This is a genomic window from Burkholderia sp. Bp9031, assembly GCF_003857965.1.
GTDB lineage: Bacteria > Pseudomonadota > Gammaproteobacteria > Burkholderiales > Burkholderiaceae > Burkholderia > Burkholderia ambifaria_A.
In genome coordinates, this window is sequence record NZ_QTPW01000025.1 from 1 (window position 1) to 108,801 (window position 108,801).

Annotated in this window: 97 protein-coding genes and 1 tRNA gene; 54 read left to right on the forward strand and 44 right to left on the reverse strand. The window is 65.8% G+C overall.

Annotated elements, in window-relative coordinates:
• Positions 1-525 precede the first annotated feature (525 nt).
• Both DIE15_RS26375 and DIE15_RS26380 read right to left on the reverse strand, forming a co-directional pair.
• The gene (locus DIE15_RS26375) at positions 526-1,056 is read right to left on the reverse strand and encodes a cytochrome b (protein ID WP_175826466.1); all 531 of its coding nucleotides are present in this window, start codon (positions 1,054-1,056) and stop codon (positions 526-528) included.
• Entirely contained in the window at positions 1,056-2,144 is a 1,089-nt protein-coding gene (locus tag DIE15_RS26380; RefSeq protein ID WP_124834733.1) for a catalase family peroxidase, read from the reverse strand. The genes DIE15_RS26375 and DIE15_RS26380 overlap by 1 nt, the downstream gene beginning before the upstream one ends.
• Positions 2,145-2,301: 157 nt before the next feature.
• Between DIE15_RS26380 and DIE15_RS26385 the strand changes: the two genes are divergently transcribed.
• Together DIE15_RS26385 and DIE15_RS26390 are read left to right on the forward strand one after the other, a co-directional pair.
• Positions 2,302-2,820, forward strand: a complete 519-nt coding sequence (locus DIE15_RS26385; protein ID WP_057928021.1) for an RNA polymerase sigma factor — start codon at positions 2,302-2,304, stop codon at positions 2,818-2,820.
• Entirely contained in the window at positions 2,817-3,578 is a 762-nt protein-coding gene (locus DIE15_RS26390) for an anti-sigma factor (RefSeq protein WP_057928020.1), read from the forward strand. The genes DIE15_RS26385 and DIE15_RS26390 overlap by 4 nt, the downstream gene beginning before the upstream one ends.
• Before the next feature lie 652 nt (positions 3,579-4,230).
• Here the strand turns inward: DIE15_RS26390 and DIE15_RS26395 are convergent.
• Complete coding sequence (locus DIE15_RS26395; protein ID WP_124834734.1) at positions 4,231-4,521, reverse strand: hypothetical protein; 291 nt, start codon at positions 4,519-4,521, stop codon at positions 4,231-4,233.
• An 890-nt stretch (positions 4,522-5,411) separates the two neighbouring features.
• Here DIE15_RS26395 and DIE15_RS26405 point away from each other — a divergent pair.
• A tRNA-Val gene (locus tag DIE15_RS26405) sits at positions 5,412-5,488 on the forward strand.
• A 228-nt stretch (positions 5,489-5,716) separates the two neighbouring features.
• On the opposite strand, the gene DIE15_RS26410 is transcribed toward DIE15_RS26405, so the two are convergent.
• Together DIE15_RS26410 and DIE15_RS26415 are read right to left on the reverse strand one after the other, a co-directional pair.
• Complete coding sequence (locus DIE15_RS26410) at positions 5,717-6,598, reverse strand: sigma-70 family RNA polymerase sigma factor (protein ID WP_124834735.1); 882 nt, start codon at positions 6,596-6,598, stop codon at positions 5,717-5,719.
• The gene (locus tag DIE15_RS26415) at positions 6,598-7,074 is read right to left on the reverse strand and encodes a carboxymuconolactone decarboxylase family protein (protein WP_057928018.1); all 477 of its coding nucleotides are present in this window, start codon (positions 7,072-7,074) and stop codon (positions 6,598-6,600) included. Before DIE15_RS26415 ends, DIE15_RS26410 begins: the two co-directional genes overlap by 1 nt.
• Positions 7,075-7,700: 626 nt before the next feature.
• Between DIE15_RS26415 and egtB the strand changes: the two genes are divergently transcribed.
• From egtB to DIE15_RS26445, 5 genes are all read left to right on the forward strand, one after another.
• Complete coding sequence (egtB, locus tag DIE15_RS26425) at positions 7,701-8,930, forward strand: ergothioneine biosynthesis protein EgtB (RefSeq protein WP_124834736.1); 1,230 nt, start codon at positions 7,701-7,703, stop codon at positions 8,928-8,930.
• Positions 8,914-9,927 carry an L-histidine N(alpha)-methyltransferase gene (gene egtD / locus DIE15_RS26430; RefSeq protein WP_124834737.1) on the forward strand — a complete coding sequence of 338 codons (1,014 nt, stop codon included), beginning with the start codon at positions 8,914-8,916 and terminating at the stop codon, positions 9,925-9,927. The genes egtB and egtD overlap by 17 nt, the downstream gene beginning before the upstream one ends.
• Positions 9,928-10,199: 272 nt before the next feature.
• Entirely contained in the window at positions 10,200-10,496 is a 297-nt protein-coding gene (locus DIE15_RS26435; RefSeq protein ID WP_057928015.1) for a hypothetical protein, read from the forward strand.
• A gap of 57 nt (positions 10,497-10,553) precedes the next feature.
• Positions 10,554-10,808: a hypothetical protein gene (locus DIE15_RS26440; RefSeq protein WP_057928014.1), complete on the forward strand. Its 255-nt coding sequence runs from the start codon at positions 10,554-10,556 to the stop codon at positions 10,806-10,808.
• A 221-nt stretch (positions 10,809-11,029) separates the two neighbouring features.
• Complete coding sequence (locus DIE15_RS26445; RefSeq protein WP_124834738.1) at positions 11,030-11,419, forward strand: hypothetical protein; 390 nt, start codon at positions 11,030-11,032, stop codon at positions 11,417-11,419.
• A gap of 249 nt (positions 11,420-11,668) precedes the next feature.
• On the opposite strand, the gene DIE15_RS26450 is transcribed toward DIE15_RS26445, so the two are convergent.
• The 8 genes from DIE15_RS26450 to DIE15_RS26485 all read right to left on the reverse strand — a co-directional run bounded on the left by DIE15_RS26450 (position 11,669) and on the right by DIE15_RS26485 (position 23,508).
• Positions 11,669-14,704, reverse strand: coding sequence for a type III restriction-modification system endonuclease (locus DIE15_RS26450; RefSeq protein ID WP_057928012.1), 3,036 nt, complete (start codon positions 14,702-14,704; stop codon positions 11,669-11,671).
• Entirely contained in the window at positions 14,704-16,722 is a 2,019-nt protein-coding gene (locus DIE15_RS26455) for a site-specific DNA-methyltransferase (protein ID WP_124834739.1), read from the reverse strand. The genes DIE15_RS26450 and DIE15_RS26455 overlap by 1 nt, the downstream gene beginning before the upstream one ends.
• Positions 16,723-17,059: 337 nt before the next feature.
• Positions 17,060-18,190, reverse strand: a complete 1,131-nt coding sequence (locus DIE15_RS26460) for a porin (RefSeq protein ID WP_057928010.1) — start codon at positions 18,188-18,190, stop codon at positions 17,060-17,062.
• A 273-nt stretch (positions 18,191-18,463) separates the two neighbouring features.
• Entirely contained in the window at positions 18,464-19,141 is a 678-nt protein-coding gene (locus DIE15_RS26465; protein ID WP_057928009.1) for a response regulator, read from the reverse strand.
• 15 nt (positions 19,142-19,156) lie between these two features.
• Positions 19,157-20,524 carry a sensor histidine kinase gene (locus DIE15_RS26470; RefSeq protein WP_124834740.1) on the reverse strand — a complete coding sequence of 456 codons (1,368 nt, stop codon included), beginning with the start codon at positions 20,522-20,524 and terminating at the stop codon, positions 19,157-19,159.
• A gap of 153 nt (positions 20,525-20,677) precedes the next feature.
• Complete coding sequence (locus DIE15_RS26475) at positions 20,678-21,526, reverse strand: ABC transporter permease (RefSeq protein ID WP_057928034.1); 849 nt, start codon at positions 21,524-21,526, stop codon at positions 20,678-20,680.
• A 58-nt stretch (positions 21,527-21,584) separates the two neighbouring features.
• The gene (locus tag DIE15_RS26480; RefSeq protein WP_006491292.1) at positions 21,585-22,382 is read right to left on the reverse strand and encodes an ABC transporter ATP-binding protein; all 798 of its coding nucleotides are present in this window, start codon (positions 22,380-22,382) and stop codon (positions 21,585-21,587) included.
• A 121-nt stretch (positions 22,383-22,503) separates the two neighbouring features.
• Positions 22,504-23,508: an ABC transporter substrate-binding protein gene (locus DIE15_RS26485; RefSeq protein WP_057928033.1), complete on the reverse strand. Its 1,005-nt coding sequence runs from the start codon at positions 23,506-23,508 to the stop codon at positions 22,504-22,506.
• A gap of 254 nt (positions 23,509-23,762) precedes the next feature.
• Here DIE15_RS26485 and DIE15_RS26490 point away from each other — a divergent pair, with 254 nt between their 5' ends.
• From DIE15_RS26490 to DIE15_RS26505, 4 genes are read left to right on the forward strand one after another with little or no spacing between them, the layout of a single operon-like run.
• Entirely contained in the window at positions 23,763-24,032 is a 270-nt protein-coding gene (locus tag DIE15_RS26490; protein WP_124834742.1) for a PAAR domain-containing protein, read from the forward strand.
• On the forward strand, positions 24,033-26,765 hold the full coding sequence (locus DIE15_RS26495; protein ID WP_124834743.1) for a type VI secretion system Vgr family protein: 2,733 nt from the start codon (positions 24,033-24,035) through the stop codon (positions 26,763-26,765). It abuts the gene before it with no gap.
• 38 nt (positions 26,766-26,803) lie between these two features.
• On the forward strand, positions 26,804-31,411 hold the full coding sequence (locus tag DIE15_RS26500; RefSeq protein WP_124834744.1) for an RHS repeat-associated core domain-containing protein: 4,608 nt from the start codon (positions 26,804-26,806) through the stop codon (positions 31,409-31,411).
• A 2-nt stretch (positions 31,412-31,413) separates the two neighbouring features.
• Positions 31,414-31,596, forward strand: coding sequence for a hypothetical protein (locus DIE15_RS26505; protein ID WP_124834745.1), 183 nt, complete (start codon positions 31,414-31,416; stop codon positions 31,594-31,596).
• A 270-nt stretch (positions 31,597-31,866) separates the two neighbouring features.
• Here DIE15_RS26505 and fliR read toward each other — a convergent pair whose 3' ends face one another.
• From fliR to DIE15_RS26550, 9 genes are all read right to left on the reverse strand, one after another.
• Entirely contained in the window at positions 31,867-32,649 is a 783-nt protein-coding gene (gene fliR / locus DIE15_RS26510; protein ID WP_124834746.1) for a flagellar biosynthetic protein FliR, read from the reverse strand.
• Between the two features lie 28 nt (positions 32,650-32,677).
• Positions 32,678-32,950 carry a flagellar biosynthesis protein FliQ gene (fliQ, locus tag DIE15_RS26515; protein ID WP_006750427.1) on the reverse strand — a complete coding sequence of 91 codons (273 nt, stop codon included), beginning with the start codon at positions 32,948-32,950 and terminating at the stop codon, positions 32,678-32,680.
• 17 nt (positions 32,951-32,967) lie between these two features.
• Complete coding sequence (gene fliP, locus DIE15_RS26520; RefSeq protein ID WP_124834747.1) at positions 32,968-33,729, reverse strand: flagellar type III secretion system pore protein FliP; 762 nt, start codon at positions 33,727-33,729, stop codon at positions 32,968-32,970.
• A gap of 36 nt (positions 33,730-33,765) precedes the next feature.
• Positions 33,766-34,332, reverse strand: coding sequence for a flagellar biosynthetic protein FliO (fliO, locus tag DIE15_RS26525; protein WP_124834748.1), 567 nt, complete (start codon positions 34,330-34,332; stop codon positions 33,766-33,768).
• Positions 34,329-34,799 carry a flagellar motor switch protein FliN gene (gene fliN, locus DIE15_RS26530; protein WP_124834749.1) on the reverse strand — a complete coding sequence of 157 codons (471 nt, stop codon included), beginning with the start codon at positions 34,797-34,799 and terminating at the stop codon, positions 34,329-34,331. Before fliN ends, fliO begins: the two co-directional genes overlap by 4 nt.
• Entirely contained in the window at positions 34,792-35,790 is a 999-nt protein-coding gene (fliM, locus tag DIE15_RS26535) for a flagellar motor switch protein FliM (RefSeq protein WP_057927999.1), read from the reverse strand. The genes fliN and fliM overlap by 8 nt, the downstream gene beginning before the upstream one ends.
• Before the next feature lie 22 nt (positions 35,791-35,812).
• Entirely contained in the window at positions 35,813-36,349 is a 537-nt protein-coding gene (fliL, locus tag DIE15_RS26540) for a flagellar basal body-associated protein FliL (protein WP_124834750.1), read from the reverse strand.
• Between the two features lie 184 nt (positions 36,350-36,533).
• Positions 36,534-37,256, reverse strand: a complete 723-nt coding sequence (locus DIE15_RS26545; RefSeq protein WP_057927997.1) for an LrgB family protein — start codon at positions 37,254-37,256, stop codon at positions 36,534-36,536.
• 13 nt (positions 37,257-37,269) lie between these two features.
• Positions 37,270-37,746: a CidA/LrgA family protein gene (locus DIE15_RS26550; protein WP_057928032.1), complete on the reverse strand. Its 477-nt coding sequence runs from the start codon at positions 37,744-37,746 to the stop codon at positions 37,270-37,272.
• A gap of 140 nt (positions 37,747-37,886) precedes the next feature.
• Between DIE15_RS26550 and DIE15_RS26555 the strand changes: the two genes are divergently transcribed.
• Positions 37,887-38,813, forward strand: a complete 927-nt coding sequence (locus DIE15_RS26555) for a LysR family transcriptional regulator (protein WP_057927996.1) — start codon at positions 37,887-37,889, stop codon at positions 38,811-38,813.
• Between the two features lie 72 nt (positions 38,814-38,885).
• Here the strand turns inward: DIE15_RS26555 and DIE15_RS26560 are convergent, their stop codons facing one another.
• On the reverse strand, positions 38,886-40,448 hold the full coding sequence (locus DIE15_RS26560) for a DHA2 family efflux MFS transporter permease subunit (protein ID WP_057927995.1): 1,563 nt from the start codon (positions 40,446-40,448) through the stop codon (positions 38,886-38,888).
• A 175-nt stretch (positions 40,449-40,623) separates the two neighbouring features.
• Complete coding sequence (locus DIE15_RS26565) at positions 40,624-41,112, reverse strand: MarR family winged helix-turn-helix transcriptional regulator (RefSeq protein ID WP_057927994.1); 489 nt, start codon at positions 41,110-41,112, stop codon at positions 40,624-40,626.
• 176 nt (positions 41,113-41,288) lie between these two features.
• On the opposite strand from DIE15_RS26565, the gene DIE15_RS26570 reads away from it, so the two are divergent.
• Both DIE15_RS26570 and DIE15_RS26575 read left to right on the forward strand, forming a co-directional pair.
• Entirely contained in the window at positions 41,289-41,573 is a 285-nt protein-coding gene (locus DIE15_RS26570) for a multidrug ABC transporter ATPase (protein ID WP_124834751.1), read from the forward strand.
• A 287-nt stretch (positions 41,574-41,860) separates the two neighbouring features.
• Complete coding sequence (locus DIE15_RS26575; protein ID WP_057927992.1) at positions 41,861-43,423, forward strand: efflux transporter outer membrane subunit; 1,563 nt, start codon at positions 41,861-41,863, stop codon at positions 43,421-43,423.
• Positions 43,424-43,450: 27 nt separating this feature from the next.
• On the opposite strand, the gene DIE15_RS26580 is transcribed toward DIE15_RS26575, so the two are convergent.
• The 8 genes from DIE15_RS26580 to gspG are packed head-to-tail and all read right to left on the reverse strand — an operon-like array spanning position 43,451 to position 49,412.
• Positions 43,451-44,239 carry a type II secretion system protein N gene (locus DIE15_RS26580; RefSeq protein ID WP_124834773.1) on the reverse strand — a complete coding sequence of 263 codons (789 nt, stop codon included), beginning with the start codon at positions 44,237-44,239 and terminating at the stop codon, positions 43,451-43,453.
• A 31-nt stretch (positions 44,240-44,270) separates the two neighbouring features.
• The gene (gene gspM, locus DIE15_RS26585; protein ID WP_057928031.1) at positions 44,271-44,777 is read right to left on the reverse strand and encodes a type II secretion system protein GspM; all 507 of its coding nucleotides are present in this window, start codon (positions 44,775-44,777) and stop codon (positions 44,271-44,273) included.
• On the reverse strand, positions 44,774-46,147 hold the full coding sequence (gspL, locus tag DIE15_RS26590) for a type II secretion system protein GspL (protein WP_124834752.1): 1,374 nt from the start codon (positions 46,145-46,147) through the stop codon (positions 44,774-44,776). Before gspL ends, gspM begins: the two co-directional genes overlap by 4 nt.
• Positions 46,148-46,171: 24 nt before the next feature.
• Positions 46,172-47,281: a type II secretion system minor pseudopilin GspK gene (gspK, locus tag DIE15_RS26595; RefSeq protein ID WP_124834753.1), complete on the reverse strand. Its 1,110-nt coding sequence runs from the start codon at positions 47,279-47,281 to the stop codon at positions 46,172-46,174.
• Between the two features lie 2 nt (positions 47,282-47,283).
• Positions 47,284-47,988: a type II secretion system protein J gene (locus tag DIE15_RS26600; protein WP_057927989.1), complete on the reverse strand. Its 705-nt coding sequence runs from the start codon at positions 47,986-47,988 to the stop codon at positions 47,284-47,286.
• Complete coding sequence (gspI, locus tag DIE15_RS26605) at positions 47,966-48,367, reverse strand: type II secretion system minor pseudopilin GspI (protein ID WP_409364317.1); 402 nt, start codon at positions 48,365-48,367, stop codon at positions 47,966-47,968. Before gspI ends, DIE15_RS26600 begins: the two co-directional genes overlap by 23 nt.
• 2 nt (positions 48,368-48,369) lie before the next feature.
• Entirely contained in the window at positions 48,370-48,918 is a 549-nt protein-coding gene (locus DIE15_RS26610) for a GspH/FimT family pseudopilin (protein ID WP_057927987.1), read from the reverse strand.
• Positions 48,919-48,959: 41 nt separating this feature from the next.
• The gene (gene gspG / locus DIE15_RS26615; RefSeq protein WP_057927986.1) at positions 48,960-49,412 is read right to left on the reverse strand and encodes a type II secretion system major pseudopilin GspG; all 453 of its coding nucleotides are present in this window, start codon (positions 49,410-49,412) and stop codon (positions 48,960-48,962) included.
• Positions 49,413-49,590: 178 nt separating this feature from the next.
• On the opposite strand from gspG, the gene DIE15_RS26620 reads away from it, so the two are divergent.
• Positions 49,591-50,001, forward strand: a complete 411-nt coding sequence (locus DIE15_RS26620; RefSeq protein ID WP_124834754.1) for a type II secretion system protein N — start codon at positions 49,591-49,593, stop codon at positions 49,999-50,001.
• A 30-nt stretch (positions 50,002-50,031) separates the two neighbouring features.
• Here the strand turns inward: DIE15_RS26620 and gspF are convergent, their stop codons facing one another.
• From gspF to gspD, 3 genes are read right to left on the reverse strand one after another with little or no spacing between them, the layout of a single operon-like run.
• Entirely contained in the window at positions 50,032-51,249 is a 1,218-nt protein-coding gene (gene gspF, locus DIE15_RS26625; protein ID WP_124834755.1) for a type II secretion system inner membrane protein GspF, read from the reverse strand.
• Between the two features lie 4 nt (positions 51,250-51,253).
• The gene (gspE, locus tag DIE15_RS26630; RefSeq protein ID WP_124834756.1) at positions 51,254-52,753 is read right to left on the reverse strand and encodes a type II secretion system ATPase GspE; all 1,500 of its coding nucleotides are present in this window, start codon (positions 52,751-52,753) and stop codon (positions 51,254-51,256) included.
• Positions 52,750-55,080, reverse strand: coding sequence for a type II secretion system secretin GspD (gspD, locus tag DIE15_RS26635; RefSeq protein WP_057927982.1), 2,331 nt, complete (start codon positions 55,078-55,080; stop codon positions 52,750-52,752). The genes gspE and gspD overlap by 4 nt, the downstream gene beginning before the upstream one ends.
• 367 nt (positions 55,081-55,447) lie before the next feature.
• On the opposite strand from gspD, the gene DIE15_RS26640 reads away from it, so the two are divergent.
• Together DIE15_RS26640 and DIE15_RS26645 are read left to right on the forward strand one after the other, a co-directional pair.
• On the forward strand, positions 55,448-55,897 hold the full coding sequence (locus DIE15_RS26640; protein ID WP_057927981.1) for a lytic transglycosylase domain-containing protein: 450 nt from the start codon (positions 55,448-55,450) through the stop codon (positions 55,895-55,897).
• Positions 55,898-56,070: 173 nt separating this feature from the next.
• The gene (locus tag DIE15_RS26645; RefSeq protein WP_124834757.1) at positions 56,071-57,381 is read left to right on the forward strand and encodes a GTP-binding protein; all 1,311 of its coding nucleotides are present in this window, start codon (positions 56,071-56,073) and stop codon (positions 57,379-57,381) included.
• A 134-nt stretch (positions 57,382-57,515) separates the two neighbouring features.
• On the opposite strand, the gene DIE15_RS26650 is transcribed toward DIE15_RS26645, so the two are convergent.
• Positions 57,516-57,794, reverse strand: a complete 279-nt coding sequence (locus DIE15_RS26650) for an HU family DNA-binding protein (RefSeq protein WP_006401505.1) — start codon at positions 57,792-57,794, stop codon at positions 57,516-57,518.
• A gap of 389 nt (positions 57,795-58,183) precedes the next feature.
• Between DIE15_RS26650 and mnmC the strand changes: the two genes are divergently transcribed.
• From mnmC to DIE15_RS26700, 7 genes are all read left to right on the forward strand, one after another.
• A complete protein-coding gene (gene mnmC, locus DIE15_RS26655) occupies positions 58,184-60,145 on the forward strand; it encodes a bifunctional tRNA (5-methylaminomethyl-2-thiouridine)(34)-methyltransferase MnmD/FAD-dependent 5-carboxymethylaminomethyl-2-thiouridine(34) oxidoreductase MnmC (protein ID WP_124834758.1) in 1,962 nt (653 codons plus the stop codon).
• A gap of 675 nt (positions 60,146-60,820) precedes the next feature.
• Positions 60,821-62,035, forward strand: a complete 1,215-nt coding sequence (locus DIE15_RS26670; RefSeq protein ID WP_057927978.1) for a cation:proton antiporter — start codon at positions 60,821-60,823, stop codon at positions 62,033-62,035.
• Between the two features lie 14 nt (positions 62,036-62,049).
• Positions 62,050-63,165: a YbdK family carboxylate-amine ligase gene (locus tag DIE15_RS26675; RefSeq protein WP_006490006.1), complete on the forward strand. Its 1,116-nt coding sequence runs from the start codon at positions 62,050-62,052 to the stop codon at positions 63,163-63,165.
• Between the two features lie 505 nt (positions 63,166-63,670).
• Entirely contained in the window at positions 63,671-64,309 is a 639-nt protein-coding gene (locus DIE15_RS26685) for a MarR family winged helix-turn-helix transcriptional regulator (protein ID WP_124834759.1), read from the forward strand.
• Between the two features lie 28 nt (positions 64,310-64,337).
• On the forward strand, positions 64,338-65,048 hold the full coding sequence (locus DIE15_RS26690) for a glutamine amidotransferase (protein WP_124834774.1): 711 nt from the start codon (positions 64,338-64,340) through the stop codon (positions 65,046-65,048).
• A 207-nt stretch (positions 65,049-65,255) separates the two neighbouring features.
• Positions 65,256-66,368, forward strand: coding sequence for an NADH:flavin oxidoreductase/NADH oxidase (locus tag DIE15_RS26695; protein WP_124834760.1), 1,113 nt, complete (start codon positions 65,256-65,258; stop codon positions 66,366-66,368).
• Between the two features lie 180 nt (positions 66,369-66,548).
• Complete coding sequence (locus DIE15_RS26700) at positions 66,549-67,040, forward strand: SET domain-containing protein (protein ID WP_124834761.1); 492 nt, start codon at positions 66,549-66,551, stop codon at positions 67,038-67,040.
• Between the two features lie 108 nt (positions 67,041-67,148).
• Here the strand turns inward: DIE15_RS26700 and DIE15_RS26705 are convergent, their stop codons facing one another.
• A complete protein-coding gene (locus DIE15_RS26705; protein ID WP_057927974.1) occupies positions 67,149-68,633 on the reverse strand; it encodes a sensor histidine kinase in 1,485 nt (494 codons plus the stop codon).
• Positions 68,634-68,761: 128 nt separating this feature from the next.
• A complete protein-coding gene (locus DIE15_RS26710; RefSeq protein ID WP_006401494.1) occupies positions 68,762-69,454 on the reverse strand; it encodes a response regulator transcription factor in 693 nt (230 codons plus the stop codon).
• Between the two features lie 122 nt (positions 69,455-69,576).
• On the opposite strand from DIE15_RS26710, the gene DIE15_RS26715 reads away from it, so the two are divergent.
• Positions 69,577-69,807: a DUF3717 domain-containing protein gene (locus tag DIE15_RS26715; RefSeq protein WP_009691787.1), complete on the forward strand. Its 231-nt coding sequence runs from the start codon at positions 69,577-69,579 to the stop codon at positions 69,805-69,807.
• Between the two features lie 92 nt (positions 69,808-69,899).
• Here the strand turns inward: DIE15_RS26715 and DIE15_RS26720 are convergent, their stop codons facing one another.
• Both DIE15_RS26720 and phhA read right to left on the reverse strand, forming a co-directional pair.
• A complete protein-coding gene (locus DIE15_RS26720) occupies positions 69,900-70,208 on the reverse strand; it encodes a 4a-hydroxytetrahydrobiopterin dehydratase (protein WP_057927973.1) in 309 nt (102 codons plus the stop codon).
• Between the two features lie 149 nt (positions 70,209-70,357).
• A complete protein-coding gene (phhA, locus tag DIE15_RS26725) occupies positions 70,358-71,284 on the reverse strand; it encodes a phenylalanine 4-monooxygenase (protein ID WP_082664801.1) in 927 nt (308 codons plus the stop codon).
• A 106-nt stretch (positions 71,285-71,390) separates the two neighbouring features.
• Here phhA and DIE15_RS26730 point away from each other — a divergent pair, with 106 nt between their 5' ends.
• Positions 71,391-71,876, forward strand: a complete 486-nt coding sequence (locus tag DIE15_RS26730; protein ID WP_006408082.1) for an Lrp/AsnC family transcriptional regulator — start codon at positions 71,391-71,393, stop codon at positions 71,874-71,876.
• 66 nt (positions 71,877-71,942) lie between these two features.
• Here the strand turns inward: DIE15_RS26730 and DIE15_RS26735 are convergent, their stop codons facing one another.
• Positions 71,943-72,476 carry a class IV adenylate cyclase gene (locus DIE15_RS26735; RefSeq protein ID WP_057927972.1) on the reverse strand — a complete coding sequence of 178 codons (534 nt, stop codon included), beginning with the start codon at positions 72,474-72,476 and terminating at the stop codon, positions 71,943-71,945.
• Between the two features lie 183 nt (positions 72,477-72,659).
• Positions 72,660-73,559 (reverse strand): LysR family transcriptional regulator, encoded by a 900-nt coding sequence (locus tag DIE15_RS26740; protein WP_124834762.1) that lies wholly within the window; start codon positions 73,557-73,559, stop codon positions 72,660-72,662.
• Positions 73,560-73,912: 353 nt separating this feature from the next.
• Between DIE15_RS26740 and DIE15_RS26745 the strand changes: the two genes are divergently transcribed.
• The 6 genes from DIE15_RS26745 to DIE15_RS26770 all read left to right on the forward strand — a co-directional run bounded on the left by DIE15_RS26745 (position 73,913) and on the right by DIE15_RS26770 (position 80,864).
• Positions 73,913-75,598 (forward strand): GMC family oxidoreductase, encoded by a 1,686-nt coding sequence (locus DIE15_RS26745; RefSeq protein WP_124834763.1) that lies wholly within the window; start codon positions 73,913-73,915, stop codon positions 75,596-75,598.
• A gap of 484 nt (positions 75,599-76,082) precedes the next feature.
• On the forward strand, positions 76,083-76,862 hold the full coding sequence (locus DIE15_RS26750) for an ABC transporter ATP-binding protein (protein ID WP_057927969.1): 780 nt from the start codon (positions 76,083-76,085) through the stop codon (positions 76,860-76,862).
• A complete protein-coding gene (locus DIE15_RS26755; protein WP_124834764.1) occupies positions 76,859-77,614 on the forward strand; it encodes an ABC transporter ATP-binding protein in 756 nt (251 codons plus the stop codon). The genes DIE15_RS26750 and DIE15_RS26755 overlap by 4 nt, the downstream gene beginning before the upstream one ends.
• Before the next feature lie 77 nt (positions 77,615-77,691).
• Positions 77,692-78,891 (forward strand): ABC transporter substrate-binding protein, encoded by a 1,200-nt coding sequence (locus tag DIE15_RS26760; RefSeq protein WP_057927967.1) that lies wholly within the window; start codon positions 77,692-77,694, stop codon positions 78,889-78,891.
• A 114-nt stretch (positions 78,892-79,005) separates the two neighbouring features.
• Entirely contained in the window at positions 79,006-79,890 is an 885-nt protein-coding gene (locus DIE15_RS26765; RefSeq protein ID WP_057927966.1) for a branched-chain amino acid ABC transporter permease, read from the forward strand.
• On the forward strand, positions 79,890-80,864 hold the full coding sequence (locus DIE15_RS26770) for a branched-chain amino acid ABC transporter permease (RefSeq protein ID WP_057928027.1): 975 nt from the start codon (positions 79,890-79,892) through the stop codon (positions 80,862-80,864). Before DIE15_RS26765 ends, DIE15_RS26770 begins: the two co-directional genes overlap by 1 nt.
• A gap of 510 nt (positions 80,865-81,374) precedes the next feature.
• Here the strand turns inward: DIE15_RS26770 and DIE15_RS26775 are convergent.
• On the reverse strand, positions 81,375-81,812 hold the full coding sequence (locus tag DIE15_RS26775) for a hypothetical protein (protein ID WP_082664800.1): 438 nt from the start codon (positions 81,810-81,812) through the stop codon (positions 81,375-81,377).
• Positions 81,813-82,017: 205 nt separating this feature from the next.
• Here DIE15_RS26775 and DIE15_RS26780 point away from each other — a divergent pair, with 205 nt between their 5' ends.
• The 19 genes from DIE15_RS26780 (at position 82,018) to DIE15_RS26875 (ending at position 103,156) form a co-directional block, all read left to right on the forward strand.
• Positions 82,018-83,175: an ABC transporter substrate-binding protein gene (locus DIE15_RS26780; protein WP_057927965.1), complete on the forward strand. Its 1,158-nt coding sequence runs from the start codon at positions 82,018-82,020 to the stop codon at positions 83,173-83,175.
• A 199-nt stretch (positions 83,176-83,374) separates the two neighbouring features.
• Positions 83,375-84,430 carry a branched-chain amino acid ABC transporter permease gene (locus tag DIE15_RS26785; RefSeq protein WP_057927964.1) on the forward strand — a complete coding sequence of 352 codons (1,056 nt, stop codon included), beginning with the start codon at positions 83,375-83,377 and terminating at the stop codon, positions 84,428-84,430.
• Positions 84,431-84,434: 4 nt separating this feature from the next.
• Complete coding sequence (locus tag DIE15_RS26790; RefSeq protein WP_063791557.1) at positions 84,435-86,219, forward strand: ABC transporter permease subunit; 1,785 nt, start codon at positions 84,435-84,437, stop codon at positions 86,217-86,219.
• Entirely contained in the window at positions 86,219-86,974 is a 756-nt protein-coding gene (locus tag DIE15_RS26795; RefSeq protein ID WP_124834766.1) for an ABC transporter ATP-binding protein, read from the forward strand. Before DIE15_RS26790 ends, DIE15_RS26795 begins: the two co-directional genes overlap by 1 nt.
• A 520-nt stretch (positions 86,975-87,494) precedes the next feature.
• Positions 87,495-89,465 carry a tRNA uridine-5-carboxymethylaminomethyl(34) synthesis enzyme MnmG gene (mnmG, locus tag DIE15_RS26800; protein WP_057927961.1) on the forward strand — a complete coding sequence of 657 codons (1,971 nt, stop codon included), beginning with the start codon at positions 87,495-87,497 and terminating at the stop codon, positions 89,463-89,465.
• Positions 89,462-90,148, forward strand: a complete 687-nt coding sequence (gene rsmG / locus DIE15_RS26805; RefSeq protein ID WP_057927960.1) for a 16S rRNA (guanine(527)-N(7))-methyltransferase RsmG — start codon at positions 89,462-89,464, stop codon at positions 90,146-90,148. Before mnmG ends, rsmG begins: the two co-directional genes overlap by 4 nt.
• Positions 90,149-90,199: 51 nt before the next feature.
• Entirely contained in the window at positions 90,200-90,979 is a 780-nt protein-coding gene (locus tag DIE15_RS26810; RefSeq protein ID WP_057927959.1) for a ParA family protein, read from the forward strand.
• Positions 90,980-91,010: 31 nt separating this feature from the next.
• A complete protein-coding gene (locus DIE15_RS26815) occupies positions 91,011-91,904 on the forward strand; it encodes a ParB/RepB/Spo0J family partition protein (RefSeq protein ID WP_057928026.1) in 894 nt (297 codons plus the stop codon).
• A gap of 13 nt (positions 91,905-91,917) precedes the next feature.
• On the forward strand, positions 91,918-93,045 hold the full coding sequence (locus tag DIE15_RS26820; RefSeq protein WP_124834767.1) for an SLC13 family permease: 1,128 nt from the start codon (positions 91,918-91,920) through the stop codon (positions 93,043-93,045).
• A 573-nt stretch (positions 93,046-93,618) separates the two neighbouring features.
• A complete protein-coding gene (locus tag DIE15_RS26830; RefSeq protein WP_124834768.1) occupies positions 93,619-94,146 on the forward strand; it encodes an ATP synthase subunit I in 528 nt (175 codons plus the stop codon).
• A gap of 110 nt (positions 94,147-94,256) precedes the next feature.
• Positions 94,257-95,108: a F0F1 ATP synthase subunit A gene (gene atpB / locus DIE15_RS26835; RefSeq protein ID WP_057927956.1), complete on the forward strand. Its 852-nt coding sequence runs from the start codon at positions 94,257-94,259 to the stop codon at positions 95,106-95,108.
• 75 nt (positions 95,109-95,183) lie between these two features.
• Positions 95,184-95,456, forward strand: a complete 273-nt coding sequence (gene atpE, locus DIE15_RS26840) for a F0F1 ATP synthase subunit C (RefSeq protein ID WP_021160442.1) — start codon at positions 95,184-95,186, stop codon at positions 95,454-95,456.
• A gap of 129 nt (positions 95,457-95,585) precedes the next feature.
• Positions 95,586-96,056: a F0F1 ATP synthase subunit B gene (locus DIE15_RS26845; protein ID WP_021160443.1), complete on the forward strand. Its 471-nt coding sequence runs from the start codon at positions 95,586-95,588 to the stop codon at positions 96,054-96,056.
• Between the two features lie 2 nt (positions 96,057-96,058).
• Positions 96,059-96,598 carry a F0F1 ATP synthase subunit delta gene (locus DIE15_RS26850; RefSeq protein WP_057927955.1) on the forward strand — a complete coding sequence of 180 codons (540 nt, stop codon included), beginning with the start codon at positions 96,059-96,061 and terminating at the stop codon, positions 96,596-96,598.
• Between the two features lie 44 nt (positions 96,599-96,642).
• Entirely contained in the window at positions 96,643-98,184 is a 1,542-nt protein-coding gene (gene atpA, locus DIE15_RS26855) for a F0F1 ATP synthase subunit alpha (protein ID WP_006756467.1), read from the forward strand.
• Positions 98,185-98,253: 69 nt separating this feature from the next.
• Positions 98,254-99,129, forward strand: coding sequence for a F0F1 ATP synthase subunit gamma (gene atpG, locus DIE15_RS26860; protein WP_043184895.1), 876 nt, complete (start codon positions 98,254-98,256; stop codon positions 99,127-99,129).
• A gap of 66 nt (positions 99,130-99,195) precedes the next feature.
• Entirely contained in the window at positions 99,196-100,590 is a 1,395-nt protein-coding gene (gene atpD, locus DIE15_RS26865; protein ID WP_011350527.1) for a F0F1 ATP synthase subunit beta, read from the forward strand.
• Positions 100,591-100,743: 153 nt separating this feature from the next.
• Positions 100,744-101,169, forward strand: a complete 426-nt coding sequence (locus DIE15_RS26870) for a F0F1 ATP synthase subunit epsilon (RefSeq protein ID WP_006477288.1) — start codon at positions 100,744-100,746, stop codon at positions 101,167-101,169.
• Positions 101,170-101,428: 259 nt separating this feature from the next.
• The gene (locus DIE15_RS26875; protein ID WP_124834769.1) at positions 101,429-103,156 is read left to right on the forward strand and encodes an AMP-binding protein; all 1,728 of its coding nucleotides are present in this window, start codon (positions 101,429-101,431) and stop codon (positions 103,154-103,156) included.
• Between the two features lie 731 nt (positions 103,157-103,887).
• On the opposite strand, the gene DIE15_RS26885 is transcribed toward DIE15_RS26875, so the two are convergent.
• A complete protein-coding gene (locus DIE15_RS26885) occupies positions 103,888-104,697 on the reverse strand; it encodes a transporter substrate-binding domain-containing protein (RefSeq protein ID WP_124834770.1) in 810 nt (269 codons plus the stop codon).
• Between the two features lie 149 nt (positions 104,698-104,846).
• Between DIE15_RS26885 and hemE the strand changes: the two genes are divergently transcribed.
• Together hemE and DIE15_RS26895 are read left to right on the forward strand one after the other, a co-directional pair.
• Positions 104,847-105,941: a uroporphyrinogen decarboxylase gene (gene hemE / locus DIE15_RS26890; protein ID WP_311771986.1), complete on the forward strand. Its 1,095-nt coding sequence runs from the start codon at positions 104,847-104,849 to the stop codon at positions 105,939-105,941.
• A gap of 448 nt (positions 105,942-106,389) precedes the next feature.
• A complete protein-coding gene (locus DIE15_RS26895; RefSeq protein WP_124834772.1) occupies positions 106,390-108,651 on the forward strand; it encodes a primosomal protein N' in 2,262 nt (753 codons plus the stop codon).
• Positions 108,652-108,801: the final 150 nt, after the last annotated feature.

Genomic DNA, 108,801 nt, shown 5'->3' on the forward strand with positions numbered 1-108,801 from the left:
TGACAGGTATATGAATCACTTCATAAACCTGACTTACTTTAGTGTGAGACTCTTGATACTTTCGCTATCTGATCCGAGGATCAGCTCGCGGCCATCAAGCGCCCACACTTATCGGCTGTTAATTTTTAAAGAGCGTTTCTGCGAGGAACTTCGTGTTTCTCAGCAGCGCTGCGTTTTCAGCAGCAGAGAAGCGAGATTATCAACCGTTTTTTAAAACTCGTCAACAACTTTTTTAACTGCTTCATTGCGACGACTGCGGTTTAACTCCGTGTGCGCCGGGGCTCTACAACCCGCCCTCAACCGCACTGCTTCCCTTTCTTCCCCCGCGCCGCGTTTCCGTTAGCGCGAAAGAGGCGTGATTCTAAGCACCCAACCCCGTCTCCGCAACCCCCTTTGTGAAATTTTTTTGACGCGCGGCGCCGGGGGCCGCTGAGCCTCGCCAATGGTCATATATAAGCGACACGGCAAACGCAGCCTCGGTCGCCCGAGAACAGCTCCGCCGCAGCGAACGCAACCTCCCGTCGATTACCGCCCCACCATCGCCCTCACCACGCCGTCCCGCCGAATCAGCCCGTGATACAGCGCCGCGGCAAAGTGCGCGAGGAACGTCGCGAAGAACAGATAGGCCAGCACGCGATGCGCGACCCTGAGCCAGGCGAACGTCACCGGATCCGCGGAAACAATCGCCGGCAGTTGCACGCCGCTGCCCAGCGTCACCGGATACCCGCCCGCCGACAGCATCGCCCACCCGATCAGCGGCATCGCAAGCATCAGCGCATACAGCATGAGATGCGACCCGTGCGCGGCAACCTTCTGCCACCACGGCAGATCATCGGGCAACGCTGGCGGCTTCGACAGAATCCGCACCACGATCCGCACACACACCAGCACCAGTACGGCAATACCTAGCGGCTTGTGAATCGCCACCAGAACCTCATGCCGCTCAGAAACAGACGCCACCATCCCCACCCCGATGAACAACATCGTGATGATCATCGCGGCCATCACCCAATGCAGCACCCGCGCCGGCAAGCTAAACATCGTCGAAGCCTTCATCACCGTCCCTCCCCACTCAAACGCGCCACGCCTGCCACGCCGGCCTCTTCACTCGTCCTGCGCAGATACGAATCCGCATAGGCAGCCGACCGCGCCGCCAGCAACGGATCCCCCGACACCTGAATCCCCTGCGGCAGCACCGTCGGGTCGTAATTCACATCTCGGCACGGCCCGCTGTCCTGCGCCTCCACGCGATCGAGCACGAGCGTCCCCGCGTCGATCGTCGTGCGCTGAGCGGGCCAGACCTTCGTCGCGTCGTCCACCGGATCGCCGGGTTCAGCCAGCGTGACCAGCAGCTTCCATTTCTGCGCGCCGTCCGCGATGCGCCGCGTCAGGTCCTGCTGCAACACGTTCGGATCCGCAGCCGTCGCGACATCCCCGGCGCCGGCCGTCTGCTCCGGCACGACGCGCCATCGCACCGCCTGGCGCTTGCCCGCCGCGTCGACGAAGTAAAACGCGTTCAGCCCGTAATAGCTTTCGGTGACGTAGCTCGCGCTCGGCTTCGCACCCTTCACCCATGCGCGGAACGCGGCCGTCTCCGGATGCGCGCCGAAAAATGCTTTCACCTTCGCCGGATCGGGCTTGCCCGTCGCCGGATCCGGCAGGGTCGCCAGCAACTGCGCGTAGAACGCCTTCGGCGTCGCCACCGGAAACACCGGCATCGCGTTCATCCCGGTCCGCCATTGCTGGCCGTCCGGCGCTGTGAGCTTCAGCGCGAGGCTGCGGATCGGCACGCTGCTGTCGGGCGCGTACGGATTCCCGCCCGGCAGCGCGAACCGCCCGACCACCGGCGTGCGCACGGCCTTGAAGAACGGCGCGACCGAATACGCGCTCGCGGCGCCGTTGCCTTCGAAGTAACCGGTCACGCACACGCCCTTCGCATGATTGCGCCGGAAGCCCGGGTGAATGCCGCCGCCGGCCGTCTGCAGCGCATCGACGAGCCGGTGCGGGGTCAGACGCGCCGGCGCGAGCCATCCGCCGACATACCCGAACGCGACGGCCACGCCGGCCACCGCACCGCCGATCACGGCCCAGCGCCACCACCCGCGCCCGGGCTCCCGCGGCGGCGAAGAAGAAGATTGCTTCATGGATGCACTCCCGATCGTCAGATCATTGTCGAACGGGCGTAGGACGCCGCCCGCGCTGCTTTATTCCATGAAGAAATTTTTTGTATGCTGACGGAATAGGCGGCGCCGACCGGCGTCCTACGCGGCATCTCCACGCTTATCGGCTAGCGCCCAGGCCATGCCCCCAAACGCCCTCGACGACGACGCGTTGCGCGAACTCATCCCCAGGCTGCGACGCTTCGCGCTCTGGCTGGCGCGCGACGTCCACGCGGCCGACGATCTCGTCCAGTCGACGCTCGAGCGCGCGCTGTCGCGCTGGACGAGCCGCCGCGACGACGCATCGCTGCGCAGCTGGCTCTTCACGATCCTGTACCGGCAGTTTCTCGACGGCAAACGCAGCGCGAAACGCTACGCGTGGCTGCTCGGCCGGATCCGCACGGACGACGAGCCGCACTGGCCTTCCGCCGAGCGCGAGGTAGCCGCGCGTGCGACGCTCGAAGCATTCGGCCATCTGTCCGACGAGCAGCGCAGCCTGCTGCTGCTCGTCGCGGTCGAGGGCTTCACGTATCAGGAAGTCGCCGACCTGCTCGACGTGCCGATCGGCACCGTGATGTCGCGGCTCTCCCGCGCGCGCAAGGCGCTGCGCCAGCTCAGCGACGGCGAGCTTCCCGCTCCTTCTCTCCGCTTGATGAAATGAACAACCTCCGTCCCGACGAACACGATCTCCAGGCCTATGTCGACGGCCAGCTCGACGACGATGCGCGCGCCGCGGTCGAGCGATATCTCGCGCTGCATCCGGAGAGTGCGGAACAGGTGAAGCAATGGCAGCAGGATGCGCAGCGGTTGCGGGCCGCGCTGGAAAGCGTGCGGATGCCGGGCGAGAACCCCGAGCTCGATCCTGCGGCGATTCGTGCGCGGCGGGCGGAGCGCTCGCGGATGCGGTTCGCGATGGCCGCTTCGTTCGTGTTCTGTATCGGGCTCGGGACCTTCGGAGGGTGGCAGGCGCGCGGGTGGAACGCGCCGCCTGCGGTGGCGCCGATGAGCGATGCGGTCGAGGCTTACCGGATGATGGTGGTCGATCAAACCGCGAAGGTGGATTACCGGCCGACGCGTGCGGGAGATTTGCAGGGGTGGCTCACCCGGCGCGTCGGCGCGTCGGCGAAGCTGCCGGATTTGAGCGCGGCGGGATTCAGGCCGATCGGCGGGCGGTTGTTTACGACGGACAGCGGGGCCACGGCTGCGATGGTGCTCTACGAGGACGATGGCGGGCGAACGCTGAGCTTCTATCTGCGGCCCGCGGAATCGCAACATCGGCTGCTGCCGGCCGGGCAACGCGTGGATGGCGCGTTGCTGGCGCGGTATGGTTCGGTGAACGGGCTCAACTATGCGGTGGTCGGGCCAGCCGGGAGCCTCGGGGAGAAAGCGGTCGTGCAGGCGCTCGATCAGCAGACTTGAGTGATGCGATGCGCGGCCTCACAGGCCCTGCATTTCCGATGCGGCCGTCCAAGTAGCTGATCATGCGGGCAGCACAATCATCGGTGCATCCGCACACCGTTCAAGCGCACAGCGATTGGAGTCTGTTCGGAGTCTGTTATCTACATCGGACGGACAACTCGATGTCTTGATCGAACATCGCCGCCCTCGCCTTCGTCGTTCACAGCATTTCGAGTAACTTCCGGGTTGGATGTCCACATCCAGTGCGGGTGCTTGCGCTCACCGGTGCGGCGCACAGCGTTTCGAGTGAGTTTACCTTCGGGATATCCACATCCTGAACGTTAGTGCTATCGTTTTCCCGCCTGTCAATCGACCCAACGCCTCGAAACGCTCAAAGCCCCGTCACCAAAGCCTCGCAGCGTGATGGGATCATCCATCGACGGAGCGCTCACTCTTTCATTGCACAGCATTTCGATTGATTCCGGCGCGGGATTATCAACAAGCTTTTCAACATGACGCGCAGCTCGGACAACTGAACGCGTCGAGTCTGCACGTATCGTGAAACGCGCTACGCACGCGGGCCACGAGTGTGCCACGGCGTTTTCGATCTGGTTTGCGGTAATTGCCCACATCCATTGCTGCGCGCTCGAGATCCTCCATTCCTGCCTATTCTTCAGCGCTTCGGCTGCTTCGTCTTCCCCGCCACCAGCAAATGTCCGTGCCGCTCGCAGAAACACTCGTCATGCCATCCGTAATGCGGATCGGTGCAGACCGAGTGCCGCACATGCGGCAGCAGCGTGAGCGCGTGCAGATGAAGATCGTCGCGCAATGCCGCGAATATGCCACCCTTCGTCGGCCAGTCGGCACGCACGGGAGACTCCGGCAAGACATTGCCAAGCCGCAACTCGTCGCGAATGATCGCATCGAGGTCTTCGCATAACAACGCCGGCTGCATGAACGCCATGATCGATTTGCTCCGTTCACATCAGTTCGGTTCGATCACGTACTGATCGGGACCGTGCCACGCAATCGACCGGTGACGACGACAGCGACGTTCCCGGCGATATCCTTCACCAGCGTTTCATTGGCAGGCTATTCATTGCAGGCGTCCTTCGCCGAACCTCATCTCTAAACTCAAATCTCCTTGCCTGGGATCGTAGCGAAACTCCGCTCCCCCATGAACACGGCTCGACTCGAGCCTCTGTGGGATGCCCGCTCACCACAGCCAGCTCAGACCACTTTGCGATCGTCCGAACGATCTTCGACTTTGTGATGCTGACGTCGAGAAGGTGAATCGCATCGTGAACGCAGGCGATTCTACAGACCTGCCGTTCGCACATTGGCCGAAGGCCTCACAGCCTGCCGATTCAGGTATCCCGCCACCGTATGCAGTGCATATCCTGCTCGAATCACAGTCGGCGGACTGTGCTTATCCAAAGGTGTTAACAGAGTTCGTATACATACGTAGTGATAGTTAACAAGCGCGCCGCCTCACAGTGGATAACCTCCGTAACGTCCTGAATTTACAGCGTGAAGCGGAATGCATAACCACAGGCAATGCACACGAAAAGCTCTGTGCAGCACAGAACAACTTTTCGTCGATTCACGGCCGCGCCAACATATCCTCAATCGTTCCACTGTGAATCCAGAGGCTTGTCGGACGGTTATCCAGAGGGGAATGTGGATAACATCACAGCGCATCGACACGTTTTGCTGTGATGTGAAACAGTGACGCCGACGTCCCCGGCGTCGCCAGGCAACCTCGATCGTCGGCGTCCCGCACCCCCGATTCAAAAAATTTTCACGAAGGGGCTTGTGCTCCTCGAAAACCCTCTCTATAATTCGCGGCTTCTTAGGCTCGTAGCTCAGTTGGTTAGAGCACCACCTTGACATGGTGGGGGTCGTTGGTTCGAATCCAATCGAGCCTACCAACGAACAAAATGAAGGGGTCCGGCAGCGCGAATTGCCTACAGGCAATCCGGCTCGTCAAACATACGAACGCCACGCGGCAACATCGCGTGGCGTTTTTATTTTTGCGGCCGAAACTGCGCATACATGTGCACGGTGCGTCGTGCGATACACGCATCGCAATCAGCCGGCGACAGGCAAAGCAGGGCGCGGAGAAGGGGCAGCAGGCGCAATGCGCCTACCGGCCACCCTCAGTGCAGATGCTTCAACTTGTCAGGATTCCGCACGACATAGATCGCGACGATCTTCCCATCCTCGATCTCGAGCGCGGTAGTCTGCAGCTCGCCGTCGGCTTCCAGCGTGACGAAACCCGGCAACCCGTTGATGAACCCGGCCCGCACGAGCTTCGACGCATGCATGGTGAACAGCTCGGCCAGGTACTCGTGCACCTTCATCACACGTTCGAAGCCGATCACCGGCTTGCCCGCGGCCGCGCGCTTGCCGCCGCCGTCGGAATGCAGGCTCACGTCCTCGGCGAGCATCGCGCCGAGCGCGCGCATGTCGCCGCTGCGTGACGCCGCGAAGAACGCCTCGGCCAGCTCGATCCCGCGCTGCTTCTCGACATGGAACCGAGGCCGCGCCTCGCGCACATGCGTACGTGCGCGCGCCGCAAGCTGCCGGCATGCAGCCGGGTCGCGCTGGATCGTCGTCGCGATCTCGTCGAACTCGAGGCCGAACACGTCGTGCAGCAGGAACGCCGCGCGCTCCAGCGGCGACAGCCGTTCGAGCGCGAGCATCAGCGGCAGCGTGACGTCTTCCTGTGCATCTTCCTCGACGACCGGCTCGGGCAGCCACGGGCCGATATAGGTCTCGCGCTGGTGCCGCGCGGACTTCAGCTGGTCGAGGCACATGCGCATCACCATGCGGCGCAGGAACGCCTCGGGCACGCGCACCTCGGTGCGATCGACGTCCATCCAGCGGATGAACGCCTCCTGCACCATGTCCTCGGCATCCGCGACGGAACCGAGCATCCGGTACGCGACGCGGATCAGCGTGCGACGCAGCGGGTTGAAGCTCGCTGCTGCGTCAGCCCGGTCTTCGGCACTGCGCGCGGCCGGATCGAGGTTCGTCATCAGGCCACCATCTTCGCCGCCGCAGCCTTCGCTTCGGCCGGATCGACCCACAGCCCGAAGCCGACGGCAAGCCGGTTCCAGCCATTGATCACGTTGATCATCAGCGTGAGTTTCACCTGTTCCTCCTGGCTGAAGTGATCGTTCAGCGCCGCATACGCGGCCTCGTGCGCGGCGTGGCCCTCCGACAGCCGCGTGAGCGCGTCGGTCCAGCCGAGCGCCGCGCGTTCGCGGTCGGTGTAGCAGGGCGCTTCGCGCCACGCGGCCAGCAGGTTGATGCGCTGCTCGGTCTCGCCTTGCTCGCGCGCCTCGACGGTGTGCATGTTAAGACAGTTCGCGCACGCGTTGATCTGCGATGCGCGGATCTTCACCAGCTCGATCAGCGTCGGCTCGAGGCTCCCGGCCGCTGCGACCGATACGGTCATCCAGCTCTTCATCAGCGCGGGGGCGGCGGCAAACGGATTGAGTTTCGCAGTCATGGTCCTTCTCCTTTCGTGTGGGTTCCATTGATATGACGAGCGAGCCCCCAGGGCGTGTGACATCGATGCGAAAAATTTTTCAAAAACCGGGAAACGTGCGAAGGCATGAGCCGCTGACAATCGGGCGGGCGGCCGCGATACCAACGCGCGGATCGAGACGGATATCGTCTCGGTCGTCCCGCACACCGGACATTCGACCAGCCGCATGGCGCCGTTGCTCCGGCGAACCCGAGCCATCGACCTTTCATCGGAGCAGCGCGGCTGTCATGAGGCGTCGGTAGTGCGCACGTGCAGGCATGCACATTGCGTTCCTTCCTCCTTCCGTTACCGAGCCTCGCCATGACGGGCATCGACGGTTCGTCACGCCGCCGACCCGCGCATGGCGAATGCTTTCATTTTTCTTTCGCGTTCGTTTCACCCGAAATCCGATTCGCGACGTTCACATTTCTGGCCCATACTGTTCTGCATGGGCAGATGGAGTGACGCCGCATCAGCGGCCCGGCGCGCGCGCCGGCTGCCCGACGACGCAGCAACGAAGGTCGCACGTCAGCCGCGCGCATCCGAGCGCAAGGCTTTCCCTTTTCCGGCAACGCAACGCAGCGAATCGCGACGTGGACGGTAAACCGATGAGCCTCCCTGCATCCCAGCTTCAGCGCCGTTACCAGGACGTGCGCGCCCATAGCGTCGCATTGACCGCGACGCTGTCCGCCGAAGACCAGGCCGTGCAGTCGATGCCCGACGCGAGCCCGGTGAAATGGCATCTCGCGCATACGACCTGGTTCTTCGAAACCGTCGTGCTGATGCGCCGCGTGCCGGGCTACGCGCCGTTCGACGACACGTTCCAGTTCCTCTTCAATTCCTATTACGAAGCGCTCGGCCCGCGCCATCCGCGGCCGCAGCGCGGGTTGCTTACGCGTCCGTCGCTCGACGAGGTGCATGCGTACCGGCAGTACGTCGACGAAGCGATGCTGCGCGCGCTCGATGGAGCCGACCCGGCGTTGCTCGCGGCGATTGCGCCCGAGATCGAGCTGGGCCTGCATCACGAGCAGCAGCATCAGGAGCTGATCGTCACGGACATGCTGCATGCGTTCTCGTGCAACCCGCTGAAGCCCGCGTTCCGGCCGCGCAGCGGCGCCGGCACGCACGCCGCACTGGCCGCGGGCGATGCGGGCCCGTTGCGCTGGCTGCATCAGCCGGGCGGGCTCATCGAGATCGGCCACGACGGCGACGCATTTTCGTTCGACAACGAACGGCCGCGCCATACGGCGCTCGTGCGCCCGTGCGAGATCGCGAACCGTCTCGTGACGAATGCGGAATTCGCGGCCTTCATCGCGGAAGGCGGCTACGAACGCCCTGAATACTGGCTGTCCGACGGCTGGGCAACGGTGCAGCGGGAAGGGTGGTCGGGGCCCGCCTACTGGATTCCCGACGATGACGGCAATGCGAAAATCGTCCATGCATGGCGCGCGTTCGGCCTGCACGGCGTGGAGCCGCTCGCGCCCGATGCGCCCGTGTGTCACGTGAGCTTCTACGAAGCGGCCGCGTACGCGGAATGGGCCGGCGCACGCCTGCCGACCGAATTCGAATGGGAAGCCGCGTTCGGCACGAACGGCATTCAACAGATGCTCGGGCATGCATGGCAGTGGACGCGTTCGTCCTACGAGCCGTATCCGGGCTTTCGGCCGCTCGCCGGCGTCACTGCCGAATACAACGGCAAGTTCATGGTTGGCCAGCAGGTTCTGCGCGGCAGCAGCATTGCGACGCCGCCGGGGCACGAGCGGCCGACGTACCGCAATTTCTTTCCGCCGGCCGCGCGCTGGCAATTCACGGGAGTGCGACTTGCGCGAGACGTCTGACCTGACGGCCACGAGCGGTGGCCTGCAACCCGCCCGCGATGCGCGGCCGAGCGCGTTCGAGCGCGACCTGATCGACGGACTGTCGCGCACGCCGCGCAGCATTTCGCCGAAATACTTCTACGATGCGGCTGGCTCCGCGCTGTTCGACCGCATCTGCGAACTGCCCGAGTACTACCCGACGCGCACGGAGCTCGGGATCCTGCGCGATCGTGCGGCCGAGATCGTTCGGCGCGTCGGCCCGCATGCGGACATCATCGAGTTCGGCGCGGGCTCGCTCGAGAAGATCCGCGTGCTGCTCGACGCATGCGCGGACAACTACGCGAACGCGCCGGCGCGCTACGTGCCGATCGACATCTCGGCCGACTACCTGCACGGCGCGGCCGCGCGGCTGCGTGCCGCGTATCCGTGGCTCGACGTTGCGCCGATCGCGGCCGACTACACGAAGGCCGACCAGCTGGCCGAGCTGACCGAAACGCCGCGCCGGCGCATCGGCTTCTTCCCCGGCTCGACGATCGGCAACTTCTCGCCGGAGGAAGCCGACGCATTCCTGCGCGATGCCGCGCGGCTGTTGCGCGGCGGCGGCCTGCTGGTCGGCGCGGATCTCGTGAAGGACGAGCGCACGCTGCATCACGCGTACAACGACGCGCAGGGCGTGACCGCGCAGTTCAACCTGAACCTGCTCGCCCGCGCGAACGCCGAGCTCGGTGCGGACTTCGATCTCGACGCGTTCTCGCATTGCGCGTTCTACGATCGCGAGCGGCAGCGCATCGAGATGCATCTCGTCAGCGATATCGCGCAGACGGTGCACGTGCGCGGCCACCCGTTCCGCTTCGAGGCCGGCGAACGCATCCATACGGAGAACTCGCACAAGTTCACGATCGACGGCTTCCATGCGATCGCGCGGCGTGCGGGCTTCGAGCCCGACACCGTATGGACCGATGCGGACAACCTGTTCAGCGTGCACTGGCTGCGCAGCGTCGACGATATCCGTGCGTAACGCCGTGACGAACCGCTCGCACGGCGTGCGTGCGGTTTGCATGCTGCATGCATCGCCGGCCCGATCTTCGGCAAAAATTCCCGCCTTTACCGCTTCGATGCGCCGTTGCAACGACACGTCGAAGCGCTCGTCGCCCTTGCCACGCAAGGCTTTGCGCTCATCCGTAAACGTCCGTTACCGGTCTCGCAGACCGGTTTCACCTGTGTCGGCGCCCGGTGTCTAGACTCCGAACCGTATTCACATGAAGCACGACACGTGCAGGGAGTCGCCAGATGAGCAAGAAACTTATTCTCGGTGCAGTTCTCGGTGTAGCGGCGCTGGCAGCATCGGGCGTCGCATCGGCCCACGTCGACCTGTCGGTCGGCGTCGGTGTGCCGGGCGTCTACGCGGCGCCGGCGCCCGTCTACGTCGCGCCGCCGCCACCGGTGATGTACGCGCCGGTGGGTTACCGCGACGACGGCTGGCGTGCGCGCGAATGGCGCGAACACGAATGGCGCCGCCGTGAATGGCGCGAGCATGAGTGGCGCGATCGCGGCGACCGTGGCGGATGGCGCGGCCGCTGGGATTGAAGCCCGGCGACCGGATCACGAGAACCCTGATCACGACGACAAGAGGAGAGTGATCGCATGATGCCCATTCGACACATCAGGTTGTGCGCAACCGCCGCTGTCGTTGCGCTCGCAACGATCGGCAGCGCGCACGCAGCGGGCTGCATGAAGGGCGCGGTGGTGGGCGGCGTCGCCGGCCACTATGCGGGACATCACGCCGTGGTCGGCGCGGTCGGCGGCTGTATCGTCGGCCACCACATGGCGAGGAAGCACGAGCAGGAGTTGGCCGCGCAGCGCAAGGCCGCCGCGCAGGGCATGCACCCCGCGCAGTAAGCGCAATCGTCGACGGAGCGGCGCCGCGGCGCCGTTTCCGCCTTTCATCTTCCTTTTCTCACGGCGGCCGGCCCCGCATTTCGCGCCCGCGCCGGCCTTTTGCAAATTGGTCTGACGAATACGCGCCACGCGCGCCGTTACGATCATTTACAACGCGGAATCGCGCGAATTTTCAGCGTTCCTAGAATGCAACTACACAAACGCGCTCCAGGGAGCAAACAATGAAAATGCAACGATATCTGTCCGTGCTGGCAGCCGCGCTATTCGCACTCGGCGCCGTTTCCGCGAATGCAGCGGCCGGCGGCAATGGAGGCGGTGGTGGTGGCGGCAACGGTGGTGGCCACGGCGCAGGCGGCATGGGCGGCATGGGTGGCAACGCGGGCGGCATGTCCGGCGGCCATATGAGCGGCGCAGCGCTGAGCAACTCGAACGGTTTCCGTTCGGGCGACCGCGACAAGGGCCTCGCGCGAGCGGCCGATCGCTCCGACACGATCGCCGATCGTGCGGGTACGCAGCCAGGCCGCGGTCATGGGCATACGCACGGCCATACCGCACATGCCTCGACGTCGACGCATCACGCGCATCGCAACGCGTTCGGTCACACGCTGTAAGTACGGCATACGCATCCGGGAGAAAGGGCGCTTCGGCGCCCTTTTTTCATGACCGTCGTACAAGGGCTGTCGCATGCCCGCCTCGCATCGACCCCGATTTGCAACCAGCCGTAACCACGCGCACAAACGCATCAGGATACGAATCGCTTTCATGCGAATGACAGGCGGATTCGTCGCGCAGAACAGGCATCGCAGGCGCGTCGAGGCTCGGTCCATCAAAAAAGGGCGGCTCGTCGCCGCCCTTCGTTTTCAGCGTCCCGCGCCCGCCAGCGGCGCGGCGGCTGCAACCGGCTCGAACAACGCATCGGCCTGCCTGACGCGCACGAATCGCGCGGCGTCTTCCCCGTCCACCAGCGCGCGGAAATGCGCTTCGCCGCACGCGAGCTTCGCGCGCTCGTGCTCGGTCGTCACGTTGCCGTCCGCATTCGGCGTATCGACGACGAAATACAGCCGCTCGCCGCCATCCTGCTCCGCCAGCACCGCCCAGTCAGGGTGATAGCTGCCGAGCGGCGTCGGCACGCGGAACCACGCGGGCAGCTTCGCGTACAGCTTCACGCCGTCGTGTGCTTCCAGCGCATCGGCAAACGCACGCTCCGCATCGGTCTCGCACACGACGGCCTCGTGGATCGACTTGCGCGCATCGGGCCGCAGGTTGCGCAGATAGCCGGTCAGCGCCTCGCTCTCGAACGATTCGAGCGCATGCACGTGGCGTTCGCCGAGCTTGCGGTACGCGATGCCCGCGACCAGCGCGAGCCGCTTGCAGCGGTTGATCGCATCGGCTGCCACCGCGATGAACTGCTGCGGATTCACGCGAAAATCGTCGAGCCGGCCGCTGTCGGCCAGGATCGTCGCGAGCGAGCGGCGCGTGAGCTGCGTGCGATCCTGCAGTTCGGTGAGCAGGTCCGGCAATGGCAGCTCGCCTTCGTCGATCAGCACCGTGCCGGCGCCGGCCACCTCGATCGCCTCGATGCCGGACTTGCCGATGTCGATCTCGGCCTTGCGCCACTGCAGCCGCGCGCGTGCGATGTCCGGCGCGTCGCGCAGCGCGGCCGTGCAGTCGCGCACGAGCTTCGCGTTGTCGAACTCGACGCTGTACACGGTGCGATGGCGGATACGCTCCCACAGTGCGCGGAAGTCGTCACCGAACACGACAACTTTGCCCGATGCATCACGCCGCAGCGCGATCGCGCGGCGCTCGTCCGCATTGCGCACCGCGAAGCGGCCCGACAGCTTGCGCAGTGTCGCGACGATCGGCGCACGCAGCATCTCGAACGCATCCGGCAGCACCAGCGCGCTTTGACGCAGCACATCCTTCAGCCGGTCGAGCACCTTGCCCTGCGCGTCGACGTAGCCCTGCTCGTGCAGGTGGTTCCACAGGATGCGCGACAGCTCGATGCCGAGCGCGTGCGCGGGCCCGTCGCCTTCCTGCACCGGCAGCGCCGCGAACTGGTGTTCCTCGACGATCCCGAAGCGGATACCCGTATCGGCCTCGATTTCCTTCTGCAGGTTCTCGGCGAACGACTCGTAGCGCTCGGTCGCGATCACGGTGAGCGTGTTCACGCCCGCATCGCGTACGCGTTCGCCGTCCTGGTCGACCGCGAGGCGCAGCCCGCGGCCGAGCGTCTGGCGGCGCTCGCGTTCGGTCTGGATGTCGCGCAGCGTGCAGATCTGGAATACGTTCGGGTTGTCCCAGCCTTCCTTCAGTGCCGAGTGCGAGAAGATGAACTTCAGCGGCGTGTCGAATGACAGCAGCGCTTCCTTCTCGCGCATGATGAGCCCGTACGCGCGCTCCGCGTTCTCGCGGGCCGCGGCGCTGCTCTCGCTCGTGTCGGTCCAGCCACCCTTGCGGTCGATCGAGAAGTAGCCGTTGTGCGCACGCTCGACCTCGAGCGCGACGTCGACGCCGTCGAACAGCGCACGGTAGGCCGGCACGCGCGCCGCACGCGCATATTCCTCTTCGAAGATCAGCGCGTAGTCGCCCTTCACGGGCACCCCGTTCTCGTCGTAGCGGCGGTAACGCTCGACCGAATCGACGAAGAACAGCGACAGCACCTTCACGCCGCGCTCGGCCAGGCGCAATTCCTTGTCGAGATGCTCGCGGATCGTGCGGCGGATCATCTCGCGCTGCACGGCGAGCGTGTCGATGTCGCCAAACGCCTCGCCGAGCGACAGGAACGCCTCGCCTTCCGGATGACGCAGCTCGACGTATTCGGCGCCCTTCACCGCATGGACTTCGCCGACTCGCAGCCCGGCATACAGCGCGCGCTTCGTCAGGCGTTCGAGATCGTCGCCGTCGGTCGCCGACACGATCTGGCGCTTCACGCCGGCCGCGGTCGCGACGTCGAGCTCGATGCGCGCGCTGATCGCGCCGCGCCGGTTCGACACGCCGACGAGCCGCACGTACGGCTTGTTGTGCGCATCCTCGACGATCGCCGATGCGATCTCGATCTGCTTGACGAGCTTGCGCTCGTACGCGTCGACCGCATCGAGCCGGTACACCATGTGGTGACGATCGACGTGCGTCGCCGAATAGCGCAGCGTGCAGAGCGGCGCCATCGCGGCGAGCGCTTCGCGACCGCGCCCCTCGAGCCCGCCGTCGACGCTTTGCGGCTCGTCGACGATCACGATCGGCCGCGTCGCGCGGATCAGGTCGATCGGCTTCTCGCCGCCGGTCTTCTCGCTGTCCTTGTAGAGGTTGTTGATCTCTTTCTTGTTGATCGCGGCAACCGTCATCACCATGATCTGGATCGCCGCACTCGCCGCGAAGTGGCGCACCTGGCCGAGCTTCGCGGAGTCGTACAGGAAGTAGTCGTAGGGTACGCCCGCATACAGCGAGCGGAAATGATCCTCGGTGATCGAGAGCGTCTTGTGCACGCCTTCCTTGATCGCGATCGACGGCACGACGATCACGAACTTCGTGAAGCCGTAGCGGCGGTTCAGCTCGAAGATCGTGCGCAGGTACACGTAGGTCTTGCCGGTGCCCGTCTCCATCTCGACGGTGAAATCGCGCGAGCCGGGCAGGCCGGACGGCGGCAGCCCGCCGCGCAGCTGCACGTCGGCGAGATTGCGCGCGAGCGCGTCGTCGGTCAGCGACAGCCGGTTGCCGACGCCTTGCTCCGACACCGCGAAGCCGAGCGAGCCTTGGGCCGCAGCCGTCGTGCCGGGCGCGGCGTTGGCGAGCACGCTGAAGTCGCCGCGATACGATTCCTGGCCGCGAAACAGGTCGCAGACGGCGTCGATGGCCTCGCGCTGGTAGTCGAGGTCCGCTTCGAAGTGCAGCCGCATCACAGGCTCCGCACGCGCTTCACGCCATGCTGTTCGAGCAGCGCGGCGAGATTGAGCTTTGCGACGTCGTCGACGAAGCCGCTGTCGCGGAACAGGCACGTGACGTCGCGCGTCGCGCCGGTCGCATCGAGCAGCTCGACGATGCCGTCGGCGAGCGGGCCCGCGTCGTCGCGCGAAATGCGCGCATCGAAGCACGCGACGATCGAGCGGCCGATCAGGTGCACGGTCTTGCCACCAACCTGGTGATGCTCGACCGGCGTGCACAGATCGAGGCCGAGCTTCAGCGTCAGCTCGGCGAGCAGGTCGTCCTCGGTGCGGCCGGTCTTCACGTGTTCGACGGATGCGAAGAGCGCGTGGTCGAAGTCGTCGCGGCGCGGATCCCACTCGATCACGTTGGTCGTGTCGAGCCGGTACACGCGGAAGCCGAGGTCGCCATAGCTTTCCGGATAGTCGCGCGCGACCTGCTGCGCGGTGCGGCGCAGGCGTTCCTTCGTGATTTCCGCGAGCGTCAGCGGCTTCTTCAGCTTCGCGCAGAAATCGGCGGCCGCGAGCTGCGTCTTGTCGCGGCGGTCGAGCGCCTCGGGCAGCTGCACGAGGATGTAGCGGCGCGCGCCGCCGTCGGTCGCGTTCACCTGCATTACCGCGTGGCCGGTCGAGCCGGAGCCCGCGAAGCAGTCGAGCACGATGTCGTCGCCGCGCGTGCACCAGCCGATCACGGCTGCCGCGAAATCGACCGGCTTCGGCAGGTCGAACGGGATGCCGAGCGTCTTGAGCAGCGCGTCGTCGGAGCCGGCGAACGGCAACACCGACGGCACGTTCTCGTACATGTTCTCGTCGAGGTAGTAGATTCGCTGCGGCTGCGTGGTTTCGTCCGCGCCGAACTCGATCTGGCCGCGCTCGATCAGCGCCTGCATCGTCGCGGGCGGGTTGCGCCAGCCGCGCGCCGGCATCGCGCACGGCTTGCCGGTGACCGGGTGGATCAGCGGCGTGAAATACTCTTCCGGCGCCTTCTTCTTGTTCGGCCAGGCCATCGACACGAGGCGATACACGCGCCCGTCGGCCGACAGCCGGTCGTACATCACCTCGCCGCCGGACAGGTTGGTCTGCGCCTTCATCCACGCGCGGTATGCCTTCTGCGCGTCCTTTGCGTTGCCGCTGCGGTACACCGCGTCGTGCGCGGCATCGAGCATGCGCTGCGCGTTGCGCTTCGGGCGCTTCAGCGGCGCCTGCTCGAGCAGCGTCTCGGCATTGCGCGCGAACAGCACCAGCGATTCGTGCTGGTACGCGACGCCGCGCGCATCGCCCTTCGGATTGCGCTTGTCCCACACGGCGACACCGAGCTCGTTCTCCTCGCCGAAGATCTCGCGCAGCATCAGCACGAGTGCATGCACCTCGTGCTCGTCGATGTGCACGGCGATCAGCCCTTCGTCGGACAGCAGCGCGTGCGCGAGCTTCAGGCGCGGATACATCATGTTCAGCCAGTCGGTGTGGAACCGGCCGTTCGCCTCGGTATTGGTGCTGCGCTTCACGCCGCCGTCGGTCTGGCCCGTCATCGCCAGGTAGTGGCGGATGCTGTCGCTGAAGTCGTCCGGATAGACGAAATCGCTGCCGGTGTTGTACGGCGGGTCGATGTAGACGAGCTTCACCTTGCCCGCATAGCTCTTGTGCAGCAGCTTCATCACGTCGAGGTTGTCGCCCTCGATCACGAGATGGCGCGTGTCGTCCCACGCGACGCTGTCGCCGGGGCAGGGACGCAGCGTGCCCGTCGACGGCGTGAGCGCGGCCTGGCGCGCGCTGCGCTTGCCGTGCCAGTGGAAGCCGTAGCGCTCGTCGGCGTCGCCGACGGTGCGCTCGCCGACCAGTGCCTTGAGCACGTCGACGTCGACCGACGCGCCGTCCGGGCCTTCGGTCACGAGTTCAGGGAACAGCGCCTTCAGGCGCGCGACGTTGTCGGCGGTGAAATCCGTCGACATCGCCTGCGGGCTCGCCGCATCGAGTTTCTGCATCGTTTTTTCCATCGGAGCCCGGCCGCTTGCGCCAGGACGTCGGGCGCACTCACGGCACCGGCGGCAATGGCCACCCGGGCAAACCCGAAACGCTAGCGAGTCGGTCGGCGCAGGTCAAGCACCGATGTGAGGCGATCGTGCGCGCATCGGCCGCGATCGCCCGCCCCACGGGCCGCAAGCGGCTTCGGGCCGGTTGTCGCGGCACGCGCCCCACGGGCGTTTTCCGGGTATCCCGGGCGGGTCCAAATCGACGAAAAAAAGGGCACGGTCGGCGCGGTGTGCCGGCGTGCCCGCATGGAGAGTCCCGAACGGAGGGAACGGCGGGGCGCGGCGCGCCCCGGCCGCACGGTCAGAAGCGCGTGCGGATGCCCGAAGTCAGTTCGAGCTGGTTCTTCGCGCCGAACGTCGACGACACCGTGTAGCCGCCGTGCAGCTTCATGTAGTCGCCGGCGAGGTACAGCTCGGTGCGCTTGCTCAGGTGATAGAACACCGACCCGTAGATCGTTTCCTTGAAGCCGTTGCCGACGCCGTTCGTCAGGCTGAACGCGCCGAGGTTCGCGTTCGGGACGAAGCCGTCCGAGTTGTACGCGGCGTTCTTGACCCGCATCTGCTGGTAGCCGAGCTCGTAGTCGAGCGCGCCTTTCGGCGCGATCTTCATCGACACCGTCCACGAATCGTCATGACGCTGGCCGAGCGAGCCCTGGTCGCCGTTGTAGCGGAAATAGCCGGCGTTCAGGCGCACGATGCTGAACGCATAGTTGCCGCCGACCGAGAACGTCTGGTTCGTGAAGCCGCCGTTGTTTACGTGGTTGTAGAAGCCCGATACGGCGAACGGTCCGCCGTTGTAGCCGAGCGCGACCTGGTATGCGGAACCGGTCGCGAACGCGGTCGAGTTGCTGAACTGGTAGCCGGCGCTCGCGAAGATGCCGTTGCTGAACAGCTTCTTCCACGCGAGGCCGTTGTTGTAGCGCGTGCCGGTCGGGCCGGCCGCGTAGAAGATCATCTGCTTGAAGTTGTTCGAATTGGTCCAGCCGCCTTCCTCGGTCGTGAGCTTCGCGGAGCCGTACGCGTCGCCGTAGATCGCCGATGCATCGCGCGCGATCGTGTTCTGGAAGCCGGCCGTCAGCTTGCCGAAGCGCTCGTCCTCGACGCCGACCCACGCGTCGCGGTCGAAGATCTGGCCGTTGTCTTCCATCTGGCCGTTCGCAACCACGTATTCGCTTTCGAGGCGGAAGATGATCTTCGTGCCGCCGCCGATGTCTTCAGCGCCTTTCAGGCCCCAGCGGCTGCCGCTGAACCACGGCTCGCCTTCGTTGCCCATCCCGATCACGTGATTGCCGTTCGCGTCGGCGTGAGTCCGGTAGGTCGGGAAGCTCAGGTCCATCAGGCCGTACAGCTGCACGCTCGACTGCGCATGCGCCTGGGTGCCGGCGCACAGGCCTGCCGCCGCGATGGAAAGGGCAAGGGTTTTTCGTTTCAAGATCTTCTCCTCCGAGCTACCGCATTGAAATCTGTTCGTTGGCAGTACGTAATGTATGCCGGATGTTGCCGGCCACAGCGAGAGGGCCGACGTGTAGCATCGTAGAGGGGGCAATCCTTCACGCCGCTTTCCCTAAGGAAAGAATCGGATCGGTGAAAACACCGAACGCGCAATAATCGAGAATCGGGCAGGCGGCCAGTCGAATGCGAGCCGGACGGCAACCTTCAGCCTGCCCGCATTACGTTATACGAATTGATGTGGAGGGACGGGGCGTCAGGCCTGCACGCCCTTCGCGCGCAGGATATAGCCGAGCCCGCGCAGCGTGATGATCTCGGCCGTGCTGCCCGCGAGATGCTTGCGCAGCCGGTGGATGTAGATGTCGATCGCATCCGCGCTCGGCTCGTCGTCGAGCGCGAACACGCTGTCCATCAGCCGCGCCTTCGACACCGTCTTGTTCTGCTGCAGCATCAGCGTTTCGAGAATCGCATGCTCGCGGCGGCGCAGCGCGAGCACCGTGTCGCCGCAGCGGAATTCGCGCGTGCCGAACGCATAGACGAGATCGCCGCATACGAGTTGCGTCGTGCCGACGCCGGCCTGCCGGCGGATCAGCGCGCGGATTCGCGCAACCAGCTCGCGCGATTCGAACGGCTTGACCACGTAGTCGTCGGCGCCCGCGCCGAAGCAGTCGACCTTGTCGTCGACCGAGCCGTGCGCGGTCAGCATCAGCACCGGCACGTTGTCGTTGCGGCGCCGCAGCCGCGCGAGCACTTCCTTGCCGCTGATGCCGGGCAGCCGCATGTCGAGCAGCACCGCATCGTAGCGCTCGGTCTTCAGGACCGAGTCCGCGCGCTCGCCGTCGCCGACGCAGTCGACCGCGAAATCCTCGCCGCGCAACAGGTTCACGATCCAGTGCGCGAGTTCGGCGTTGTCTTCGACGAGCAGGAGTTTCATGGCGACTTCATCTCTTCAATCATAGGCGGGCAGCCGCACGGTCACGACGATCCCGCGATTGCCGGACCCCGGCGCGAGCGACACGCTGCCGCCGTGCGCCTGCGCGATCTCGCGGACGATCGCGAGGCCCAGGCCCGAGCCTTCGGTGTCGGCCGACACGCGGTAGAACCGCTTGAACACGTGCGGCCGCGCTTCGGCCGGAATGCCGGGGCCGTTGTCGACCACGTCGAGCACGACCGTGTCGCCGTCGCGCCGCGCGCAGACCGTCACGCAGCCGCCGGGCTGCGTGTAGCGCACCGCATTGTCGACGAGGTTCATCACCAGCGCGGTCAGCAGGCTGTCGCTACCCGCGACGTCGAGCCGTTCGCCGAGGTCGGCGCCGAGGTCGATGTCGCGCCGCTGCGCGAGCACGATCGTTTCCTCGAGCACGCTCGACACGACGGCGGCGAGATCGACGCGATGCGTGAGCAGCGTCGACGGCGTCGCTTCCGCGTGCGCGAGCAGCAGCAGCTTGTCGGTCACGTCCGCCATCTTGCGGCTGCTGCGCTGCATGCTGTCGAGCACGGCCGCGAGCTCGCGGTCGTCGTGGTCGCGCTGCCGCGCATACTGGATCTGCGTGTCGAGCACCGCGATCGGCGTGCGCAGCTGGTGCGCGGCGTCGGCGATGAAGCGGCGCTGCGTGGCCGTGTGCGTATTCAGCCGCGCGATGCACTGGTTGATCGCGTCGACGATCGGCCGCAATTCGTGCTGGAGCCGCTCCGGGCGGATCGGCTCCAGCTCCATCGGCCCGCGGTCGGCAACGTCGTCCTTCAGCTTCATCAGCGGGCGCAGCTCGAGCGTGAGGCCGAGATAGACGAGCACGATCGCGAGCACCAGCATCAGCGACAGGCGCACGAGCTGCGGCCGCCAGATCGTCGCGACCATCGCGTCATACGAGCGCGTCGTCTTCGCGACGACCACCGTGACCGTCTCGACCTGCCCCTCGTCGTACAGCTGGCGATCGTAGGCGGTCGCGCGCAGCGGCACGCCGTCGAGCGACGTGTCGTACAGCGTCGGCTCGACGCCGTGCTGCGCCGGCACCGCGAGCGTGGGATTGCCCGCGAGCAGCCGGTCGTGGCCGTCGATCACCTTGTAGAACACCGAATCGCCCGACGGCGACTCGAAGATTTCCAGCGCGGCCGGCGGCACGTCGGCGACCGGCAGCCCGTTGCGCCATTCGACGTCCTCGCCGATGGTGCGCGCGGATGCGACGAGCGCGCTGTCCTGCACGAGCGCGGCCGTGCGCCGCGCGGTGTCGTACGACATCGCGCCCGCGATCAGCACGAAAGCCGCGAGCGGCAGCAGCAGCCACCACAAGAGCCGCCCGCGCAGGCTGTGCGCCATTCCGTCTCCTCAATGCCGAACCGCGCCGGGGCAACCGGCGCGGTTCGGGCGTGTCATCCGATGCGTGCGCTGCTCTCAAGAAAACGCCGGGCCGCCCCAAGTTTTCTTGACCCCCTCGGGGGGCCTGGCGCGAAGCGACAGGTTTGGGGGCGCTCAGAACGCGGCGGGGCGCCACTTCAGCAAGCGCTTCTCGACCCAGGTCAGCAGGTAGTCGGCGGCCAGCGCGACCACGGCCAGCACGATCATCGCCGCGAACACGCCGCTCGCGTTGAACGCGCCTTGGGCGGTGGAGATTAGCAGGCCGATGCCCTGCTTGGAACCCAGGAATTCGCCGACGACCGCACCGACCAGCGCGAAGCCGAAGCTCACGTGCAGGCTCGCGAGAATCCAGCTGAGCGCGGACGGAATCACGACCGACGTGGTGATCTGCCGGCGCGACGCGCCGAGGATCTGCGCGTTCGCGATCAGGTAGCGGTCGGCTTCGCGCACGCCCTGGAACGCGTTGCCGAACACGACGAAGAACACCATCACGACGGCCAGCGCGATCTTCGACGCCATCCCGAGGCCGAGCGCGATCACGAACACCGAGCCGAGCACCACGCGCGGAATCGAGTTCGCGATCTGGATGTACAGGCCGAACACGTCGGCCATCAGCTTGTTGCGGCCGAGCACGATCCCGCAGATCACGCCGGCGACGGAGCCGATCAGGAAGCCGATCGCGGTTTCCTCGAGCGTGACCCATACCTGCGTGAGCAGCGGGCCCTGCGACGTGCCGTTCACGAACCAGTCCTGGATCTGCTCGAAGATCAGCGACGGCATCGAGAAGAAGAACGGATCGATCCACTTCAGCCGTGCGGCGAGCTCCCAGCCGCCGAGCACGACGACGAGCACGGCGATCCGCAGCGTGACGATCAGGTTGCGCCGGCGGCGCAGCCGGCGTTGCGCGGCGCGCTCGTCGTCCTCGAGCGTCGTCGCCGGAAGGGCGGTAGTGGGAAGCGTCATGTCGGTCATGCTCCTGTCCTTGCTGTGTCTTGCCATTGCCTGTCGTGAGGCGTGTGCGTCAGCCGATCTGCACTTCTTCGCGCAGGTCGTGCCAGATGTCCTTGGAAATTTCGATGAAGCGCGCGTCGTAGCGCACTTCCGACATGACGCGCGGGCGCGGCAGGTCGATCTCGTACACGCGCTTGAGCGTCGCGGGGCGCGCGGTCAGCACGAACACGCGGTCGGCGAGCGCGATCGCCTCCTCGAGATCGTGCGTGACGAACACGACCGAGCCCTTGTTCGCGGACCAGAGCTGCAGCAGCTCGTCCTGCATCAGCGTGCGCGTCTGCATGTCGAGTGCGGAGAACGGCTCGTCCATCAGCAGGATTTCCGGCTGGTTGATGAAGGTCTGCGCGAGCGCGACGCGCTTCCTCATCCCGCCGGAGAGCTGGTGCGGGTAGTGCTTCGTGAACTTGTCGAGGCCGACCTTGCGAATCCATTCCTCGGCCTGCGCGTACGCGACGTCCTTCGAGCGGCCGCGAAACAGCGGGCCTGCCGCGACGTTGTCGATCACGTTGCGCCACGGGAACACGGCGTCGGCCTGGAACACGAAGCCGATGCGCGGGTCGATCCCGTCGACCGGGCGGCCCATCACGCGCACCTCGCCGGACACCGGCTTGAGCAGCCCGGTGATCAGGTTCAGCGTGGTCGACTTGCCGCAGCCGGTCGGGCCGACGATCGCGATGAACTCGCCGCGCGCGACGCTCATGCTGAAGTCGCGCAACGCGACGGTGGCCTTGCCTTCCGGTGAAATGAAGCGGCACGACACATTGCGAAACTCGATCGCCGGTGTGCTCGGGGAAACTGCCTGGTTCATCGCATTCGTCCTGCGGGTGAAGAGGGCGCCGCATCGTGGCGACGCCGGGCCGGTGAGCCGGGCCGGAACGGGGAACGCACGGCGGCGGGATCGCCGCCGCCGGCGCCTGTACCGGGATCGATTACTTCGCGTTCACGAAATCGTTGGTGTAGGTGCGCGCCAGGTCGATATGCTTGCCCTTCACCGACGGGTTGAACGCCGACAGCACCTTCAGCACGGTCGCCGGGCCGTCGGCCGGCATCTTCGCGTCGGCCGTATACATCGGCAGCGACGCCTTCAGCGCGGCCACGTACAGGCCCTTGTCCTTCTGGTAGTCGGCCGGCATCTTCGCGGCGATTTCCTCGGCGCTGTGCGTGTGGATGAACTGCATCGTCTTCGCGAACGCGTGTGCGAGCTTGGTGGCTTCCGCCTTGTGCGAATCGGCCCATGCCGACTGCACGTACAGGCTCGCGGCCGGATAGGTGCCGCCGAGCGCGGCGCGCGTGCCGTCGACGGTGCGCATGTCGACCATCACCTTCGCGTCGCCCATCTTCTCGAGCGCTGACACGGTCGGCTCGGTCGTCATCCCGGCGTCGATGCGACCCTGCTTGATCGCGGCGATGAAGCTCGCGTCGGCGCCGACCGGCAGCATCGTGTACTGCGTCGACGGCACGCCGTGCTGCAGCGCGAGGTATTGCGTGAGGAAGCTCGTCGACGAGCCGAGGCCCGTCACGCCGAGCGTCTTGCCCTTCGCGTCGGCCATCGACTTGAAGGTCGGCGCGGCCTTGGTCGACACCATCTCGACCTCGCCCGGCACCTGGCCGAACACGGCGATCGCCTTGACTTCCTTGCCCTTGCTCTGCAGGTCGATCGTATGGTCGTAGAAGCCGACGACGGCCTGCACGGCGCCCGCCAGCAGCTCGTTTTCGGCGTCGACGCCGGCCGGCTGCGACAGCAGTTCGACGTCGAGGCCTTCGGCCTTGAAGTAGCCGAGCTCCTGCGTGAGCCGCGCGGGCAGGTAGATCAGCTTCGCGATCCCGCCGACCATGATCGTGATCTTGCCGCCGTCGTCGGCGAAAGCGGGGTGAGCGGCGAGCGTGCAGCTCAGGCTGGCTGCAACGGCGAGGGTGCGCAGGATGGGTCGCATCGGGGTCGTCTCCTTCGTTGTATTCGTATGGCGCGATGCTTGCTGCATCGTCCTGACGAGTATAGGAAGGCGAAACCTTCTGCAACCTTTCGTGGGGGGACGATTCCTTTAGGGGTTTTCCATAGACATAAAGCAACAGCGGCTTTCCGCACGGTCCGTGACTTCCGCCGCGACAGACGACCTCGTCTCGAAAATTGATGCGTGTCGTGTGCCGAGGTAGAAGGAATTTTTCATTCCTCTTACGGAGCCACGTCATGCGGGATGCGCAAGACCGCGACATGGTGCGTCTGGGCGACAGCACCGACCACGGCGGCAAGGTCATCGAAGCGACCGACGAGTTGAAGCACCTTGGAATTGCCGTCGCGCTGGACGGCCACGGGGTGACGTGTCCGACATGCGGCGGCGTTTTTCCGCTGTTGGCAAGCGGACCGCGTACACATCGTGGCCGGCGTGTTGGTTACCACGGCGACAAGACCGGTTGCGGCGCAATCGTCATTGGCCAGCTGGCAATTGGGGCGGAATAAATGGCGATTTTTACTCAGAATCGCACACTGTCCATCGCGGGTGCGTCGTTACCGACCTATGGGATGGACGCGCTGCCGGTCTTCGTTCCAGTGCGGTTGCAAGGCACCGAAACCATCGGCCGTCTCGATGGATGCCGATATCTCGTCACGTTGCGAACCGACGACGCCTATGCGGTCTCCCCCAGTCGCACGGCCGATCTCGATCTGGACAAGATAGTCGGCACTGAAGTGACGGTGTCGATCCAGCTAGAAGGCAAAGGGCAGTTCATTCCGGGACTACCCGGCGCCGCCGGACTCGGCAACATCGGCGCGGGCACGCGCGAGATCACCGGGCTGGTCGAAGCGGCGCGGCTTGCCGGGCAGGATCGCGATTCGATCCTGTACGAACTGGAGTTGCGCCCGTGGCTCTATCGCGCAACGCTGACGCAGGACTGTCGCCTGTTCCAGGATATGACCGTGGTCGACATCACCGACGCGGTACTCGCGAAATACCCGTACCCCGTCGACAAGCGTCTGGGTGCATTCCGGGGCGTCTATCCGACACGCGATGTGCAGCGACAGGCGTTTGAATCGGACTGGGCATTTCTGCAACGCCTCTGGGAAGAATGGGGAATCTGGTGGTGGTTCGAGCACGACGGCGGCCATCATCGCCTGGTTCTATGCGACTCGATGGGCGGCCATCAACCGCACGGCGCGGCCTACGAGACGCTCCGTTATCTGCCGCCCGATGGTCAGCGTATCGATGAAGAACACATTCACACGCTGTCCGTGACCAGCCGACTGACGCCGGGCCGCGTGACCGTGACGGATTACGACTACACGCGCCCGTGTGCCGATCTGGCTGCCACTGAGGAAGACCCTCGCCCGACCGCCAGCGCCGACGGCGAGATATACGGTTGGGGCGATTACAGTCAGCCGCTCGCGGGCGCGCAAGGACTAACGGGGCAACCGAACGATACGGAGCGCGAGGCGCGGCACTTCGCGCGCGTGCAGCTCGAGGCGCAACGCTGCGCCGGGCGGCGTGCGAACGGACAAGGACATCTGCGCGGCCTCACGGTCGGGCATACCTTTACGTTGACCGGCTATCCGCAGCAGGCGGCGAATCGTGAATACCTCGTCGTATCGTGCGCGCTCGATATCGAGGACATCGCGGGGCGCACCAGCAGCGCGCAGCCCTATCGCGTTGACGCGCAATTCGAACTGTTGCCGACGAACGAGCCGTTCCGACTGGAACGCAGTGTCCGCAAGCCCGTCATGAGCGGGCCGGAGAAGGCCATCGTCGTCGGTCCCGCCGGACAGGAAATCTGGACGGACCAATACGGCCGGGTGAAGGTGCAATTCGCCTGGGACCGGCAGGGCCGGCACGACGAGCATTCCGGTATCTGGTTGCGGGTGCTGTCACCATGGCAGGGCGTGGACATGGGCGCGACGTTCATCCCGCGCGTCGGTCATGAAGTCGCGGTGTCACACTACTATGGCGACCCGGATTTGCCGGTGATTATCGGCAGTGCCGTCAACGCATTCCGCCAGCCTGCGTTGGACCAGCCGCACAATCACGCGATATCGGTGATTCGCGGCCGGGAATTCCACGGCACCGCATCCGGTCATCTCGCGATCGACGATACGCGGGAACAAATCCAGACGCAGATTGCAAGCGATGCCGGTACGTCGCAACTCAGTCTCGGCAACATCCGGCGCGTTACGCGAAAAAAGGGGCGTGCGGATGCGCGCGGCAAGGGCTTCGACCTTCGCACCGACGATTGGGGCGTGGTGCGAGCGTTGAGGGGTTTGCTTGTGTCGACGGATGGTCAACCGGGCGGTCCCGGCCATGCCAAGGACGCCAAAGAGGCCGTCGGCCGGCTGACGCAGGCGCGTGAGCTACAGGAAAGCCTGTCAGGGCTCGCGCAACGACACGAAGCGCAGCAGTACGAAGCGGATCAGGGCGAGGTCGCGAAGGCGATCAAGGCACGCAACGATGCGATCAGGGGCAATCTGCCCAGCGCAGGAAACGACTTCCCGGAGTTGACGGAACGCGACATTGTGCTCGCGGGATCGGCCGGCTTCAGTCTGGCGTCGGAGCGCACCGTTCATCTGGCGAGTAACGAGGACATCGCAGTAACGGCGGGGCGGCACGTTGGCTTTGCCGTCGGCCATTCGTTGTTCGCGAGCGTGTCGAACGCATTTTCGTTATTCGTGCACAAAGCGGGCATGGCGCTCGTCGCCGCAGCGGGGAAAGTGCGTATCGAAGCGCAGACCGACGGTATCGATCTGCGCGCGAAACGGGCCATCAACGTCGAGAGTACGACCGACAGCATTCAGCTTCATGCCGCGAAGGAAATCGTGCTGCACGCTGGCAATACGCAGGTGCGGATCAGTGACCAGGGCTACACGGTCCACACGGCGGGCGAGCACACGATCCGTGCGGGCAGTCACCAGACAGAGGGGCCGAGGGGAAAGGGCGGCGGTTTCCCGCCATTTCCGAAGTCAGGGCCGGGCCAACTGGAGGTCCTGCGTCACTACGTGACGGATTCCGCGGTCGAGAAAAGCACCTTTACGGTCACCGACAGCCTCGGTGCGCAACATAGCGGGACGCTCGACGCGTCGGGCCGTGCCGTGGTGAACGGTCTTGCCGCAGGCGCCGTCACCGTCGCTTACGGGCGCGATCCACACGATCCTTGGGATGCTTCGAGCTATCTCGAACAACCCCGCTGGCAACCGGAAGGCCTCGCCTGACCAGCCTTCCTCGACCTTTCCCCTATTCCAATAACAACATGGCCGACAAACCACCGACCATTCCGCGCATCGATGCTGCGATCGTGCCGCTCGACCGCGTTCATTTCGCCGATCTCGAAGCCGGCGCATCGCAATTCGACAACTGGCTGCGCACGGCCAGCGGCGGATACGTGACGCTCGAGCGGATCAAAGAGGTATCGGCAGCGCTGCCGGTGGCGGGCAACATCATTGCCGCCATCGACGTTTGCGGTGACATCTCGACGCTGATCCAGGGCCGTAACGTTCAGCCGCGCACCGAGGCGGAGCGCATCGAACGGATTCTGGATTGGGCAAATCTTGCGATCAATCTGATCGGCGTGATGCCGATTCCGCCCGGTACGACTGCCGCGCGCATGTCGCTGCGTCCGACGCTGGGGCTGGTGCGGCAGGCCGTCAGGCAAGGTGCCACGGACCTCACCACCGCGTCGGTCGCCGTGATCGCCGGGCACTTCACGGCAACGCTGATGGGCGAGCTCAAGCCTTTCGTCGAGGAGGCGAAGGCGAAGCTGGTCCAGATCCTGAGCGATGCGGGTCAGGAAGCCGAGAAACGGATGACCCAGTTGGCGGATGGTCTGGACGCGTTGGCGTCGGGGCGACTGACGGATCCGAGCGAGAACCTGAAGGCGGCACGCCAGAACGTGTCGCGCGTCTCGGGCAGTGCGTTGCTGCACGATCCGACGCAAACGTTGGATGACTTGTTCGGCGCAGTGTGGGAGGTCTACAAGGCCGGTGCTAAGACGGGGGTGAACGTCCTCGTTTCGCTCACGCCCGCCGAGGCTCGAGCGACGGTGCGCAGCTTGGCCGCCGACATTCGCGCCAGCATCCCCGACGTCAGGAAGCGGATCCAGAGCCTGTCGAGCGAAGACGTCGGGACGGTGATGTACATGCTCAACATCCTGATTCGTGCGATCCAGGTGTATGAGCAGAAGAAACATCATGTTGGGGCAACGGTCGACAGCAACAAGGCCAACCAGGCGAAGCGCAAGGAGAGCGGTGCGCAAGTCACCAACCTCTCCCGTGAAGCCAAGCCTCAAAAGCCGGGGCCGGGGTGCCTTTGTGAGCCGGGGCAACCTCCTGCACGCGTGGGGCGCGCAATCGGGCTGGCGCTGGGGGACGAATCGTTCGCGCATACCGACTTTGCGTTGCCGGGCGTCATCCCGATCGAATGGACGCGCGCGTATCGCTCGAACTTCGGTGCGCACGATGCGCAGGGGCCGCTCGGGCCACGCTGGACGACGTTGTATCACGCGGCGTTCGAGGCGAACGGCGACGGGTTCCTGTACCACGATGCGCAGGGACGCACGATCGCCTATTCGTCCCTGCCACTTGCGCAGGCGCACCACGACGCGCGCGAATCGTGCACGCTCACGCGCGAGAGCGCCGATCGCATCCGCGTCGTGCGCGGCGAGACGCTGACGGAGACCTACGAACGATACGGCGTGCACTTCCGATTGACGCGAACCGAGGATCGCTCGGGCAATGCAGTCACGCTGACGTGGGCGGACGATCTGCTGGCCGGGATCGCGGCTGCGGGCGTACGCATCGTCTTGAGCCATGATGCGGCCGGCCGCATCGTACGACTCACGCAGCATGACGCCGCCGGCGCAGCGATCCGCCCGCTCGCGCATTATCGTTACGACGACGCAGGCGATCTGGTCGAGGCGACCGACGAAAACGGCGCATCGTGGAGTTACGCGTACTCGCACCACCTCGTGACGCGCTACACGGACCGCACCGGATGCGGGATGAACCTGGAGTGGGACGGCACGCATCTTGACGCGAAAGCGGTTCACGAGTGGGCAGATGGCGGCACGTTCGACACGCGGCTGACATGGCACGAGCGGCTGCGGCTGACTTTCGTGACCGACGCACTCGGCAATACGACCCAGCATTACTACGACATCGACGGCTACGTGTACCGGATGGTCTATCCGGACCACACCGAGGAATGGTTCTTCCGCGATGCCGCGAAGCACGTCACGCGGCACGTGTTCCCCGATGGCACGGCGGAGTCCTTTACGTGGGACGACGCGGGGCATCTCACTTCGCACACGCAGCAGGACGGCCGCACCGCGTATTACGTGTACGACCGTCATGGCAACCTGACCGGTCTGCAGGATCAGGAGGGCCACCGCTGGGAGCGCTACTACGACAGCAAGGGGCGTGTGGCCGAGGCGCTCGATCCGCTCGGTCGCGTCACGCAGTACGAATACGATCGCGCGGGTTTGCCGGTTGCGATCACCGATCCGAAGGGGGGCACGACGAAGATTGCGTGGCGGCCGGACGGGCAGATCGCGAGTTACACCGACTGTTCGGGCAAGACCTCGACGTGGAAATACGACGAACGCGGTCGGCTGGTGGAGGCGAAGAATGCGGTGGGCGAGGCGACCCGCTATGGCTATGAAGCCGGGCAGATCGCTTCGGTGACGCGGGCAGACGGCCAGCGCGAGACGTTCGAGCGCGACGCCGAGGGCCGCTTGCTTACGCATCGGGATGGACTGAATCGCGAGACGCAATATCTGTACACGGCAGCTGGCCTGCTGTCGCAACGTAAGAATGCACGAGGCGACACGCTGGAATATGCGTGGAACCCGCTCGGCCAGATCATGACATTGCGCAACGAAAACGCGCGCGAATACCGGTTCGGCTACGACACCTTCGGACGGCTGATGAGCGAGACGGATTTCGATCAGCGCGAGACGCGGTATTACCGTGATTCGGGCAGCGGTCTTGTGATCAATCGGCTGGCTGGCGGCGTCATGCAGGCGTTCGACTACGACGCGATGGGACGGCTCGAGCGCCGGCGCGGCTGGCTGGCGCAGTTCACTGACCGGGGACAGGTGTTCCTGATGCCGCAGGGAGAGGTTCAGGTCGAGACCGAATCGTTTCAGTATGACGGCTTCGGGCGACTGCTGACGGCGAAGAATCGGCAATCGCGGGTGCGGCGCTTCTACGATCCGGTTGGCAATTTGAGCCGGGAACATCTGGATCTGTCCATCTACAAAGAAGACTACGAGTTCATCTGGCGGCACGAGTACGACGATGTCGGCGCGCGCATTGCGACGACGCGGCCCGACGGACGGCGGGTCGACTGGCTGACCTATGGCTCGGGCCATGTGCACGGACTGATGCTGGATGGCCAGAGCATCGCGCACTTCGAGCGGGACGATACGCACCGCGAGACGCTGCGCGAGATGGGCAACGGGTTGAAGCAGGCGACGGAATACGATCAGGGTGGCCGGTTGGCGCAGCAGACGCTGCAGGGCACGAGCGGCAAGGTGATGGAGCGGCGCTACCAGTACGATACGGCGGGCCAGCTCGTGCAGATCTCGGACATGCGCCGGGGCGAGATCGAGTATGCGTACGATCCGCTCGGACGGCTCACGCGTGCGCAGTCGTCGCTGGGTGTGGAGGCGTTTGCGTTCGATCCGGCGAGCAATATCGTGACAGCGACGGAACGCGACGAGCACGGCATCGGCGTGCTGGGCGACAAGCAGGCGACGCCGCTGCTGGACAATCTGCTGAAGGAGTACGCGGGCACGCACTACGTGTACGACCAACGCGGCAACCTGACGGAGCGCAAACGTAACGGCGAACATACGACGTTCGGCTGGAACCCGTTCGACCGGATGGTGAAGGCGAGTGACCATCGCATGGAGGCGACGTATGTGTACGACGCACTGGGCCGGCGGATCGTCAAGCTGACCGAGCCACAGGTGCCGCACTTGTACGGTGCGGGCAGCGGCTGGCGCGATGCGGAGCGCCAACGGTTGAAGCAGGAGCACGGGTATGGCGTGACGCTGTACGGATGGGATGGCGACACGCTGGCATATGAGACGTCGTGGGAGAAGCGCGAGACGACGCACTACGTGTACGAGCCGGGTAGTTTCACGCCGCTGGTGCGGGCGGTGGGTCCGGCGGTGCTGCGTGAGGGTGAAGGTGCGGTACCGGTCGTTACCTCGATCGCGTACTACCATTGTGATCAGATCGGCACGCCGCAGGAGGTGACGGACGAGGCGGGTGAGGTTACGTGGTTGGCGCGGTACAAGGCGTGGGGCGAAGCGAAGGAGGTGATCAGCGAGGCGGCCCGTAAGGTCGGGATCACGAATCCGCTGCGGTTTGCGGGGCAATACTTCGATCGTGAGACGGGGCTGCATTACAACCGGCATCGGTATTACGATCCGAGTTCAGGCCGGTTCGTCAGCAAGGACCCCATCGGGCTGGCGGGGGGCATTAATCCGTACAACTATGGCAAAAATCCCATCGGTTGGGTTGATCCGTTGGGGCTAACGAGTACAACTCCGTCAACGATAACGGCAGCAGATATTACGAATAAGACTCGTACCGAAATTCGTGCTCTGGCGAAGAGCAAGGATCTCGTTCTCGCCAAATCGGATGCGACTGGTTCGCCAATAAAATGGAAATGCCCGTGCACTGGGAAAGAGCGTTTGCGGTTGGATCGAGGTCACACTGATCCGTCCACCGGACTACCGTATGACGATCCCAAAGCGGCAGTGGACCATGTGCATGCATATGATCCGACCGGCAAGATCAAGGTGGTTTCGCCGGATGATGGCAACCCCCACTTCCCTACTACAGGTGAATAGCAATGCAAGGTAAATCTGAGCAAGATTATTTTGAAACAAACGACGGAACTGTCCGAATATGGATTGAGCAGGGCACGTCTATCCATATCAAAGCGGCGACGGTTGAAAACGATCCTGTCGAGCTTTCTGAATCAGAGGCTATGGAAATAGCCGAGATACTTAACCGGTTCGCAAGCCGAATTTAGATGCCGGTGAAACAAGGGCCGCGACAGCGGCCCTTGTTGTTAGCGAGATTGGCGACGATCTTGGGAGATGGTGATCTACTCGGCTTGCATCACTGCGGGAGCGATCGGTGCGGCGGTAATGGTGAGCTTATCGTGTTCGACGTGAACGATGAGTTTCTGGCCGGCGTGGAAGCCGACATCGTGTGTCAAGACAGCGGCCGGCGATCTTGAGTCAGACTGGACGATTGGCTCGGCAGACGCTGCAGGGTGCGAGTGGCAAGGTCCAGCTCTTTACCTCCATCCCCCCAACACCCGCCCCATCGCATCAAGCCCCATGTCGAACAGGTGCGACACGAACGGCACGAGGTTCGGGATCATCAGTTGCACGAGCAACAGCCCGACCAGCATCGTGACCGGAAAGCCGATCTGGAAGATGCCGATCTGCGGCGCCGCGCGGTTCAGGATCCCGAGCGCGAGGTTCGCGATCAGCAGCGCCGCGACCACCGGCAGCGCGAGCAGCAGCCCCATCTCGAACACGGTCGCGCCGAACGCGGCGAGCGTGCGCCAGCCGGGCGCGTGCAGCAGGTCGGCCGACACCGGCAGCGTCTGGAACGACGCGGCCAGCGCCGCGAACACCTGCAGGTGACCGTCCACCGCGAGGAACGCGAGCATCGCGATCGCGTTCAGGAAGCGGCCCATCACCGGCGTCGCGCCGCTCGAATGCGGGTCGAAGAAGGTCGCGAAGCCGAGCCCCATCGACAGGCCGATGAAGTCGCCGGCCGCCTCGACGGCTGCGAACACGAGCTGCATCGTGAAGCCCATCGCGACGCCGATCAGGAACTGCGTGACGACGATCCAGATGCCCTGTGCGGAGAACACGGTGACGCCCGGCATCGCGCCGAGCGTCGGCGCGACGACCAGCGCCATGAATGCCGCGACGCCGATCTTCACGCGCACCGGCACCGCCGCGTGGCCGACCACGGGCGCCGTCGCGACGAGCGCGAGGATCCGCACGAACGGCCACAGGAAGGCGGTCAGCCAGCCGTTGAGCTGCGCGTAGGTAACCGAGAACATCGCCGTGGAGCGGGGCCGGGCGCGCCGGTCAGCCGGCGCCGAGCGTCGCGACGTGCAGCAGCGTCTGCCGCAGGTAGTCGAGCATCGTCGTCAGCATCCACGGGCCGGCGATCACGAGCGTCGCGGCCACCGCGAGCAGCTTCGGGATGAACGACAGCGTCGATTCGTTGATCTGCGTCGCGGCCTGGAACAGGCTCACGACGAGGCCGACCGCGAGCGCGACCAGCAGCAGCGGGGCGGCCAGCAGCAGGCCGACCATCATCGCCTGGTGCGCCAGCGTCATCACTTGTTCGGGCGTCATCGCGCGTTTTCCTCCGCTTACGTAAAGCTCTGCGCGAGCGAGCCGATCAGCAGCTGCCAGCCGTCGACCAGCACGAACAGCATCAGCTTGAACGGCAGCGACACGGTGGACGGCGACACCATCATCATCCCCATCGACATCAGCACGCTCGCGACGACCATGTCGATGATCAGGAACGGGATGAAGATCGTGAAGCCGATCTGGAAGCCGGTCTTCAGCTCGCTCGTGACGAACGCGGGCACCAGCAGCGACAGCGGCACGTCTTCCGGGCCCTGCATTGGCGCGGCCTTCGAGATCTTCGCGAACAGCGCGAGATCGGTCTCGCGGGTCTGCTTCAGCATGAAGGTCTTGAACGGCGCGACGCCGCGCTGCACGGCCTGCTCCATCGGCATCGAGCCGTCGGAGAACGGCTTGTAGCCGTCGGTGTAAGCGCGGTCGAGCACCGGCGACATCACGAAGAAGGTGAGGAACATCGCGAGGCCGACCAGCACCTGGTTCGGCGGCGTCGTCGCGGTGCCGAGCGCCTGGCGCAGCAGCGACAGCACGATGATGATGCGCGTGAAGCTCGTCATCATCAGCAGCATTGCCGGCAGGAACGACAGCATCGTGAGCAGCAGCATCGTCTGCACGCTCAGCGAATAGGTGGTGCCGCCGTTCGGGCCCGGGCTCGCGTTGAACGCGGGCAGGCCGGCCGCCTGCGCGCACGCGAGCGCGGGGGCGAGGCCGAGGATCAGCACGGGCGCGAAACGCGCCGCGCGACGCAGGAATTCGTGTTTCATCGGAATGCAGGAACGGAAAGAGGGCGCGACGCCATGTCAGCGGTCCTTGCCGCGCCCAAAGCGCTTCGCGGCTTCGCCCGCGAGCGCGTCGCGAAACCGCGCGCCGAACGTGCCGGGCTGGCCGCGTTCGACGGACGCCGTGCCGGCGGGGACGTCGGGCAAGGCCGACGTCGGCGCCGCCGCCGAGCCGGCCGGCAGCGTATGCAGCAGCCGCACGTTGCCCGGCGCGACGCCGAGCACGAGCCAGGTATCGCCGATCTCGACGATCGTCGCGCTTTCCTTCGCACCGAGCCCGACGCTCGACACGACCTTCAGCGGGCCGCCGCGCCGCGCGGGCTGGAACCCGAAGCGGCGCGCGAGCCATGCGCAGCCGAACACGAGACCGATCACGACCGCGAGCCCGACGAGCGTCTGCAGCACCGCGCCGACGCCGAGCGACGGCGCGGCCGAGCCGACGATCACGCCCGACGCGATCGCGCCGGCGTTGTTCACCGCGTTCATGTCGGCGGCGCCGGCCGGCGCGCATGCGAGCGACGCGGCAACGGCCAGCGCCGCCGCGATCGGGAGAAGGCGCACGCGGCGGCCGGACTTCACGACGTTCATCGATTCAGCTTCCGGATGCGTTCGGCCGGCGTGATGATGTCGGTCAACCGGATGCCGAACTTGTCGTTGACGACCACGACTTCGCCCTGCGCGATCAGGCAGCCGTTCACGAGCACGTCCATCGGCTCGCCGGCGAGGCCGTCGAGCTCGACGACCGAACCCTGCGCGAGCTGCAGCAGGTTGCGGATCGCGATCTTCGTGCGACCGAGCTCCACGGTCATCTTGACCGGGATGTCGAGAATCATCTCGATGTCGTTGTGCGTCGAACTGGCCGCGGCCTTCGACAGCGGCTGGAACACGCCGGCGCCGGTTGCGCCGGCGTGCACCGGCTGCTGGTTCTGCTCGGCGAGCGCGGCGGCCCAGTCGTCCATGCCCGGATCTGCTTGCGCGGCGGCAGCCGATTCCGCGAGTGCCGCGTCGGCGAGTGCCTGCGGGTCGAGATCGTGCGTCTGGTTCAGCTCACTCATATCCACCTTCCTTCATCGTGTCGCCCGCGCTGATCATCTTCTGCACGCGCAACGCATATTGACCATTGAAAATGCCGTAGCCGCATTCCATCACCGGCACGCCGTCGACCTTCGCGATGATCGTGTCGGAGATCTCGAGCGGCAGCACGTCGCCCGTACGCAGGTTCAGGAGCTTCTCGAAGTTCGTCGAGATCTCGGCGAGATCCGCGGTCAACTCGACCTCGGCAGCCTGCACCTGCTGCGACAGCACGCGCACCCAGCGGCGATCGACTTCCAGCGCCTCGCCCTGGATCGGCGAGCTCAGCACGTCGCGGATCGGCTCGATCATCGAGTACGGCATGCAGATGTGCAGCGTGCCGCCCGTCGGCCCGAACTCGATCGAGAACTGCGTGACGATCACGATCTCGTTCGGTGTCGCGACGTTCGCGAACTGCGTGTGCATCTCCGAGCGCACGAATTCGAACTGCAGCGGCCGCACGCTCTTCCACGCGGTCGTGTAGTGCTCGAACACGAGGTTCAGCAGCTTGCCGATGATCCGCTGCTCGGTGGCCGTGAAGTCGCGGCCCTCGACGCGCGTGTGAAAACGCCCGTCGCCGCCGAACAGGTTGTCCACGACGAAGAACACGAGGTTCGGGTCGAACACGAACAGCGACGTGCCGCGCAGCGGCTTCACGTGCACGAGGTTCAGGTTCGTCGGGATCGGCAGGTTGCGGGTGAACTCGCTGTACTTCTGCACCTTCACCTGGCTCACGGAGATTTCCGCCGTGCGCCGCATGAAGTTGAAGATGCCGATCCGCAGCAGGCGCGCGAAGCGGTCGTTGATGATCTCGAGGCCTGGCATCCGGCCGCGGACGATCCGCTCCTGCGTCGCGATGTTGTAGGGGCGGACGCCCGACGTGTCGCGCTGCTCGTCGACCGTGTCGGTTTCGCCCGTGACGCCCTTGAGGAGGGCGTCGACCTCCTCCTGGGACATGAACTCCTGGTGGCCCATGCGCGCTCCTTTTCCGGCCGCGTTACTGGACGACGAATTCGGTGAACAGCACGTCGTCGACCTTCGCGCGCTGGTTGCCCGGCTGCGTCGGCTGCTCGATCAGGTCCCGCAGCTCCTTCGCGAGCGAACGCTTGCCGTCCGGCGTCGCGAGATCCTCGGGATGCTTGTTCGACAGCGCGAGCAGGATCCGGCTGCGGATCTCCGGCATGCGCGCGGTCAGCTGCTCCTGCGCCTTCGGGTCGGTGAGCTTCAGCGACAGGCCGACGCGCAGGTAGTGCTGCACGCCGTCGTCCGACTGCAGGTTCACGGTCAGCGGGTCGAGCGGGAAGAACACCGGCGCGGCAAGCGGCGCCGGCTCGGCGGGCGCGCTCGCATGGCCGACGCCTGCCTTGCTCAGGAACACGTACATGCCGCCCGCGGCAGCGGCGGCCGCGCCCAGCGCGATGACGGCGATGAGCGCGATGCGCTTGAACTTGCCGGGCGAAGCCGGCTTGTCGGCGGTCGGGTTTGCGGTCGTGGAGGCCATGTGAATGCGTGCGTGATGTCTCGTAGCATGCATTGTTCGGCATCCGGGCCGGGCTCGATGGGTGGAAAAGAGGGGGGAATTGCGGTTATCTCAGCCGATTGTCGGCCGGGTGTCGGCTCGACGCAGAGCAGGAGCGACGGCGGGGCGGCCGGCGGGATTCCGGGCCGCCGGACGGAAACGACGGCGCGTGCGGGCGGCAGCGCCCGCACGCGCATTGTCAGATCGGCAACAGCGACAGCAGCGGCGCGATCAGCACCATCGCGACGCCCGCGATCATCATCGTGAGGCTCGACACGACGCCTTCCTCGCTGCCGATCTCGCGCGCCTTCGCGGTGCCCACGCCGTGGGCGGCCGCGCCGAACAGCGCGCCGCGCGCGAGCCGCGTGCGCATCGGCACCAGCGCAAGCACGATCTCGCCGAGCAGCATCCCGCAGATGCCGGTCGCGATCACGAAGAGGGCGGTGAGGTCCTTCGGCGCATGGATCTTGTCGGACACGGCAAGCGCGAACGGGGTCGATACCGAGCGCGTCATCAGCGAGCGCTGCAGCTCGGGCGACAGGTGCAGCAGCTTCGCGAGCAGCAGCGACCCGCACACGCCCGCGCAGATACCGACCGCGACGCCGACCGACAGCGACAGCCAGTGGCGGCGGATCAGCTCGCGATAGTCGTAGATCGGCACCGCGAACGCGATCGTCGCCGGGCCGAGCAGCCACATCAGCCAGCGCGTGTCGCGGAAGTAGACCGAATACGGGATGCCGGTCAGCACGACGAGCAGCACCAGCACGCCCGGCACGAACACGAGCGGCGAAAACAGCAGCGTCTTCTTGTACGCATACAGCCGCTTCGACGCGAAATACAGCGCGACCGTCAGCACGAAGCAGCCGACGGAGATCGCGGTATTCACCTGATCGGCGGACAAGTTCGACAGCAGCGCAGGCATCGCAGGCTCCGGCTCAGTGGACGGACACGGTGGCGAGGCGCGCGCGGCGGCGTTCGGCGAACACGCGCTGCGCGGCGAGCCGGCGTTCGAGCTTCGCGGCGAGATCGACCGCGACGGCCACCGCGACCATCACGAACGCGGTGCCGGCGAGCATGACCAGCGCGATGCGCCAGCCGTCCTCGCGGAACAGCCCGCCGTACTGGACCGCCGCGACGGCGGCCGGCACGAAGAACAGCAGCATGTCGGACAGCAGCCAGTTCGCGCCGTCCTTCACCCACGCGGGCGCGACGCGGCCCGAGAACAGCAGGACGAGCAGCACCGCCAGGCCGATCACGCCGGACGGCACCGGCAGCCCGATCTTGCGCACGGCCCAGTCGACCGCCATCCACAGCACGCCGAGCGCGGCCGACTGCAGCACGATCCGGCCCGTGCGCACAACGTTGCCCGAACCGGCGGGGCGGGCGGCGGCAGGGGTGGTCGGCTTGTTCATGGCGTGCTCCATACAGATATTGCGTTGATGGTGTGAGTATAGGGTTTCCCCTAACCATAAATAAAATGACTTGTCTCTATCCTTATCATTCCAATTCGGAATTCGCTTTGTGTCTGCCGCACCAATATGGGGAGTGATCGATGGAATTGCGCGCGCTGCGGTACTTCGTCGAGGTGGTCCGTCAGCAGAGCTTCACGGCGGCGGCCGACCGGCTGTTCGTCACGCAGCCGACCATCAGCAAGATGGTGAAGGCGCTCGAGGACGAGATCGGCTCGCCGCTGCTGCTGCGCGACGGCCGGCAGATGGTGCTGACCGACGCGGGGCGAATCGTGTTCCAGCGCGGCCAGGACGTGCTCGCCGCGCAGGCGCAGCTGCAGTCGGAGCTGAACGATCTGGGCACGCTCGGGCGCGGCGAGCTGACGATCGGCATCCCGCCGCTTGGCGGGTCACTGTTCACGCCGATCATCGCCGCGTACAAGCAGCGCTATCCGAACATCGAGCTGAAGCTGTTCGAGCAGGGTGCGCGGATGATCGAGGCTGCGCTGATGTCGGGCGAGCTGGAGCTCGGCGGGCTGCTGGAGCCGGTCGATCCCGGCACGTTCGACCGGCTGCCGATGGTGCGCGCGCCGCTGTGGCTCGTCGCGCCGCGCGAGTCGCGCTGGGAAGACCACGCGGCCGTGCCGCTCGCCGATCTCGCGCGCGAGTCGTTCGTGTTCTATGCGGAAAGCCTCGCGCTGCACGATGCGGTGCTCGACGCGTGCCGGCAGGTCGGGTTCACGCCGTCGATCGTGAGCCGCAGCGGTCATTGGGACTTCATGGCCGCGCTGGTGCACGCGGGCGTCGGCATCGCGCTGCTGCCGGAGCCATACTGCCGGCGGCTCGATGCGCGGCAGTTCACGTGCCGGCCGATCGTCGAGCCGGAGATCACCTGGGCAATCGCGCTCGGCTGGTTGAAGAAGGGCTACCTGTCGCACGCGGCGCGTGCATGGCTTGATGTCGCGCGGGCGACGCTTCCAATTGCGTCGGGCGACGATCTGGCCTTTGGCGGGTTGCGGGCGAGGGAGTGACGCCCGCGACGCGGGCGGCGCAACAGCCCGGGAAACGAGCGGGAGCACGCGCCAGCGCGGCCCGCCGCGCGGTCAGTGCCCCATCGCCGGCCCCGCGCCCTTCTTCGGCTTGGTGATCCACACGAGCGCCGCGAGCGCGATGAACACGCCCGCCGACAGGTGGAAGAAGTCGTTGGTCGCCATCATGAAGCCCTGCTGCGTGACGAGCTGGTTGAGCTGCGCGTTGGCCGTCTGCCCGACGATCCCGAGCTGCGCGAGCGCGCCCTGGTAGTCGGTGGTGTTCTGTGCGTAGACGCTCACCGATTCCGACAGCCGTGCGTGGTGGTAGATCGCATCGTTTTCCCAGAACGTCGAGCTGGCCGCGGTGCCGATCGCACCGGACAGCGTGCGCAGGAAGTTCGACAGCCCCGACGCGCTCGCAAGCCGCTCGTCGGAGATGCTCGACAGCGTGATCGTCGTCATCGGCACGAAGAAGCACGCGACGCCGATCCCCTGCACGAGCCGCGGCAGGATCACGTGGTTGAACGGCACGTCGAGCGTGAACGTCGAATTCCAGACCGACACGCCCGCGAACACGATAAACGCGAAGCTCGCGACCATCCTCAGGTCGAGCCGGTGCATGTTGCGCCCGATCAGCGGCGACAGCACGAGCGCGAGCAACCCGACCGGCGCGGTCGCGAGGCCCGCCTTGCCGGCCGTGTAGCCCATCACCGTCTGCAGCCACAACGGGAAGATCACGACCGAGCCGAAGAACGCCATGAAGCCGAACGAGATGATCAGCGCGCCGAGTGCGAAGTTGCGGTCCTTGAAGAGCGAGAGGTCGACCACCGGCTCCTTCTCGGTCGCCTCCCACACGAGCATGAACGCGAGCGACGCGACCGCGATCAGCGCAAGCGCGACGATGAAGGTCGAGTTGAACCAGTCGCGATCCTTGCCGAGGTCGAGCATCATCTGCAGGCACGACACGCCGATCACGAGCAGCGCGAGGCCGATCGCGTCGATTCGCTGCTTGGTCGTCTTCGTCTCGCGGCCGCGCAGCAGGAAGTACGCGCAGGTCGCCGAGAACACGCCGATCGGCAGATTGATGTAGAAGATCCACGGCCACGTGTAGTTGTCGCTGATCCAGCCGCCCAGCAACGGGCCGAAGATCGGCGCGACGATCACCGTCATCGCCCATAGTCCGAGCGCGAGCCCGCGCTTCGCGGGTGGGTAGCTGCGCATCAGGATCGTCTGCGACAGCGGCACCATCGGGCCCGACACGAGGCCCTGCAGCAACCGGAACGCGATCAGCGTCTCGAAGTTCGACGCGAGGCCGCATAGCGCCGACGCGATCGTGAACGCGAGCACCGACAGCGTGAACAGGCGCACCTCACCAACCCGCCGCGCGAGCCAGCCGGTCAGCGGCACCGCGATCGCGGACGCGACCGAATACGACGAGATCACCCACGTGCCTTCGCTGGTCGCGACGCCGAGGCTGCCCGAGATGGTCGGCACAGCGACGTTCGCGATCGACGTGTCGAGCACTTCCATGAAAGTGCCGAGCGCGAGCCCGACGGTGAGGAGCGCGAGCGCGCCGCCGGTGAGCGGCGCGGGTGCGGCGGCAGGCGGTGCGGCGGATGCCGTGGTGGCGGACATCGGAATCTCCTAGACGCGGCGCGCGCGACGCGCCGATACGGCGCACGGGCGCGCGCTACCGCGCGGCCCGGCCGGGTGGAACGGATAGGGGGAGAGACGGAGCATGTGTCTTGTCATCTTCTGCCCAGACAGAGAAATAAGCGAATGCTTAACCTAGACATCGGGCCTTCCGCGTTCAGCAGTCCGGTTCGTCGGGTTTCGGGCAGCCGGCGTCGCCGGGCCCGTTGGCGATGAATCGCTGCAGCAGGCCGGTGAGTGTCGCGAGTTCGTCGGCCGAGAAGCCGGCGAGCTGCGCGTTCAGCGCGGTCGCAATCAGCGACGGCAGTGCGCGGGCCGCCTCGGCGCCGCGTTCGGTCAGCGTCAGCTCGATCACCCGGCGATCCTGTTCGCTGCGCGAGCGCGCGATGAGGCCCTTGCGCTCGAGGCGGTCGAGCATCCGCGTCATCGAGCCGCTGTCGTACGACATCTTGCGCGACAGCTCGAACGGCGTGCGCGCATAGCCGCGAGACAACAGCAGGATCACGCCGATTTGCTGCGCGGTGAGGTCGTACGGCTCGAGCGCGCGATCCATCCGCTCGACGAGCGCCTGCCGCGCCTTGGTCAGGTAATAACCGAGGCTCGTTTCCAGTGCGATGGTATCGGGATCGTAGAGGCCGCCGTTCATTGCGATTGCGCGCGCAGCAACAGTGCATTTCAGGTCAGAACGCGCCCAGTATCTTGAAAAATGATTGCTTGGTCAATATTATTTCAGTCAACCAGTTACGACGTGCGTGTTGCACTGCCGGAGACTATGTTCTGACCGCTTAGCCCGCGCTGCCGGGCCCCCAGAGGATGTTCGCGATGCTGTTCCTGAAAAATGCCGCCGGCGCGCTGCGCCGCAACCTGACCGATACCGCTCATCATGTGTTCTCCGGGCCGCACCGCGGCTGGAAGATCGCGCTGTACGTGACGATGCTGGTGGTACCGGGCGGATCGCTCGCGGCGCTCGGGTTCGCATGGTTCGATCATCGCCGGCAGCGCAACGCGAAGGGCGGCACTCGCCGCACGGGCCGGCCGGCGGTAACGGAGCCGTCGACATGGCGGCCCGCCGCCGATCCCGTTCCGGTGCCCGTGTGCTGCCACTGAAGCCGCGCCGCGCCGGCCATCCCGACTGAACGCCCGGTCACGCCCCGTGGCCCGGCGTCGTCTGCGCCGCATTCCCTTCCCGTCACGCGCGCAAGCGATCCGTAATGGCCGGTAAACCGGCCGACCGCGCCGGTAACACATTCGTGCCGCCGCGCACCGTACCCTTAGGGCTGCGCAGCTTCCCCGCCGTCAGTTACCATTTGTCCGCCAGCGGCAGAACGACCGCATGCGCGACCGCACCGCGCGACACCGTTCGCCGGCCATCGCGCCCAGACAGGAAAACCACGATGCCGTACGCCCCCCTCCCGCGCGCCTTTCGCCCGCTGAGCGCCGCCGTCGCCGTTGCGACGGCCGTGCTGCTCGCCGGCTGCGCCGTCGGGCCCGACTATCACCGGCCCGACACGTCGATCCCGGCGGCCTTCAAGGAAGCGCCGGCCGGCTGGAAGGTCGCGCAGCCCGCCGACCGGACCGACCGCGGTCCGTGGTGGAGCGTCTACGACGATCCGCAGCTCGATGCACTGATCGGCAAGCTCAACGCGTCGAACCAGACCATCGCGCAATCGGCCGCCGCGTACCGGCAGGCCCGCGCGCTCGTCACCGAGGCGCGCGCCGCGTATTTCCCGACCGTCGGGCTGACCGCGTCGGGCTCGCGCTCACGCACGGGGCGCGTGTCCACGTCGTCGAGCGCGTCGAGTTTCAGCAGCAGTTCGTCGATCAGCAACAGCTATAGCGTCGGCCTCGATGCGAGCTGGGAGCCCGACCTTTGGGGCAAGGTGAGCCGCAGCGTCAGCGCGCAGCGCGCCGGCGAAGCGGCCGCCGCGGCCGATCTCGCGAACGCGCGGCTGTCGCAGCAGGCGCTGCTCGCGCAGACCTACTTCCAGCTGCGCACGTCCGATGCGCTGCAGAAGCTGCTCGACGACACCGTGAAGTCGTACGGCGAATCGCTGAAGCTCACGCAGAACCAGTATGCGCAGGGTGTCGCCGCGCGCGCGGACGTGATCCAGGCGCAGACGCAGCTGCAGAGCGCGCAGGCCGCATCGATCGACAACGGCGTCGCGCGCGCGCAGTACGAGCATGCGATCGCGACGCTGATCGGCGAACCGGCGTCAACGTTCTCGCTGCCGCCGAACCCGCTCGCGGCGCAACCGCCGATCACGCCGGTCGACGTGCCGTCCGCGCTGCTCGAGCGCCGGCCCGACATCGCAGCGGCCGAGCGCCGCGCGGCGGCCGCGAACGAGCAGATCGGCGTCGCGATCGCCGCGTTCTTCCCGACACTCACGCTGTCGGCCACCGGCGGCTTCCAGAGCTCGGTGTGGTCGCAACTGTTCACGCTGCCCGCGCGGTTCTGGACGGTCGGCCCGCAGTTGGCGGCGACGCTGTTCGACGCCGGGCTGCGCGCCGCGCAGACCGATGCCGCGCGCGCGACCTACGATCAGGACGTCGCCGCGTATCGCCTCGCGGTGCTGACCGCGTTCCAGGACGTCGAGGACAACCTCGCGTCGCAGCGCATCCTCGCGCAGGAGGTCGACGTGCAGCGGCAAGCCGTCGACAGCGCCGAGCACGCGCTCGCGATCGTTACGAACCAGTACAAGGCCGGCACGGTCGCCTACCTGAACGTACTGACCGCGCAGACCACCGCGTTCACCGCGCAGCAGAAGCTTGCGACGATCGCCGGGCAGCGGATGGTGTCGTCGGTCGGGCTCGTGAAGGCGCTCGGCGGCGGCTGGGATGCATCGGACATGGCGCGCGAAACGGGCGACATGGCTGCGCCGGCACCGGTGCCGGCGTCCGGTGCGGCGGCGCCGGCCGCGACCGCACCGTCGGCCGCCGCACCGCTCGCTCAGAAGTAACGGGGAAAAGGAGAGGCCGGTGCGCGTTTAGCGCGTCGCGTCGCCGAAGATCAGCGACACCTGGTTGTTGCCGATCGGATGGCCGAGCAGGTTCAGCAGCCCCGCGAGATTCGCCTGCTGCTCGGGCGCCGCATGCGCGGTGCCACGAAACGATCCCTGGCCGGGGCCGAAGCTGCCGTGCCCGTCGAGGAACAGCGGGCCCTGCGTCGTCGACAGGTCGAGATCGGCGTCAGCCCCCTTCGCCTGCAGCACCGCGCGGTACGACCCGAGCGGTTTCACGCGCGACACGCGCGAACTCATCGAATCGATCGTCACCGTCAGCTGGCCGAACGCGTTGTTGCCGATCATCCGCCAGTCGGTCCAGCCGAGCCGCACGTCGCCCTGCAGGTCGAGCGTGTTGAACGGCGTGCCGAGCCCCGCGAGCAGCGATGCGGGCACGGCCATCGAGCCCGCCGACAGCACCGCGCCACGCCACGTCGCGTCGAGCGTGACGGCGTCGGGCATCGCCTCGGTCTGCCGCATGCGCACCTGCACGCGTCCGGTCAGCAGCGGCCAGAAGCGCGTGGTCCATTGGACCCGGCCGGGCAGCAGCGTCGCTGCGCTCTGGTCCGCGCCCGGCGCGAGCATCAGCGTGCCCGAACCGTGCCACAGCGATCCGTCCGGATCGACGAGGTTCACGTGAGCGCCGGTCGCGCGCGCGAACTGCGGCGCGATCCACGCGGCCGGCGCGAGCGCGACGAGCGTCAGCGCCGTCGCGAGCCCGCCTGCCACGACCCACGGCACTGCGGCGGCGAGCCGCCTGATCCCCGGCCTCATCGGCCGACCGTCGCTGGCTTCATCCACCGCGTCATTTCTGTGTCGAGGGTTGCATCACGGCCGTCAGGTCGACCTGGCCGTCTTCCTTCAGCCCGGTCACGTGCGCTTCGCCGACCTGCACCTTGAACTGCCGGCGCGCGTCGTCGAGCCACTGCGTCCACACCGGGAACGGCACATTCTTCATCTGGACCTGCACGCCGTTGCCGACGACCTGCACCTGCGCGCCCTGCAGCCCGTGATCGGACAGCGACGCGGTGAGCGCGTCCTTCAGCGCGAGGCCGGTCGGCGCGACGCCTTGCGCGGCGGCCGTCAGCGATTTCGCCTCGTTGGCCTGTGCGGTCATCTGCGCGAGTTCGCGGCGCATCGTCGGCAGCGCGTGCCGAATGCGCGAGCGGCCTTCCTGCGCGGGTGACCACAGCACCGAATACGCGATCGCGACGGCCAGCACGGCGCCGCCCCAGCCGAGCAGCGTGCGCTCGCGCGGCGTGCGCTCGCCCCAGAACTGGGCCAGCATCTGGTTCAGTTGTTCCGTCTTCATGAGCGGCTCCGGATCGTCCATTTGCCGGTGCTGCTGTCGACTTCGCCGGCCAGCCCGTTACGCGCGAGACGCTGCGGGAAATCGGGGTCGACCTTGACCTCCGGCTTGAAGCCGACGTCGAGCCGCCGGTCGTGATAATCGAGCGACGCGATTCCGTTCAGCGGCAGCGCGCCCATCGAACGCGACAACCCGCTCGCCAGCGCGAGGAAATCGTTCGGTGACAGCTCGCCTGCGGCCAGGCGCAGCTGGTCGAGCTGGCGCTGCATCTGCGCGGGCGGATCGAGCACCGTCGTCGTCTTCGGGAATGCGGACAGGAGCGTCTCGGTGATCTGCGCGGACAGTGCATCGCGCTCGCGCGCGAGCTTCCACCAGTGCAGGTTCATCCCGATCACCGCGACGCCGAGCGTGACCGCGGCCAGCGCGATCGGCACGCGCAGGCGCTTCACCGTCGCGCGATCGAAGCGCCACGGCTGCGATTCGAATTCGAACTGGCACAGATCGAAGCGCTCGGCGAGCGCACGCCGCGCGAACGCGTCGAACGACAGCGGTTGCGCGCCCGGCAGCAGCGGGCCGTCGGCGCGCCCGACCGATGCGAGGCGCGGCTCCGCGCCCGGCTCGCCGAGTTCGTACAGTTCGACGTCGCCGCCGCCCGCGAGCGCGGCCAGCGTGCCGCCGGCGCGCGACGCGGGTGCCGCGAAACCTTCGCCGAGCGCGCCGCGCGCAATCGCAAGTTCGAGACGCGGCGCACCGGCCGCGGTCGGCTGCGCGCCGGCTTCGACGAGTGCCGGTTCGACCGTCGTCGCGAGGCCCAGCACCGCGGCCACCGCCGTCGGGCGAGTGAGGGGCTCGGCCGCATTCGGGACCGCGTCGGCTTGCGAGGCCTCACCGTCGGCGAGCGTCTGCGACGCAGCGTCCGCCGCCGCCGCGCGCGGCGCGGGCAGGCAGCGCGTCGCGGGCACCGCGCTCAGGTGCCGGTGGCCGGCCGCGCTGAACGCGTCGCAGATCGTGCGGAACCATGCGCGGTCGACGACGGCCAGCACGCGGCGGCCGTCGGGCAACGCGACCGGATCGAGCGCGATATGGCAGCCGAGCGGATCCTGGATCAGCTGATCCTCGACAATGTTGGGCAGCGCCTGGCGCAGCTTCGGTCCCTTGAGCGGCGGCACGGTCGCGGCCAGCAGCAGCACGTCGCGCGCGGCGACGATCAGCAGCGTCGCGTTCGCGCGCGGCAGCAGCGAGAGCGCGGCACGGCCCGCGCGCTGCACCTGGCCGGCCTTGTCCACGAGCGTGAACGGCAGCTCGGGCCACTGCCATTCCTGCAACGGCACGGCCGGCTCGCGCGGCGGCAAAGAAACAATCAGCGTGCTCAAGAGCTCCTCTCCCGAATGGCGTCGTTATAGCTGGTCGCGGATGCGCACGACCCGCGTCGAGTGCGTGGTCGGATCACGATACACGAGCGAGGTGCGATCGACCTCCGCCCGATCGTGCTGGATCCGGCCATGCACGATGAAATAGCTGGAATTGACGTCGACGAGGCTTGAGTCGATCGTCACGTTCGGCGCGCCGGCGCCGCGCAGCGCGAGCTGCACGTCGCCGACGTTGCGGAAAAACACGGTCTCGCGGCGCGACACGAGCGCCTGCGCGGACGACACGCTCATCCCCGGCACCAGCGCCGCGATCACCTCGGCCGGCGCGGTGTTCATGTTCACCGGCGTCGTGGTTGGCAGCACGGTGACGAACGGGCGCAGCCGCGCGACCATCTCGGGCGTCACGCCATCGACGTCGAGCAGGCTGTCGATGCCCGTCATCACGAGCGGCGCGGGCCCGCGGTCGCCGTCGGACATCCCGGGTTCGTCGGTGAAGTTGCCGGCCTGCATGTCGCCGCCCGCCACCGGCGCGGTCGCGGCCGTACCGGCGCCGGGCAGCGTCGGCGTCTGGAAGCGCGTCGCCGAATGCATCAAACCCGCGCGCATCTGCAGCGCGATCCGCTTCGCGAATACGCCGTCGTAGCCGAGCGTCGCCAGCAGCCGCTGGAACGCCTTGAGCTGCATCACGTTGAGCTGCAGCACGCCGGGCGCCGGCGACGACACGAGGTTGCGCAGGTTGTACTTCGCCTGCGCGTCCTCGATCGATCCGGAGATATAGGTATCCTGGCCGCCGTTGTCGTTCGGCGCGCCAATCCGGCCAAGGAAGTCCGACAGCTTGGTCTTCGCGATCGGCACGGCCCAGATCCCGCCGAGATAGGTGATGCCGGGCGCCGTGTCGCCTTCGGAGCGCAGGATCATGCGCGTCCAGTCGAGCGCGCCGCGCGCGACCCACTGCGCCTGCGCGATCACGCGCTGGTTCTCGATGCGGCGAATCTGCACCTGCTGGCGCCACAGCATCCCCGACACGAGGATCGCCGACAGCGCGACGACGAGCAGCGCGGTGATGATCGCCGCGCCGCGCTCGCGGCGTGCATGCGCGCGCGCGGCGAAGCGGAAACGGTGAGGGCGCGTGCGCATCGTCATTCCCCGACGAGGAAGATGCGCGTGACGGGCACGCGCAGCGACGTCGCGCCAATGCTGACCTGCAGCCCGGTCACCGCGCGCGTCGGCGGCGCGTTGCCGATCTGCGGCACCTTCAGCGCATCGTTGTTCTGCGACAGCGCGTCGCTGGCCGCCTGCAGGTTGGTGGTCCAGCCGACGCGCGGCACGTACAGCTTCGCGTCGATCGCACCGACGCCGCCCATCAGCGCGACCCAGCTCCAGCCGTCGACGCTGCTGTCCTTCAGCACGTCGCGCAGGCGGTTCGCATCGTCGAGCGGCGGCGACGCATAGCGCACGACACGCCCGCCGGCGATCCGGTAGCGGACCACCTGCAGCCGCGGCGCGGCGCCCGGCACGTCGAGTTCGCGGACGATCTGCAGCGTGTTGCCGGCAACGCCGATCGCCGGCTGGCCGGCTTCGTCGTCGGTCGCGGCGAGCCGCGCGTCGATGCGCATCTGGTCAAACATCTGCGCGAATACGCGCTCGTCCTCCATCGCGGACGCGACCTTGTCGCGACCGCGCATGATCTGGTCGAGCCCGCGCCACGACAGGATCGCGACCACCGCGAGGATCGCGATCGCGATCATCAGTTCGATCAGCGTGAAGCCGCGCACGCGGCGCGAGCCGACGGAACGCACGGGCCGGCGCCGCATCGGCGCGTCAGAGCGGACGGCTGGTTTCATTCGCGACCACCGTCACCATTTGCGCGAGCACGCCGGCGCGCCCCGGCATGCTCACCGACACCTGCACGCGCCGGAACACCGGGTTCGGCGTCGTGCTCACGCGCTGCGTGCAGACCAGCTGCACGTTGCCCTGCGAGCAATCGAAGCTCTGTTCGCCGACCTCCGGCCACGCATGCGTGAGGCGCAGCTGCGCGAGCGCGTTGTCGGCGCTCCAGCCGGCGAGCAGCCGGCGATGAAGATCGGATGCATTGGTCGCCATCGTACCGACCGCGCGGATCGACGCGGCGAGCGCGACCGCGATGATCGCGAGCGCGACCAGCACCTCGATCATCGTGAAGCCTCGGGAAGAAGAAGCCGGGAAGGGCAGGCGACGACGCATCGTCATTGCACCTCGTAGCGGCCGTTGCCGGTGCCGACGATCGTCGCGCTGCCGACCGCCGAATGCAGCGTCACGCGCACCGGCGTGTCGATGCTTTCGGTGCCGAACACGACGCGGCTCGCGCGCGTGTCCGACCCCGGATAGTCGATGTCGGCGCCCGTGACGCCGCCGTCCCAGTCGCGCGGGCGCAGCAGGTCGTCGCGCAGCGTGCGCCAGCCATCGGGCGAGCTCACGTCGAAACGGAAGCCGTGCGCGGTCGGCTGCCATGCGATCGGGCGGGCGCGCACCTGCGCTTCGTCGCCGGCCGTCTCGAACAGCAACGCGATGCGCTGCGCTTCCTCGCGCAGGTCGGTGCGCGGGTTGCGCGTCAGCGACAGCGACGCGAGCGACACCAGCAGGCCCGCGATCACGAGCACGACCAGCATCTCGAGCAGCGTGAAGCCGCGTGCACGCGCGTGCGCCGCGCTCACGGGCACGCCGCGACGCACACGGCTGTCGCGGGCATCGCGGCGAGCGCGAGCGGAGCGCAAGGGCGTGCGAAGGGCAGGCATGAATGAAGAACGGGACGAACGTCGGATCGGTCAGCGCGGGCTTACTGCCACGAGCCGATGTCGGAATCGTTGCTCTCGCCGCCTTCCTTGCCGTCGGCGCCGTAGCTGAACACGTCGATCTCGCCGTGCACGCCCGGGTTCAGGTACTTGTACCCGTTGCCCCACGGATCGTTCGGCAGGCGCTCGAGATAGCCGCCGTCCTTCCAGTTGTTCGGGATCGGATCGGTGGACGGCTTCTGGGTCAGCGCGTTCAGACCCTGTTCCTGGGTCGGATAGCGGCCGTTGTCGAGACGGTACAGCTTGAGCGCCTGCATGATCGTGCCGATGTCCTGCTTCGCGGCGATACGGCGCGCTTCGTCGGGACGGCTCATGATCTTCGGCACGATCAGTGCCGCCAGGATCCCGAGGATCGCGACCACCACCATGATCTCGATCAGCGTGAAACCGCGCTGACGGCGCACGGCCGCATTACGGCGAGTGATCCACGTTTGCATGACTGACTACCTCTTTCCAAAAAATATCGTCGATTGAGTGACGCACCCGGCGCATTGCGGACGTTTGCCTGACGGCAAGCTTCCGTTTCCCCCGGGCGCGGAGCACGCATTGTAAGGCGCGCATCGCCGAGGGCTTTCACCCAACGCAAATTTCACATAGATCCGTACAATAGCGCGCATGAACGCGCTCTCGATCCGGATCCTCTCCCTAGCCCTCTTCGCGGGTTTGTGCGCGACGGCCACCTACTGGGTCGTCACGCTGTCGGCCCGCGAAGCGCCGCTGCCCGCCGCCGCCGCGCGGCTGCCGATCCGCACCGAGGACGCCGCCACGCTCTTCGGCGGTCAGCTCGACAAGAATCCCGTGCAGGACATCCACCTGTTCGGCATTCTCGCGCTCGATCATGGCGGCGCCGCGATCGTCGGCATCGGCGGCGAACCGCCGCGTGCCGTGTCGCTCGGCGCCGAGGTCACGCCCGGCGCGAAGCTCGCCGAAGTCCGCAGCCGCTCGATCATCGTCGACCGCAACGGCGCCCGCGCCGAAATCCAGCTCCCCGCCAACACACCGTCCCCCGCGATCTACGTGCGTTGAACGATGGCGGCCTGACCGCCGGTCAGGCTGTCACTGCACCATATTGTTCAGCTCGATGATCGGCAGCATCACGGCCAGCACGATCACGAGCACGATGCCGCCCATCGCCAGGATCAGGAGCGGCTCGAGCAGGCTCGTCAGGAACATCGTGCGCCGCTCGAGCTCGCGCGCCTCGCCTTCCGCCGCGCGGTCGAGCATCGTCGTCACGTCGCCCGTCGCTTCGCCGGAACGGATCAGGTGCACGAGCACCGGCGGAAACGTCTTCACGTTGTTCAGCGCGCGCGACAGCGCGGAGCCTTCGCGCACGCGCACGATCGCATCGTCGATGTTCGCGCGCATCGCGCGGTTCGACAGCGTCTCGCCGGCCGCCTGCAACGCGCGCAGGATCGGCACGCCGGCCGCGGTCAGGATCCCGAGCGTGCTCGCGAAGCGCACCGTGTTGTAGCCGCGCACGAGCTTGCCCGCGAGCGGCGCGGTCAGCACCCAGCGGTCGAACGCGAGCCGCGGCCCGTCGCGCGACAGCGTCGCCTTCACGAACCACACGACGAGCGGGACCGCGATCAGGATCGCCCACCACCAGTGCCGCACGAAATCCGACAGCGCCATCATCACGATCGTCAGCAGCGGCAACTGCTGCTTGGTGCTCGCGAACACGTTGACGACCTGCGGCACGACGTAGCTCAGCAGGAACGTGACGATGCCGAACGCGATCAGCGTGACGATCCCTGGATACGTGAACGCGAGCAGGATCTTCTGCTTCAGCGCGTTGCTCTGTTCGATGTAGTCGGCCAGACGCGACAGCACGATGCCGAGCTTGCCGGTGTGCTCGCCCGCCGCGACGAGCGCGCGGTAGATTTCCGGGAAGTCGCGCGGATGCTGGCCCAGCGCATTCGCGAGCGAATGGCCGCCGAGCACCTCGGCGCGGATCGCGGCCATCAGCTCGCGGATGTAGTCGCGCTCGGCCTGCTCGGTGAGCACGCCGAGCGCCTCGTCCAGCGGCAGCCCCGCGATCAGGAGGCTCGCGAGCTGGCGCGTGAGGATCGCCTGCTCGCGCTGCGACAGCTTGCGGCCGAATGCGAGGCGCTGCGAACGCGCGCCGCGGGTCGCGCTGGCGGCCGGTTCGACCACCAGCGGCGTGAGCCCCTGCGTGCGCAGCTGGCTGCGTGCGCCGCGCGCGCTGTCGGCATCGATCACGCCTTTCTGCGCGTGCCCCGCCGAATCGATTGCTTCGAAACGGAATGCCGGCATCGCGCTATGCGCCTCCCGTCACGCGCAGCACTTCCTCGAGCGACGTCGCGCCGGCCGCGAGCCAGCGCTCGGCGTCGTCGCGCAGCGTGCGCATCCCTTCCGCGCGGCCCGCGGCGAGAATCTCCGCATCGGCCGCGTTGCGATGGATCAGCGTGCGGATCGAGTCGTCGATCACCAGCAACTCATACACGCCACGCCGGCCCGCATAGCCCGAATGCCCGCACTTGGCGCAGCCGACCGGATGCCACACGGTGCGGCCTTCCTCTTGCCGCTCTTCCTTGCAGACCGGGCAGAGCTGGCGCACCAGGCGCTGCGCGAGCACGCCGAGCAGCGACGACGCGAGCAGGTACGGCTCGACGCCCATGTCGGTCAGGCGCGTGACGGCCGATGCCGCATCGTTGGTGTGCAGCGTCGCGAGCACGAGGTGGCCCGTCAGCGATGCCTGCACCGCGATCTGCGCAGTTTCGAGGTCGCGGATTTCGCCGATCATGATCACGTCCGGGTCCTGGCGCAGGATCGAACGCAGCGCACGGGCAAAGGTCATCCCGATCCGCTCGTTCACCTGCGTCTGGCCGATGCCGGACAGGTCGTATTCGATCGGATCCTCGACGGTCATGATGTTGGTCGTCGCCGTTTCGAGCCGCGACATCGACGCGTACAGCGTCGTCGTCTTGCCCGAGCCGGTCGGGCCCGTCACCAGCACGATCCCGTGCGGGCGGCCGATCAGCTTGTCGAACTGGACGAGCGTGTCGCGGCCCATCCCGAGCGCTTCGAGGTTCAGGCGCTGCGCATCCTTTTCCAGCAGACGCAGCACCGCGCGCTCGCCGTGCCCGGTCGGCAGCGTCGACACGCGCACGTCGACCGGCCGGCCGCCGACGCGCAGCGTGATGCGGCCGTCCTGCGGCAGGCGTTTCTCGGCGATGTCGAGTTGCGCCATGATCTTGATCCGCGAGATCAGCGCGCCGTGCAGCGCCTTCTTCGGACGCACGACGTCGCGCAGCGTGCCGTCGACGCGAAACCGCACGACCGACGCATTCTCGAACGGCTCGATGTGAATGTCCGACGCCTGTTCGCGCGCCGCTTGCGTGAGCAGCGCGTTGATCATCCGGATGATCGGCGCGTCGTCTTCCGACTCGAGCAGATCCTCGACTTCGGGGATGTCCTGCATCAGCCGCGACAGGTCGACTTCGCCTTCGACCTCGCCGACGATCTGCGCCGCGCTGCCGTCCTGGCGCGCGTAGGCCTGGTTGATCGCCTGCGCGAGCTCGTCGGCCGGCACGCGGTGCACGGAGATCGAGCCGAAGTTGCGTGCGATTTCGGCGAGCGCCGCATCGTTCGTGCGTTCGCTGATCCACACCTCGAGCGTGTCGTCGAGCTGGTGCGCGATCAGCACCTGGCCGCTCTTCGCGAAGCCGTACGGCAACAGACGCGCGGCGAGCGGCGACGGCGGCTGCCGGTCGCCCGGCTCGCCGTCTTGGGGCGAGGACGCGAGCACGTCGCTCACTGCGAGGCTCCCGGCGTGGCGGTCAGCGGTTGTTGCGGCATCGACTGCTGCGGCACGCTTTGCGGCTGCGCGGGCGTCGCCTCCGGCAACGGCTGGGCCGGCACCGGCGCCACCTGGCGCTGCACCTGCTGGCGACGCATCTTGTCGAGATCGAACAGGTTGCCCGCGGCCGTGCCGCCCTGGCTCGGACCGATCGGCATCGGCGGGACGACCGGATCGTCCTTGTCGCGGATCACGTTGTTGTCCGACTTGTACGCGCCCGTCACGCCCTGGATGTAGTCGTAACGGTTCGCCGTGACTTCCTGAGCGGTGCTGCGGTCGGAGATGATCACCGGGCGCAGGAACACCATCAGGTTGGTCTTCTGCCGTTGCTTCGATTCCGAGCGGAACAACTGGCCGATCCACGGAATGTCGCCGAGCAGCGGCACCTTGCTGTTCGATACCTGGTAGTTGTCCTGCATCAAGCCGCCGAGCACGATGATCTCGCCGTTGTCCGCAAGGATCGTCGACTGGATCGAACGCTTCGTGAAGGTCGGGCCGGTCTGCGCGTTGGTGGTGCCGCTGACGACCGCCGAATCCTCAGTGTAGAGCTGCAGCTTCAGGATCCCGCCGTCGGTGATCTGCGGCTTCACGTGCAGCGTCAGGCCGACGTCGCGACGGTCGTACGTATTGAACGCGTTGCTCGTCGTACCGCTCGTCAGGTTCGAATACGAACCGGTCGCAATCGGCACGTTCTGGCCGACGACGATCTTCGCTTCCTCGTTGTCGAGCGTGATCAGGTTCGGCGTCGACAGCACGTTCGCGTCGCTCACGCCCGCGAAATACTGCAGCAGTGCGCCGAGCCCCTGCACGCCGAACATGTTGTGCAGCCAGCCGATGTTGAGGCCCTGGTTCAGGTTGGCGAGATTGGCGGCCAGTCCGGTGGTGGCCGCCGTGCCGCCCGTGGTCAGGTTGATGATGCTGTTGCCCGCCACGTTGCCGGCCGCTGCCGCCAGGTTCGTGCCGCCGAGGAACTGGCCGCTCGCGACCTGCCACTGGATGCCGAGGTTGCCCTGCGTCGTCGAGTTCAGCTCGACGATCAGCGCTTCGATATAGACCTGCGCACGGCGCGCGTCGAGCTGGTCGATCACCGAGCGCAGGTTCCGGTAGACCGGGTCCGACGCGGTGATGATCAGCGAGTTGGTTGCCGCGTCGGCCTGGATCATCCCGCCCGGCTGGTTGTCGTCGTTCTTTTCCTTGTCGCCGCCGAGCAGGCCGCCGCTGCCGATGCCGCCGCTACCCGACGCACCGCTGCCGTAGGACGACGACGAAGACGAGCCGCCGAGGCCGCCGGACGGCAGCGGCGGGGTGCCGGACGTGCCGGTCGAGAAGTTGCCGCTCGACGACGAGCCGCCGTTCTGGTTGAAGCTGTTCGCATCGTTGGACGACGCGGACGAGCCGCTGTCGTTGCCGCCCTTGCCGAGCATCCCGCGCAGCGTCTTCGCGAGCTTCACCGCATCGGCGTTGCGCAGCGGCACGACGTGCATGTTGCCAGGCACCGCACTCGGTGCGTCGAGCTGCTGCGCGAGGCGCTTCGCGGCGGCAAGGCGCGCGCCGTTCGATGCGCGCAGCATCAGCGAGTTGGTGCGCGGATCGGCCGTGACCGACACCTTCAGCGTCGCATCGCTGTTGCCGATCGCGCCCGGGTCGAGCATCTTCTGCATCTGCGCGGCAAGGTCGATCGCGTTCGCGTTGCGCAGCGGCACGACCTGAACCTGCGTGCCCGCGGCGCTGTCGATACCCGCGATGATCCGCGCGATGCGGCGCACGTTGTCCGCATAATCGGTGACGACGATCGTATTGTTCGCGGGGTACGCGGCGACCGTGTTGTTCGGCGAGATCAGCGGCCGCAGAACCGGCAGCAGGTTGTTTGCCGATTCGTTGTGCAGCTCGAACACCTGCGTGATCACCTGGTCGCCGCGCGCCTGCGGCGCATTGCCGACATAGGTCGGCACGCCCTGCAGCTTCGCATCGGCCTCGGGCACGACCTTCAGCACCCCGTGATCCTGCACGAGCGCGAAGCCCTGCATGCGCAGCGCCGATTGCAGCGTCTTGAGTGCCTGCTCTTCCGGCACCGGCCGTTCGGCCACGAGATTGAGCTGCCCCTTCACGCGGGGGTCGACGATGATGGTCTTGCCGGTTGCGGCGCCGATCGCCTTGGCGACCTGGTCGATATCCGCATTCACGAAATTGAGCGTGACCTGAGCGTAGGCGGCCTGCGAGACGATGATGCCGGCGACCATCAGGGTCGTGGCGATGCGCCGCATAACGAAGCGATTTCTTGTCATGGATAAATGGGTCGATGCCGGCTCAGGCCACTTCCGGCGGTAGTGCTGGGATCCAAGTCCTAAAGAGGCGACATTAGCAGTTTTTCATGTCCGAAATATCACATTGATCCGAGGACTGTCTCACATACGACATGTATTCGGCATGGCGTATGCAATCTGTAAGTTTTCTGCGCCGCCTCGGCATTTCGGCCAGCACCGTCGTTTTGCGACGAATCGACACGGAAATGCGGTATAAACGGGCTGCGTCTTTCGCCTGTCGGCACGGGACGGACTGTCTGTATGATACGGGCGGCGCGTTTCCAGTCGTACGTACAACAGACACGGGTTTTCCCGACTTTTTGCGTCATTTCCTTTTCGTTTCCGCCCCATGAACAGACGGTTCGCTTCGATCGCGTTGATCGCCGCCGGCGTGTGGTTCGCCTGCGGAAACGCTCGCGCGGACTGTTTCGACGAGGCCGCCCGGTACCAGAAAGTCAATCCGTTGATCCTGCGTGCGATCGCGTGGCAGGAATCGCGCAACCGGCCCGACGCGCTGAACAAGAATACGAACGGCTCGGTCGACTACGGCCTGATGCAGATCAATTCGATCCACCTGTCGGCGCTGTCGCGCTACGGCATCGGCCGCGACACGCTGATGGAGCCGTGCAAGAGCGTCTACATCGCCGCGTGGCACCTGCGCCAGAAGATGAATCGCTACGGCAACACATGGCAGGCGGTCGGTGCCTATCATTCCGAAACACCGTCGCTGCGCGACAAGTACGCGCGACAGATCGCCGGAATCCTCGCGCAGTGGAAGCTTTTGCCGCCCGTACAGTGACGCCGCGCGGCAGCACGGGCTGATGTCGTGCCGCTCGGCCGGCGCGCGTTTGATGCACAATGCGGATCTCACGCTGCGGTTTCGACCGGCTTCGGGCGACCGGCTCCGAGCCGATCGCGCCCCGTCAGGGCGCCGCGGCCGCTTTTTCATCTTTTCCGTTGGTGCAAATCGTTATGAATCCGGCAATGACCCAGCCGTTGCCCGTTACCGTGCTGTCCGGTTTCCTCGGCGCCGGCAAGACCACGCTGCTCAATCACATCCTCGCGAACCGCGCGGGCCTGAAAGTCGCCGTGATCGTCAACGATCTCGCGGCGGTCAACATCGACGCGTCGCTCGTGCGCGATGCGCAGGCGCTGTCGCACGTCGAAGAACGCCTCGTCGAGATGTCGAACGGCTGCATCTGCTGCACGTTGCGCGACGACCTGCTCGTCGAGATCCGCACGCTCGCGGCGGACGGTCGCTTCGACGCGATCGTGATCGAATCGACCGGCATCGCGGAGCCGATGCCGATCGCCGAAACCTTCACCTTCGTCGACGACGATGGTGAATCGCTGTCGAACGTCGCGCGGCTCGACACACTCGTCACCGTGGTCGACGCCTACAATTTCCTGCGCGACTACGGTTCCGACGACGCGCTCGCGACGCGCGGCATCGCCGCATCGGACGAAGACGATCGCACGCTCGTCGAACTGCTGATCGAGCAGATCGAATTCTGCGACGTGCTGGTGATCAACAAGGCCGACCTCGTCGGCGCGGACGAACTCGCGCGCCTGCAGCACATCCTCGCGCGACTCAACCCGCGTGCGCACCAGGTCGTGTCGACGTTCGGCAACGTGCCGCTCGACGAAGTGCTGAACACCGGCCGCTTCGATTTCGACGAAGCCGCGAACGCACCGGGCTGGCTCGCGTCACTCGATCACGATCACACGCATTGCGACGATCCCGAGTGCCACGATCCGCATCATGCGCATGTGCATGGCGAAGCGGACGAATTCGGCATCGGCAATTTCGTTTACCGCGCGCGCCGGCCGTTTCATCCGGCACGGCTCTGGACGCTGCTGCATCAGGAGTGGCCGGGCGTGCTGCGCAGCAAGGGCTTCTTCTGGCTTGCGACGCGCAACGACATCGCCGGTTCGCTGTCGCAGGCGGGCGGTGTGTGCCGGCATGGCCCGGCGGGTCTCTGGTGGGCCGCGCAGGATCGCGCGGAATGGCCGGACGACGACGAGCTGCTCGCTGAAATTCGCACGGAGTGGCAGGGCGATCTCGACGACCGCTCGGTTGGCGATCGCCGTCAGGAACTCGTGCTGATCGGCATCGGGCTCGATGCCGGCGCATGGCGCGCGAAGCTCGACGCATGCCTGCTCACCGATGCGGAATTCGCGCTCGGTGCGACGCAATGGACTGCGTTCGACGATCCGTTCCCGACGTGGGATATCGATGAGCACGACGACGAGGATCCCGACGCGCAGATCGTGCACGCGTAATACGCGGTAAAAAGCGACACGCGAGAAGTAACCGTTAAATCTTGCAAGAGTGGGGCGGACTGTGGCGAAAATGCTGCGCGCACCCAACAAAAAACCCGCCGAACGGCGGGTTTTTTCCTGGAACAGGCGCTGAATTAACGCTTGTTGACGGCGTCCTTGAACGCCTTGCCAGCCGTGAACTTGACCGTCTTGGCTGCCGGGATCTTGATGGTTTCGCCCGTCTTCGGGTTGCGGCCCGTACGTGCTGCGCGCTTGCCCGAACCGAAGCTGCCGAAGCCGATCAGCTGAACCGCATCACCCTTCGACACGGCCTTCTTGATGACTTCGAGCAGCGTGTCCAGCGTTTCGCCGGTTTGAGCCTTGCTGGCGCCCGTTTGGGCGGCGACGGCGTCGATCAGTTCCTGTTTGTTCATTAAGGTTCCTTTTTCAGGTTAGGTTTGACACGAACAGCGCGAACGCGCCGATTATACGTGCGCGAACCGTGCCGTCGAGAGTCAGACTCCGACAGCACAGCGCCGAATCCTGGCCCGCGCGACGTGCCGTCCGGCTTGCCGGCGGCCACCCCGCGGTACGGCGTTGCTATGATAGCGCAGCGCAAACCCAATAACGACAAGGGTTTCAAAGATTTTCATCGGTATTTCGCCGAATGAATCGTCGATTGCCCGTTTTTTGACCTGCGCCAACCGGACAGGATATGCAGCCGGGTCCAGCCGTGCGCCGCGCCGTTGGTTTTTGCCAACGACCCGCCGGACACCTCCGCGCAATCCCTTTCCAGGCTTGGCTGCCACGTTTTTTGTTTCGCATGCCAGACCGACTCGTACCCACCACGCTCGCGTTTCGCGACGACGGCGCCCTCATCTCGCCCGAGTACGGCGACATCTATCACAACGTCGCGGGCGCGCTCGCGCAGGCGAGCGACGTGTTCATCTCGGGCAACGGGCTGCCGGCGCGCTGGCAGGGCCGCCGCACGTTCACGATCGTCGAGATGGGGTTCGGCGCGGGCGCCAACTTCCTCGCGACCTGGGCCGCCTGGCGCGACGATCCCGCGCGCTGCGAGCGGCTGCATTTCGTGTCGTTCGAGAAGCATCCGTTTTCGCGCGACGACCTGCGCCGGGTGCTTTCCCATATCGTTGCCAACACAACCATATCGGCAGAGGCGGAGATGCTTGCCGATGCATGGCCGATGCTCGTTCCGGGTTTTCATCGCCTCGAATTCGACGCTGGCCGAGTCGTGCTGACGCTCGCGCTGGGCGACGCGAGCGAGATGCTGCCGAAGCTGGTCGCACGCGCCGATGCGTTCTATCTCGACGGTTTCGCGCCTGCGAAAAGCCCGGATCTATGGTCGGCCGATCTGCTTCGCGCACTCGCACGCGTGGCCGCCGAAGACGCGACCTTCGCCGCGGATTCGAGCGCGGACGTGGTGAAAAAAGCGCTCGACGAAACGGGTTTCACCTATCGAGAGAGTGCGGGACTGGCCGGCAAGTACGCGATGCTCGCCGGCGAATATGCACCGCGCTGGCGGATGCGCCGACACGAACCGCCGCGCGCATTGCCGGTTGCCGCACGCGAAGCGATCGTGATCGGTGCGGGCCTGGCAGGCTGCGCGGTGGTCGAACGGCTCGCCGCTCGCGGCTGGAACGTCACGCTGATCGAGCGGCACGAGCGGATCGCGAGCGAGGCATCGGGCAATCCGGCTGGTGTATTCCATCCGCTGATGACGCGCGACGACAACGTCGCGAGCCGTCTCACGCGCGGCGGTTTCCTGCATGCGCTCGCACGCTGGCGTGCGCTCGAAAATGCCGGCCATGCGTTCGCGCGCAGCACGCGCGGGATGATCCATCTCGCGGAATCGGCTGATGATTTCGCGCGGATGCGCGATGCGTTCGACGCGCTCGGCGCACCGTCCGACTACGTGTCGCTGCTCGACACCGATGCGGCCCGCGCGCATCTGAACCTGCCGGTCGCACACGGCGGCCTGCTGTTTCCGCACGGCGGTGCCGTATGGCCGGCCGGGGTATGCGCAGCACAATTGGCGGCAGCCGGCGAGCGCGTGAAACTGCTGCCCGGCACCGAAGTCGCGCGACTCGAGCGTGATGGCGACACGTGGCGCGCCGTCGATTCGGCAGGCGCGACACTCGCCGAAGCACCGGTCGTCGTGCTCGCGAACGCGGGTGATGCGGTGCGTCTCGCGGCGCTGCGGCATGTCGCGCTGCAACCGGTGCGCGGCCAGCTCACGCTGCTGCCGGCCGGCAGCACGGCGTCGCTGCCGTGCCCCGCGATCGGCGATGGCTATGCGGTGCCGCTCGACGACGGCACGCTGCTGATCGGCGCGACGTTCGAACCCGACGACGTCGATCCGGCGATGCGCACCGCCGGACATATCGAGAATATCGAGCGCGTCCGGCATCTGCTGCCCGGCCTGATCGGCGAACTTCCGGACGTCGATACGCTGCGCGGGCGTGTCGCGTTTCGTTGGGTCGTCGCCGATCGCGTACCGGTGATTGGCCCGCTCGCCGACGAAGCGCAGACCCTCGCGAATGCACGCGCACTGAGCGGCGCGAAAGCGCGCGACCTGCCCCGTACCGCAGGCCTCTATGGGGCATTCGGCTATGGCTCCCGCGGCCTCGTGTGGGCGGCGCTCGGCGCGGAACTGATCGCGTCGCAACTCGAAGGCGAGCCGCTGCCGCTCGAGCGCGAACTCGCCGATGCCGTCGACCCGGCCCGGTTCCTGATCCGCGCACTGCGCGGCCGCCAGATCGGCTGATCTCGTCAGCCGAAATCGCACAGTTCCTTGATTTTTCTGTGCAAGGTTATCCACGCGGTGCTGTGGATAACCGCGCGAAATCCGCACGCACTTCGTGTGCAATCACAGTGGACGTAAACTGGGCAACTCCGCACAGCTGTGAAACGGCCCGAAAGTTGCTCAACTCGAACCCCTGTGAGCAAACAGCCTGTTCAACCGGTTATGGCGGCGCCAACACCTTGATCTTGTTGCGTAAACCGAGGTTATCCACAGAACTGTGCGTGCTTTGTTAACTTCTACTATGTATATATACAAGTAAACCTTTGAAACCAAAGACCTGCGGGGCCTCACAGCGACGCGAGTCGATTCAATCGGTTCCAGAGCGAAAAAGCTGTGGCACAATCGGTTTCCTTCGCGTTCGTTCGGCCAAGCGCCGGACATGCTTCAATGGAACGGTCGGCACGATTTCGAATCTGAATCTTCGAGACTGCGCAGTCCGTTCACACACCAGGCCGACAATCCAGATCGGCAGCCTGAACGACAGTTCCGCCGGATGGCGGAAAGAGGCGGATCCCATGTCCCGCCGTCGTCGACCACAACTATCACACTCGGGGCGATACCCAGCCGGCGCGCATCTCATTTCTGACGCTTGACCCCGCGCCGCTGGCGATTGCTTCCAAAGGAGAAGTCACCACGATGAAGTCGGCGTTCTCATTCCTGCCCAACTGGCCGCTCGCGCCAGATGCCGTGTTCTGGGCCGGGCTCGCGTTGTTCGCGGCGGGCCTGTGCGGCGAGTTGTGCTATCGCGCATGGCGGTTGCCGCGCATCACCGGCTACGCGGTGATCGGCCTGATTGCCGGATCGTTCGGATTCGGCGTGATCGACGCAAGCACCGACGAAACCTCGCGGCTCCTGATCGACGTCGCGCTCGGCCTGTTGCTGTTCGAGCTCGGCAGCCGTCTCGACCTGAAATGGATACGCCGCAATCCGTGGCTCATTGCATCGAGCCTCGGGGAAGCGACGCTGACGTTCGTGCTCGTGCTGTTCGTGATGCTCGCGCTCGGCGTGTCGGGCATGGTCGCGCTCGTGCTGTCCGCGATCGCGATCGCGACGTCGCCGTCGATGGTGATCCAGCTCAAGACCGAACTGCGCGCGGAAGGGCAGGTGTCGCAGCGACTCATCACGCTGACCGCGCTGAACAGCGTGTACGCGATCGTGCTGACCAAGCTCGTGACGAGCTGGCTCCACCAGGAAGCATACGGGAACGTTTTCGCGACGATCCTGCAACCCGTCTACCTGATCGCCGGTTCGTTCATCGTCGCGTATCTGGTCGCGCGTGCGTGCAATTACCTGTTCCGCCACATGACCGCGACGATGCGCGACGAGCATTCGTTCGTCGCGCTGTTCGGGCTCGTGATGCTCGCGATCGCGGTCGCGCAGGCGCTGAAGCTGTCGACGCTGCTCACGCTGCTGCTCGCCGGCATCATCGTGAAGAACCTCGAGGCGCGTCCGCAGCTGTGGCCGGAGCATTTCGGCACGGCCGGCTGGCTGCTGACGGTGATCCTGTTCGTGCTGACGCTCACGTCGTTCACGTGGGGCGACATCGCGCTCGGCGGCCTGCTTGCGATCGCGCTGATCGTCACGCGACTCGTCGCGAAGCTGGCCGGCGTCGTCGTGTTCGCGAAGCCGAGCGGGCTCGGGATGAAGCAGGGCGTCGCGCTTGGCATTGCGCTGACACCGATGTCCGCGCTGTCGTATCTGCTCGTCGACGACACCTACCAGCTCTATCCGAATTTCGACCCGCACCTGCGCGCGATCGTGATGTGCACGATCGTGATCCTGCAGCTCATCAGCCCGTTCGTCGTGTACCGCTGCCTGTCGGCGGTCAGCGAGCGCAGCGACAGAAACTGATTCCGGAACCTGCCATGGCACTCGAAACCTTCGTCAATTCCGAGCCGTTCACGTTCGGCGTCGAACTGGAGATCCAGGTCGTCAACACGCACAACTACGACCTGACCAAGGCGGCATCCGACCTGATGCGGCTGATCCAGGGGGAGACCTTCCCTGGCAACATCACGCCGGAAATCACCGAGAGCATGATCGAGCTGTCGACCGGCATCTGCCACTCGCACGAGCAGGCAGTCTCCGAGCTGCATGCGATCCGCGACGTGCTCGTGAAGGCGGCCGACCAGCTCAATGTCGGGCTGGCCGGCGGCGGCACGCACGCGTTCCAGCAGTGGAGCGACCGGCAGATCTACGACGCGCCGCGCTTCCAGTACATCTCCGAGCTGTACGGCTATCTCGCCAAGCAGTTCACCGTGTTCGGCCAGCACGTGCACATCGGCTGTCCCGATCCGGACAGCGCGCTGTTCCTGCTGCACTCGATGTCGCGCTTCATTCCGCACTTCATCGCGCTATCCGCGTCGTCGCCGTTCGTGCAGAACGTCGACACCGGCTTCCATTCGGCGCGCCTGAATTCGGTATTCGCGTTCCCGCTGTCGGGCCGCGCGCCGTTCGTGCTGACCTGGGACAGCTTCGAGGAGTACTTCACGAAGATGGTCAACACGGGCGTCGTCAACTCGATGAAGGACTTCTACTGGGACATCCGGCCGAAGCCCGGCTACGGGACGATCGAGGTGCGGGTGATGGACACGCCGCTGTCGGTCGACCGCGCGGCCGCGATCGCGTGCTACATCCAGACGCTCGCGCGCTACCTGCTGACCGACCGGCCGCTGAAGCTGTCGGAGGACGACTATCTCGTCTACACATTCAACCGTTTCGAAGCGTGCCGCTTCGGGCTCGAGGGCACCTGCGTCAATCCTCAGACAGGTGAGCGCCGCACGATCGCGGAAGACATCCTCGACACGCTCGACCGGATCGCGCCGCATGCGGCCGCGCTCGGCTCGCGCGCGGCGCTCGACGAGATCGGCGCGCTTGCGAAGGCGCGCGTGAATGACGCATCGTGGTTGAGAACCGTTTTCAAACAGGAAAAATCGCTGAACGAGACGGTTCGCCAGCAGTGCCTGCGCTGGCGCGAATGAAAAAATGTTTTGCAGATTACAGGCTCGACCGCGCGGCGATTCGCTGAACGCCGGTCGGCGCCGATTCGCGGGCGGCGCGTCGCCAGTCGTCCTGAAAATCTGTGGATAACCCGATATTCTGCTTCAAAGTCAACGCTCTGCGGGATGGATAACCCGGTGGACTCGGGCCACCGCCACGATGGCCGATCCGAACAGGAAAATGCTTGCACGTGGTGCCGTGGGGCCGGCAGAGATTGCCGGCACAACGAAAAAATCGGGTTATCCAGCGATTTTCCACAGAATGAAGGGGATAACTTAGCTGTGCGATTTTCCGCTCTCGCTTAGAATGTCGGCTTTGCGGACACCGGAACGACGTGTGTCTCACCGGTCGCCGCGAACGCGACCGCCGCGTGTGCCTCGCGACGGCCGTGTCGACGCTCTTCAACGAGCGTCTGTTTTGAGATAGACATTCGATCTCCACACTACGGCTGCTCGGCAATCCGGGCGGCGGCAAAGCGAAAAGACTATGAGCGAAGGCGTTTACGGGAATCAGGCTTCGGGACGTGTGACCCACAGCTTGCTGCGGTTGAGTACGGCCATGCGGAGCCAGGCATGGGATTGGGCGGAAGGCGCTGGCCTCACGCCGACGCAGGGCGAGATCCTCGTGTTGCTGCTGCAACGCAAGGGTCCGATGCGGCTCGGCGAGATCGCGCGCGAGACGCAGCTCACCGCTGCGACCACCAGCGATGCGGTCAGCACGCTCGAAACGAAGGGGCTCGTCGAGAAGCGTCGCGCACTGGACGACGGCCGTGCGCTCGCCGTGCGCCTGTCGGCCCGCGGCCGTACCGCGGCGAAGAAGGCGCTGCAATGGCCGGAATTCCTGACGAAAGCGGTCGGCAAACTCGGCGCGGACGAGCAGGGCACGCTGTACCGCGCGCTGCTGAAGACGCTGCGCGAACTGCAGGTGGCCGGTGTGACGCCGCCGCAGCGCATGTGCCTGACGTGCGCCCATTTCCAGCCGGGCAAGCAGTCGAAGAAGACCATGCATTACTGCGCGGCGCTCGACCTGTCGATGGCCGACAGCGATCTGCGTCTCGACTGTTCGGTGCAGGAAGAAGCCGACGCGGCGACGCAAAAGAAGACCTGGAAGGTGTTCGCCGGCTGACGTCCGTCGATCGACCGGGAGGCCGATGATGAACGCTGAAGTGGTGGCGATCCGCCACGTGCATTTCGAGGACCTCGGCAGTTTCGAGCAGGTGCTCGGGGAGCGCGGGCGGCGGGTGCGCTATGTCGACGTCGGATCGTCGCGCGTCGAAGTGCTCGACGCGCTCCAGCCGTCGCTGCTCGTGGTGCTCGGCGGGCCGCTCAGCGTGTACGACGACGCGCAGTATCCGTCGATCGCACCGCTCGCGGCGCTCGTGCGCCAGCGCATCGACGCAGGGCTGCCGATCCTCGGCATCTGCCTGGGTGCGCAGTTCATCGCCCGCGCGCTCGGTGCGCGCGTCTATCCGGCCGCACAGAAGGAGCTCGGCTGGGCGCCGCTGACGCTCACCGACGCGGGCCGCGCGTCGCCGCTGCGCCATCTCGACGGTGCGGCGACCTCGGTGCTGCACTGGCACGGCGATACGTTCGACCTGCCGGGCGGCGCGATCCATCTCGCGTCGACACCGGTATGTCGCCACCAGGCGTTCGCGTGGGGGCAGCACGTGCTGGCGCTGCAATGCCATCCGGAAATCCGCACCGACCGCTTCGAACCCTGGCTGATCGGCAACGCCGGCGAAATCGCGTCGACGCCCGGCATCGACGCGTGCCGGCTGCGTGCGGACACCGTGCAGCACGGCCCCGTGCTGGAGACGGCCGCGCGACGCATGTTCGCGGAGTGGCTCGACAGCGTCGGGCTTTGATCCCGGGCGTGCGGCCCCGCGCGTGACCGGTCCGCAGGCAAGGCCGGCTGGTGCGCCGCTGCCTGCCGCGCGCGCTGCATCGCCATCGCAGCCGACTTCACGCCGGCGCTACCTGACCATCCGCTTACTGCCAGACCGGCTGCCAGCAGGCTTCGGGCGTGCATGCTACGCTCGTCCGCTCTTTCCCTTTCCTGGCGAGCGGCACCCATGACTGCGCTGTTTTCTCCGTTCACGCTGCGCGGCGTGACCCTTCCGAACCGGATCGTGATCTCCCCGATGTGCCAGTACTCGGCCGAGCGCGGCGAGGCGACCGACTGGCACACGATTCACCTCGGCCATCTCGCGCTGTCCGGCGCGGGCCTGCTCTGCATCGAAGCGACCGCCGTCGAACCCGACGGGCGCATCACGGCCGGCGACCTCGGCCTGTGGGACGACGTGACCGAAGCGGCGCTCAAGCCCGTGCTGGCGTCGATTAGTAAGCATTCGCCGGTCCGCATCGCGATGCAGCTATCGCATGCGGGGCGCAAGGCATCGAGCGAGGTGCCCTGGAAGGGCGGTCAGCTCGTATCCGTCGCCGATGGCGGCTGGCTGCCGCATGCGCCGTCGGCGTTGCCGCACAAGGACGGCGAGACGCCGCCGCTCGCGCTCGATGCGGCCGGCCTGAACCGGATCCGCGAAGCGTTCGCGGCCGCCGCGAAGCGTGCCGCGCGCCTCGGCATCGATGCGATCGAGGTGCATGCGGCGCACGGCTACCTGCTGCACCAGTTCCTGTCGCCGATCGCGAACCAGCGCACCGACGAATACGGCGGCTCGCGCGAGAACCGGATGCGCTTTCCGCTCGAGATCTTCGAGATCGTGCGCGCGGCGTTTCCGGAGGACCGGCCGGTCGGCGTGCGTGTGTCGGCGACCGACTGGGTCGAGGGCGGCTGGGAACTCGACGACACGATCGCGTTCGCGCACGAACTGAAGCAACGCGGCTGCGACTGGATCGACGTGTCGTCCGGCGGCGTGTCGCCGCTGCAGAAGATTCCGCTATCGCCCGGCTACCAGGTGCCGTTCGCGCAGGCTGTGAAGCGCGCGGTCGGGATGCCGACGATCGCGGTCGGCCTCATTAACGAGCCCGCGCATGCGAACCGGCTGATCGAGGCTGGCGATGCCGATTTCGTCGCGATGGCGCGTGCGATGCTGTACGACCCGCGCTGGCCGTGGCATGCGGCCGCCGAGCTCGGCGCGCGGGTGTCGGCGCCGCCGCAGTACTGGCGTTCGCAGCCGCGCGAACACAAGGCGTTGTTCGGCGACATCGCATTCGGCCAGCGTTGAGCGTCATGCGCGCGATATTGCGTGCGATGTTGAACGAAGCAATCGCGAACATGTAGGATGCGGGTGATTCGCCGCATGCCCCGATGCGGCACCGACCGGTGCCGCGTTTTCGTTTTGCGCGACGCAGGGCCGTGACCGCGGCCGTCTTCCATTCAAGTCGTCTTCACAAGGATTCGTTCGATGAGTTCACGCAGGATCGCGGTGCGCCGCTCGGGAGTACACGGCAAGGGCGTGTTCGCGGTGGAGCCGATCAAGGCCGGCGAGCGCGTAGTGGAATACAAGGGCGAGCGAATTTCGTGGAAGGAAGCGCTGCGTCGCCACCCGCACGACCCGAACGAGCCGAACCATACGTTCTACTTCGCACTGGAAGAGGGCGGCGTGATCGACGGCAAGGTCGACGGCAACAGCGCGCGCTGGATCAACCATTCGTGCGCGCCGAACTGCGAGGCCGAGGAGATCAAGGGCCGCGTGTTCATCCACGCGCTGCGCGACATCGGACCGGAAGAAGAGCTGTTCTACGACTATGGCCTCGTGATCGACGAGAAGCTGACGAAGAAGCTCAAGCGCGAATACGCGTGCCATTGCGGCGCCGCTGCGTGCCGCGGCACGCTGCTCGCGACGCCGGACGACGACGGCAAGAAGAAAAAGAAGGACAAGAAAAAGAAGAAGTGACCGCAGTGGCCGCGCATCCTGCGCGGCTGCTCCACCGGCCGGCTGCCGCGCGCCAACGTGCCACGCGGCCGGTGTTTACTCCTTTCCGATGTGCGCGCCGCGCGCGACTCAGTGCGTCGGCGCGGCGGCCGGCGTTTCGCTCGCCGGCTTCTCGGTGCGTTTGGCGAGCGGTACCCGCACCACGAAGCGCGAGCCGCCTTCCGCTGCATCCTCATACGACACCGTGCCACCATGCATCGCGATGATGTCGTGCACGATGGCAAGCCCGAGCCCGGCACCCGTCTCGACGCCGTTGCCGTTTTGCGCATCGCCGCGGAAGAAACGCTTGAACAGGTCGGCCTGCTGATTGGCCGGCACGCCGGGGCCGTTGTCCTCGACGACGATCTCGGCGGCCAGCTGGCCGTCCTCGAGCGCGCCGCGCGCGACGTTTACCGTGATCCGCGCCCCGTCCGGGCGGGCGAGCGGCACGTATTTCAGCGCGTTGTCGAGCAGGTTCGCGATCACTTCGCGCAGCAGAACAGGATTGCCGCGAACGTTCAGCGTTTCGTCTTCACCGGGATCGTCGCTGCGCTGGAAGCCGAGGTCGACATGCGACGCGAGTGCGCGCGGCACCCACTCGGCACCCGTCTCGAACGCCATCGCGGCGAGGTCGACGTCGACGAAACGCGCGGCCTGTTCGCCCGGCTCCGCCCGTGCGAGCGACAGCAGCTGGTTCGACAGCCGCACCGCTCGGTCGGCGGCCGCGCGCAGTTCGCGCACCGCGGCGTAGGTCTGCTGCGGGTCGCGCGCGACGGCGGCCTGCTCGGCATGCAGCTTCACGGCCGTGAGCGGCGTGCGCAACTGGTGCGCCGCATCGGCGATGAACTTGCGCTGCGCGTCGAGCGCGGTCTTCAGGCGGCCGAGCAGCGCATTCATCGCGCTCGTCAGCGGCCGGATCTCGAGCGGCACGTCGGTTTCGTCGACCGGCTCCAGCGACGTGTGGGTCTGGCGGTTCAGCGAATCGGCGAGATGCGTGAGCGGGCCGAGCTGCTGGTTCACGACGCGCCATACGATGCCCCAGCCCGCGAGCAGCAACAGCAGCAGCGGCATCATGATCGCGACGAGGAATTCGGCGGCGATCCGGTAGCGGTGCCGCACCGGCTGCGCGACCTCGACCACCATCGGCCGGCCGCCCTCGACGTTGTCGACGCGCACCTGCGCGACTCGCACCGCGCGGTTGTCGTACTCGGCCTCGAATACATAAGCGTGATGCATGCGGCGCACGTTGATGCCCCGCAGCGGCAGTTTCGGATCGCCGGCGAGCTCCTCCTCGCCGTCGCTGATCCGGTAGATCAGCGCCTCGGCCGGATCGGAGAACATTGCCTGCGCGAGCGGCGGCACCGTGAACGGCGCGTCGGGGCCGGCGATCTGGATCTGTTTGGAGATGGCGGTCGCGAGATCGGCGAGCGAGCGGTCGATCACGTGTTGCGTGTATTGCCACGCGAGCCAGTAGGCGATCAGGCCGCTCATCAGCGCGAGCATCGACAGCGGCGCGGCGAGGCGCCTGAGCAGCGAGCGGCGCAGGCTGGTGGTGACAGCCGGATCAGAAGACATTTCGACGGGCAAATGGATAAGCGCCGCTCACGGGGGAGCGGCGCGGTCGTGCGTCGGATGGCGCGACGCGGGCAGGGCAGCACGCCGGCGGCACGGCACGCGGCAAGCCGGCCGGCGCGCGGCGCCGCTCAGACGCTCGCGGTCTGGCGGATTTCCTGCAGCAGGTAGCCGAAGCCGCGCACCGTGACGATCTCGACACGGCACTGCTCGAGTTTCTTGCGCACCCGGTGCACGTAGACTTCGATCGCGGTGTCGCCGAGATCGCCGCCGAAGTGCGTGAGGTGATCCTGCAGCTGGGCCTTGCTGACGACGCGGCCGTGACGCAGCAGCAGCATTTCGAGCACTGCGAATTCGCGCGGCGACAGTTCCAGCGGCTTGTCGTCGTTGAAGATGCGGCGATCGACGCCCGACAGGCGGACGCCACCGAGCGACACTTCCGGACGCGGCATGTCGCTGTGCGGGCCGCTGCGGCGCATCACCGCGCGAATGCGCGCTTCGAGCTCGGCCGGTTCGAACGGCTTGAGCATGTAGTCGTCGGCGCCGGAGTTCAGGCCCTGGATCCGGTCGTTCAGTTCGTCGCGCGCGGTCAGCACGATGACGGGCGTGTGGCGGTTGGTCTGGCGGAAACGCGTGAGCAGCGTCATCCCGTCGATGCCCGGCAGGCCGAGGTCGAGGATCACGAGTTCGTGGCGGTTTTGCGCCAGCGCCTGTTCGGCAAAGATGCCGTCATGCACCATGTCGACGGTGAAGCCAGCCTGCTCGAGGCTGCTCTGGATACCGCGTGCAATGGGGCGGTCGTCTTCGATCAGAAGGAGTCGCATGAAGTTCGCTCAAGTACAATGGGTTGGCGGTTCAGGCACGCGGACAGCACGACGCCGTTTCCACAGGGGCGCCGCATCGCCTGACATCAAGCATGGCGGCCAGCGAACGATTAAATCCAATCATGTCCGATATTTCGATCCACGACCTCGAAGCCGCGATCAATTTCTGGCGCGCCCGCTCGCCGTCGAGCGGCGACGAACTCAAACTCTGCGAAGAGGCCAGCGCGCTCTCCAAGCCGTATGCGCTGCTGATTGTACAGCGCGGAAGCGCGCTGCAACTGGAAGGTTTGGACCCCAAGGCGCGGAAAGCGTACGAGACTTACGTGCGCCTTAAGGATGGCTTGGAAAGCTGAAGGCTTTCGCTGAGTACATCCTAGAAAACGTTCATCAAAATGAAAAGTTGACGCGCCGCGCATCGAAAGACGCGCGGCGGTAGAGGAAGGTGTCAGGCGGCTGGTTCGGTGTGCGCGCACACCTTGTCGATGAATTGCGCGAGCGTGATGTCGCGCTCGGTCAGGCCGTCCGCGTCGTGGGTCGACAGCGTCACGTCGACGCGGTTGTACACGTTGAACCATTCCGGATGGTGGTTCATTTCCTGCGCCCTGATCGCGACGCGCGTCATGAAGCCGAAGGCCTCGTTGAAATCGGCGAAGCGCAGGCTGCGCTGGATCGCGTCGCGGCCCGGCACGGCCGTCCAGTGCGGCAGGCCTTCGAGCAGGGTCTTGCGTTCTTCCGATGTGAGCTTGTGGATCATGTTGCACCTCGTTCAGTGACGGTGCCCGCGCGCGGGCAAAGGCCGCGGCGAAGCCGGTACCGTTCATTGTTTCATAGTTGAGCGACGGGCATCCGGGGAAGGCTATCCCGAAGGACGGCACCCGAATCATGCCGGCGTGGCTCGCGGCGTCATGCGTCCGCGTCGTCCGGCCAGCCTTCGCCCGTGCCGCGATGCAGCACGAGATCGCGGTCGACCACCGCGCCGGCAGGGAATTCGGGCAGCGTGGCCAGCCGGTCGGCCAGCGCACGGCCGTCGACGTCGGCGAGCGCGAACAGCTGCGCGAAATCGTCGATCACGAAGTAGGTCTTCTGGAACGTGTCGATCCGGTACTTCGTGCGCATCACGCGCTCGAGGTCGAAGCCGAGCCGGTTCGGCGCCGCGCTTTCGAGGCTGTAGAGGCTCTCGCCCTTGCTTGATACGATTCCGGCGCCGTAGATCGACAGCCCGTTCGTGCCGTTCGGATCGCGGATCAGGCCGAATTCCACCGTATACCAATAGAGGCGCGCGAGCCGCGCGAGCGCCGCTTCGTCGTCGGCGACCGCGAGCGCGGTGCGGCCGTACGCCTGCATGTAGTCGGCGAACACCGGCTCGATCAGCAGCGGCACGTGGCCGAACAGGTCGTGGAAGCAGTCGGGTTCCTGCAGGTAGTCGAGCTGGTCCGGACGGCGCATCCACCAGGTGACCGGAAACCGCCGGTTCGCGAGATGCTCGAAGAACACGCGATCGGGCACGAGGCCCGGCACCGCGACGATCTCCCATCCGGTTGCCGGCTGCAGCTGGCGGTTCACGTCGGCGAACGACGGCACGCGGTCGGCCGGCAGGTCGATCTTCCCGAGCCCGGCGATGAACGCGTCGCACGCGCGTCCACGTAGCAGCGCCGACTGGCGCGCATAGAGCTGCTGCCACACCGCGTGATCGACCTGCCCGTAGCGTTCGAGCGGCTGGTCGATAGTGAAATCGGCGCGGGTTTCGAGGCCCGCGTCGAACTGCTCCTGCAGTTTCGCGGTGACGACGGTGGACATGATCAGGCTCTGCACGCTGTGGTTGGGAACCATGCAAGTGTAGAGCGAGTGACGTGCGGAATGGGCGCAAAGATGGCGTGGATTCGCTGTGTGATGCGATAATTGCGCATCAAAACAGGAATGGATGCGGAGAATACTCATGCTGGAACTCGATCACTTCGATCTCGCGCTTCTCGACGTGCTGCAGCGCTTCGGCCGCGCGACGCACCAGCAGCTCGGCGAGGAAGTGCCGCTGTCGCCGTCGCAGATCGGCCGGCGGCTGCAGCGGCTCGAGGCGGCCGGCGTGATCGAAGGCTATCGCGTGATGCTGCGCCCCGAAAAGCTCGGGCTCGGCGTCACCGCGTTCACCAGCTTGAAGCTCAAGCACCACGGCGATTCGATCATCGAGCAGTTCCAGCAGCAGATCGACGTGCTGCCCGAGGTGCTGGAATGCCATGCGGTGGTCGGCGACGCCGACTATCTGCTGCGGATCGTCGCGCCGGATCTCAATGCGCTGTCGCAGTTCGTGATGAAGAAGCTGATGCGCGTGCCGGGTGTCGACAGCGTGCGCTCGAACATCGTGCTGACGACCTTCAAGCGCAACGGCGCGCTGCCGCTCGCGCACCTGGCGCCCGGCGCCGCGTGATGCGGCGGCCGGGCCGGCGGCGGGGCGGCGAAGTCGCGCCGCAGATAGATAGGAGATAGGGCCCGATCAGACCGCTTCGGATTGCGCGTCGGCGTTCAGCAGGTCGACGTACGCGACCGCGACGAGATCGTCCTGCGCCACGCCGAGCTTCGCGAACACGTCATGCGCCTCGGCTTCGCCGCCGGCCTCGTCGTCATCGGGGCCGAGCACCACTTCCAGTTCGATGAAGTCGCCGAGGCCGTCGACGCGGTCGAGGTGGATCCGCGTGCGGCCGACGAGGTACACGTGGCGTTCCTTCGTGACGATCCCGCGCGTGGTCAGCGCGGTCGCGAGCAGCGAATGCATCGCGTCCGGGTTCGTCACCGGGCTGCGCGTGTAGTATGACGCCTTCGGGCCGTCGCGGTCGTCGCGCTGGTAGAAGATCAGTTCGGCCGGCGTGCCGTCCTCGAAGCGGCGCAGCTTCAGCCGGCCGCGCGGCACGTCGTAGAAGAAATCCTGCTGGCGGTAGAAGAGCGGCGCTTCGGTCGCGAGCGTAGCCGCCTGTTCGCGCAGCCGGTCGAATTCGCGTGCGCGGGCTTTGATCTCGATGTTGCGGGCCATGCGGGTCTCCTTCAATCAGGGGTCTCGCGGTGTGCGAACGCACAATCTAGCAAAAAGCCTGCGATGGTGGCGTGACGAGAGCTCGGGACGCGGCGACACGACGCGGGGCGGGCGATTCGGGTGCTGCCGCATGTCGGGCGCAGAAGCCCGGTGCATGACCGGCAGCACCGACATCAGCCGCACTCATACCGCCCACTGGGTCTCGATCAGCCGCAGCGCCGCCGCGATCGCCGGCTCGTCGCGCCGCTCGGCGAGCGTCACGAACGTCAGTTCGGTCGGCACCGTTACGCGTTCGACGATCGTCAGCGCGTGCGCGTGCGCCTCGGCCAGTGCGGTCGAGTCGCGGGCGAGCGTCAACCCGATCCCGGATTTGACGAGGTCGAGCATCGACTGCTCCTGGTCGACCTCGGCCACCTTCACCGGCTGCGCGCCGGCCGCCGCGAACAGCCGCGACAGCAGCCGGTGATGGGCGGACGCGGGCGGCGTCCAGATCCACGGCAGCGCGGCGAGCGCGCGCCAGTCGTGCGCGCGCTGCACACGCTCCTTCCAGCCGGCCGGCGCCAGCACGCGGTACTGGAAACGCGTGAGCGTGACGGTGTGGAACAGCGCGTCGTCGCGCGGATCGTCCTCGCCGGGCCGGCCGATGTAGTAGCCGACGTCGAGCGCCTGTGCGCGCACCTGCTCGAGTACCCAGCCCGACATCCCGTGCCGCAGCGCGGTCTCGATCTGCGGATGGGTTTCGACCAGCGCGCGCAGGAAGCCGCCGAGCCGCAGGAAGCCCGGATCGAGGATCGTGCCGATCCGCAGCCGGCCGCGCACTTCGTGGCGCAGCGCAGCCGCGGCGCGCTGCACGTCGGCAGCCGCGGCGAGCGCGCGTTCCGCGTGCGGCAGCAGCGTCTGGCCGTCACGCGTGAGCGCGAGCCCGCGCGACGTGCGCGTGAACAGCGTGACGCCGAGCGTTTCCTGCAGATGCTTGATCTGCAGGCTGACGGCCGGCTGCGTCAGGTGCAGCTGCACGGCGGCGCGCGTCAGGTTGCCTTCGCGCGCGACCGTCGCGAACGCGCGGAGCAGGGTGAGATCCATCGTCGTGATATGAGCGCAGCTTATAACGCAGTTCAGCATAACTCATTGGATCGGCGGCGGGCGGGCGGAGTACGCTTCATCGATCGCGTGGGCCGCGACGCACTATGCTGGAAATGATGTGCGGGATCGCGCCGCGCGGCGAATAACAAGACGCTTTGCACGGGGTCCGAGCAAGCGCTAAAGCGCCGACTCGGGCCGACCGCGAAGCATGGGTCCCGAGTAAGCGCTGAAGTGCTAACTCGGAGCGACCGCCGTGAGGACGGAGTAAGCGCTGAAGCGCTAACTCCATCCAATCACGCCATGGGACCCGAGTAAGCGCTAAAGCGCTAACTCGGGTCGACAGGAGACACGCAGTGAGTACTCAACGTACGCTCGAGGGCGAATTCGATTACGTGATCGTCGGCGCGGGCACCGCGGGCTGCGTGCTCGCGAACCGCCTGACCGAGGATCCCGAGATCCGCGTGCTGCTGCTCGAAGCGGGCGGCAAGGACGACTATCACTGGATTCACATCCCGGTCGGCTATCTATACTGCATCGGCAATCCACGCACCGACTGGCTGTACAAGACGCAGCCGGAGGCGGCGCTCAACGGCCGCGCGCTGTCGTATCCGCGCGGCCGCGTGCTCGGCGGCTGCTCGTCGATCAACGGAATGATCTACATGCGCGGCCAGCGTGAGGATTACGACAGCTGGGCGCAGGAAACCGGCGACGCCGGCTGGTCGTGGGACAGCGTGCTGCCGATCTTCAAGCGCAGCGAGGACCACCACGCGGGCGCGAGCGACGCGCACGGCGCGGGCGGCTACTGGCGCGTCGAGAAGCAGCGGCTGCGCTGGGAGATCCTCGAATCGTTCGCGCAGGCCGCGCAGCAGACGGGCATCCCCGCGACCGACGATTTCAACCGCGGCGACAACACCGGAGTCGGCTATTTCGAGGTGAACCAGAAGCGCGGCGTGCGCTGGAATACGTCGAAGGCGTTCCTGCGGCCCGCGATGACGCGCCCGAACCTCACCGTGATCACCGGCGCGCACGCGCAGCGCGTGATCTTCGAAGGGCGGCGCGCGGTCGGCGTCGAGTACCGCGGCGGCGGCACCGACTACGTCGCACGTGCGCGCGCCGAAGTGCTGCTGACCTCCGGCGCGGTGAATTCGCCGCAGCTGCTCGAACTGTCGGGCATCGGTGCGGGCGCACGGCTGCAGGCACTTGGTATCGACGTCGTGCAGGATCTGCCCGGCGTCGGCGAGAACCTGCAGGATCACCTGCAGTTGCGGATGGCGTTTCGCGTCGATGGCGTGCGCACGCTCAACACGCTGTCCGCGCACTGGTGGGGCAAGCTGATGATCGGCGCCGAATATGCGCTGCTGCAGCGCGGGCCGATGTCGATGGCGCCGTCGCAGCTCGGTGCATTCGCGAAATCCGACCCGGACGATCCCGCGCTCGCGCGTCCCGATCTCGAATACCACGTGCAGCCGCTGTCGCTCGAGCGCTTCGGCGAGCCGCTGCATCGCTTCAACGCCTTTACGGCGTCCGTCTGCCATCTGCGGCCGAGCTCGCGCGGCAGCGTGCATATCGCGAGCCCGGATGCGGGCGTGGCGCCGTCGATCGCGCCGAACTACCTGTCGACCGACCACGATCGCCATGTCGCCGCAAACGCGCTGCGCCTCACGCGCCGGATCGCGTCCGCGCCGGCGCTCGCGCGCTATCGTCCGGAGGAAATCCTGCCGGGCACGCAGTATCGGACCGAAGCCGAACTGATCGAAGCGGCGGGCGCGGTCGGCACCACGATCTTCCATCCGGTCGGCACGTGCCGGATGGGGCGCGCGGACGACGAGCGTGCCGTCGTCGACAGCCGGCTGCGCGTGCGCGGCATCGCGGGGCTGCGGATCGTCGATGCATCGGTGATGCCGTTCATCACGTCGGGCAACACGAATTCGCCGACGCTGATGATCGCCGAGCGTGCGAGCGACATGATCCGCGCCGATCGACGCGCGGCGCACGAAGCGACGCAAGTGCGCACGGAAGCGGCGATGACGGCTGCGTGACACCACGCTGACATCCACGACAGCGGGCCGTCATCCTGGTGCCCGCTGATTCGCTATGCGAAGCATAGCTGACGCGTGCGGATCGCAACGATTCAATGAAATGCACGGCGATTGCGCCGCAAGTCACGCATTTCACATGCCTTTTTGTTGCACGACGACATGACGCGCTGCGTAACATGCCGCGTTGGAGCGGGCACGGGTCATGCGAATGCGCGACTGACGATGATGCGCGTGTCAAAAAAGCGCGTCGAAAATTCGCGCACAGCCGCGTCCGATATGGCGGCCAGCCCTATAAGTGCAAATCCCGATGATTGCACTGCACCAACGGGGCGACAATGTTGCGCAGTGTGCATACGCGTCGGCGCGGGAGACCACCCTCGATGCGTAATACGGCGTCCGGGGACAGCCCGCTCATCCGCAGACCTGTCGCGGTCGCTTGCGCGAATCTTCCCGGTGCATTGCCTGACTTCGTACGGAAGGGAACATGATTCTCGGCGACACGATTCTGGAAACACGCGGACTGACGAAGGAGTTCAGGGGCTTCACCGCCGTGAACGGCGTCAACCTGCGCGTACGCCGCGGTGCGATCCATGCGTTGATCGGACCGAACGGCGCGGGCAAGACCACCTGCTTCAACCTGCTGACCAAGTTCCTGACACCGACGGCCGGCCAGATCGTCTTCAACGGGATCGACATCACCGACGAGCGGCCCGCGCAGGTCGCGCGTCGCGGCATCATCCGTTCGTTCCAGATCTCGGCGGTATTCCCGCACCTCACCCCATTGCAGAACGTGCGTATCGGCCTGCAGCGCGCGCTTGGCACCGAATTCCATTTCTGGCGCAGCGAGCGCACGTTGCGGCGCCTCGACGATCGCGCAATGGACCTGCTCACGCAGGTCGGCCTCACCGATTTCGCGCACGTGCCGACCGTCGAGCTCGCATACGGCCGCAAGCGCGCGCTCGAGATCGCGACGACGCTCGCGATGGAACCCGAACTGATGCTGCTCGACGAGCCCACGCAAGGGATGGGCCACGAAGACGTCGACCGTGTGACTGCGCTGATCAAGAAGGTCGCGAGCGGCCGCACGATCCTGATGGTCGAGCACAACATGAACGTGATCGCAGGCATCTCCGACACGATTACCGTCCTGCAGCGCGGCGAAGTGCTGGCCGAAGGCTCGTATGCGGAAGTGTCGAAGAACCCGCTCGTGATCGAGGCCTACATGGGGAGCGCCGACGCGGCGCTCGCGGGGGCGCACGCATGAAGCACAGCGAACGGGAGGAACGCGAATTGAGCGGCGTCGAAAGCGGCACGCCCGCGCTGGAGATCACGGGCCTCGAGGCCTGGTACGGGGAATCCCACATATTGCACGGTGTCGACCTGAGCGTTCACCGTGGCGAGGTCGTCACGCTGCTCGGCCGCAACGGCGCGGGCCGCACCACGACGCTGCGCGCGATCATGGGCCTCACCGGCCGCCGCAGCGGCTCGATCAAGGTCGCAGGCAACGAGACGATCGGGCTTGCGACGCACCGCATCGCGCATTTCGGCATCGGCTATTGCCCGGAAGAGCGGGGGATCTTCTCGAGCCTGTCGTGCGAGGAGAACCTGATGCTGCCGCCGCCGATCGGGCCGCGCGAGCATGCGATGTCGCTCGACGAGATCTACGCGATGTTCCCGAATCTCGCATCGCGCCGGCAGAGCCAGGGCACGCGGCTGTCCGGCGGCGAGCAGCAGATGCTCGCGGTCGCGCGGATCCTGCGCACCGGCGCGAACCTGCTGCTGCTCGACGAAATCTCCGAAGGCCTCGCGCCGGTGATCGTGCAGGCGCTCGCGCGGATGATCGTCGCGCTGAAGGCGCGCGGCTACACCGTCGTGATGGTCGAACAGAACTTCCGCTTCGCCGCACCGCTCGCCGACCGCTTCTACGTGATGGAGCATGGCCGCATCGTCGAGCATTTCCGCTCATCCGAACTGGAAGGCAAGATGCCGATCCTTCACGACCTGCTTGGGGTGTGACGCCGCCCCGTTTCCCTTGCCGCTGGCCGTGGCGGCTCTCGAACAACCACAACGCATCAGAACAACAGGAGACGTCAATGAAAATGAAGACCCTCGCACACGCATGTCTCGCGGTCGCGACCGCAGCGTTCACCGCGGGCGCCGCACACGCCGCGGACAGCGTGAAGATCGGCTTCATCACCGACATGTCGGGGCTTTACGCGGACATCGACGGGCAGGGCGGCCTCGAGGCGATCCGGATGGCGGTCGCCGACTTCGGCGGCAAGGTGCTCGGCAAGCCGATCGAAGTCGTCTACGCCGACCACCAGAACAAGGCGGACATCGCCGCATCGAAGGCACGCGAATGGATGGACCGCGGCGGGCTCGACCTGCTCGTCGGCGGCACGAACTCCGCGACCGCGCTGTCGATGAACCAGGTCGCGGCCGAGAAGAAGAAGGTCTACATCAACATCGGCGCGGGCGCCGACACGCTGACCAACGAGCAGTGCACGCCGTACACGGTCCACTACGCGTACGACACGATGGCGCTCGCGAAGGGCACCGGTTCGGCGGTGGTGAAGCAGGGCGGCAAGACCTGGTTCTTCCTGACCGCCGACTATGCGTTCGGCAAGGCGCTCGAGAAGAACACGGCGGACGTCGTGAAGGCGAACGGCGGCCAGGTGCTCGGCACGGTGCGGCACCCGTTGTCGGCGTCGGACTTCTCGTCGTTCCTGCTGCAGGCGCAGTCGTCGAAGGCGCAGATCCTCGGCCTTGCGAACGCGGGCGGCGACACGATCAACTCGATCAAGGCCGCGAAGGAATTCGGCATCACGAAGACGATGAAGATCGCCGCGCTGCTGATGTTCATCAACGACGTGCACAGCCTCGGCCTCGAGACGACGCAGGGCCTCGTGCTGACCGACAGCTGGTACTGGAACCGCGATGCGGCATCGCGCCAGTGGGCGCAGCGCTACTTCGGCAAGATGAAGAAGATGCCGTCGAGCCTGCAGGCGGCCGACTACTCGTCGGTGACGACCTACCTGAAGGCCGTGCAGGCGGCCGGCACGACCGACTCCGACAAGGTGATGGCCGAGCTGAAGAAGATGAAGATCAACGACTTCTACGCGAAGGGCTACATTCGCCAGGACGGCAGCATGATCCACGACATGTACCTGATGGAAGTGAAGAAGCCGGCGGAATCGAAGGAGCCGTGGGACTACTACAAGGTGCTCGCGACGATTCCGGGCGACCAGGCGTTCGGCACCAAGAAGGAAACGCGCTGCGCGCTGTGGAAGTAAGCGCGACGTAGCGGCGCGCGGCGGCGGCCGCAGCGACATGAGCGCTGCGCCGCCCGCGTGCGCGACGGCTTGGAGGTTGCGCACGCAACGAAACTCATACTGACGGCTAAGTCGATGGAAATCTTTGGCATTCCGTTGCCGGCGATGCTGAGCCAGTTGCTGCTCGGGCTCGTCAACGGCTCGTTCTACGCGATCCTGAGCCTCGGGCTCGCAGTGATCTTCGGGTTGCTCAACGTGATCAACTTCGCGCACGGCGCGCTGTTCATGCTGGGCGCGATGCTCGCGTGGATGGGGCTGTCGTACTTCGGGTTGCCGTACTGGGCGATGCTCGTGCTCGCGCCGCTGATCGTCGGCGTGTTCGGGATCCTGATCGAGCGTTCGATGCTGCGCTGGCTGTACAAGCTCGATCACCTGTACGGGCTGCTGCTCACGTTCGGCCTCACGCTTGTCGTCGAAGGCGTGTTCCGCTCGATCTACGGCTCGTCCGGCCAGCCGTACGACGTGCCGTCGCAGCTGTCCGGCGCGACCAATCTCGGCTTCATGTTCCTGCCGAACTACCGCGCGTGGGTGGTCGTCGCGTCGCTCGCGGTGTGTCTCGCGACCTGGTTCGTGATCGAGAAGACGCGCCTGGGCGCCTATCTGCGTGCCGGTACCGAGAACCCGAAGCTCGTCGAGGCGTTCGGCGTGAACGTGCCGATGATGATCACGCTCACCTACGGCTTCGGTGTCGCGCTCGCGGCGTTTGCCGGCGTGCTCGCCGCGCCGGTGATCCAGGTGTCGCCGCTGATGGGCCAGCCGATGATCATCACCGTGTTCGCGGTGGTCGTGATCGGCGGGATGGGCTCGATTCTCGGCTCGATCATCACGGGGCTGCTGCTCGGCGTGATCGAGGGCTTCACGCGTGTGTTCTATCCGGAAGCGTCGGCCACCGTCGTGTTCGTGATCATGGCGATCGTGCTGCTGATCCGCCCGGCGGGCCTGTTCGGCAAGGAAAAATGATGCAGAGAAAAGTGCTCTACGGCGTGCTCCTCGCCGCACTGCTCGCCGCGCCGTTCATCGGCGCGTATCCGGTGTTCGTGATGAAGGTGCTCACGTTCGCGCTGTTCGCGGCCGCGTTCAACCTGCTGATCGGCTATACGGGACTGCTGTCGTTCGGTCATGCGATGTTCCTCGCGACCGCCGGCTACGGGGCCGGTTATGCGATCCAGACGCTCGGCTTCACGCCGGAGCTCGGCGTGCTCGTCGGCACGTTTGCCGCGACGCTGCTCGGGCTCGTCGTCGGCCTGTTCGCGATCCGGCGGCAGGGCATCTATTTCGCGATGATCACGCTCGCGTTCGCGCAGATGGTCTACTTCATCTACCTGCAGGCGCCGTTCACGCACGGCGAAGACGGGCTGCAGGGCGTGCCGCGCGGACACCTGTTCGGGCTCGTCGACCTGTCGAACGACGTCGCGCTCTACTACGTCGTGCTTGCGGTGATCATTGCCGCGTGTGCGTTCATCGTGCGGATCGTGCACTCGCCGTTCGGCCAGGTGCTCGTCGCGATCAAGGAGAACGAGGCGCGCGCGATCTCGCTCGGCTACGACACCGACCGCTTCAAGCTGCTCGCGTTCATCCTGTCGGCCGGGCTCGCGGGGCTGGCAGGTTCGCTGAAAGTGCTGGTGCTCGGCTTCGAGACGTTGTCCGACGCGTACTGGACGATGTCGGGCCTTGTCGTGCTGATGACGCTCGTCGGCGGGATGGGCACGCTGTTCGGGCCGCTGCTGGGCGCGGCGCTGATCGTTGCGCTGGAGGACAGGCTCGGCGACATCGGCGAATGGCTCGCGTCGGCGACGGGCATCGACTGGTTCCACTCGCTCGGCGAATCGGCGACGATCGTCACGGGGCTGATCTTCATCGCATGCGTGCTGGCGTTCCGGCGCGGGATCGTCGGCGAGATGGTCGCGCGGGTCAAGACGCTCAGGCCGTCCTGATTGCAGCGCGCCGGTTGTTGCGACGCGTTGATGCGAAGCACCATCCGGCGCGGTCGGGAAGGGCGTCGCAGCGGCCTCGGGCCGGTGCTGCGCGGCAGGGCTGGTGCCCCAATTTCGTGCGGCGATGCACCATAGGGGTAAATGCTAAGTTGTCGCACGGTGAAAGGTCCTTTAATCTTCGTTTCAGTTCTGATGCACCGCGAAACGAATTTGCAGGTGGAGAACGAGGAGACAATCGAGGCACAAAGTGCCCGGACCCCAAAGCGCTGTTGGACGGAATCCAACAGCGCTTTTTCATTTGTGTGCACGAATTTCCATCGATGGTGCAGGCGAGTGGCGCCGCGTTCCGCACACCCGTGTTCCGCCTCGCATCACCCGCGTCTCACCCCGTCCCCGTCCCCGTCCCCGTTTTCGTCCATCCCTCCTGCCGGTCGGTCGCCACTGGCGCGCAACCGCATGCTTGCCGTTCGGGCTTACCCGGTTGGCGTGCGCAAAAAGCGTCCGTTACACTCAGCTTTCGCCGACCGCGCGGTCGGGAAAATCGGTCGGCAGTTCTCCTACAAGCAGAATGCAGAAAAGGGAGTACGGTTGGATGAGAAGCGCAGGACGATGGATCGGGGCACGAGAGGCGGCTGGCGCCGCTCGTTCGGGGTCGGGAGCGCATGGGTATGCGCCGGCTTTCACGAGCCGTCCTGCGGCTGGTATGCACGCTCTGGCGCGATTTGCCGGCAGGGCGGTTTCTCCGGTCGTTGCGTTCGCATCCGACGCGTCGTCGGCATTCGCATTCGCATGAACGGCCGGTTTCCCGATCTTGCACCGCTTGCGCGTGAGGCCGAACCAGGCTCGTCCGGGCGACTTTCCGGTGGTCGTTGCGTCCGCATCGATCGCCGCTCGCGCAACGCCGCGTTTCTCCGCTTCCTTCATCCTGACGACATTGCCGCCGCGCATCGTGGCGATCGAACGACCGTTTCGGAACGCGCCACGGCGCGCGCGTGCGCGGTGTCGCCGAGGGCTCGATTGCGGTGCCGGCGTTTCACGGGAAAACGAGCGTAGACGCAGTACGGCGAGATAGTTAATTTATTAACTTGTTTGAGGACCGGGAGCCACCCGAGCGACCCGCGGATTTTTCGAGCAGCGTTTGGAGACAACATAAATGAAGATGAATCGATGGATGGAGGTTCTGCTTGCCGCGGGCCTCGTATGTGCGGCGGCTACGGCGTCGGCACAGGTGAAGATCGGCGTGACGCTGTCGGCCACCGGGCCGGCCGCTTCGCTCGGGATTCCGGAAAAGAACACGATCGCGTTGCTGCCGAAGGAAATCGCCGGCAAGAGCGTCCAGTACATCGTGCTCGACGATGCGTCCGACACGAGCCGCGCGGTGCAGAACGTGCGCAAGCTGATCGACGAGGATCACGTCGATGCGATCATCGGTTCGTCCGTCACGCCGAACTCGCTCGCGATGCTCGATCCGGTGTCGCAGGGCAAGACGCCGACGATCTCGCTCGCGGCGAGCGCGCAGATCATCGCACCGATGGACGCGAAGCGCGCGTGGATGTTCAAGGTGCCGCAGAACGACCAGCTGATGGCCGACGCGATCGCCGGCTACATGGCGAAGCACGGTGTGAAGACGGTCGGCTTCATCGGCTTCGCCGATGCGTACGGCGACAGTTGGTACAACACGTTCAACGCGGCCGCCGGGAAGAACGGGCTGAAGGTCGTGTCGAACGAGCGCTACAACCGCACCGACGCGTCGGTGATGGGGCAGGTGCTGAAGCTGATGGGCTCGAATCCCGACGCGGTGCTGATCGCCGGTTCCGGCACGCCGGCCGCGCTGCCGGCCAAGACGCTGAAGGAGCGCGGCTACAAGGGCAAGGTGTACCAGACGCACGGTGTCGCGAACAACGACTTCCTGCGCGTGTGCGGCAAGGATTGCGAAGGCGAGATCCTGCCGGCCGGCCCGGTGCTCGTGACCGACCAGCTCCCCGATTCGAACCTGGTGAAGAAGCCGGCGCTCGGCTACAAGGCGGCATACGAGAAGGCGTACGGCGCGGGGTCGCTGTCGACCTTCGGCGGGCATGCATGGGATGCGGGGCTGCTGCTGCAGCGTGCGATTCCCGAGGCGCTGAAGAAAGGCCAGCCGGGCACCGAGGCGTTCCGCGAAGCACTGCGCGCGTCACTGGAAAGCGTGAAGGACCTGCCCGTGTCGCACGGTGTGATCAACATGACCGCGACGGACCACAATGGCTTCGATACGCGTGCGCGTGTGATGGTGCAGATCGTCGACGGCAAGTGGAAGCTGCAGGCCGAGTAAGCACCACGTGAAACCGGCGTGCGCGGCGCGAACGGCGTCGTGCGCGCCGTCGGCAGGGTGCGGGGCCTGACGCGCCGCGCCCTGCCGCCTGGAACCGCCGAGGCCCGCCGCGGGTGCCTGACGCGCCGATCTTGCGATCCGTGCGCCCCGGCCGTTCCCGCCTTTCGTTTCTCCACAGCATTCTCGATACACGAAACGTATGGATCTCTCGATTGCAGCGATCCTCGCGCAAGACGGCATCACGACCGGCGCCATTTACGCATTGCTGTCGCTGGCGCTCGTGCTGGTGTTTTCCGTCACGCGGGTGATCTTCATTCCCCAGGGCGAATTCGTCGCCTATGGTGCGCTCACGCTTGCGGCGTTGCAGGCGCAGAAATTTCCCGCCACCTGCTGGCTGTTGTTCGTGATGGGCATCGCGTGCTTCCTGCTGGAAGTCGGTGGCCTGATCCGCCATCGCGAACGCCGCCATCAACTCGGCCGCACGCTCGCGACGCTGGCGAGCCGCTACGTGCTGCTGCCGCTCGCGGTGTTCGCGCTCACGCGCAGCTTTGCCGTGCAGCCGCTACCGATGCTCGCGCAGATCGCACTGACGCTCGCGATCGTCGTGCCGATGGGGCCGTTCGTCTACCGGCTCGTATATCAGCCGATCGCCGAGGGCACGACGCTGCTGCTGCTGATCGTGTCGGTCGCCGTCCATTTCGCGATGGTCGGCCTCGGGCTCGTGATGTTCGGCGCGGAAGGCTCGCGCACCAACGGATTCGCGGATGCCTCGCTGTCGGTCGGCAGCATGACGGTGTCGGTGCAGAGCATCCTCGTGGTCGTGACCGCGCTGGTGCTGATCGGCGCGCTCTACGTGTACTTCGGCCGCACGATCGCCGGCAAGGCGCTGCGCGCGACGTCGGTGAACCGGCTCGGCGCGCGGCTCGTCGGCATCGGCACGACCGAAGCAGGGCGGCTCGCGTTCACGCTGGCAGCGGGGCTCGGCGTGCTGTCCGGCATTCTCGTCGGCCCGCTGACGACGATCTATTACGACTCCGGCTTCCTGATCGGCCTGAAGGGCTTCGTCGGCGCGATCATCGGCGGGCTGGTCAGCTATCCGCTCGCGGCCGCCGGCTCGCTGCTTGTCGGCGTGCTCGAATCGTATTCGTCGTTCTGGGCGAGCGCGTACAAGGAAGTGATCGTGTTCACACTGATCATCCCGGTGCTGCTGTGGCGCAGTTTCGCGACGCCGCACGCTGAAGAGGAAGAGGAGTGACGCGATGAAGACAATGGTACGCAACAAGACCTTCTGGGTGTTTCTCGTGGTGCTGTTCGCGCTGCCGGTGCTGCCCGGCGCGCTGCACGTGCCCGAGTACTGGATCACGCTGCTGAACTACATCGGCCTCTACGCGATCGTCGCGATCGGGCTCGTGCTGCTGACGGGCGTCGGCGGGATGACGAGCTTCGGGCAGGCCGCGTTCGTCGGCATCGGCGCGTATGCGACGGCGTTCCTGACCACGCGATACGGCGTGTCGCCGTGGCTCGCGCTGATCGTCGGCGTCGTGCTGACGGCACTCGTCGCGCTCGTGCTCGGTGCGGTCACGATGCGGCTGTCCGGGCACTTCCTGCCGCTCGGCACGATCGCATGGGGCCTTGCGCTGTTCTATCTGTTCGGCAACCTCGAGCTGCTCGGCAAGTACGACGGAATCAACGGGATTCCGGCGCTGAACCTGTTCGGCATCGAGCTCGAAAGCGGCCGCAGCCTGTACTTCCTGATCTGGGCCGTCGTGCTGGCGGCGATCGTGTCGGTGCAGAACCTGCTCAACAGCCGGCCCGGCCGCGCGATCCGCGCGCTACGCGGCGGCGGCGTGATGGCCGAGGCGATGGGCGTGAACACCGCGTGGATGCGCGTCGTGATCTTCATCTACGCGGCCGTGCTCGCGGCGGTATCGGGCTTCCTGTACGCGCATCTGCAGCGCGCGGTGAACCCGACCCCGTTCGGCCTGAACCATGGGATCGAATTCCTGTTCATGGCCGTGGTCGGCGGCGTGTCGCACGTGTGGGGCGCCGTGCTCGGTGCGGCGATCCTCACGGTGCTGCAGGACTACCTGCAGACGCTGTTGCCGAAGTTGCTCGGCTCGGAAGGGAACTTCGAGATCATCGTGTTCGGCGTGCTGATGGTGCTGCTGCTGCAGTACGCGCGGCAGGGCGTGTGGCCGTTCGTCGCGAAGCTGTTTCCGCGTGGGCCGCGCGCACATGTGCCCGATCATGCCGATCCGCTGCCGCAGCGCGCGAAGCCTGTCGCGGGCGAGCCGCTGCTCGTCGTCGACAACGCGCGCAAGCAGTTCGGCGGGCTGGTGGCCGTCAACGATGTCAGTTTCGACGTGAAAGCGGGGCAGATCATTGGCCTGATCGGCCCGAACGGCGCCGGCAAGTCCACCACGTTCAACCTCGTGACCGGCGTGCTGCAGCCGACCGGCGGCACGATCACGTTCCGCGGTGAGCGGATCGACGGGCTCACGTCGCGCCAGATCGTCAGGCGCGGGATCGGCCGTACGTTCCAGCACGTGAAGCTGCTGCCGACGATGACCGTGCTCGAGAACGTCGCGATCGGTGCGCATTTGCGCGGTCAGACGGGCGTGTGGCGCAGCATCGCGCGGCTCAATGCGCACGAGGAAGCGCAACTGCTGGCCGAAGCGGCGCGGCAGATCCGCCGCGTCGGGCTCGAAAGGCACATGTACGACGAAGCGGGCAGCCTCGCGCTCGGCCAGCAGCGGATTCTCGAAATCGCGCGCGCGCTGTGCTGCGACCCGACGCTGTTGCTGCTCGACGAACCGGCCGCCGGGCTGCGCTACCAGGAGAAGCAGCAACTCGCCGATTTGCTGCGGCGCCTGAAGGCCGAAGGGATGAGCGTGTTGCTCGTGGAACATGACATGGATTTCGTGATGAACCTCACCGACCGGCTGGTGGTGATGGAATTCGGCACGCGGATCGCGGAAGGGCTGCCGCAGGACGTGCAGCAGGATCCGGCGGTGCTCGAAGCGTATCTGGGCGGGGTGGAGTGATGACGGACACGACGATACCGATTCTCGAGGTGCGCGGACTGGCGGTCCGGTACGGGAAGGTCGAGGCGCTGCACGGTGCGGCGATCAAGGTCGGCGCAGGGCAGATCGTCAGCGTGATCGGTCCGAACGGGGCCGGCAAGTCGACGCTGCTGAACGCGATCATGGGTGCGCTGCCCGTGACAGGACATGCGTCGGGCGCGGTCATGTACCGCGGCAACGACGTGGGCGCGCTGCCGGTCGAACAGCGCGTCGCGCGCGGGATGTGCCTCGTGCCGGAAAAGCGCGAGCTGTTTAGCACGATGACGGTCGAGGACAACCTCGTGCTGGGCGCGTATCGCCGCAAGCTCGCGGGCGAGTCGAACTTTCTCGACCAGCTCGATCATGTGTTTGCGTTGTTTCCGCGGCTCAGGGAGCGGCGCAAGCAGGCGGCGGGTACGCTGTCGGGCGGTGAGCGGCAGATGCTCGCGGTGGGGCGCGCGCTGATGGGCAAGCCCGACCTGCTGATGCTCGACGAGCCGAGCCTCGGGCTGGCGCCGCTGATCGTGAAGGAGATTTTTCATATCATCAGCGCGTTGCGCGGTACCGGCGTTGCGACGCTGCTGATCGAGCAGAACGCACGGGCGGCACTGCAGATCTCGGACTACGGCTATGTACTGGAGACCGGTGAGTTTGCGTTGGAAGGACCGGCGGCCGAGTTGGCACAGAATCCGCGCGTGATCGAAACCTACCTCGGGCTGGCGAAGAAATCGGCTTGATGGTCGGAGCGGTTGGCGGGACACCAGCGGCGTGTTTCACGTGAAACACGCCGTTTTTGTTTCCGGGAGCAGGGAGATGCAACGGTGAATCGGGGTTGGGGATAAGTGCCGGAGCATCAAGTAGAAGCCCTGTGAGGGCAGTGAGGTGTCTCACCGTGCCAGGGTTGCACAGGGTAACGAGCGTTGTGCGCGCGACAGCCCTCTATCGCTACGAGACGAACGGCACAGGGGATAAGTATCGGGCGACCGACAGGAAATACTGTGACGACGAATCGACTCGGGTTTCACGAGCAACTGCCCAATGCCCGGTTTTGCACAGCTAGATGGTGTGCGTCGAAGTCGCGACGGCGTCGTAGACGCGGCGACGGCGGGCACAGCTCGGCCGATCGGTCGAAAAAAACTGGCCAAATGAACGGGCCCTACCATTCGGATGGTCTTCGGGTGAAAAGCGAACCCGCTATAATTCGGCCCATACATTTCTCAGATAGGTTCGTGCGCTGTCCTGCGTACGGAATCCACCATGCTTTTTCCCACAGAATTTGACGTCATCGTCGTCGGTGGCGGGCACGCCGGCACGGAGGCCGCGTTGGCATCGGCCCGTATGGGTGCGAAGACGCTGCTGCTGACCCATAACATCGAAACGCTCGGCCAGATGAGCTGCAATCCGTCGATCGGCGGCATTGGCAAGGGCCATCTGGTCAAGGAAGTCGATGCGCTCGGCGGCGCGATGGCTGCCGCGACGGACGAGAGCGGTATTCAGTTCCGGATCCTCAATTCGTCGAAGGGCCCGGCCGTGCGCGCGACGCGTGCGCAGGCCGACCGCATCCTGTACAAGGCTGCGATCCGCCACCGGCTCGAGAATCAGCCGAACCTGTGGCTGTTCCAGCAGGCAGTCGATGATCTGATGGTCGAAGGCGACCGCGTTGTTGGTGCCGTCACGCAGATCGGCATCCGCTTCCGCGCACGTGCGGTGGTGCTGACGGCCGGCACGTTCCTCGACGGCAAGATCCACGTCGGCCTGAACAACTATACGGGCGGGCGCGCAGGCGATCCGGCAGCCGTGTCGCTGTCGGCGCGTCTGAAAGAGCTGAAGCTACCGCAGGGCCGCCTGAAGACCGGTACGCCGCCGCGTATCGATGGCCGCTCGATCGACTTTTCGAAGCTGGACGAGCAGCCGGGCGACCTCGATCCGATCCCGGTGTTCTCGTTCCTGGGCCGTGCGGAGCAACATCCGCAGCAGCTGCCGTGTTGGGTCACGCACACGAACGAGCGCACGCACGACATCATTCGCGGCGGCCTCGACCGTTCGCCTATGTATACAGGCGTGATCGAAGGCGTCGGCCCGCGTTACTGTCCGTCGATCGAGGACAAGATCCACCGGTTCGCGTCGAAGGAGTCACACCAGATCTTCCTCGAGCCGGAAGGGCTGACTACGAACGAGTTCTACCCGAACGGGATCTCGACAAGCCTGCCGTTCGACGTGCAGCTCGAGCTCGTGCACTCGATGCGCGGCCTCGAGAACGCGCACATCCTGCGTCCTGGCTACGCGATCGAGTACGACTACTTCGATCCGCGCGCGCTGAAGGCGTCGCTCGAGACGAAGGCGATCAACGGGCTGTTCTTTGCGGGCCAGATCAATGGTACGACTGGCTACGAAGAAGCGGCCGCACAAGGCCTGCTGGCTGGCCTGAACGCCGGCCGCTACGTGCAGGAGAAGGACGCATGGTGCCCGCGTCGCGACCAGGCCTATCTTGGCGTGCTGGTCGACGATCTCGTCACGCGTGGCGTAGCGGAGCCGTACCGGATGTTCACGAGCCGCGCGGAGTACCGGCTTAGCCTGCGTGAAGACAATGCGGACATGCGCCTGACCGAGATCGGCCGCGAGCTGGGCCTCGTCGACGACGTGCGCTGGGATGCGTTCAGCCGGAAACGCGACGCTGTTTCACGTGAAACCGAACGACTGAAGTCAACCTGGGTCACGCCGAAGACGCTGCCGCCGGAAGAGGCGACCGCATTGCTCGGCAAGGCGATCGATCACGAGTACAGCCTCGCCGAACTGCTGCGCCGCCCGGGCATCAGCTACGACGGCGTCTGCGGCCTGAAGGGTGGTGAATGCGCGCCGGCGGAGCCGCTGGCCGACGACCCGGTGCTGCTCGAGCAGATCAAGGAGCAAGTCGAGATCGGCATCAAATATCAGGGTTATATCGAACGCCAGGCGAGCGAGATCGAGCGCAACGATGCGAACGAGAACACGCGCCTGCCGGACGGCATCGACTACCGCGAAGTACGCGGCCTGTCGTTCGAAGTGAGCCAGAAGCTCAACGAGTTCCGGCCGGAAACGATCGGCCAGGCATCGCGGATCTCGGGCGTCACGCCGGCTGCGATCTCGTTGCTGATGGTGCACCTGAAGCGCCGCGGCCTTGGTCGCCGTAACGGCGCCGCCGCAGAGGCGACGGAGCAGGGGGACGGCACCGTCCCGACGCAACAATGACGGCGCGTCGCGCGCCGGCGGTTAATCGGGACGTACTTGAAGGGATGCTCGTCGACGGCACGGCCGCGCTCGACATCGCATTGACGGATGCGCAACGCAACCAGCTGCTCGACTATGTCGCGCTGCTCGGCAAGTGGAACGCGGTCTACAACCTGACCGCGATCCGCGACCCGAAGCAGATGCTGATCCAGCACATCCTCGATTCGCTCTCCATCGTTCCGCATCTGCGCGGCCGTGCATCGGCACGCGTGCTTGACGTGGGTTCGGGTGGCGGGTTGCCCGGTATCGTGCTGGCAATCGTCCAGCCGGACTGGCAGGTGACGCTGAACGATATTGTGCAGAAGAAGTCTGCATTCCAGACGCAGATGCGCGCGGAGTTGAAGCTCGCGAACCTGTCGGTCGTCACCGGGCGGGTCGAATCGCTGCAGCCGGGTGTCGAAGTGCCGGAAAAATTCGACATGATCGTATCCCGCGCTTTCGCGGACCTATCCGACTTCGTTAAACTTGCTCGACATCTCGTCGCGCCCGGCGGATCGATCTGGGCAATGAAGGGTGTCCACCCGGACGACGAAATTGCGCGACTGCCGGAAGGCAGTCGCGTGAAGCAGACGATGCGGCTGGCGGTGCCGATGCTCGATGCCGAACGGCATCTGATCGAGGTCACCGTCGACGAGGCGAATTGAAGGCGCGCAGTAGCGCGCCGTTTGTTTGAAGGTAAAGGGAACACACCAACGATGGCAAAGATCTTCTGCGTTGCGAACCAGAAGGGGGGCGTCGGCAAGACGACGACATCGGTCAATCTCGCCGCAAGCCTTGCAGCGCAGGAGCAACGAGTCCTGCTGATCGATCTCGATCCGCAGGGCAACGCGACGATGGGCAGCGGGATCGACAAGGCCGCCTGCGAGTCGACCGTGTACGAAGTGCTGGTCGACGGCGTATCGGTAACGGATGCGCGCGTGCGTCCGGAGGGCGTCACATACGACGTGCTGCCGGCCAACCGCGAGTTGTCCGGTGCCGAGATCGAGTTGATCAGCATCGACAACCGCGAGCGTCGGTTGAAGGGCGCACTCGAGCGCGTGGCCGACGACTACGACTTCGTGCTGATCGATTGCCCGCCGACGCTGTCGCTGCTGACGCTGAACGGACTGTGCGCGGCGCATGGCGTCGTGATCCCGATGCAGTGCGAGTACTTCGCGCTGGAAGGGTTGTCGGATCTCGTCAACACGATCAAACAGGTTCACGCGAACATGAACCGCGACCTGAAGATCATCGGCTTGTTGCGCGTGATGTTCGATCCGCGCATCACGCTGCAGCAGCAAGTCTCCGATCAACTGAAAGCGCACTTCGGCGACAAGGTGTTCGACGCGGTGATTCCGCGTAACGTGCGCCTGGCGGAAGCGCCGAGTTACGGGTTGCCGGGCGTCGTGTTCGACCGCAACTCGCGCGGTGCGCAGGCGTATCTCCAGTTCGGTGCCGAGATGATCGACCGCGTGCGCGCGTTCGAGGTGTCGTGATCCGGACATGAGCGAAGCGAGGAAGAAAGACATGAACGCGGTACCAAAGAAGAAGGGCTTGGGACGTGGCCTCGAAGCCCTGCTCGGCGGCAGTGCGGACATCACCGAAGCGGTGAAGATCGAGGGTGCGCCGAACACGCTCGCACTCGGCAAGCTGCAGGCCGGCAAGTATCAACCGCGCACGCGGATGGACGAAGGCAGCCTGCAGGAGCTGGCGGCCAGCATTCGCGCGCAAGGCGTGATGCAGCCGATCCTGGTACGGCCCATTTCATCTGATAGATACGAGATCATCGCCGGCGAGCGCCGTTTCCGTGCGGCGCGCCTGGCTGGCCTCGACGAAGTGCCGGTGCTCGTGAAGGACGTGTCCGATCAGGCCGCCGCCGCGATGGCGCTGATCGAGAACATCCAGCGTGAAGACCTGAATCCGCTGGAAGAGGCGCACGGTATCCAACGCCTGCTCGACGAGTTCGGTTTCACGCACGAACAGGCGGCCGAATCGGTCGGCCGTTCGCGCAGCGCGGTGTCGAACCTGCTGCGCCTGCTGAACCTCGCATCGCCGGTGCAGACGATGCTGCTGGCCGGCGATCTCGACATGGGCCACGCGCGTGCGCTGCTCGCAGTCGACGCGGCAACCCAGATTACGCTCGCGCACCAGGTCGTCAACAAGCGCATGTCGGTGCGCGAGACCGAGAAGCTGGTCGCGCATACGACGAAGGAAGCGCCGGCGGTGAAGGCGCGCGCGAAGGATGACGGCGGCCGCGACACGCGTCGTCTCGAGGAGGAGTTGTCCGACCTGCTCGCGTCGACGGTGAAGATCAAGCTCGGTCGCCGCGGGCGAGGGCAGGTGATGATCGACTTCGGCAACCTCGATGCGCTCGAGGGCATCCTCGCGCGCCTGCGCGGCAACGTCGCAACTGAAGAATAACGAGGCGGGATCGATGGTGAACACGGGCGCGCCGGCGCCGCGCCGGTGGCTCGGCTGGCTTTCGCAGGAGCCGGTACTGACGGTACTGGGGCTTGCGCTGATCGTTCTTCAATGGTTGCGCCCGCAACCAATTGCTGCGTTGACCGGTCTCGTCGACTGGCAGACCGTTGCGACGCTCGCGGGTTTGCTGATGCTGACCAAGGCGCTCGAGTTGTCCGGGTGCCTGATGTGGCTCGCACATCGAATCGTGCACCACGTGCATTCCGAGCGCGGGCTCGCGATGCTGCTCGTCGTGTTCGCGGCGGTGCTCGCAATGTGGCTCACCAACGATGTCGCGCTGTTCGTCGTCGTGCCACTGATGGTGTCGCTGCGCGCGCTGACACCGTTGCCGTTCCGTCGGCTCGTGATCGTGGTTGCGCTTGCCGTCAACGCGGGGTCCGTCGCGACGCCGCTCGGCAACCCTCAGAACCTTTTCCTGTGGCAATTGAGCGGCGTGTCGTTCGGCCGCTTCGTCGTCGAGCTCGGGCCGCTTGCCGTCGCGCTGATGGCGCTGCTGCTCGTGCTGACGGCCTGTGCGTTTCGTGCGAAGCCGCTCGACCTGTCGGGAGACGTCGAGGTCGTCCCCGTGCAGCGCATGCACGCGCTGCTCGCGGCGGTGCTGTTCGGTGCGTTCGTGCTGCTGGCCGACGCGCATCATCCGGTGCCGGGCTTGATTGCAGTCGTGATCGCGCTGCTGGTGGCAAGACGTGACGCAGTCCTGAGGATCGACTGGCTGCTGCTGCTGATCTTCGTGCTGATGTTCGTCGTACTGCGCAGCGCGGCCGCGCTGCCCGTCGTCCACGACGCGATCGCGCGGACCCATCTCGATTCGCCGCTGCGCGTGTTCGCGGCGGGCGCAGTGCTGTCACAGGGAATCAGCAACGTGCCGGCGGCGATTCTGTTGTCGGAATTCACGCACGACTGGCGTGCGCTCGCGTTCGGCGTATCGGTCGGCGGCTTCGGTTTCGCGATCGGTTCGCTCGCGAACCTGATCGCGGTGCGTCTCGCGAAAGAGCCGCGCATGTGGCTGCCGTTTCACCTCGTGTCGATTCCGTTCGCGCTCGCGAGTGCGGCACTGGGGGCGTGGTTGCTCGTTCGCTGAGCGATTCGGACAAGGGCGGTGCAGGCGTGCTGCAAGCTTGGCGGGGAGGGCGCATGACGTTCGCGGCCGTTACGAAGCCGAGCTGTTGATAAGTGCGGCGATTCACAGTCAATCTTCTGTGGCGGCGCAACAACTGATTGCGAGCATCGGCCGGCTCGCAGTCGAACGTATTTCGCATATCGCGCTCAATGCGGTGGTCACAGTATTTCCCTTGTTCCGCATCGTCACGCCGGGCCATTTTCCGTGTTTGCGTCACAGCAGAATTTCTGTGGCGATCGCGTCGCACCTGTGGCGCCCGCACCGGGCGTCGATGTCAATTCAATGCCCTGTCGCCGGACCTTTTTCAGGCAAGAAATACCGGTGCAAAAATCCCACCTTACAACTGTCATCGTACGTCGTGGATTCGCGCGTTTTTCACATGATGAGGCGTCGTTTTACGCAGGTTTTTGTCGCGTCTAAAGCCTTGAATCACTTGCAACTATCGCTTACAATCGCCCGGATTTGTTAGCTAGGCACCCCTGAAAGCTTTCGGAAAGCTTGGGGCCGGGTTCAAGGATTTTGCGGAAGATTGCGATGGCGGGTCAGGCGCCGAACGACAGGCACGATGATCACCGAGCGCAACGCACCGCTTCAGCGGCCGGCGAGCGGCGCGAGTCCGATGGCGACGACTGGGATGCCGAGCAACAAGATAACAACATCGTTCCGCTCACGCGGACGGAAGCCGAGAGGCTGTTCGGTCCGAACGTGAGCAAGCCGTCGCGCGTGACCCCCTACAAGGTGGTGACCGCGCAGGTGGTCTTGTCCCTGGTTGCAACGCTGGCGTGGTGGCTGTTTTCAAAGTCGCCGGGCGCCGCTGCGCAATCCGCGTTTCTGGGCGGGGCGATCGGCTGGGTGCCAAGCGCGTTGTTCGTGGCACGACTGAAGGCAGGTGGCTCGGCCACCGTGATGAGCTGGGTGATGGGCGAAGCCCTGAAGCTCGGCGTGACGATCGGGATGTTCGCCGCAGTGGCGTACGGCTATGCCGGCGTGCACTGGCCTGCACTCCTCGTCACCTACCTCGTCGTGCTGAAGACGTACTGGATCGCGCTGGCCCGGCGGTAAGCAACAAGCAGCGTGCGGTTTCGACAACGAACCGCACCGGCCCGTTCCCGCAATAGCGTATTGCGGAACGGGGCAAAACGATTTTCGACAATTTGGGTGGCATTAACGATATGGCAGCTAGCGAAGGCACGCGCGGTCCGGATCCGTCCGAGTACATTGCGCACCACTTGCAGAATTTCTCCACCTCGCATCAGACGTCGATTTTCGACATTCACGTCTGGAACATCGACACGCTGTTCTGGTCGATCGTGTGCGGCATCGTGACGATCGTCCTGCTGCGTCTGGCCGCCCGCAAGGCGACCTCGGGCGTGCCGGGCCGCTTCCAGTGCGCAATCGAGATGCTGGTCGAAATGGTCGAAGACCAGTCGAAGGCCATCGTCCACGGCAACCGCACCTTCATCGCGCCGCTCGCCCTCACGGTGTTCGTGTGGGTCGCGCTGATGAACGCCCTCGACTTCCTCCCGGTCGACCTGCCGGGCCGCGTGATCGGCCTGCTCGGTCTGTCGGACGTGATTTCCCACCATCGCATCGTCCCGACGGCCGACCTGAACGGCACGCTCGGCATCGCGCTCGGCGTGTTCGTCCTGATGATCTACTACAGCATCAAGATCAAGGGCGCGGGCGGCTTTGTGCATGAGCTGCTGTCGGCCCCGTTTGGCGCCCACCCGCTGCTGTGGATCCCGAACCTCGCGCTCAACATCGTCGAATATCTCGCGAAGACCGTCTCCCTCGGTATGCGGCTGTTCGGCAACATGTACGCGGGTGAGCTGTTGTTCCTGTTGATCGCCCTGCTCGGCAGTATGTGGAGCTTCGGTGGCGACGCAACGTTCCTCGGCTTCGTTGGCCACGTGATCGCGGGCAGCGTCTGGGCAATCTTCCACATCCTGATTGTTCTGTTGCAGGCATTCATTTTCATGATGCTGACGCTGGTGTATCTCGGCCAGGCGCACGACAAGCACTAAGCGCGGCGTGCAAGAAAGAGTTTCCGTTTTAGTTTTTTAAATCTCAGTTCCAAGTCTTTTCACAAAGGAGTGATCATGCAAGCTTACATCGCCAACATCCAGGGTCTGACCGCCATCGGTATCGGCATCATCATCGGCCTGGGTGCAATCGGCGCCTGTATCGGTATCGCGCTGATGGGTGGTAAGTACATCGAAGCCTGCGCACGTCAGCCGGAACTCATCAACCCGCTGCAAACGAAGATGTTCCTGCTGGCTGGTCTGATCGACGCGGCATTCCTGATCGGTGTTGGTGTCGCAATGCTGTTCGCGTTCGCGAACCCGCTCCTGTCGAAGCTCGTCGCAGGCTAAGGTTCCTCGGAAATATGCGTCCGGCGTAAGCCGGCGCAGGGCGGAACGGAGACTTGGGGCGCTGATCGAATGCAACTCGATGAGCGCCTTACCGTTTCATTTTTCCGGAATAGCAGATAAGGAAACACCGTGAATCTCAACGCAACTCTGTTTGCGCAAATGGTCGTGTTCCTGGTCCTCGCGTGGTTCACGATGAAGTTCGTGTGGCCGCCGTTGATCAACGCCCTCGACGAACGTTCGAAGAAGATCGCCGACGGCCTCGCCGCCGCGGAGAAGGGCAAGGCGGAACTCGACGCAGCGCACAAGCGCGTGGACCAGGAACTCGCGCAGGCCCGCAACGACGGCCAGCAGCGCATCGCCGACGCTGAAAAGCGTGCCCAGGCGGTCGCCGAGGAAATCAAGGCCAACGCCCAGGCTGAAGCCGCCCGCATCGTCGCCCAGGCGAAAGCGGAAGCAGAACAGCAAATCGTGAAGGCGCGCGAAGCGCTGCGTGGCGAAGTCGCCACGCTGGCCGTGAAGGGCGCCGAGCAGATCCTGAAGCGCGAAGTCGATCAAACGGCCCACGCCCAACTGCTGAATCAACTGAAAGCCGAGCTCTGATCATGGCCGAACTTGCAACCATCGCCCGCCCTTACGCAGAAGCGCTGTTCCGCGTGGCCGAGGGAGGTGACATCGCCGCCTGGTCCACGCTCGTGCAAGAGCTGGCCCAGGTTGCGCGTCTGCCGGAAGTGCTGTCGGTCGCGTCGAGTCCGAAGGTGACGCGCACGCAAGTGGCCGAGCTGCTGCTTGCTGCGTTGAAGTCGCCGGTCGCGGCCGGCGCCGAAGCGAAGAACTTCGTGCAGATGCTGGTCGACAATCATCGCATCGCGCTGCTGCCGGAAATTGCCGAGCAGTTCGAGGCGCTCAAGAACGAACGCGAAGGTGCAGCCGACGCCGAGATCGTGAGCGCGTTCCCGCTGAACGGCGCGGATCTCGAAAGCCTCGTCTCTGGCCTCGAACGCAAGTTCAAGCGCAAGCTGAAGCCGACGGTCGAAGTCGATTCGTCGCTGATCGGCGGCGTGCGCGTGACGGTCGGCGACGAAGTGCTCGACACCTCGGTTCGCGCGCGCCTCGCATCGATGCAGGCTGCCTTGACCGCCTGAGCGCCACGCCGGCACGCAACAGAATTGACTATCAGGAGCGAATAATGCAACTCAATCCCTCTGAGATCAGCGAGCTGATCAAGAGCCGGATCCAGGGCCTTGAAGCGAGCGCAGACGTTCGCAACCAGGGCACCGTGATCTCCGTGACCGACGGTATCGTGCGTATCCACGGCCTGTCGGACGTGATGCAGGGCGAAATGCTCGAGTTTCCGGGCAACACGTTCGGCCTCGCGCTGAACCTCGAGCGCGACTCGGTCGGCGCGGTGATTCTCGGCGAATACGAACACATCTCGGAAGGCGACATCGTCAAGACGACGGGCCGCATTCTCGAAGTGCCGGTGGGTCCGGAACTCGTCGGCCGCGTGGTCGATGCACTCGGCAACCCGATCGACGGCAAGGGCCCGGTCAACGCGAAGCTGACCGACGCGATCGAAAAGATCGCTCCGGGCGTGATCTGGCGTAAGTCGGTGTCGCAGCCGGTGCAGACGGGCATCAAGTCGATCGACGCGATGGTGCCGATCGGCCGTGGCCAGCGTGAGCTGATCATCGGCGACCGTCAGTGCGGCAAGACCGCAGTGGCGCTCGACGCGATCATCAACCAGAAGGGCAAGGACCTGATCTGTATCTACGTCGCGATCGGCCAGAAGGCTTCGTCGATCATGAACGTGGTTCGCAAGCTCGAAGAAACGGGCGCGATGGAATACACGATCGTCGTCGCCGCTTCGGCTTCGGATTCGGCCGCGATGCAGTACCTCGCACCGTACGCCGGCTGCACGATGGGCGAATACTTCCGCGACCGCGGCCAAGACGCGCTGATCATCTATGACGACTTGACCAAGCAAGCCTGGGCATACCGTCAGATCTCGCTGCTGCTGCGCCGCCCGCCGGGCCGTGAAGCTTACCCGGGTGACGTGTTCTATCTGCACTCGCGTCTGCTCGAGCGTGCTGCTCGCGTGTCGGAAGAGTACGTCGAGAAGTTCACGAACGGCGAAGTGAAGGGCAAGAGCGGTTCGCTGACGGCACTGCCGGTCATCGAAACGCAGGCTGGCGACGTGACCGCGTTCGTTCCGACGAACGTGATCTCGATTACCGACGGCCAGATCTTCCTGGAAACCGACCTGTTCAACGCAGGCATTCGCCCGGCAATCAACGCCGGCGTGTCGGTGTCGCGAGTCGGTGGCGCCGCTCAGACGAAGGTCGTGAAGAAGCTGTCGGGCGGTATCCGTACCGACCTCGCGCAGTATCGTGAACTGGCGGCATTCGCGCAGTTCGCATCGGACCTCGACGAAGCGACCCGCAAGCAGCTCGAGCGCGGCCGCCGCGTGACGGAACTGCTGAAGCAGCCGCAGTACCAGCCGCTGCAGGTGTGGGAACTGGCCGTGTCGCTGTACGCCGCGAACAACGGCTACCTCGACGATCTCGACGTCAAGCAAGTGCTGTCGTTCGAGAAGGGCCTGCGCGACAACCTGAAGACCAGCCACGCTGACCTCATCAAGCGCATCGAAGACACCAAGGATCTCTCGAAGGACGACGAAGGCGCACTGCGCGCGGCGATCGAATCCTTCAAGAAGTCCGGTGCCTATTGATCCGCGAGTGACACACTGAGGCCGCGCGGGTGCTGATGCGCCCGCGCCGCTTCGGTCAAGGAGCAAGCTATGGCTGGAATGAAGGAAATTCGCGGCAAGATCAAGAGCGTGCAGAACACGCGCAAGATCACGAAGGCGATGGAGATGGTGGCCGCATCGAAGATGCGTCGCGCGCAGGAACGCATGCGCGCCGCTCGTCCGTATGCGGACAAGGTCCGTGCCATCGCCGCGCACATGAGCCGCGCGAACCCGGAGTACCGCCACCCGTTCATGGTGGCGAACGAAGGCGCGAAGACGGCCGGCATCATCCTCGTTACGACGGACAAGGGTCTTTGCGGTGGTCTGAACACCAACGTGCTGCGTGCGACGGTGCAGAAGTTCAAGGAGCTGGAAGAGAAGGGCCAGAAGGTCGAAGCCACCGCGATCGGTAGCAAGGGCCTCGGGTTCCTGAACCGCTTCGGCGCGAAGGTGATGTCGCAGGTCGTGCACCTCGGCGACACCCCGCATCTGGACAAGCTGATCGGCGCGGTGAAGACGCAGCTCGATCTGTACTCGGAAGGCAAGCTGTCGGCGGTTTATATCGCTTACACGCGCTTCGTCAACACGATGAAGCAGGAAGCCGTGATCGAGCAGCTGCTGCCGCTGTCGTCGGAGCACTTCGAAGCCGATGACGGTACGCCGGCCACGTCGTGGGACTACATCTACGAGCCGGACGCGCAGGCAGTCGTCGACGAACTGCTCGTGCGTTACGTCGAGGCGCTGGTGTACCAGGCCGTCGCGGAAAACATGGCGTCCGAGCAATCGGCGCGCATGGTCGCGATGAAGGCCGCGTCCGACAACGCGAAGACGGTGATCAGCGAACTGCAGCTCGTGTACAACAAGAGCCGTCAGGCCGCGATCACGAAAGAACTGTCGGAGATCGTCGGCGGCGCAGCCGCTGTTTAAGCGCGCGCCCGGGACGACAACTGCGCCTTTGCGCGAGTAAAGAATCAGGTATTTAAAGGAAAAGCGATGAGTACTGCTGCTTTGGTAGAAGGCAAGATCGTACAGTGCATCGGCGCCGTTATCGACGTGGAATTCCCGCGCGACAGCATGCCGAAGATCTACGACGCGCTCATTCTCGATGGCTCGGAACTGACGCTCGAAGTCCAGCAGCAACTGGGCGACGGCGTGGTCCGTACCATCTGTCTGGGTGCATCCGATGGCCTGCGCCGCGGCCTGACCGTGAAGAACACGGCAAAGCCGATCTCGGTGCCGGTCGGCAAGCCGACCCTCGGCCGAATCATGGACGTGCTCGGCCGTCCGATCGACGAAGCTGGCCCGATCGAAAGCGAAACGACGCGTTCGATCCACCAGAAGGCTCCGGCGTTCGACGAACTGTCGCCGTCGACCGAACTGCTCGAAACGGGTATCAAGGTTATCGACCTGATCTGCCCGTTCGCGAAGGGCGGCAAGGTTGGCCTGTTCGGCGGTGCTGGCGTGGGCAAGACCGTCAACATGATGGAGCTCATCAACAACATCGCGAAGGAACACGGCGGTTACTCCGTGTTCGCGGGCGTGGGCGAGCGTACCCGTGAAGGGAACGACTTCTATCACGAAATGAAGGACTCGAACGTTCTCGACAAGGTCGCGCTGGTGTACGGCCAGATGAACGAGCCGCCGGGCAACCGTCTGCGCGTCGCGCTGACCGGCCTGACGATGGCCGAGCACTTCCGTGACGAAGGCCTCGACGTGCTGTTCTTCGTCGACAACATCTACCGTTTCACGCTGGCCGGTACCGAAGTGTCGGCACTGCTCGGCCGTATGCCGTCGGCAGTGGGCTATCAGCCGACGCTGGCTGAAGAAATGGGCAAGCTGCAAGAGCGCATCACGTCGACCAAGAAGGGCTCGATTACGTCGGTCCAGGCCGTGTACGTCCCTGCGGACGACTTGACCGACCCGTCGCCGGCTACGACCTTCGGCCACCTGGACGCAACCGTCGTTCTGTCGCGTGACATCGCTTCGCTGGGTATCTACCCGGCAGTCGACCCGCTCGACTCGACGTCGCGCCAGATCGACCCGAACGTGATCGGTGAAGAGCACTACTCGATCACCCGTCGCGTTCAGCAGACGCTGCAGCGCTACAAGGAACTGCGCGACATCATCGCGATTCTGGGCATGGACGAACTGTCGCCGGAAGACAAGCTGTCGGTCGCGCGTGCGCGTAAGATCCAGCGTTTCCTGTCGCAGCCGTTCCACGTCGCTGAAGTGTTCACGGGCTCGCCGGGCAAGTACGTGCCGCTGAAGGAAACGATCCGTGGCTTCAAGATGATCGTCGACGGCGAGTGCGACCACCTGCCGGAACAGGCGTTCTACATGGTCGGCACGATCGACGAAGCCTTCGAAAAGGCCAAGAAGATCTCGTAAGGGTCGGGCGTAACGCAGCGGGTGCAGGTACGTCCGTGACGGATACCTTGATGGTATCTGTTCACGGACGGGCGCCCACGTAATACGCTCAACCCGCCGTGCATGGGATCGGAGTAAGCGCTTTAGCGCCCGCTCCGATCGACAGGAGTCGATATGGCAACCATCAAAGTAGACGTCGTCAGCGCGGAAGAGCAGATCTTCTCGGGCGAGGCGAAATTCGTCGCGCTGCCGGGCGAAACGGGTGAGCTGGGTATTCTGCCGGGTCACACGCCGTTGATCACGCGGATTCGTCCGGGTGCGGTGCGCATCGAAGTCGAGGGCGGCAACGACGAATTCGTGTTCGTCGCAGGCGGCATCCTCGAAGTGCAGCCGGGCGCCGTGACGGTGCTCGCCGATACCGCGATCCGCGGCAAGGACCTCGACGCGGCGAAAGCCGAGGAAGCGCGCAAGCGTGCCGAGGAAACGCTGCAGAACGCGAAGTCGGACCTCGACCTCGCAAAGGCGCAATCCGAGCTCGCGACCGCGATGGCGCAGCTCGAGGCGATCCAGCGTCTCGCGAAGATCCGCAGCCGGCACTGAGCCGCGCGCGCGTATCCCGTGAAAGAAAGCAGCCTTCGGGCTGCTTTTTTTTGGTTCGTCGTTTTCGTCTGTTTTTTTGCGGGGGCCAGGTCATATCGTCCGGTCGTGCTATTTCATCCGGCCGCCGTGATTTGATGTCAGAGTGTCGTCAGCGGAGCGCGGCATCATTCGTGCAGAGGCCGCCCGTCGCGATCGCGGCGGAGCAGGCGCGCGTGAGCCGCGTGCCGGGCCGATCAGACAAAAACGGACGGAGACATCGATGGCAGCAGACCTTGGCATGGGGGCGCTGATCGCGCCCGAAAACGGACTGTCGTACGTGCGCGGCGCGACCGACGTGCCGCTATCCGAAGCGACGATCAGCCGGTTCCTGCTCGACACGGCCGGCCGCTTTCCCGATCGTCCGGCCGTCGTGTTCCGCGAACAGCCGGTGCGCTGGAGCTGGCGCGAGTTCGCGCACGAGGTCGACGTGCTCGCGGCGGGCCTGGCCGCGCTCGGGATCGCGAAGGGCGATTGCGTCGGCATCTGGTCGCCGAACCGCAGCGAATGGCTGCTCACGCAGTTCGCGACCGCGCGCATCGGCGCGGTCCTCGTCAACATCAACCCGGCCTACCGGCTCGCGGAACTCGAATACGCGCTGAACAAGGTCGGCTGCAAGGCCGTGATCGCGGCCGAGCGCTTCAAGACGTCGGCGTACGTCGAGATGCTACAGACCATCGCGCCGGAGCTCGCGAGCGCGACGCCGGGCGACCTGCATGCGGCGCGCGTGCCGAGCCTGCGCACGGTCGTATCGATGGGCGAGGTCGCGCCGGCCGGCATGTTCCGCTTCGCGGACGTGATGGCGCGCGGCCGGGACACGCTCGATGTCGCGCGGCTCGACGCGATCGGCGCGACGCTTGCGGCTACCGATCCGATCAATATCCAGTTCACCAGCGGCACGACCGGCAGCCCGAAGGGCGCGACGCTCACGCACCGCAACGTCGTCAACAATGCGCGCTCGATCGCAATGGCGATGCGCTTCAGCGAGCAGGACTCGCTGTGCATCCCGGTGCCGCTGTATCACTGCTTCGGGATGGTGCTGGCCGTGCTCGCATGCGTGTCCAAGGGGGCGGCGATGGTGTTCCCCGGCGAGGCGTTCGACCCGGTCGCGACGCTTGCGGCGGTGGCCGACGAACGCTGCACCGCGCTGCACGGCGTGCCGACGATGTTCATCGCCGAGCTCGATCATCCGGCGTTCGCGACATTCGACCTGTCGACGCTGCGCACCGGGATCATGGCCGGCTCGCCGTGCCCGATCGAGACGATGAAGCGCGTGGTGTCGCAGATGCATCTGTCGGAAATCACGATCGCGTACGGGATGACGGAGACGAGCCCCGTGTCGTTCCAGAGTTCGACCGACGATCCGCTCGAGAAGCGCACGACGACGGTCGGGCGCATCCAGCCGCACCTGGAAGTGAAGATCGTCGATCCGAGCGGCGATATCGTGCCGGTCGGCGCGACGGGCGAGCTGTGCACGAAGGGCTATTCGGTGATGCTCGGCTATTGGGACGACGATGCGAAAACGCGCGAGGTGCTGGTCGACGGCTGGATGCATACGGGCGACCTCGCGACGCTCGACGCGGATGGCTACTGCAATATTGTCGGCCGGCTCAAGGACATGGTGATCCGCGGCGGCGAGAACGTGTATCCGCGCGAGATCGAGGAATTCCTGTTCAGGCATCCGAAGATTCAGAGCGCGCAGGTGTTCGGCGTGCCCGATGCGAAATACGGCGAGGAGCTGTGTGCGTGGATCGTGCTGCGCGCGGACGAGCAGATGACCGAGGACGACGTGCGCGCGTTCTGCAGCGGCCAGATCGCGCACTACAAGATTCCGCGCTACATCCGCTTCATCGACGAGCTGCCGATGACGGTGACGGGCAAGGTGCAGAAGTTCGTGATGCGCGAGCGAATGATCGACGAACTGAAGCTCGACGTGCAGAAGACCGCTTGAAACGAGCGGACGGCACGGCGGCGGGAAAAGCGCGGCGGCCTTCGGGCCGTTGCGTTTTCGATGGACGAAAAAAAGCGGGCTTATTAGCCCGCTAAAAACCACACGCTACGGGGTTAGCGCGAGGAGACCAAAGATGAAACCGAGTCCGGCGGGGAGCCGGAAACGACTCCAACAGGGATGCCCCTCGGAAGGGCTTCGGTACGTGACCGACTGGCTCGCAGCGCTTCGCGTCCGCTCACACTTGGCACACGAGACCGCATCCGTGTTGAAACCGTTGAGGCCATTGTGGGCGAATTAATGACCCGTCGCGGTAACAAAGTGTTTCAGGTTGTAACGCCCGCCAGATAAGGCTTTCCGGGATTTTTTGCTGTTTTCGGGGTCCTGAAAAAGGTCATATTTACTTATCTTTTCCGCAGAGTTTTCATCGTATGCGCGTAATGCGTTTTTCATGCGTATCGGCACCGATGAATTGCCGATTTACACGCCGGAATGTGCATCGTGCGGCAGATACCGCACATGGCGATTCATTCGTCGGAAAGATTTTGAAACGCGATCGGCGGGCGCAATAGTCGGCCATTCGGCCAATCTCCACGATTTTGCCCCCGCCGCGCGCCGAGCCGATATGTAACTGCGGTGCGCCGGCCGGTTGTCAGCCACGGCCGTTCGCATCGCGTTCGCCGGCAACGGGGTCCGTGCCCGTTATTGGCCGCCGTTGCCGTGCGCGAGTTCGCTTACTTCAGCCATTTGTCGGAGATCGCCTGGTATTCGCCGGTCGACAGCGCGAGGTGCAGCCACTGGTCGACGTACTGCTGGAACACGACGTCGCCGCGCGGCACCATGTACGCCTTTTCGCCGAACTGGAACGGTTTGTCCGGATGCACCGAGCACAGGCCCGGATTCAGCTTTTGCTGCAGCAGCGTCTCGGACGCATCCGTCACCATCACGTCCGCCTTGCCCGCAAGGATCTGCTTGAAGATCGTCACGTTGTCCGGATAGACGCTCAGGTTCGCATGTGTGAAGAACTGTTTCGCAAAGCGCTCGTTGGTGCCGCCCGGGTTCACGATCACACGGGTCTCGGGGCGGTCGATCTGCGCGATGGTCTGGTATTTTGCGGCGTCCGCGCAGCGCACGATCGGCGCCTTGCCGTCGACCACGTACGGCTGCGTGAAGAACACGCGCTTCTGGCGCTCGAGCGTCGTCGATACGCCGCCCACCGCGATGTCGCACTTCGCAACGAAGTCGTTCGTGAGGTTCGACCAGCTCGTCTTCACGAAGTCGGCCTTCACGCCGAGCGATTTCGCGAGCGATTCGGCCATGTCGATGTCGATGCCCTCGAAGCGTCCGTCCGTCCGGTGGTACGAGTACGGCTTGTAGTCGCCCGTCGTGCACACGCGCAGCGTGCCGCGGGCGAGCACGTCGTCGAGCCGCGAGCCGGCGGCGGCCGCGGCAGTCGAGGGCGCGGCGGTCTGCGCGTGCGCGGCAGCGCAGCAAAGCATGGTGGCGGTGGCGGCGAGCGCGGCCAGCGTGGCGAATGCCTTCATCGGTCTCCTCCTTCGTTCGGGTTGATATCAGCGTCCGATCATAACGGAGCCATCGCGCGCGTCATATGGCCGCCATCGCATCGGCATACGCAGCCGTGCGCCCGCGCTCCGGTAAAATGCCGCTTTGCCTTCGCATCGTCGCTCCTACCGTGGCCCATAACCTGCTCAACGACACCTTCCTGCGTGCGCTTCTGCGCGAGCCGACCGACTACACGCCGATCTGGCTGATGCGCCAGGCCGGCCGCTATTTGCCCGAATACAACGCGACGCGCGCGCGCGCCGGCAGTTTCCTCGGCCTCGCGAAGAATCCCGACTACGCGACCGAAGTGACGCTGCAGCCGCTCGAGCGCTTCCCGCTCGACGCCGCGATCCTGTTCTCGGACATCCTGACGATTCCCGACGCGATGGGCCTCGGCCTTGACTTCCAGGTCGGCGAAGGGCCGAAGTTCGCGCATCCGGTGCGCACCGAGGCCGATGTCGCGAAGCTTGCGGTGCCGGACATCGAAGCGACGCTCGGCTACGTGACGGGCGCCGTGCGCGAGATCCGCCGCGCGCTGATCGATGGTCAGGGCCGCCAGCGCGTGCCGCTGATCGGTTTCTCGGGCAGCCCGTGGACGCTCGCGTGCTACATGGTCGAAGGCGGCGGGTCCGACGATTTCCGCACGGTGAAGTCGATGGCGTATTCGCGCCCCGACCTGATGCACCGGATCCTCGACGTGAACGCGCAGGCCGTGGCCGCGTACCTGAACGCGCAGATCGAGGCCGGCGCGCAGGCCGTGATGATCTTCGACACGTGGGGCGGCGCGCTGGCGGACGGCGCGTACCAGCGTTTCTCGCTGGACTACATCCGCCGCGTCGTCGCGCAACTCAAGCGCGAGCACGACGGCGAGCGCGTGCCGGTGATCACCTTCACGAAGGGCGGCGGGCTGTGGCTCGAGGAAATCGCGGCGACGGGCGTCGACGCGGTCGGGCTCGACTGGACGGTCAACCTCGGCGCCGCGCGCGAGCGCGTCGCGGGGCGCGTCGCGCTGCAGGGCAACCTCGACCCGACGATCCTGTTTGCGCCGCCGGCCGCGGTGCGCGAGCAGGCGCGCGCGGTACTCGACAGCTACGGCAATCATCCGGGCCACGTATTCAACCTCGGCCACGGCATCTCGCAGTTCACGTCGCCCGACCACGTCGCCGAACTCGTCGACGAAGTACATAGCCACAGCCGCAAGATCCGTAGCGGAGCGGCAGGCTGAGCGCAAGCGCTGTCATGCTGCACTGCGGGATGACAGCGTTTCGCTGTCGGCGCTAAACAGGGCGCAATCCCGCACCGGTTGCCGATTCATGGCTTGTCAAGACTTGACTTATGCACATTTTCCACGTTGCAGCGCGGTAGAGCCCTGTATCGGTCGAATTGTCTCGCTATGGTCTGGGAATTTGAATAGCAGCCTTATGGAATAAGGCTCCGCGGGGCGCGGTGAGCAGCGGGCAAAATCAGCGGAAAGCACGGCCCCGCGCGCTTTGCGGCTGTTGAACGCCGAGTTCTCAACAAAGTTATCCACAGGCTGGTCAGGGTATACGGCGATTCCTAATGCGAATCCAAAACTTAGCGCCGAATCTGAAGTTTTACTTTAAGTTCGTCACCTTGACGCGGACGCGGGAGCAAGCCGTTCGCGCGGCCCGGGTCGCCGCCGGAGCGTGGTGATGGGCGAGACCTACCTGCGTGTCGCGCTCGACCATCCGCTCGCCACCCTGTTCGACTACCGCTGCGACATCCAGCCGGCCCCCGAGCCCGGTACGCTCGTCCAGGTGCCGTTCGGCAAGCGGCAGGTCGTCGGCCTGATTTGCGAAGTAACGACTCACACCGACGTGCCGCCGTCCCGGTTGCGGGCGATCGACGCAATCTGTACTGAACTGCCGCCGCTGGCGCCGGACTGGCTCGCGCTCGTGTCGTTCGCGGCCGACTATTATCAGCGCGGTCGCGGTGAAGTCGCGCTGCCGGCGCTGCCACAGGCGCTGCGCGACGCGCAGCGCTGGGGGCGGCTGCTGGCGCCCGAGGTGCGCTATCGGCTGAGCGAAGCCGGCCGCGCCGCGCTTCCCGCCGCACTGCCCGCGCGCGGGGCCGCGCTGCGGCGGCTCGCGCAGGCACTTGCCGACACCGATTCGCTGACGTTGCCCGATGCGCGCGCGTTGCATCCGAAGGCGGCCGTCACGCTCGACGACTGGGCGGCGCGCGGCTGGGTCGCGATCGACGAGATCAGCTGGGCCGATACGCCTGTGCCCAAAGCTGTGGATAACCTGTCGACAACCAGTGGACGAGCTGTGCCGCCGGCGCTCACCGACCAGCAGGCGGAGGCGCTCGACGCGATCCGCGCCGCGCAGGGGTTCGCGCCGTTCCTGCTGCATGGCGTGACGGGCAGCGGCAAGACCGAGGTCTATCTGCATGCGCTCGCGGCGCTGCTCGATGCGCGGCCCGACGCGCAGGCGCTCGTGCTCGTACCCGAAATCAACCTGACGCCGCAGTTCGAGGCCGCGTTTCGCGCACGCTTCGCGGGCACGCTCGCCGACGACGCGATCGTCACGCTGCACAGCGGGCTTGCCGAAGGCGAGCGTGCGCGCAACTGGCTCGCCGCGCATACGGGGCGAGCGCGGATCGTGCTCGGCACGCGGCTCGCGGTGCTCGCGTCGCTGCCGACGCTCGCGCTGATCGTCGTCGACGAGGAACACGAGCCTGCGTACAAGCAGCAGGAAGGGCTTCGCTATTCGGCGCGCGATCTCGCGGTATGGCGCGCGAAGCATCTCGGCATTCCGGTCGTGCTCGGCTCGGCGACGCCGTCGCTCGAAAGCTGGTGGCAGGCCGAGCAGGGGCGCTACACGCGGCTCACGCTGTCGCGCCGCGCGGTGGCCGACGCGACGCTGCCCACCGTGCGGCTGATCGATCTCGAAGAGGAGCGGCGACGCGGGCGCGCATCAATGGGCGGGCTGTCGGGGCCGCTCGTCGCGGCGCTGAAGGCGCGGCTCGAGCGCGGCGAACAGAGCCTCGTGTTCCTGAACCGGCGCGGTTACGCGCCGCAGCTCGCCTGCGATGCATGCGGCTGGGTCGCAGGCTGCCCGCGCTGCAGTGCGTACGTCGTGCTGCACAAGCCCGAGCATGCGTTGCGGTGCCATCACTGCGGCTGGGAGGCGCGCATTCCGCGATCGTGTCCGGAATGCGGGAACGTCGACATCGCGCCGCTCGGGCGCGGCACGCAGCGCATCGAGGAGGCGCTCGCCGAGGCCGTGCCGGGCGCACGGATACTGCGGATCGACGCGGACAGCACGCGGCGCAAGGGCAGCGCCCAGGCCCTGTTCTCGGACGTGCACGCCGGTGAAGTCGACATCCTGGTCGGTACGCAGATGATCGCGAAGGGGCACGACTTCCAGCGCGTGTCGCTCGTCGGCGTGCTCAATGCGGACACCGCGCTGTTCTCGCACGATTTTCGCGCGAGCGAGCGGCTGTTCGCGCAGCTGATGCAAGTGAGCGGCCGCGCGGGACGCGCCGGGCTGCCGGGCGAGGTGCTCGTGCAGACGCGTTATCCGCGTCACGCGCTGTATCACGCGCTCGGCCGGCAGGATTACGTCGGCTTCGCGAATTCGACGCTCGGCGAGCGCCGCGATGCGCACCTGCCGCCGTTCGTCTACCAGGCGCTGTTGCGTGCCGAAGGGCGCACGCTCGAGGCGGCGCTTGCGTTCCTGCTGCAGGCCGCGGCCGCGTTGCCGGGGCTGCCGGGCGCCGATCGCGTGACCGTCTACGACGCGGTGCCGATGACGATCGTGAAGGTCGCGAACGTCCACCGCGCGCAGCTGCTGCTCGAAAGCGCGTCGCGGGCGGCCCTGCAGCATGCGTTGCGCGCATGGCAGCCGGAGCTGCGCGCGCTGAAGGGCGTGCTGCGGTGGAGCGTCGAGGTCGATCCGCTGGATATCTGAGCGGCGCGTGCCGTGCGTCGCGGCCCGACACGGAACCCGACGTCGAGCCCGCTGTCCGTTGCCCGTTGCCCGTTGCCCGCTGCCCGCTGCCCGCTGCCCGCTGCCCGCTGCCCGCTGCCCGCTGCCCGCTGCCCGCTGCCCGCTGCCCGC

Coding starts and splice junctions, on each gene's coding strand:
- DIE15_RS26375 (WP_175826466.1), bottom strand. CDS start 1,056: ATGAAGGCTTCGACGATGTTTAGCTTGCCGGCGCGGGTGCTGCATTGG.
- DIE15_RS26870 (WP_006477288.1), top strand. CDS start 100,744: ATGGCAACCATCAAAGTAGACGTCGTCAGCGCGGAAGAGCAGATCTTC.
- DIE15_RS26710 (WP_006401494.1), bottom strand. CDS start 69,454: ATGCGACTCCTTCTGATCGAAGACGACCGCCCCATTGCACGCGGTATC.
- DIE15_RS26850 (WP_057927955.1), top strand. CDS start 96,059: ATGGCCGAACTTGCAACCATCGCCCGCCCTTACGCAGAAGCGCTGTTC.
- atpD (WP_011350527.1), top strand. CDS start 99,196: ATGAGTACTGCTGCTTTGGTAGAAGGCAAGATCGTACAGTGCATCGGC.
- DIE15_RS26490 (WP_124834742.1), top strand. CDS start 23,763: ATGCGGGATGCGCAAGACCGCGACATGGTGCGTCTGGGCGACAGCACC.
- DIE15_RS26645 (WP_124834757.1), top strand. CDS start 56,071: ATGAATCCGGCAATGACCCAGCCGTTGCCCGTTACCGTGCTGTCCGGT.
- mnmC (WP_124834758.1), top strand. CDS start 58,184: ATGCCAGACCGACTCGTACCCACCACGCTCGCGTTTCGCGACGACGGC.
- DIE15_RS26500 (WP_124834744.1), top strand. CDS start 26,804: ATGGCCGACAAACCACCGACCATTCCGCGCATCGATGCTGCGATCGTG.
- DIE15_RS26555 (WP_057927996.1), top strand. CDS start 37,887: ATGGAATTGCGCGCGCTGCGGTACTTCGTCGAGGTGGTCCGTCAGCAG.
- DIE15_RS26610 (WP_057927987.1), bottom strand. CDS start 48,918: ATGCCTGCCCTTCGCACGCCCTTGCGCTCCGCTCGCGCTCGCCGCGAT.
- DIE15_RS26740 (WP_124834762.1), bottom strand. CDS start 73,559: ATGGATCTCACCCTGCTCCGCGCGTTCGCGACGGTCGCGCGCGAAGGC.
- DIE15_RS26650 (WP_006401505.1), bottom strand. CDS start 57,794: ATGAACAAACAGGAACTGATCGACGCCGTCGCCGCCCAAACGGGCGCC.
- DIE15_RS26820 (WP_124834767.1), top strand. CDS start 91,918: ATGGTGAACACGGGCGCGCCGGCGCCGCGCCGGTGGCTCGGCTGGCTT.
- DIE15_RS26735 (WP_057927972.1), bottom strand. CDS start 72,476: ATGGCCCGCAACATCGAGATCAAAGCCCGCGCACGCGAATTCGACCGG.
- gspF (WP_124834755.1), bottom strand. CDS start 51,249: ATGCCGGCATTCCGTTTCGAAGCAATCGATTCGGCGGGGCACGCGCAG.
- DIE15_RS26770 (WP_057928027.1), top strand. CDS start 79,890: ATGCAGAGAAAAGTGCTCTACGGCGTGCTCCTCGCCGCACTGCTCGCC.
- DIE15_RS26560 (WP_057927995.1), bottom strand. CDS start 40,448: ATGTCCGCCACCACGGCATCCGCCGCACCGCCTGCCGCCGCACCCGCG.
- DIE15_RS26685 (WP_124834759.1), top strand. CDS start 63,671: ATGAGCGAAGGCGTTTACGGGAATCAGGCTTCGGGACGTGTGACCCAC.
- fliN (WP_124834749.1), bottom strand. CDS start 34,799: ATGAGTGAGCTGAACCAGACGCACGATCTCGACCCGCAGGCACTCGCC.
- fliL (WP_124834750.1), bottom strand. CDS start 36,349: ATGCATGCTACGAGACATCACGCACGCATTCACATGGCCTCCACGACC.
- fliO (WP_124834748.1), bottom strand. CDS start 34,332: ATGAACGTCGTGAAGTCCGGCCGCCGCGTGCGCCTTCTCCCGATCGCG.
- fliP (WP_124834747.1), bottom strand. CDS start 33,729: ATGAAACACGAATTCCTGCGTCGCGCGGCGCGTTTCGCGCCCGTGCTG.
- rsmG (WP_057927960.1), top strand. CDS start 89,462: ATGACGGCGCGTCGCGCGCCGGCGGTTAATCGGGACGTACTTGAAGGG.
- DIE15_RS26580 (WP_124834773.1), bottom strand. CDS start 44,239: ATGAGGCCGGGGATCAGGCGGCTCGCCGCCGCAGTGCCGTGGGTCGTG.
- DIE15_RS26750 (WP_057927969.1), top strand. CDS start 76,083: ATGATTCTCGGCGACACGATTCTGGAAACACGCGGACTGACGAAGGAG.
- DIE15_RS26795 (WP_124834766.1), top strand. CDS start 86,219: ATGACGGACACGACGATACCGATTCTCGAGGTGCGCGGACTGGCGGTC.
- DIE15_RS26675 (WP_006490006.1), top strand. CDS start 62,050: ATGGCACTCGAAACCTTCGTCAATTCCGAGCCGTTCACGTTCGGCGTC.
- mnmG (WP_057927961.1), top strand. CDS start 87,495: ATGCTTTTTCCCACAGAATTTGACGTCATCGTCGTCGGTGGCGGGCAC.
- DIE15_RS26505 (WP_124834745.1), top strand. CDS start 31,414: ATGCAAGGTAAATCTGAGCAAGATTATTTTGAAACAAACGACGGAACT.
- DIE15_RS26810 (WP_057927959.1), top strand. CDS start 90,200: ATGGCAAAGATCTTCTGCGTTGCGAACCAGAAGGGGGGCGTCGGCAAG.
- fliQ (WP_006750427.1), bottom strand. CDS start 32,950: ATGACGCCCGAACAAGTGATGACGCTGGCGCACCAGGCGATGATGGTC.
- DIE15_RS26380 (WP_124834733.1), bottom strand. CDS start 2,144: ATGAAGCAATCTTCTTCTTCGCCGCCGCGGGAGCCCGGGCGCGGGTGG.
- DIE15_RS26415 (WP_057928018.1), bottom strand. CDS start 7,074: ATGACTGCGAAACTCAATCCGTTTGCCGCCGCCCCCGCGCTGATGAAG.
- DIE15_RS26600 (WP_057927989.1), bottom strand. CDS start 47,988: ATGAAACCAGCCGTCCGCTCTGACGCGCCGATGCGGCGCCGGCCCGTG.
- DIE15_RS26410 (WP_124834735.1), bottom strand. CDS start 6,598: ATGACGAACCTCGATCCGGCCGCGCGCAGTGCCGAAGACCGGGCTGAC.
- DIE15_RS26690 (WP_124834774.1), top strand. CDS start 64,338: ATGAACGCTGAAGTGGTGGCGATCCGCCACGTGCATTTCGAGGACCTC.
- DIE15_RS26465 (WP_057928009.1), bottom strand. CDS start 19,141: ATGAAACTCCTGCTCGTCGAAGACAACGCCGAACTCGCGCACTGGATC.
- DIE15_RS26470 (WP_124834740.1), bottom strand. CDS start 20,524: ATGGCGCACAGCCTGCGCGGGCGGCTCTTGTGGTGGCTGCTGCTGCCG.
- DIE15_RS26695 (WP_124834760.1), top strand. CDS start 65,256: ATGACTGCGCTGTTTTCTCCGTTCACGCTGCGCGGCGTGACCCTTCCG.
- gspK (WP_124834753.1), bottom strand. CDS start 47,281: ATGCGCACGCGCCCTCACCGTTTCCGCTTCGCCGCGCGCGCGCATGCA.
- DIE15_RS26670 (WP_057927978.1), top strand. CDS start 60,821: ATGAAGTCGGCGTTCTCATTCCTGCCCAACTGGCCGCTCGCGCCAGAT.
- gspI (WP_409364317.1), bottom strand. CDS start 48,367: ATGCGTCGTCGCCTGCCCTTCCCGGCTTCTTCTTCCCGAGGCTTCACG.
- DIE15_RS26700 (WP_124834761.1), top strand. CDS start 66,549: ATGAGTTCACGCAGGATCGCGGTGCGCCGCTCGGGAGTACACGGCAAG.
- atpA (WP_006756467.1), top strand. CDS start 96,643: ATGCAACTCAATCCCTCTGAGATCAGCGAGCTGATCAAGAGCCGGATC.
- DIE15_RS26705 (WP_057927974.1), bottom strand. CDS start 68,633: ATGTCTTCTGATCCGGCTGTCACCACCAGCCTGCGCCGCTCGCTGCTC.
- DIE15_RS26760 (WP_057927967.1), top strand. CDS start 77,692: ATGAAAATGAAGACCCTCGCACACGCATGTCTCGCGGTCGCGACCGCA.
- DIE15_RS26640 (WP_057927981.1), top strand. CDS start 55,448: ATGAACAGACGGTTCGCTTCGATCGCGTTGATCGCCGCCGGCGTGTGG.
- fliR (WP_124834746.1), bottom strand. CDS start 32,649: ATGTTCTCGGTTACCTACGCGCAGCTCAACGGCTGGCTGACCGCCTTC.
- DIE15_RS26720 (WP_057927973.1), bottom strand. CDS start 70,208: ATGATCCACAAGCTCACATCGGAAGAACGCAAGACCCTGCTCGAAGGC.
- DIE15_RS26550 (WP_057928032.1), bottom strand. CDS start 37,746: ATGAACAAGCCGACCACCCCTGCCGCCGCCCGCCCCGCCGGTTCGGGC.
- DIE15_RS26390 (WP_057928020.1), top strand. CDS start 2,817: ATGAACAACCTCCGTCCCGACGAACACGATCTCCAGGCCTATGTCGAC.
- atpE (WP_021160442.1), top strand. CDS start 95,184: ATGCAAGCTTACATCGCCAACATCCAGGGTCTGACCGCCATCGGTATC.
- DIE15_RS26790 (WP_063791557.1), top strand. CDS start 84,435: ATGAAGACAATGGTACGCAACAAGACCTTCTGGGTGTTTCTCGTGGTG.
- DIE15_RS26485 (WP_057928033.1), bottom strand. CDS start 23,508: ATGCGACCCATCCTGCGCACCCTCGCCGTTGCAGCCAGCCTGAGCTGC.
- DIE15_RS26395 (WP_124834734.1), bottom strand. CDS start 4,521: ATGGCGTTCATGCAGCCGGCGTTGTTATGCGAAGACCTCGATGCGATC.
- DIE15_RS26575 (WP_057927992.1), top strand. CDS start 41,861: ATGCCGTACGCCCCCCTCCCGCGCGCCTTTCGCCCGCTGAGCGCCGCC.
- fliM (WP_057927999.1), bottom strand. CDS start 35,790: ATGGGCCACCAGGAGTTCATGTCCCAGGAGGAGGTCGACGCCCTCCTC.
- DIE15_RS26775 (WP_082664800.1), bottom strand. CDS start 81,812: ATGCGCGGCGGCAATGTCGTCAGGATGAAGGAAGCGGAGAAACGCGGC.
- egtB (WP_124834736.1), top strand. CDS start 7,701: ATGAGCCTCCCTGCATCCCAGCTTCAGCGCCGTTACCAGGACGTGCGC.
- atpG (WP_043184895.1), top strand. CDS start 98,254: ATGGCTGGAATGAAGGAAATTCGCGGCAAGATCAAGAGCGTGCAGAAC.
- DIE15_RS26455 (WP_124834739.1), bottom strand. CDS start 16,722: ATGGAAAAAACGATGCAGAAACTCGATGCGGCGAGCCCGCAGGCGATG.
- DIE15_RS26450 (WP_057928012.1), bottom strand. CDS start 14,704: ATGCGGCTGCACTTCGAAGCGGACCTCGACTACCAGCGCGAGGCCATC.
- DIE15_RS26435 (WP_057928015.1), top strand. CDS start 10,200: ATGAGCAAGAAACTTATTCTCGGTGCAGTTCTCGGTGTAGCGGCGCTG.
- DIE15_RS26545 (WP_057927997.1), bottom strand. CDS start 37,256: ATGCCTGCGCTGCTGTCGAACTTGTCCGCCGATCAGGTGAATACCGCG.
- phhA (WP_082664801.1), bottom strand. CDS start 71,284: ATGGTTCCCAACCACAGCGTGCAGAGCCTGATCATGTCCACCGTCGTC.
- DIE15_RS26765 (WP_057927966.1), top strand. CDS start 79,006: ATGGAAATCTTTGGCATTCCGTTGCCGGCGATGCTGAGCCAGTTGCTG.
- atpB (WP_057927956.1), top strand. CDS start 94,257: ATGGCAGCTAGCGAAGGCACGCGCGGTCCGGATCCGTCCGAGTACATT.
- DIE15_RS26815 (WP_057928026.1), top strand. CDS start 91,011: ATGAACGCGGTACCAAAGAAGAAGGGCTTGGGACGTGGCCTCGAAGCC.
- DIE15_RS26885 (WP_124834770.1), bottom strand. CDS start 104,697: ATGAAGGCATTCGCCACGCTGGCCGCGCTCGCCGCCACCGCCACCATG.
- DIE15_RS26565 (WP_057927994.1), bottom strand. CDS start 41,112: ATGAACGGCGGCCTCTACGATCCCGATACCATCGCACTGGAAACGAGC.
- DIE15_RS26780 (WP_057927965.1), top strand. CDS start 82,018: ATGAAGATGAATCGATGGATGGAGGTTCTGCTTGCCGCGGGCCTCGTA.
- DIE15_RS26730 (WP_006408082.1), top strand. CDS start 71,391: ATGCTGGAACTCGATCACTTCGATCTCGCGCTTCTCGACGTGCTGCAG.
- DIE15_RS26875 (WP_124834769.1), top strand. CDS start 101,429: ATGGCAGCAGACCTTGGCATGGGGGCGCTGATCGCGCCCGAAAACGGA.
- DIE15_RS26785 (WP_057927964.1), top strand. CDS start 83,375: ATGGATCTCTCGATTGCAGCGATCCTCGCGCAAGACGGCATCACGACC.
- gspG (WP_057927986.1), bottom strand. CDS start 49,412: ATGCAAACGTGGATCACTCGCCGTAATGCGGCCGTGCGCCGTCAGCGC.
- DIE15_RS26570 (WP_124834751.1), top strand. CDS start 41,289: ATGCTGTTCCTGAAAAATGCCGCCGGCGCGCTGCGCCGCAACCTGACC.
- gspM (WP_057928031.1), bottom strand. CDS start 44,777: ATGAAGACGGAACAACTGAACCAGATGCTGGCCCAGTTCTGGGGCGAG.
- DIE15_RS26385 (WP_057928021.1), top strand. CDS start 2,302: ATGCCCCCAAACGCCCTCGACGACGACGCGTTGCGCGAACTCATCCCC.
- DIE15_RS26475 (WP_057928034.1), bottom strand. CDS start 21,526: ATGACGCTTCCCACTACCGCCCTTCCGGCGACGACGCTCGAGGACGAC.
- DIE15_RS26445 (WP_124834738.1), top strand. CDS start 11,030: ATGAAAATGCAACGATATCTGTCCGTGCTGGCAGCCGCGCTATTCGCA.
- DIE15_RS26495 (WP_124834743.1), top strand. CDS start 24,033: ATGGCGATTTTTACTCAGAATCGCACACTGTCCATCGCGGGTGCGTCG.
- DIE15_RS26715 (WP_009691787.1), top strand. CDS start 69,577: ATGTCCGATATTTCGATCCACGACCTCGAAGCCGCGATCAATTTCTGG.
- DIE15_RS26755 (WP_124834764.1), top strand. CDS start 76,859: ATGAAGCACAGCGAACGGGAGGAACGCGAATTGAGCGGCGTCGAAAGC.
- DIE15_RS26480 (WP_006491292.1), bottom strand. CDS start 22,382: ATGAACCAGGCAGTTTCCCCGAGCACACCGGCGATCGAGTTTCGCAAT.
- DIE15_RS26895 (WP_124834772.1), top strand. CDS start 106,390: ATGGGCGAGACCTACCTGCGTGTCGCGCTCGACCATCCGCTCGCCACC.
- gspD (WP_057927982.1), bottom strand. CDS start 55,080: ATGACAAGAAATCGCTTCGTTATGCGGCGCATCGCCACGACCCTGATG.
- DIE15_RS26620 (WP_124834754.1), top strand. CDS start 49,591: ATGAACGCGCTCTCGATCCGGATCCTCTCCCTAGCCCTCTTCGCGGGT.
- DIE15_RS26440 (WP_057928014.1), top strand. CDS start 10,554: ATGATGCCCATTCGACACATCAGGTTGTGCGCAACCGCCGCTGTCGTT.
- DIE15_RS26830 (WP_124834768.1), top strand. CDS start 93,619: ATGGCGGGTCAGGCGCCGAACGACAGGCACGATGATCACCGAGCGCAA.